This window comes from Streptomyces sp. NPDC025806 (assembly GCF_055558275.1).
Map to the genome: position 1 here is coordinate 279,766 of NZ_JBVHMU010000007.1, position 112,967 is coordinate 392,732.

At 71.9% G+C, this 112,967-nt stretch carries 102 protein-coding genes and 2 riboswitches (2 of these 104 only partly in view); of the genes, 32 read left to right on the plus strand and 70 right to left on the minus strand.

The genetic code is table 11. The features are described from left to right. Both ACZ4E1_RS18885 and ACZ4E1_RS18890 read right to left on the minus strand, forming a co-directional pair. A protein-coding gene (locus ACZ4E1_RS18885) for an asparagine synthase-related protein (RefSeq protein ID WP_467540705.1) crosses the window boundary here: on the minus strand, window positions 1–1,391 show its 5' portion. It extends 550 nt beyond the left edge of the window; 1,391 of the gene's 1,941 nt are visible here — the first part of the coding sequence; the start codon lies at window positions 1,389–1,391; the stop codon falls past the left edge of the window. A gap of 67 nt (window positions 1,392–1,458) precedes the next feature. Then, entirely contained in the window at window positions 1,459–1,593 is a 135-nt protein-coding gene (locus ACZ4E1_RS18890) for a keywimysin-related RiPP (RefSeq protein ID WP_399130459.1), read from the minus strand. A gap of 257 nt (window positions 1,594–1,850) precedes the next feature. On the opposite strand from ACZ4E1_RS18890, the gene ACZ4E1_RS18895 reads away from it, so the two are divergent. From ACZ4E1_RS18895 to qcrB, 3 genes are all read left to right on the plus strand, one after another. After that, entirely contained in the window at window positions 1,851–3,218 is a 1,368-nt protein-coding gene (locus ACZ4E1_RS18895; protein WP_467540469.1) for a pentapeptide repeat-containing protein, read from the plus strand. 27 nt (window positions 3,219–3,245) lie between these two features. Beyond that, window positions 3,246–3,710 (plus strand): GNAT family N-acetyltransferase, encoded by a 465-nt coding sequence (locus ACZ4E1_RS18900; RefSeq protein WP_467540471.1) that lies wholly within the window; start codon window positions 3,246–3,248, stop codon window positions 3,708–3,710. Window positions 3,711–3,794: 84 nt separating this feature from the next. Continuing rightward, entirely contained in the window at window positions 3,795–5,528 is a 1,734-nt protein-coding gene (gene qcrB, locus ACZ4E1_RS18905; protein ID WP_467540473.1) for a cytochrome bc1 complex cytochrome b subunit, read from the plus strand. Here the strand turns inward: qcrB and ACZ4E1_RS18910 are convergent. The 6 genes from ACZ4E1_RS18910 to ACZ4E1_RS18935 all read right to left on the minus strand — a co-directional run bounded on the left by ACZ4E1_RS18910 (window position 5,421) and on the right by ACZ4E1_RS18935 (window position 12,411). Next, the gene (locus ACZ4E1_RS18910) at window positions 5,421–6,761 is read right to left on the minus strand and encodes a hypothetical protein (RefSeq protein WP_467540475.1); all 1,341 of its coding nucleotides are present in this window, start codon (window positions 6,759–6,761) and stop codon (window positions 5,421–5,423) included. The genes qcrB and ACZ4E1_RS18910 overlap by 108 nt on opposite strands. A 71-nt stretch (window positions 6,762–6,832) precedes the next feature. Next, window positions 6,833–8,464, minus strand: a complete 1,632-nt coding sequence (gene cimA, locus ACZ4E1_RS18915) for a citramalate synthase (RefSeq protein ID WP_467540477.1) — start codon at window positions 8,462–8,464, stop codon at window positions 6,833–6,835. Between the two features lie 293 nt (window positions 8,465–8,757). Further along, window positions 8,758–9,756 carry a DUF2891 domain-containing protein gene (locus tag ACZ4E1_RS18920; protein WP_467540479.1) on the minus strand — a complete coding sequence of 333 codons (999 nt, stop codon included), beginning with the start codon at window positions 9,754–9,756 and terminating at the stop codon, window positions 8,758–8,760. A gap of 315 nt (window positions 9,757–10,071) precedes the next feature. Then, the gene (pcp, locus tag ACZ4E1_RS18925) at window positions 10,072–10,716 is read right to left on the minus strand and encodes a pyroglutamyl-peptidase I (RefSeq protein ID WP_467540481.1); all 645 of its coding nucleotides are present in this window, start codon (window positions 10,714–10,716) and stop codon (window positions 10,072–10,074) included. Window positions 10,717–10,729: 13 nt separating this feature from the next. Beyond that, a complete protein-coding gene (locus ACZ4E1_RS18930; RefSeq protein ID WP_467540483.1) occupies window positions 10,730–11,695 on the minus strand; it encodes a DUF979 domain-containing protein in 966 nt (321 codons plus the stop codon). Continuing rightward, on the minus strand, window positions 11,692–12,411 hold the full coding sequence (locus tag ACZ4E1_RS18935; protein WP_467540485.1) for a DUF969 domain-containing protein: 720 nt from the start codon (window positions 12,409–12,411) through the stop codon (window positions 11,692–11,694). The genes ACZ4E1_RS18930 and ACZ4E1_RS18935 overlap by 4 nt, the downstream gene beginning before the upstream one ends. Window positions 12,412–12,626: 215 nt before the next feature. Here ACZ4E1_RS18935 and ACZ4E1_RS18940 point away from each other — a divergent pair, with 215 nt between their 5' ends. The 4 genes from ACZ4E1_RS18940 (at window position 12,627) to ACZ4E1_RS18955 (ending at window position 18,645) form a co-directional block, all read left to right on the plus strand. Next, window positions 12,627–13,379: a LamB/YcsF family protein gene (locus tag ACZ4E1_RS18940; RefSeq protein WP_467540707.1), complete on the plus strand. Its 753-nt coding sequence runs from the start codon at window positions 12,627–12,629 to the stop codon at window positions 13,377–13,379. Continuing rightward, window positions 13,376–14,062: a 5-oxoprolinase subunit B family protein gene (locus ACZ4E1_RS18945; RefSeq protein WP_467540487.1), complete on the plus strand. Its 687-nt coding sequence runs from the start codon at window positions 13,376–13,378 to the stop codon at window positions 14,060–14,062. Before ACZ4E1_RS18940 ends, ACZ4E1_RS18945 begins: the two co-directional genes overlap by 4 nt. Next, window positions 14,059–14,928 (plus strand): 5-oxoprolinase subunit C family protein, encoded by an 870-nt coding sequence (locus tag ACZ4E1_RS18950; protein ID WP_467540489.1) that lies wholly within the window; start codon window positions 14,059–14,061, stop codon window positions 14,926–14,928. The genes ACZ4E1_RS18945 and ACZ4E1_RS18950 overlap by 4 nt, the downstream gene beginning before the upstream one ends. 114 nt (window positions 14,929–15,042) lie before the next feature. Beyond that, window positions 15,043–18,645 (plus strand): hydantoinase B/oxoprolinase family protein, encoded by a 3,603-nt coding sequence (locus tag ACZ4E1_RS18955; RefSeq protein ID WP_467540491.1) that lies wholly within the window; start codon window positions 15,043–15,045, stop codon window positions 18,643–18,645. Here ACZ4E1_RS18955 and ACZ4E1_RS18960 read toward each other — a convergent pair. The 6 genes from ACZ4E1_RS18960 to ACZ4E1_RS18985 all read right to left on the minus strand — a co-directional run bounded on the left by ACZ4E1_RS18960 (window position 18,642) and on the right by ACZ4E1_RS18985 (window position 25,460). Next, the gene (locus ACZ4E1_RS18960; protein ID WP_467540494.1) at window positions 18,642–19,241 is read right to left on the minus strand and encodes a TetR/AcrR family transcriptional regulator; all 600 of its coding nucleotides are present in this window, start codon (window positions 19,239–19,241) and stop codon (window positions 18,642–18,644) included. The two genes, ACZ4E1_RS18955 and ACZ4E1_RS18960, sit on opposite strands and share 4 nt — an antisense overlap. Window positions 19,242–19,258: 17 nt before the next feature. Next, window positions 19,259–20,290, minus strand: coding sequence for an agmatine deiminase family protein (locus ACZ4E1_RS18965; protein ID WP_467540497.1), 1,032 nt, complete (start codon window positions 20,288–20,290; stop codon window positions 19,259–19,261). A gap of 9 nt (window positions 20,291–20,299) precedes the next feature. Further along, complete coding sequence (locus ACZ4E1_RS18970; RefSeq protein WP_467540499.1) at window positions 20,300–22,012, minus strand: urease subunit alpha; 1,713 nt, start codon at window positions 22,010–22,012, stop codon at window positions 20,300–20,302. Next, entirely contained in the window at window positions 22,009–22,716 is a 708-nt protein-coding gene (gene ureA / locus ACZ4E1_RS18975; protein WP_467540501.1) for an urease subunit gamma, read from the minus strand. The genes ACZ4E1_RS18970 and ureA overlap by 4 nt, the downstream gene beginning before the upstream one ends. 358 nt (window positions 22,717–23,074) lie before the next feature. Then, a complete protein-coding gene (locus ACZ4E1_RS18980) occupies window positions 23,075–24,163 on the minus strand; it encodes a branched-chain amino acid aminotransferase (protein WP_467540504.1) in 1,089 nt (362 codons plus the stop codon). Between the two features lie 256 nt (window positions 24,164–24,419). Continuing rightward, window positions 24,420–25,460 carry a 3-isopropylmalate dehydrogenase gene (locus tag ACZ4E1_RS18985; RefSeq protein WP_467540506.1) on the minus strand — a complete coding sequence of 347 codons (1,041 nt, stop codon included), beginning with the start codon at window positions 25,458–25,460 and terminating at the stop codon, window positions 24,420–24,422. Window positions 25,461–25,612: 152 nt separating this feature from the next. On the opposite strand from ACZ4E1_RS18985, the gene ACZ4E1_RS18990 reads away from it, so the two are divergent. After that, on the plus strand, window positions 25,613–27,172 hold the full coding sequence (locus tag ACZ4E1_RS18990) for a purple acid phosphatase family protein (protein WP_467540508.1): 1,560 nt from the start codon (window positions 25,613–25,615) through the stop codon (window positions 27,170–27,172). 34 nt (window positions 27,173–27,206) lie between these two features. Here ACZ4E1_RS18990 and ACZ4E1_RS18995 read toward each other — a convergent pair whose 3' ends face one another. Together ACZ4E1_RS18995 and ACZ4E1_RS19000 are read right to left on the minus strand one after the other, a co-directional pair. Then, entirely contained in the window at window positions 27,207–27,350 is a 144-nt protein-coding gene (locus ACZ4E1_RS18995; protein ID WP_467540511.1) for a hypothetical protein, read from the minus strand. 223 nt (window positions 27,351–27,573) lie between these two features. Continuing rightward, complete coding sequence (locus ACZ4E1_RS19000) at window positions 27,574–28,458, minus strand: LysR family transcriptional regulator (protein ID WP_467540513.1); 885 nt, start codon at window positions 28,456–28,458, stop codon at window positions 27,574–27,576. Window positions 28,459–28,586: 128 nt separating this feature from the next. Here ACZ4E1_RS19000 and ACZ4E1_RS19005 point away from each other — a divergent pair, with 128 nt between their 5' ends. From ACZ4E1_RS19005 to ACZ4E1_RS19025, 5 genes are all read left to right on the plus strand, one after another. After that, window positions 28,587–29,600 (plus strand): NADP-dependent oxidoreductase, encoded by a 1,014-nt coding sequence (locus ACZ4E1_RS19005; protein WP_467540516.1) that lies wholly within the window; start codon window positions 28,587–28,589, stop codon window positions 29,598–29,600. A 121-nt stretch (window positions 29,601–29,721) separates the two neighbouring features. Then, the gene (locus ACZ4E1_RS19010; RefSeq protein ID WP_467540518.1) at window positions 29,722–30,297 is read left to right on the plus strand and encodes a CDP-alcohol phosphatidyltransferase family protein; all 576 of its coding nucleotides are present in this window, start codon (window positions 29,722–29,724) and stop codon (window positions 30,295–30,297) included. Continuing rightward, entirely contained in the window at window positions 30,294–31,166 is an 873-nt protein-coding gene (locus tag ACZ4E1_RS19015) for a phosphatidate cytidylyltransferase (protein ID WP_467540520.1), read from the plus strand. The genes ACZ4E1_RS19010 and ACZ4E1_RS19015 overlap by 4 nt, the downstream gene beginning before the upstream one ends. A gap of 104 nt (window positions 31,167–31,270) precedes the next feature. Next, entirely contained in the window at window positions 31,271–32,512 is a 1,242-nt protein-coding gene (locus ACZ4E1_RS19020; RefSeq protein WP_467540522.1) for a lysophospholipid acyltransferase family protein, read from the plus strand. 232 nt (window positions 32,513–32,744) lie between these two features. After that, entirely contained in the window at window positions 32,745–33,419 is a 675-nt protein-coding gene (locus ACZ4E1_RS19025) for a hypothetical protein (RefSeq protein WP_467540524.1), read from the plus strand. Here the strand turns inward: ACZ4E1_RS19025 and ACZ4E1_RS19030 are convergent. Then, window positions 33,416–34,156 (minus strand): tyrosine-protein phosphatase, encoded by a 741-nt coding sequence (locus ACZ4E1_RS19030; protein ID WP_467540526.1) that lies wholly within the window; start codon window positions 34,154–34,156, stop codon window positions 33,416–33,418. The genes ACZ4E1_RS19025 and ACZ4E1_RS19030 overlap by 4 nt on opposite strands. Before the next feature lie 84 nt (window positions 34,157–34,240). On the opposite strand from ACZ4E1_RS19030, the gene ACZ4E1_RS19035 reads away from it, so the two are divergent. Continuing rightward, the gene (locus ACZ4E1_RS19035; RefSeq protein ID WP_467540528.1) at window positions 34,241–34,714 is read left to right on the plus strand and encodes a hypothetical protein; all 474 of its coding nucleotides are present in this window, start codon (window positions 34,241–34,243) and stop codon (window positions 34,712–34,714) included. A 103-nt stretch (window positions 34,715–34,817) separates the two neighbouring features. On the opposite strand, the gene pruA is transcribed toward ACZ4E1_RS19035, so the two are convergent. Continuing rightward, on the minus strand, window positions 34,818–36,449 hold the full coding sequence (gene pruA, locus ACZ4E1_RS19040; RefSeq protein WP_467540709.1) for an L-glutamate gamma-semialdehyde dehydrogenase: 1,632 nt from the start codon (window positions 36,447–36,449) through the stop codon (window positions 34,818–34,820). A 73-nt stretch (window positions 36,450–36,522) separates the two neighbouring features. Next, window positions 36,523–37,449, minus strand: coding sequence for a proline dehydrogenase family protein (locus ACZ4E1_RS19045; protein ID WP_467540530.1), 927 nt, complete (start codon window positions 37,447–37,449; stop codon window positions 36,523–36,525). A gap of 190 nt (window positions 37,450–37,639) precedes the next feature. Here ACZ4E1_RS19045 and ACZ4E1_RS19050 point away from each other — a divergent pair, with 190 nt between their 5' ends. Next, a complete protein-coding gene (locus ACZ4E1_RS19050; RefSeq protein WP_467540531.1) occupies window positions 37,640–38,824 on the plus strand; it encodes a PucR family transcriptional regulator in 1,185 nt (394 codons plus the stop codon). Here the strand turns inward: ACZ4E1_RS19050 and ACZ4E1_RS19055 are convergent. Both ACZ4E1_RS19055 and ACZ4E1_RS19060 read right to left on the minus strand, forming a co-directional pair. Continuing rightward, window positions 38,813–39,631 (minus strand): SMI1/KNR4 family protein, encoded by an 819-nt coding sequence (locus ACZ4E1_RS19055; RefSeq protein WP_467540533.1) that lies wholly within the window; start codon window positions 39,629–39,631, stop codon window positions 38,813–38,815. The genes ACZ4E1_RS19050 and ACZ4E1_RS19055 overlap by 12 nt on opposite strands. Beyond that, window positions 39,624–40,205 (minus strand): TetR/AcrR family transcriptional regulator, encoded by a 582-nt coding sequence (locus ACZ4E1_RS19060; RefSeq protein ID WP_467540536.1) that lies wholly within the window; start codon window positions 40,203–40,205, stop codon window positions 39,624–39,626. Before ACZ4E1_RS19060 ends, ACZ4E1_RS19055 begins: the two co-directional genes overlap by 8 nt. 116 nt (window positions 40,206–40,321) lie before the next feature. Here ACZ4E1_RS19060 and ACZ4E1_RS19065 point away from each other — a divergent pair, with 116 nt between their 5' ends. Beyond that, the gene (locus ACZ4E1_RS19065) at window positions 40,322–41,833 is read left to right on the plus strand and encodes an MFS transporter (protein WP_467540538.1); all 1,512 of its coding nucleotides are present in this window, start codon (window positions 40,322–40,324) and stop codon (window positions 41,831–41,833) included. A 90-nt stretch (window positions 41,834–41,923) separates the two neighbouring features. Here the strand turns inward: ACZ4E1_RS19065 and serA are convergent, their stop codons facing one another. The 6 genes from serA to ACZ4E1_RS19095 all read right to left on the minus strand — a co-directional run bounded on the left by serA (window position 41,924) and on the right by ACZ4E1_RS19095 (window position 51,876). After that, window positions 41,924–43,528 (minus strand): phosphoglycerate dehydrogenase, encoded by a 1,605-nt coding sequence (gene serA, locus ACZ4E1_RS19070; protein WP_467540541.1) that lies wholly within the window; start codon window positions 43,526–43,528, stop codon window positions 41,924–41,926. Between the two features lie 258 nt (window positions 43,529–43,786). Next, entirely contained in the window at window positions 43,787–44,788 is a 1,002-nt protein-coding gene (gene ilvC, locus ACZ4E1_RS19075) for a ketol-acid reductoisomerase (protein ID WP_467540543.1), read from the minus strand. 127 nt (window positions 44,789–44,915) lie between these two features. After that, window positions 44,916–45,440 (minus strand): acetolactate synthase small subunit, encoded by a 525-nt coding sequence (gene ilvN / locus ACZ4E1_RS19080; protein WP_188336713.1) that lies wholly within the window; start codon window positions 45,438–45,440, stop codon window positions 44,916–44,918. A gap of 28 nt (window positions 45,441–45,468) precedes the next feature. Beyond that, a complete protein-coding gene (locus ACZ4E1_RS19085; protein WP_467540545.1) occupies window positions 45,469–47,319 on the minus strand; it encodes an acetolactate synthase large subunit in 1,851 nt (616 codons plus the stop codon). Window positions 47,320–47,584: 265 nt separating this feature from the next. Then, a complete protein-coding gene (locus ACZ4E1_RS19090) occupies window positions 47,585–50,455 on the minus strand; it encodes a putative bifunctional diguanylate cyclase/phosphodiesterase (RefSeq protein ID WP_467540547.1) in 2,871 nt (956 codons plus the stop codon). Between the two features lie 482 nt (window positions 50,456–50,937). Continuing rightward, entirely contained in the window at window positions 50,938–51,876 is a 939-nt protein-coding gene (locus tag ACZ4E1_RS19095; RefSeq protein WP_467540549.1) for a 2-hydroxyacid dehydrogenase, read from the minus strand. A gap of 75 nt (window positions 51,877–51,951) precedes the next feature. On the opposite strand from ACZ4E1_RS19095, the gene ACZ4E1_RS19100 reads away from it, so the two are divergent. Together ACZ4E1_RS19100 and ACZ4E1_RS19105 are read left to right on the plus strand one after the other, a co-directional pair. After that, window positions 51,952–52,953: an aldo/keto reductase gene (locus ACZ4E1_RS19100; protein WP_467540711.1), complete on the plus strand. Its 1,002-nt coding sequence runs from the start codon at window positions 51,952–51,954 to the stop codon at window positions 52,951–52,953. 73 nt (window positions 52,954–53,026) lie between these two features. After that, window positions 53,027–54,196 (plus strand): PQQ-dependent sugar dehydrogenase, encoded by a 1,170-nt coding sequence (locus ACZ4E1_RS19105; protein ID WP_467540713.1) that lies wholly within the window; start codon window positions 53,027–53,029, stop codon window positions 54,194–54,196. Here ACZ4E1_RS19105 and ACZ4E1_RS19110 read toward each other — a convergent pair. The 18 genes from ACZ4E1_RS19110 to ACZ4E1_RS19195 all read right to left on the minus strand — a co-directional run bounded on the left by ACZ4E1_RS19110 (window position 54,189) and on the right by ACZ4E1_RS19195 (window position 76,814). Next, the gene (locus ACZ4E1_RS19110; RefSeq protein ID WP_467540551.1) at window positions 54,189–54,416 is read right to left on the minus strand and encodes a DUF6191 domain-containing protein; all 228 of its coding nucleotides are present in this window, start codon (window positions 54,414–54,416) and stop codon (window positions 54,189–54,191) included. The two genes, ACZ4E1_RS19105 and ACZ4E1_RS19110, sit on opposite strands and share 8 nt — an antisense overlap. A 70-nt stretch (window positions 54,417–54,486) precedes the next feature. After that, entirely contained in the window at window positions 54,487–57,627 is a 3,141-nt protein-coding gene (locus ACZ4E1_RS19115) for a helix-turn-helix transcriptional regulator (RefSeq protein WP_467540552.1), read from the minus strand. A gap of 71 nt (window positions 57,628–57,698) precedes the next feature. Beyond that, entirely contained in the window at window positions 57,699–57,917 is a 219-nt protein-coding gene (locus ACZ4E1_RS19120) for a hypothetical protein (protein ID WP_467540555.1), read from the minus strand. Window positions 57,918–58,096: 179 nt separating this feature from the next. Beyond that, window positions 58,097–58,744: a hypothetical protein gene (locus ACZ4E1_RS19125; protein ID WP_467540557.1), complete on the minus strand. Its 648-nt coding sequence runs from the start codon at window positions 58,742–58,744 to the stop codon at window positions 58,097–58,099. Window positions 58,745–58,779: 35 nt separating this feature from the next. Further along, window positions 58,780–59,346, minus strand: coding sequence for a GNAT family N-acetyltransferase (locus ACZ4E1_RS19130; protein ID WP_467540559.1), 567 nt, complete (start codon window positions 59,344–59,346; stop codon window positions 58,780–58,782). 62 nt (window positions 59,347–59,408) lie between these two features. Then, window positions 59,409–61,646 (minus strand): MMPL family transporter, encoded by a 2,238-nt coding sequence (locus tag ACZ4E1_RS19135; protein ID WP_467540561.1) that lies wholly within the window; start codon window positions 61,644–61,646, stop codon window positions 59,409–59,411. A gap of 190 nt (window positions 61,647–61,836) precedes the next feature. Continuing rightward, window positions 61,837–63,903, minus strand: coding sequence for a phosphocholine-specific phospholipase C (locus tag ACZ4E1_RS19140; RefSeq protein ID WP_467540563.1), 2,067 nt, complete (start codon window positions 63,901–63,903; stop codon window positions 61,837–61,839). Window positions 63,904–64,084: 181 nt separating this feature from the next. Then, the gene (locus ACZ4E1_RS19145; protein WP_467540565.1) at window positions 64,085–65,323 is read right to left on the minus strand and encodes an SLC13 family permease; all 1,239 of its coding nucleotides are present in this window, start codon (window positions 65,321–65,323) and stop codon (window positions 64,085–64,087) included. A gap of 60 nt (window positions 65,324–65,383) precedes the next feature. Then, on the minus strand, window positions 65,384–66,898 hold the full coding sequence (gene gatB / locus ACZ4E1_RS19150) for an Asp-tRNA(Asn)/Glu-tRNA(Gln) amidotransferase subunit GatB (protein WP_467540567.1): 1,515 nt from the start codon (window positions 66,896–66,898) through the stop codon (window positions 65,384–65,386). Window positions 66,899–66,914: 16 nt separating this feature from the next. Further along, window positions 66,915–67,148, minus strand: coding sequence for a hypothetical protein (locus ACZ4E1_RS19155; RefSeq protein ID WP_467540715.1), 234 nt, complete (start codon window positions 67,146–67,148; stop codon window positions 66,915–66,917). A gap of 5 nt (window positions 67,149–67,153) precedes the next feature. Next, complete coding sequence (gene gatA, locus ACZ4E1_RS19160; RefSeq protein WP_467540569.1) at window positions 67,154–68,653, minus strand: Asp-tRNA(Asn)/Glu-tRNA(Gln) amidotransferase subunit GatA; 1,500 nt, start codon at window positions 68,651–68,653, stop codon at window positions 67,154–67,156. Between the two features lie 6 nt (window positions 68,654–68,659). Further along, entirely contained in the window at window positions 68,660–68,956 is a 297-nt protein-coding gene (gene gatC / locus ACZ4E1_RS19165) for an Asp-tRNA(Asn)/Glu-tRNA(Gln) amidotransferase subunit GatC (protein WP_018531282.1), read from the minus strand. Window positions 68,957–69,046: 90 nt separating this feature from the next. Continuing rightward, entirely contained in the window at window positions 69,047–69,541 is a 495-nt protein-coding gene (locus tag ACZ4E1_RS19170; RefSeq protein WP_467540571.1) for a cupin domain-containing protein, read from the minus strand. A gap of 49 nt (window positions 69,542–69,590) precedes the next feature. Continuing rightward, window positions 69,591–71,984, minus strand: a complete 2,394-nt coding sequence (locus ACZ4E1_RS19175) for a putative bifunctional diguanylate cyclase/phosphodiesterase (RefSeq protein ID WP_467540573.1) — start codon at window positions 71,982–71,984, stop codon at window positions 69,591–69,593. 239 nt (window positions 71,985–72,223) lie between these two features. Beyond that, entirely contained in the window at window positions 72,224–74,413 is a 2,190-nt protein-coding gene (gene ligA / locus ACZ4E1_RS19180; RefSeq protein WP_467540717.1) for an NAD-dependent DNA ligase LigA, read from the minus strand. A 110-nt stretch (window positions 74,414–74,523) separates the two neighbouring features. Then, window positions 74,524–75,531 carry a methionine synthase gene (locus ACZ4E1_RS19185; RefSeq protein WP_467540575.1) on the minus strand — a complete coding sequence of 336 codons (1,008 nt, stop codon included), beginning with the start codon at window positions 75,529–75,531 and terminating at the stop codon, window positions 74,524–74,526. Between the two features lie 31 nt (window positions 75,532–75,562). Further along, window positions 75,563–76,261 (minus strand): SDR family oxidoreductase, encoded by a 699-nt coding sequence (locus ACZ4E1_RS19190; RefSeq protein ID WP_467540577.1) that lies wholly within the window; start codon window positions 76,259–76,261, stop codon window positions 75,563–75,565. Window positions 76,262–76,268: 7 nt separating this feature from the next. After that, window positions 76,269–76,814: an LOG family protein gene (locus ACZ4E1_RS19195; protein ID WP_467540579.1), complete on the minus strand. Its 546-nt coding sequence runs from the start codon at window positions 76,812–76,814 to the stop codon at window positions 76,269–76,271. Between the two features lie 77 nt (window positions 76,815–76,891). Between ACZ4E1_RS19195 and ACZ4E1_RS19200 the strand changes: the two genes are divergently transcribed. The 5 genes from ACZ4E1_RS19200 (at window position 76,892) to ACZ4E1_RS19220 (ending at window position 80,449) form a co-directional block, all read left to right on the plus strand. Next, complete coding sequence (locus tag ACZ4E1_RS19200) at window positions 76,892–77,242, plus strand: DUF427 domain-containing protein (RefSeq protein ID WP_467540581.1); 351 nt, start codon at window positions 76,892–76,894, stop codon at window positions 77,240–77,242. A gap of 328 nt (window positions 77,243–77,570) precedes the next feature. Next, window positions 77,571–77,909 (plus strand): hypothetical protein, encoded by a 339-nt coding sequence (locus tag ACZ4E1_RS19205; protein WP_467540583.1) that lies wholly within the window; start codon window positions 77,571–77,573, stop codon window positions 77,907–77,909. Window positions 77,910–77,949: 40 nt separating this feature from the next. Continuing rightward, window positions 77,950–79,071, plus strand: coding sequence for a hypothetical protein (locus ACZ4E1_RS19210; RefSeq protein ID WP_467540585.1), 1,122 nt, complete (start codon window positions 77,950–77,952; stop codon window positions 79,069–79,071). A 27-nt stretch (window positions 79,072–79,098) separates the two neighbouring features. Next, window positions 79,099–79,320: a hypothetical protein gene (locus ACZ4E1_RS19215; protein WP_467540587.1), complete on the plus strand. Its 222-nt coding sequence runs from the start codon at window positions 79,099–79,101 to the stop codon at window positions 79,318–79,320. 10 nt (window positions 79,321–79,330) lie between these two features. Beyond that, window positions 79,331–80,449 (plus strand): hypothetical protein, encoded by a 1,119-nt coding sequence (locus ACZ4E1_RS19220; RefSeq protein ID WP_467540589.1) that lies wholly within the window; start codon window positions 79,331–79,333, stop codon window positions 80,447–80,449. A gap of 70 nt (window positions 80,450–80,519) precedes the next feature. Here ACZ4E1_RS19220 and mnmA read toward each other — a convergent pair whose 3' ends face one another. Beyond that, window positions 80,520–81,665 (minus strand): tRNA 2-thiouridine(34) synthase MnmA, encoded by a 1,146-nt coding sequence (mnmA, locus tag ACZ4E1_RS19225; RefSeq protein ID WP_467540591.1) that lies wholly within the window; start codon window positions 81,663–81,665, stop codon window positions 80,520–80,522. 88 nt (window positions 81,666–81,753) lie between these two features. Between mnmA and ACZ4E1_RS19230 the strand changes: the two genes are divergently transcribed. Then, window positions 81,754–82,443 carry an N-acetylmuramoyl-L-alanine amidase gene (locus tag ACZ4E1_RS19230; protein ID WP_467540593.1) on the plus strand — a complete coding sequence of 230 codons (690 nt, stop codon included), beginning with the start codon at window positions 81,754–81,756 and terminating at the stop codon, window positions 82,441–82,443. 64 nt (window positions 82,444–82,507) lie between these two features. On the opposite strand, the gene ACZ4E1_RS19235 is transcribed toward ACZ4E1_RS19230, so the two are convergent. From ACZ4E1_RS19235 to ACZ4E1_RS19245, 3 genes are all read right to left on the minus strand, one after another. Next, the gene (locus ACZ4E1_RS19235; protein ID WP_467540595.1) at window positions 82,508–83,677 is read right to left on the minus strand and encodes a cysteine desulfurase family protein; all 1,170 of its coding nucleotides are present in this window, start codon (window positions 83,675–83,677) and stop codon (window positions 82,508–82,510) included. Window positions 83,678–83,766: 89 nt separating this feature from the next. Then, on the minus strand, window positions 83,767–84,114 hold the full coding sequence (locus ACZ4E1_RS19240) for a hypothetical protein (protein ID WP_467540597.1): 348 nt from the start codon (window positions 84,112–84,114) through the stop codon (window positions 83,767–83,769). Between the two features lie 30 nt (window positions 84,115–84,144). Beyond that, window positions 84,145–84,306 (minus strand): hypothetical protein, encoded by a 162-nt coding sequence (locus ACZ4E1_RS19245; RefSeq protein ID WP_384623205.1) that lies wholly within the window; start codon window positions 84,304–84,306, stop codon window positions 84,145–84,147. A gap of 100 nt (window positions 84,307–84,406) precedes the next feature. Between ACZ4E1_RS19245 and ACZ4E1_RS19250 the strand changes: the two genes are divergently transcribed. Next, window positions 84,407–85,030 carry a TetR family transcriptional regulator gene (locus ACZ4E1_RS19250; protein ID WP_467540599.1) on the plus strand — a complete coding sequence of 208 codons (624 nt, stop codon included), beginning with the start codon at window positions 84,407–84,409 and terminating at the stop codon, window positions 85,028–85,030. A 42-nt stretch (window positions 85,031–85,072) separates the two neighbouring features. Here the strand turns inward: ACZ4E1_RS19250 and ACZ4E1_RS19255 are convergent, their stop codons facing one another. After that, window positions 85,073–86,041: a helix-turn-helix transcriptional regulator gene (locus ACZ4E1_RS19255; RefSeq protein WP_467540601.1), complete on the minus strand. Its 969-nt coding sequence runs from the start codon at window positions 86,039–86,041 to the stop codon at window positions 85,073–85,075. 102 nt (window positions 86,042–86,143) lie between these two features. Between ACZ4E1_RS19255 and ACZ4E1_RS19260 the strand changes: the two genes are divergently transcribed. Continuing rightward, entirely contained in the window at window positions 86,144–86,731 is a 588-nt protein-coding gene (locus ACZ4E1_RS19260; protein ID WP_467540603.1) for a TIGR03086 family metal-binding protein, read from the plus strand. An 11-nt stretch (window positions 86,732–86,742) separates the two neighbouring features. Here ACZ4E1_RS19260 and ACZ4E1_RS19265 read toward each other — a convergent pair whose 3' ends face one another. The 10 genes from ACZ4E1_RS19265 to ACZ4E1_RS19310 all read right to left on the minus strand — a co-directional run bounded on the left by ACZ4E1_RS19265 (window position 86,743) and on the right by ACZ4E1_RS19310 (window position 98,072). Beyond that, window positions 86,743–87,618 (minus strand): thioesterase family protein, encoded by an 876-nt coding sequence (locus ACZ4E1_RS19265; RefSeq protein ID WP_467540605.1) that lies wholly within the window; start codon window positions 87,616–87,618, stop codon window positions 86,743–86,745. Window positions 87,619–87,715: 97 nt separating this feature from the next. After that, a complete protein-coding gene (locus ACZ4E1_RS19270; protein WP_467540607.1) occupies window positions 87,716–88,387 on the minus strand; it encodes a trimeric intracellular cation channel family protein in 672 nt (223 codons plus the stop codon). Between the two features lie 105 nt (window positions 88,388–88,492). Continuing rightward, window positions 88,493–89,842, minus strand: a complete 1,350-nt coding sequence (locus ACZ4E1_RS19275; RefSeq protein WP_467540609.1) for an ABC transporter ATP-binding protein — start codon at window positions 89,840–89,842, stop codon at window positions 88,493–88,495. 23 nt (window positions 89,843–89,865) lie between these two features. Further along, on the minus strand, window positions 89,866–90,966 hold the full coding sequence (locus ACZ4E1_RS19280; RefSeq protein ID WP_467540611.1) for an ABC transporter ATP-binding protein: 1,101 nt from the start codon (window positions 90,964–90,966) through the stop codon (window positions 89,866–89,868). Then, the gene (locus tag ACZ4E1_RS19285) at window positions 90,963–91,961 is read right to left on the minus strand and encodes an ABC transporter permease (RefSeq protein ID WP_467540613.1); all 999 of its coding nucleotides are present in this window, start codon (window positions 91,959–91,961) and stop codon (window positions 90,963–90,965) included. Before ACZ4E1_RS19285 ends, ACZ4E1_RS19280 begins: the two co-directional genes overlap by 4 nt. Window positions 91,962–92,071: 110 nt before the next feature. Next, complete coding sequence (locus ACZ4E1_RS19290) at window positions 92,072–93,868, minus strand: ABC transporter substrate-binding protein (protein WP_467540615.1); 1,797 nt, start codon at window positions 93,866–93,868, stop codon at window positions 92,072–92,074. Between the two features lie 70 nt (window positions 93,869–93,938). After that, complete coding sequence (locus ACZ4E1_RS19295) at window positions 93,939–94,946, minus strand: ABC transporter permease (RefSeq protein ID WP_467540617.1); 1,008 nt, start codon at window positions 94,944–94,946, stop codon at window positions 93,939–93,941. A 344-nt stretch (window positions 94,947–95,290) separates the two neighbouring features. Further along, a complete protein-coding gene (locus ACZ4E1_RS19300; RefSeq protein WP_467540619.1) occupies window positions 95,291–96,094 on the minus strand; it encodes an enhanced serine sensitivity protein SseB C-terminal domain-containing protein in 804 nt (267 codons plus the stop codon). Between the two features lie 118 nt (window positions 96,095–96,212). Further along, on the minus strand, window positions 96,213–97,007 hold the full coding sequence (locus tag ACZ4E1_RS19305; RefSeq protein WP_467540621.1) for an enhanced serine sensitivity protein SseB: 795 nt from the start codon (window positions 97,005–97,007) through the stop codon (window positions 96,213–96,215). Window positions 97,008–97,418: 411 nt separating this feature from the next. Then, complete coding sequence (locus tag ACZ4E1_RS19310) at window positions 97,419–98,072, minus strand: AAA family ATPase (RefSeq protein ID WP_467540719.1); 654 nt, start codon at window positions 98,070–98,072, stop codon at window positions 97,419–97,421. A gap of 124 nt (window positions 98,073–98,196) precedes the next feature. Next, a riboswitch (glycine riboswitch) is annotated at window positions 98,197–98,288 on the plus strand. Beyond that, window positions 98,289–98,390: riboswitch (glycine riboswitch) on the plus strand. It abuts the riboswitch before it with no gap. Between the two features lie 51 nt (window positions 98,391–98,441). Between ACZ4E1_RS19310 and gcvT the strand changes: the two genes are divergently transcribed. From gcvT to ACZ4E1_RS19330, 4 genes are all read left to right on the plus strand, one after another. Beyond that, on the plus strand, window positions 98,442–99,557 hold the full coding sequence (gene gcvT / locus ACZ4E1_RS19315; protein ID WP_467540623.1) for a glycine cleavage system aminomethyltransferase GcvT: 1,116 nt from the start codon (window positions 98,442–98,444) through the stop codon (window positions 99,555–99,557). 56 nt (window positions 99,558–99,613) lie between these two features. Further along, a complete protein-coding gene (gene gcvH / locus ACZ4E1_RS19320; protein ID WP_467540625.1) occupies window positions 99,614–99,991 on the plus strand; it encodes a glycine cleavage system protein GcvH in 378 nt (125 codons plus the stop codon). Window positions 99,992–99,997: 6 nt separating this feature from the next. Further along, window positions 99,998–101,254, plus strand: a complete 1,257-nt coding sequence (gene glyA / locus ACZ4E1_RS19325) for a serine hydroxymethyltransferase (protein WP_467540627.1) — start codon at window positions 99,998–100,000, stop codon at window positions 101,252–101,254. A 180-nt stretch (window positions 101,255–101,434) separates the two neighbouring features. After that, entirely contained in the window at window positions 101,435–102,805 is a 1,371-nt protein-coding gene (locus ACZ4E1_RS19330) for an L-serine ammonia-lyase (protein ID WP_467540629.1), read from the plus strand. A gap of 76 nt (window positions 102,806–102,881) precedes the next feature. Here the strand turns inward: ACZ4E1_RS19330 and ACZ4E1_RS19335 are convergent, their stop codons facing one another. Continuing rightward, a complete protein-coding gene (locus tag ACZ4E1_RS19335; RefSeq protein WP_467540722.1) occupies window positions 102,882–104,234 on the minus strand; it encodes an aminopeptidase P family protein in 1,353 nt (450 codons plus the stop codon). A 198-nt stretch (window positions 104,235–104,432) separates the two neighbouring features. On the opposite strand from ACZ4E1_RS19335, the gene ACZ4E1_RS19340 reads away from it, so the two are divergent. Then, complete coding sequence (locus ACZ4E1_RS19340) at window positions 104,433–105,416, plus strand: LuxR family transcriptional regulator (protein ID WP_467540631.1); 984 nt, start codon at window positions 104,433–104,435, stop codon at window positions 105,414–105,416. Between the two features lie 11 nt (window positions 105,417–105,427). Here ACZ4E1_RS19340 and ACZ4E1_RS19345 read toward each other — a convergent pair whose 3' ends face one another. Then, window positions 105,428–105,772, minus strand: a complete 345-nt coding sequence (locus ACZ4E1_RS19345; protein WP_467540633.1) for a DoxX family protein — start codon at window positions 105,770–105,772, stop codon at window positions 105,428–105,430. Window positions 105,773–105,896: 124 nt separating this feature from the next. Between ACZ4E1_RS19345 and ACZ4E1_RS19350 the strand changes: the two genes are divergently transcribed. Next, window positions 105,897–106,448 (plus strand): glycoside hydrolase family 25 protein, encoded by a 552-nt coding sequence (locus tag ACZ4E1_RS19350; protein ID WP_467540635.1) that lies wholly within the window; start codon window positions 105,897–105,899, stop codon window positions 106,446–106,448. A 25-nt stretch (window positions 106,449–106,473) separates the two neighbouring features. Here the strand turns inward: ACZ4E1_RS19350 and ACZ4E1_RS19355 are convergent, their stop codons facing one another. From ACZ4E1_RS19355 to ACZ4E1_RS19390, 8 genes are all read right to left on the minus strand, one after another. Beyond that, the gene (locus tag ACZ4E1_RS19355) at window positions 106,474–107,136 is read right to left on the minus strand and encodes an NADPH-dependent F420 reductase (protein WP_467540637.1); all 663 of its coding nucleotides are present in this window, start codon (window positions 107,134–107,136) and stop codon (window positions 106,474–106,476) included. A gap of 151 nt (window positions 107,137–107,287) precedes the next feature. Then, a complete protein-coding gene (locus tag ACZ4E1_RS19360; protein WP_399130377.1) occupies window positions 107,288–107,503 on the minus strand; it encodes an EF-hand domain-containing protein in 216 nt (71 codons plus the stop codon). Between the two features lie 72 nt (window positions 107,504–107,575). Continuing rightward, window positions 107,576–108,490: a helix-turn-helix domain-containing protein gene (locus ACZ4E1_RS19365; protein WP_467540640.1), complete on the minus strand. Its 915-nt coding sequence runs from the start codon at window positions 108,488–108,490 to the stop codon at window positions 107,576–107,578. Window positions 108,491–108,554: 64 nt separating this feature from the next. Continuing rightward, window positions 108,555–109,772 carry a YncE family protein gene (locus tag ACZ4E1_RS19370; RefSeq protein WP_467540642.1) on the minus strand — a complete coding sequence of 406 codons (1,218 nt, stop codon included), beginning with the start codon at window positions 109,770–109,772 and terminating at the stop codon, window positions 108,555–108,557. Beyond that, on the minus strand, window positions 109,769–110,551 hold the full coding sequence (locus tag ACZ4E1_RS19375) for a polysaccharide deacetylase family protein (RefSeq protein ID WP_467540643.1): 783 nt from the start codon (window positions 110,549–110,551) through the stop codon (window positions 109,769–109,771). The genes ACZ4E1_RS19370 and ACZ4E1_RS19375 overlap by 4 nt, the downstream gene beginning before the upstream one ends. Window positions 110,552–110,866: 315 nt before the next feature. After that, window positions 110,867–111,370, minus strand: coding sequence for an ATP-binding protein (locus ACZ4E1_RS19380; protein ID WP_467540644.1), 504 nt, complete (start codon window positions 111,368–111,370; stop codon window positions 110,867–110,869). 295 nt (window positions 111,371–111,665) lie between these two features. Then, window positions 111,666–112,433 carry an enoyl-CoA hydratase/isomerase family protein gene (locus ACZ4E1_RS19385; RefSeq protein ID WP_467540646.1) on the minus strand — a complete coding sequence of 256 codons (768 nt, stop codon included), beginning with the start codon at window positions 112,431–112,433 and terminating at the stop codon, window positions 111,666–111,668. Window positions 112,434–112,576: 143 nt separating this feature from the next. Beyond that, window positions 112,577–112,967: the end of a L,D-transpeptidase gene (locus tag ACZ4E1_RS19390; RefSeq protein ID WP_467540648.1), read on the minus strand. 809 nt of this gene lie beyond the right edge of the window; 391 of the gene's 1,200 nt are visible here — the last part of the coding sequence; the start codon falls outside the window, past its right edge; its stop codon occupies window positions 112,577–112,579.

The window sequence follows — 112,967 nt, forward strand, 5'->3', positions numbered from 1 at the left end:
CGGGCGTCGGCGGTCAGCCAGGGCGGCAGCGACTGGCGCACGCTCCAGGAGAGCTGGGGTGTGCGGGAGGTGGGCAGGACGTCGTCGGTGACGGCGTCGGCGAGCCAGGCGCGAAAGGAGCCCCGGCCGATGAGGGCGCGGGCGGTCGCGGCGAGCGGCCAGCCGAGCTGGTGGCGCACGGCGCCGATACGGTTCCAGGCGGCGAGCGGGTGGCGGGGCAGCAGGTCCCCGGCGACCGTCGGCAGCGCCATGAACAGTTCGTCGCCGCCGTACCCCGTGATGTGGCACTCGGAACCGCGGGCCGCGGCGAGCGCGAGCAGCATCCGGACCCGGGCCCGCCCGGAGGCGCCGGGCTGCGGTTCGTCCCCGGGGAGGTCGGCGGGGGCGGCCAGGATCTCGCTCACCCCCGCGTAGAAGAGGGGTACCTCGTCGCCGGGCACGATCTCGTGGGAGAGACCGGCGGGGCGCTCGGCGCGGGCGAGTTCGACGGCGCGCAGGGCCCAGGTCTCGTCCTCGGCGTGGCTCTCGCGGGAGGCGACGGTCAGCAGGGACAGGTCGGCCGGTCCGGCGCGCCGGGTGAGGAAGGCGAGGGACGTGGAGTCGAGGCCGCCGGAGAGTTCGCAGCTGACCCGGGAGCGGCCGGACACATGGGCGCGTACGGAGCGGTCGAGCGCGTCGCCGAGCCGCTCGGCCCCTTCGGCCATGGGCAGTTCGGCTTCCGGCGCGTGCCACCAGCGCCGGGTGGCACGGCTGCCGTCGGCGCGCAGCACGAGGGCGTGCGCGGGGTCGGTCTCGGTGAGGCCGCGCCAGACGGGCCGGCTGCTGAGCGGGTGGGGCAGGAAGTCGAGGAGGCGCAGGGCGAGCGCGGTGTCGTCGAGTGCGGCGCCGGTGAGGTGGGCGAGCACGGCGGGACGGTCGGAGACGAGCGGGAACGGCCCGCCGGTGGCGTACACCCGGCGCAGTCCCGACGCGGTGCCGCGCACCCATGTCTCGCCCCCCATGCGGGAGATGACGTGGTGCACGCCGGGCAGGCGTCGGGCGAGGCGGTGGTGGAGCTCCGCGTTGTCCCGGGCGGCGGCCAGGTCCCGTGCGAGGTCCGGGACGGGTGCGGGGCCGATGACGACGACGGCGTCCGCTCCGCGCCGCGCGTCGCTGACGCGGCGCAGGCGGGAGCGGACGATCACCCAGGGGCGTCCCGACGGATGGCGGAACACCTGCCCGGGTGTTCCGTCGTCGTCGACCGACAGGGGGTGCCGTTCGCCGGAAGCGGTGGCGAGAGCGGCGCCGGACGTGGCCGGCCGCCCGGCCGTCGCCTGTCCCTCGGGGGTGTCCGGGAGAACGGCGAAGCAGTCGCGCAGGTGGGGCGGCTGTTCGGGGCGGGCGGGCTGCATCGTCACCTTTCCTCGGCGGTCCCGGTCGGTCGTGGGTGCGCTGTCACGCGGTGCGTCGGACGGATCGTCAGACGAGGCGGCGGGACCAGAACTCCTTGAGGGGGCCGACGAAGTAGCCGGCGGTCACCTTGGTGAAGTCGCCCTGCTTGACCATCGCCGGAGCGACGTAGCCCTTCTTCGCGATCTCGGTCTTCTTCTCCATCGACCGTTCCTCCATCTCACTCGTGTGTGTAACGGATGTGATTGGTGTGCAGCGTGTGAACGCCACGACCATCATTGCCAGTCCGTGAGCGTTCATGCACCCAACGCGATCGTTCTGGAGAGATGACCTGATCGTTTCGCGACGGAGCCCGACTTGTCGCGAAGAGGGGCGGGAAGTCGGGGCGGAGGGACAGGTACCGGGGTGGGGTTCGCGCCAGTGGGGGGTGCGCGGGGGCGGGACATGGGATGCTGCCGCCCGTGCCCGAACCGATCATCACCGCCGCCGAGGTGCGGCGGGCCGTCCTCGATCCGGAGGCGGGACCCGAGCCCTACATACTGAGCGGCGCCCGCGTCGAGGGCGCCCTGGCGCTGGACGGCGCCGAGATCAGGCGGCTCGTCCGCTTCGAGGGGTGCCGGTTCGACGGGCCACTGACGCTGGAGGGCGCCACCACCCTCGCGTTCACGGTCACGGAGTGCACGCTGCCGTGCTTTCACGCCCCGACGGCCCAGATAGCCGGCCGGCTCGACCTGCGCGGCTCCACGATCAACGGCGGGGACCGGCGCGGCGCCGTGAACCTCGTCCACGCGCACATCGCGGGCGGACTGCGGCTCGACCGCGCGCACCTCGTGTCGCCGGAGGGGCTCGCCCTGAACGGGGGCGGACTCGTGATGCAGGGCGGGGTGTTCTGCGAGGACGGCTTCCTCGCGCACGGCCGGATCGCCCTGCCGGGCGCCGAGATCACCGGCGGGCTGTGGATGCACGGGGCGCGGATCGTGATGCCGGACCCGAACGAGATCGCGTTCCTCGGGGACTCGCTGCGGGCGTCGACGGTCCGTATGAACCAGGGCTTCCGGGCCGATGGACGGATCCGGCTGCGCGGGGCGCGGATCGACGACCTGCTCTCCTTCCACGAGGCCGAACTCCTAGGCGTCGGAGCGTCGTTGATGTGCGTCGGCGCCCAGATGGAGGCGCTCGACCTGCGCATGGCCCGCCCGGCGGCCGGCGCCGTGAACCTGCGCAACGCACGGGCGACCCGGCTCCAGGACCGCCCCCGCACCTGGCTCGGCCCGCTGTACCTGGACGGACTCACGTACGACTGGCTGGAGTCGACGGCGCTCACCCAGCGCGAGGACTGCACCGACCGCCTGACCTGGCTGCACCTCCAGCCGGACTACGTCCCGCAGCCGTACGAGCAACTCGCCGCCCACTACCGGAGGTTGGGCCACGACGACGAAGCCCGCCGCGTCCTGCTCGTGCGGGAGCGGCGGCGGCGCGCGACGCTGGGGCCCGCGGGACGGATCTGGGGCGGGCTGCTCGACGCCACGGTCGGCTACGGCTACCGCCCCTGGCTGGCCGGAATCTGGCTGGCTCTGCTCACGATGCTCGGCGCGCTGGTGTTCCGCGCGCACACGCCCGTGCCGAACAAGCAGGGCGAGGGGCCGCCGTTCCACCCCGTCGCGTACGCCCTCGACCTGCTGGTCCCGGTGGGCGGGCTCGGCCAGCGGGACGCGTGGCACTGGGACCGGCCCTGGGTGCAGAACCTGGCGTACGCGATGATCGCCATCGGCTGGATCCTGACCACGGCCGTCGTCGCGGGCGTGACCCGCACCCTGAACCGCACCTGAACCCGCACCGCACCCCGGAGGACCCGCTTGCACCCCGAGACCACGACCCTGCGCCGCGCCGAACCGGCCGACGCGCTCCCCGCGGCCGAGGTGTGGCTGCGCTCCTTCACCGCCGCCCTGCCGACCGTGCGCCGTGCGCACGACGACGACGGGGTGCGCGGCTGGTTCACGCACGTCGTCGTGCCGCACCACGAGACCTGGGTGGCCGTCGAGGAGGGCGGCGCGGTGGCGGGCCTGATGGTGCTCGACGGCGGCGAGCTCGACCAGCTGTACGTGGACCCGGACCGGCAGGGACGCGGACTCGGCGGACGCCTGCTCACCCTGGCCAAGGAGCGGCGCCCGGACGGGCTCGACCTGTGGACGTTCCAGGTGAACGCGCGGGCCCGGGCCTTCTACGAGCGGCACGGCTTCGTGGCCGCCGAGTGGACGGACGGCGAGCGCAACGAGGAGCGGGAGCCCGACGTCCGCTACACCTGGCAGCCCGCCATGTGAACCGGGTCACACAGCGCGCCGTGATGTCACGAATCGGGGGCCGCCACCGGTCCCCGTAGTGAGCACTCACGGGAGGCGCGCTTCATGACGGAGAGCACTACGGGGAGCACGACGGGCAGCACGACGAGGAACTCCGCGCGGGACGCGGGGGCGGGCGAGCGGATCGCCGACTGGGCGGACGGCAGGCTCGGGGTGTACGGCCTCGGGCGGAAGTACCTGCGCAAGGTGTTTCCCGACCACTGGTCGTTCATGCTGGGCGAGATCTGTCTCTACACCTTCGTCGTCCTGATCCTCACCGGCGTCTATCTGACCCTCTTCTTCCATCCGTCGATGAACGAGGTGGAGTACCACGGCAGTTACGTGCCGCTGAACGGCATCCGGATGTCGGAGGCGTACTCCTCCACCCTGGACATCAGCTTCGACGTGCGGGGCGGGCTGCTGATCCGGCAGATCCACCACTGGGCGGCGCTGATCTTCGTCGCGGCGATGTTCGTGCACATGATGCGGCACTTCTTCACGGGCTCGTTCCGCAAGCCGCGCGAGGTCAACTGGGTGTTCGGCTGGCTGCTGCTGTTCCTCGCGCTGTTCGAGGGGCTGCTCGGCTACTCGCTGCCGGACGACCTGCTGTCCGGTGCCGGGATGCGGCTCATCGAGGGGATGACCCTGTCCGTGCCGGTCGTCGGCACGTACCTGTCGTTCTTCCTCTTCGGCGGGGAGTTCCCCGGGCACGACGTCGTGGCCCGCTTCTACTCGATCCACGTCCTGCTGCTGCCGGGCGTCATGGCGGCGCTCGTCGTCCTCCATCTGATCCTGGTCTTCTACCACAAGCACACCCAGTTCGCGGGTCCCGGGAAGACCGAGCGGAACGTCGTGGGCCAGCCGTTCTTCCCCGTCTACGTGGCGAAGGCGGGCGGCTTCTTCTTCCTCGTGTTCGGCGTCGTGGCGCTGATCGCGGCGGTCGCGTCGGTCAACCCGGTCTGGCTGTACGGCCCGTACCGCCCCGACCAGGTGTCCACGGGCGCGCAGCCCGACTGGTACCTCGGGTTCGCGGAGGGGCTGGTCCGGGTGATGCCCGGCTGGGAGATCACGCTGGGCGGCCACACGCTGGTCCTCGGCATCCTGATCCCGCTGCTCGCCTTCCCCCTGTGGCTGGTCCTGATCGGTGTCTATCCGTTCTTCGAGTCGTGGATCACCGGGGACCGGCGCGAGCACCATCTCCTGGACCGGCCCCGCGACCGCCCGGTCCGCACGGGCCTGGGCGTGGCCTGGCTGACCGGCTTCCTTGTGGCGCTCGCGGCCGGCGGCAACGACCTGTGGGCCACGCACTTCCATCTCTCGGTGAACGCCATCACCTGGACCGCGCGCGTCCTGCTGATCGCCGGCCCGGTGCTCGCCTTCGTCGTCACGAAGCGGATCTGCCTGGGCCTCCAGCGCCGCGACCGCGACAAGGTCGAGCACGGCCGCGAGACCGGCCGCGTCCGGCGCCTCCCGCACGGCGAGTACGTCGAACTCCACGAGCCCCTCTCCCCGTCCGAGCGTTTCCGCCTGACGAGTCACGAACAGCCCGTACCCCTGGAGCCGTCCTCGGCCGAGGACGAACACGGGGTACGACGCCGGGTGCGGCGGGCCGTGCGGGTGCGGGTCGCGCTGTCGCGGTGGATGTACGGGCCGGGGTCCCAGATCCCGAAGGCGGGTGCGCGGGGCGGTGGTTCAGAAGCCGCCGCCGAAGTCGCCGCCCCCTCCGAAGTCTCCGCCGCCCCCGAAGTCGCCGCCGCCTCCGAAGTCCCCGAAGTCGCCGGAGGAGAAGTCGGCTCCTGAGTAGTCGCCGCCCGCGGCCGGGTCGAAGTCGCCGTAGCCGGAGCCGTAGCCGGCCGCGTAGGCGGGGCTCGCCATCATCGAGCCGAGCATCGTGCCGACGAGGAGGCCGGGGAGCATGCCGCCGCCGAAGTAGCCGCCGGCCCAGGGACCGTAGGCCGGGCCCGCGTCGTAGTAGGGACGGCGCTCGCCGGTGCCCGCGTCGACGGTGCGGACCAGGGGTTCGGCGCCGTCGGCGAGGCGGGCCGCGTCGGCGGCGCAGACCGGGACCTCGCGGGGCGAGCCGCCGGGCGGGGTCCACTCGGCGTCGGTCGTCGAGGGGCCGTGGCGCGGGTCGAAGAAGCAGGGGACGCGGCGCTCGGGCAGCGGGCGGCCCTCGCGGCGGGCGGCGAGCTGGGCGAGCGAGAAGCGCCCGTCCTCCAGAGTCTGGGTGACCGCGCGCACGTCCTCGGGGCGCTGGGCGGCGGCCATGAACTGCTTGGCCTTCTCGTACGCGTCCAGGCCGCGCTCGTAGTCGGCGCGCATCGCGTCGTCGGCGCCCGCCTCGGCGGGGTGGAAGTCGAGCCGGTCCAGTTCCTCGCCGAAGGCGGTGATGTCCTCGTCGACGACGACCCGGAGCTTGTCCAGGGCCTCGCGCCGCTCCTGCTCGCGCCGCTTGCGGTTGCGCCGGGTGACCGCGTAGACGCCCGCGCCGCCGGCCACGACGACCGCGCCGACGCCGATCAGGGCCCCGGCCGACACTCCGTCGTCGCCGCCCGCGGCCCAGGAGTCGGGCGCGGAGCCGGTGGCGGTGCGGACAGCGACATCCACGAAGTCATTCAGCTGCTTCGCGGCGGGTCGCTCGTCCTGCACGCTTCCGGTCAGATGACGCACGGCTTCGTTGGACATGACCTGGTGGTCGGCGCGGGCGTCGAAGGCGTCACCGAGGCGCACCCCGTAGACACCGACGATCCCGGTCTTCGTGCGCAGGTCCGTGAACAGGGCCTGCTGGGGGAAGTCGGCGGGCAGCACGGCCACCATCACCGGCTTGTCGGCGTCCTTGATACGGGTGGTCAGGCGGTCGACGTCGGCCTTGCTCAGCGTGCCGGAGGCGGCCGGGTCGACGTAGACGGGGCTCTTCTCCAGGGCGTCGGCCACCGTGGAGACGTCGCTCGCTGCGGTCGCCGTGGGCGCCACGGCGAGCGTCGCCCCGAGGGCGAGGAAGGTGGCGGCGAGGGCCGCTGCGAAGGGCCTCATACCTCGACGCTAACCCACTCGGGCCATGTGCGAGGGATGAGGCCCCGACGCCTGTACCGCTGCCGGTGCGGCTACTCGACGGGCTCGACGCCGGCGCGCAGCAGACCGTACGTGTACGCGTCCTCCAGGGAACCCCACGAGGCGGCGATCACGTTCTCGGCGACGCCGACCGTGGACCACTCGCCGGCGCCGTCCGTCGTGGTGATCAGGACGCGGGTCGTGGACTCGGTGCCGTGCTTGCCCTCCAGGATGCGGACCTTGTAGTCCACGAGCTCCAGCTTGGCGAGCTGCGGGTAGATGCGCTCCAGGCCGACGCGCAGGGCGCGGTCCAGGGCGTTGACCGGGCCGTTGCCCTCGGCCGTGGCGACGATGCGCTCGCCCTTGGCCCACAGCTTCACGGTCGCCTCGTTGGCGTGGCTGCCGTCGGGGCGGTCCTCGACGATGGCGCGCCAGGACTCGACGCGGAAGTAACGCCGGGCCCGGCCCTCGGCCTCCTCGCGCAGCAGCAGTTCGAAGGAGGCGTCGGCTGCCTCGTACGTGTAGCCCTGGAGCTCGCGCTCCTTGACCCGCTCCACGACGCGGCCGACGAGCTCGCGGTCGTCGGAGATGTCGACGCCGAGCTCCTTGCCCTTGAGCTCGATGGAGGCGCGCCCGGCCATGTCGGAGACGAGCATCCGGATGCGGTTGCCGACCAGCTCGGGGTCGATGTGCTGGTAGAGGTCCGGGTCGACCTTGATCGCGGAGGCGTGCAGTCCGGCCTTGTGGGCGAACGCGGAGACGCCGACGTAGGGCTGGTGCGTGGACGGGGTCAGGTTCACGACCTCGGCGATGGCGTGCGAGATGCGGGTCATCTCGCGCAGCGCGCCCTCGGGCAGGACCTTCTTGCCGTACTTGAGCTCCAGGGCGGCGACGACCGGGAAGAGGTTGGAGTTGCCGACCCGCTCGCCGTAGCCGTTGGCGGTGCACTGCACGTGGGTGGCGCCGGCGTCGACGGCGGCCAGCGTGTTGGCGACGGCGCAGCCGGTGTCGTCCTGGGCGTGGATGCCGAGGCGGGCGCCGGTGTCGTCGAGGACGGTGTGGGTGATCGCCTGGACCTGGGCGGGCAGCATGCCGCCGTTGGTGTCGCACAGGACGACGACGGCCGCGCCGGCCTCGTGGGCGACCCGTACGACGGACTTGGCGTACTCGGCGTTGGCGCGGTAGCCGTCGAAGAAGTGCTCGCAGTCGACGAAGACGCGGCGGCCCTGCTCGACGAGGTGGGAAACGGTGTCGCGGACCATCTCCAGGTTCTCTTCGAGGGTGGTGCGCAGGGCGAGCTCGACGTGCCGGTCGTGCGACTTGGCGACGAGCGTGATCACCGGGGCGCCGGACTCCAGGAGGGCCCGCACCTGGGGGTCCTCGCTCGCCTTGGCGTTCGCGCGGCGGGTGGAGCCGAAGGCGACGAGCTGGGCGTGCTTGAAGGTGATCTCCTTCTGGGCGCGGGCGAAGAACTCCGTGTCCCGCGGGTTGGCACCGGGCCAGCCGCCCTCGATGAAGCCCACACCGAAGTCGTCCAGGTGTCGCGCGATGGTCAGCTTGTCCGCGACGGTGAGGTTGATGCCCTCGCGCTGCGCGCCGTCGCGCAGCGTCGTGTCGAAGACGTGGAAGGAATCGTCGAGTTCACCGGCGGACTCGCCGGCGTGTTCGCTCGGGCTGCTGCTCATGCTGATCTGGCTCCTGTATGGGATCTCGGTCTACCGGAATGACCGGCTCCACCGTCCATCTATGATCCCTCGCGCTCTCCGCCTGGCTGGGTGTGGGCCAGAAACAGAAAAACCTCTCGCGGGTGCGAGAGGTCTGCGCGCGGGTCTGAGGACGACGGTGTCCGCCTGTACCGGGTCGTACGAGGCGGTCACTGCGGACCGGCGCGCCTGCTGCCAATAATCATGGCGAACGAGAGCACGGCGGCAGTCTGCCACAGCCCCGGCGGGGCCCGGGGCGTGGTCTCACGATGCGGTCAGATGTCCCGGTTTTCAGACGTCTCGGTGCTTCGTGCGCGGGCCAGCTCGGCGAACGTGGCGAGCCAGTGGTCGGTCGCGAAGTCGCCGCGCTCGACGGCGGGCAGACCCGCGGCGAGGTGGGCGTCGGCGGCCTCGGCGAGCCGGGCGCGGGCCTTCCCCTCGGGCAGGGCCGCCGCGATGTCGCGCAGGGCGGCGGCGCGGGACAGGGCGAGGCCGAGCAGATGGCCGATGTGCGGGTCGGTGGGGTCGGAGACCACGGGCACGTCGAGCAGCGGGCAGGGCGCGCCCGCGCCGAGCCCGGGCAGGAACCGGTCGAACCACGCGGCGAACTCGTCGGGCCCGAGCACCCGGCGCATCGCGTCCGCCTCGCTCAGCGCCGGCGACAGGAAGTCCTGGCCCGAGGGCTCCCAGTGGGCGGGCGCGTCGTGATCCCCGGCGAACCAGTCGCGCAGCCGGTCGCGTACGGCCTCCAGCGTGGCGTCGGCGAGGCCCGCGGCCGCTCCCGTGTCGAGGATCAGGCCGAGCGAGAACGCGCTGTTGGTGTGGATGCCGTGCCGCACGGGGTACGTGGCCTTGCCGAGCCAGTCCGTGAGGAGCCGCTCCACGGCGGTGACGGCCGGGGCGAACGCGTCGGCCCAGCGGGTGCCGCGGCACTCGGCGGCCAGCGCGGTCAGCCAGGCCCAGCCGTAGGGGCGCTCGAACCCGGGGTGCGCGAGGAGGTAGTCGGCCTCGGTCCGGAGGTGCTCCGGGGTCAGATGGGCGTCGAGGGCGCTCAGGTCGGTGCCGGTGGGGATTTCGCCCCTGTTGTGGAGGCGGACGAGGAGCCAGTGCATGTGCACGGCCGAGTGCCAGTCGTAGGCGCCGTAGAACGCGGGGTGGAGGGTGCGGGGGGTGGTGTCCTCGGTGGGGGCCGCGACCAGGTGGGCCGGGAAGTTGGGGTATGCGCGGACGATGTTGGCGGTGGCCAGCCGGGCGGTTGCCTCCGGCGTGAGCATGTCTTGTCCTCTCGGGGTGGCGGATCCTCGTCTGCGGGGTGGTGGCTCGTTGCCGGGTGCGGGTGCGTCGTGGCTGGTCGCGCAGTTCCCCGCGCCCCTGAAATGCATGGCGCTTCGCGCCGCATTTCCCCGATGGGGCGCCGCCCCGATGGAGATCGCGCACGAAGTGCGCATCTCCAGGGGCGCGGGGCTGTGCCCGATCAGCGACTCCGTCGCGGGGCGCGACCGGCTGGCCCCTGGGGCGCACGAAGTGTGCCTTCCAGGGGCGCGGGGAACTGCGCGACCAGCCCCCACCGGGCGGCACCCGGCGAACCGTCAATGCGTGGCACCCTCGGTGGCCACCAAGTCGACCCTGGTCGACGCGGCCGCCAGAAGCAGAGCGCGCACCCCGGAGGCGACGACCTCCGCGGGGAGGGACGGGGACACCCCCTCCACCACCTGCTCCGGCGCCCACGGCACATGCACGAACCCGCCCCGCACCGCGGGGAACTCCGTCGCGAGAAGGTGACCGAGCCCGTAGGCGACGTGATTGCAGACGAACGTGCCGGCCGTGTGGGACAGCGCGGCCGGCACCCCGACCTCCCGCATCGCCGCGACGCACGCCTTCACGGGCAGCGTCGAGAAGTAGGCCGCCGGCCCGCCCGGCACCACCGGTACATCGATGGGCTGGGCCCCCGCGTTGTCGGGGATGCGCGCGTCGTCGACGTTGATCGCGACGCGCTCGACGGTGACACCGGCCCGGCCGCCCGCCTGTCCGAGGCAGACGACGAGTTCGGGCCGCACCTCGGTGACGGCCTCGCGCAGGGCCTCCAGCGCGGTGCCGAAGACACACGGCAGCCGCACGGCGTGGACGTCGAGCCCCTCCGGCGGCGCGGCGGCGACGAGGGAGGCCGCCTGCCAGGACGGGTTCACGGACTCCCCGCCGAAGGGTTCGAAGCCGGTGAGCAGTACTCGGGTCATGGGTCCTGGTCTCCTAGACGGCGAAGATCGCCATGATCACGGTGGAGCAGCCGAGCAGCGCGAGCCCGGTCGGCAGCTGCGCCTTGATCGGCCCGTACTGGTCCTTCAGTTCGAGGAGGGACGCCGGGACGATGTTGAAGTTGGCGGCCATGGGGGTGCAGAGCGTGCCGCTGAAGCCGGCGAGCATGCCGATGGCGAGCACGGCCGGTTCGTTGCCGTGCATCTGCTGGATGAGGACGGGCCAGCCGATCGCGGCGGTCATGACGGGGAACGCGGCGAACGCGTTGCCCATGATCACGGTGAACAGGAACATGCCGACGCAGTAGGCGATCACGGCGAAGTACTTGGAGTTGTCCGGCATGACGTCGTTGACGATCTCGCCGACCTGCGTGCCGACGCCGGCGACCGCGAAGATCGAGCCGAGGACGGCGAGCAGCTGGGGCAGCAGCAGCGCCGAGCCCATGGCCTCCAGCATCGAGCGCCCGGAGTGGATCGGCGTCGACAGCTTGCGCTCGCCGGTGACCAGCATGCCGACGATCAGCGCGGCGATGCAGCCGAGGCCGAGTCCGATGAGGGTGGCCTTGCCGGTCTCGAACAGGCCCGACTCGTCGAGGAAGGAGGCGCAGACGATGGCGACGAGCGGGATCGTCAGGGCGGGTATGAAGAGCTTGTTGCCGAGGCGCGTGGCGGAGGCCTCGCGCTGTGCGTCGGTGGTCGTGGCGGGCACGCCCTTGCCGATGAAGTTGAACCCGGCGAGGACGATCAGCGCGAGGACGGCGACGCCGAGCGGCTCGGGGGGCAGCTGGTACATGGTCGCGCCGGTCGCGACGCCGGTCCCGTAGGGGAAGGTCACTCCGAGGAGTCCCCAGAAGGCGGCGGAGGTCCAGCGCTTGGGGTTGGTGCGGTCCATGGCCATCTGCGCGGCCATGACGACGAAGACGAGCCCGATGAGCCAGTAGAGCCACTCGACCTTGATCACTTGGCGGTCTCCTTCGGCAGGGGCAGGTCGTTCTCGGCGGCGGCGAGGGCCATCTCGCGTTCCAGCTTCTTGTCGAGGAGCAGCAGGCGGGCGCCGTGGATGAAGAAGGCGCAGACGGCGAGGGGGACGGCCCACAGGGCGAGCTGGGTGGGCTCGAGTTCCTGGTGGTACGTGGAGTTCACGAAGCCGGTGATCAGCAGGATCGAGCCGATCGCGATGAAGCAGTCCTCGCCGAAGAAGAGCCCGACGGTGTCGGCGGAGGAGGAGTAGGAGCGGACCTTCTCGCGCAGCTTGTCGGGGAGCTTGGCGCCGAGCCGGCGTTCGGCGGCGGCCTCGGCCATGGGGGCGACGAGCGGGCGCACGGTCTGGGCGGGGCCGCCGAGGTTGTTGAGGCCGAAGGCGGCCGTGACCTGGCGGACCAGCAGGTAGACGGTCAGGAAGCGGCCGACGCTGAGCCGGCCGAGTTTGCCGATGAGGGTGCGGGCCTGCTCGCGCAGCCCGTACCGCTCCAGGAGGCCGATCACCGGGAGCACGATGGCGAAGACGGTGACCGAACGGCTGTCGGCGAACGACTGGCCGAACGCGGCGAGGATCTCCCGCGGGTTCATCTTGCCGAGCAGTCCGGTGGCGATACCGGCGACACCGACCACGAGGACGGGGTTGCGGCGCGTGACGAATCCGAGGATCACCACGAGCACGCCGAGAAGAACGATCATGCGGCGGCCTTCTTCAGTGCGTGGAGGGCACGGGAGGGGCACGGAATCAGACAGTCCGATTCCGTGGGGGATGCACGGACCATAGGGGATCGTTGAACGATCGAACAAGGGGCTGAACGGGATGGATATGCATCTTGTCGAATCGTTCAACAACCGCCTAGGTTGAGCGCGTGACCCAGGACCTGCCCCCCGTGCCCGAAGCGCCGATCACCCCCGTGATCGACCTGAACGCGGACCTCGGCGAGGGCTTCGGCCGGTGGACCCTCACCGATGACGAAGCCCTGCTGTCCGTCGTGACCAGCGCGAACGTCGCCTGCGGCTTCCATGCCGGCGACCCGTCCATGATGCGCCGCGTGTGCGACCTCGCCGCCGAGCGCGGCGTCCGCATCGGCGCCCAGGTCTCCTACCGCGACCTGGCCGGTTTCGGGCGTCGCGCGATGGACGTGCCGCCGGACGAGCTGGCCGCCGAAGTGGCGTACCAGATCGGGGCGTTGCGCGTGTTCGCCGAGGCCGCCGGCGCCGCCGTCACCTATGTGAAGCCGCACGGCGCGCTCTACAACCGGACCGTGCACGACGAGGAACAGGCACAGGCCGTGGTCGCGGGCGTCACCCTCGCCGGCGGTTCGCTGCCGGTGCTCGGCCTGCCCGGATCGCGGCTGCTCGCCGCCGCCGCGGAGGCGGGCCTGGCCCCCACGCGGGAAGCCTTCGCCGACCGCGCGTACACGGCGCACGGCACGCTGGTGTCACGCCGTGAGCCGCACGCCGTCGTGGTGGACCCGGACGCGGTCGTGCGCCGGGCCGTGCGCTTCGCCGTCGACGGCGGGGTCGACGCGATCGACGGCACCCACGTCCCGGTCACGGCGCAGTCGTTGTGCGTGCACGGCGACACCCCGGGCGCGGCCCGCATCGCCGCGCGGGTCCGGGCCGCCCTGGAGGCGGCCGGCGTCACGGTGGGCGCGTTCGCGTGAGGACCGGCACGGGTGCGGCCCCGCTGATCCGCCCGGCCGGGCGCCACGCACTGCTGGTCGAGCTCCCCGACGCCGAGCGCACCGCCGCCTTCCACGCCGAGCTGCTGCGGCGCCGCGCCGCGGGCACCCTGGCGCCGGTCGCGGAGATCGTGCCCGGCGCGACGACCGTGCTCCTCGACGGCGTTCCCGACCCGTCGGCCCTGGCCCGCGAGCTGTCGGCCTGGGACCTGCCGCGGACGCCACCCTCCGACGGCACGGTGATCACGCTCCCCGTGGTCTACGACGGCCCCGACCTGGCCGAGGTCGCGGAGCTGTGGGGGGTGCCCGAGGACGAGGTGGCGGCGCGCCACTCCTCGTACACGTACCGCGTGGCCTTCTGCGGTTTCGCCCCCGGCTTCGCCTACCTCACGGGGCTGCCCGCCGCCCTCCACGTCCCGCGCCGCGCCACCCCCCGCACCAAGGTCCCGGCCGGCGCGGTGGCCCTGGCGGGTCCGAACTCGGCGGTCTATCCCCGCGCCACACCCGGCGGCTGGCAGATCATCGGCACGTTCCCGACCCCGGAAGCCCTCTGGAACCCGGCCGAGGACCAGGCGGCCCTGCTCGTCCCCGGCACCCGGGTCAGGTTCTCCCCCCTGGCCACCCGGTCCACCACGACGAAGGCCTCCCCCGGCGGTGCAGCATGACCCCCACCCTCCTCACCGTGATCCGCCCGGGCGCCCTGACCACCGTCCAGGACGCGGGACGCACGGGCCACGCCCACCTCGGCGTCCCCCGCTCCGGCGCCCTGGACGCTCCGGCGCTGCGGCTGGCCAACCGCCTGCTCGGCAACCCGGAGAACACGGCCGCGCTGGAGACCACCCTCACCGGCTGCGCCGTCCGCCCCGACCGGGACATCACGGCCGTCGTCGGCGGCGCCCCGTGCCAGGTCACGGTCGACGGCCGCCCCGCCCCCTGGGGCACCCCGGTCCGCGTCCCGGCCGGCGCGACCCTGGACGCGGGCCGGGCCACCTCCGGCCTGCGCAGCTACCTCGCGTTCGCCGGCGGCCTGGCCGTCGAGCCGACCCTGGGCAGCCGCGCCACCGACCTCCTCTCGGGCCTCGGTCCGGCGCCCCTCACCGAGGGTGCCCGGATTCCGCTCGGCCGGGCCGTCCGCCCGGCCCCCGCCCTGCCCGAGGCCCCGCCCTGGCCGGCGCCGCCCGCCGAACTCGTCCTGCCGGCCCGCCCGGGCCCGCGCTCCGACTGGTTCACGGACGCGGCCCTGCGCACCTTCTTCACCGCGGCCTACACGGTCTCGGCGCAGAGCAACCGCATCGGTCTGCGCACGCAGGGGCCCGGCCTGGAGCGGGCGCGGGACGGCGAACTGCCCAGCGAGGGAATGGTGCTGGGGGCGGTGCAGGTGCCGCCGAACGGTCTCCCGGTGGTCTTCCTGCACGACCACCCGACGACCGGCGGCTACCCGGTGATCGCCGTGGTCCCGGAGCAGGCCCTGGCCGCGGCGGCCCAGGCCGTCCCGGGCACTCCCCTGCGCTTCGTGCCGGACGCGGGCTAGGGCCTTTCGTCCGGCCCCAGCGACCCGGGCGTCTCGTCGGGGAACCGTTTCGGGGAGGGGCAGGAGGGGGGAGGAACAACGGCACACCCCCAGGCCACCCCGCAGGAGGCCCCCGTGACAGCGCCCCGCCCGAGCGACGGCGAAGCCCCCGGCTGGCAGTTCTGGATCGACCGCGGCGGCACCTTCACGGACGTGGTCGCCCGCCGCCCCGACGGCCGCCTGCTCACCCACAAGCTGCTCTCCGAGAACCCCGCCCGCTACCGCGACCCCGCCCTGTCGGGCATCCGCGCCCTGCTCGGCGTACCCGTGGCCGAGGCCCGGATCGACGCCGTCCGGATGGGGACCACGGTCGCCACCAACGCCCTGCTGGAACGCAAGGGCGAGCGCACCGCCCTCGTCGTCACCCGTGGCTTCCGCGACGCCCTGCGCATCGCCTACCAGAACCGGCCCGAGATCTTCGCCCGCGAGATCGTGCTGCCCGAGCTCCTCCACGAACGCGTCGTCGAGGTGGACGAGCGCGTCACCGCGGACGGCGAGGTCCTCGTGCCCCCCGATCTCGACGCGCTCGCCCCTCAGTTGCGGCGCCTGCACGACGACGGCATCCGCGCTCTCGCCGTCCTCTGCCTGCACAGCCACCGGTACCCCGAGCACGAGCGGGCGATCGGCCGTCTCGCCGAGCAGGTCGGCTTCCCGCAGATCTCGCTCTCCTGCGAGGTCAGCCCGCTGATGAAGCTGGTGCCCCGCGGCGACACGGCGGTCGTGGACGCCTACCTCTCGCCGGTGCTGCGCCGCTACGTCCAGCAGGTCGCCGAACAGCTCCGGGGCGTACGGCTGATGTTCATGCAGTCCAACGGCGGGCTCACCGACGCGAGCCACTTCCGCGGCAAGGACGCCATCCTGTCCGGCCCGGCGGGCGGCATCGTCGGCATGGCCCGGATGTCGCGGCGCGCCGGGTTCGACCACGTCATCGGCTTCGACATGGGCGGTACGTCCACCGACGTGTCGCACTACGCCGGCGGCTACGAGCGCGTCTTCATGGCCCGGGTCGCCGGGGTCCGGCTGCGCGCCCCGATGCTGGACATCCACACCGTGGCCGCGGGCGGCGGCTCGGTCCTGCACTTCGACGGCAGCCGCTACCGTGTCGGCCCCGACTCGGCGGGCGCGGATCCCGGCCCCGCCTGCTACCGCGGCGGCGGCCCGCTGACCGTCACCGACGCGAACGTGATGCTCGGGCGCATCCAGCCCGACCACTTCCCCCGGGTGTTCGGGCCGGACGGCGACCAGCCGCTCGACGCGGGCCTGGTGCGCGAGCGATTCGCCGCGCTCGCCGCCGAGATCCATGAGCGCACCGGCGACGACCGCACTCCCGAGCAGGTCGCGGAGGGCTTTCTGCGCATCGCGGTCGCCAACATCGCCGCCGCCGTCAAGCGGATCTCGGTGCAGAAGGGCCACGACGTCACGCGGTACGCCCTGACCACCTTCGGAGGCGCGGGCGGCCAGCACGCCTGCGCGGTCGCCGACTCGCTCGGCATCCGCACCGTCCTCGTACCGCCCATGGCGGGTGTCCTGTCCGCCCTGGGCATCGGTCTGGCCGACACGACGGCCATGCGCGAGCAGTCCGTCGAGGCACCTCTCGAACCCGGCGCCATGCCCCGCGTACGGGAGACCGCCGACGCCCTGGAGGCGGCCGCCCGCGCCGAACTCCTCGCCGAGGGCGTGCCGGAGCGCCGCATCCGCACCGCACGCCGCGCCCAGCTGCGCTACGACGGCACCGACACGGCCCTGACCGTCGACCTGGACGAACCGGAGGCGATGACGGCCGCCTTCGAGGAGCGGCACCGGGCCACGTACTCCTTCACGCTGGAGCGCCCGGTGATCGTCGAGGCCCTGTCCGTCGAGGCCACCGGGGTCACCGAACCGCCGGACCTGTCCGACCTGGCCGAGGCGCCCGCGCGCGACGGCGCGGAGCCGACCGAGGTGGCCCTGCACACCGGCGGCGCCCGCCGCGACGTACCGCTGTACCGGCGCGCGGAGCTGACACCGGGCCTCCGGGTGACGGGCCCCGCGATCATCACGGAGGCGAACGCGACCACCGTGGTGGACGAGGGCTGGAGCGCCGCCCTGGACGACGGCGGCCACCTGGTCATGGAGCGGGTCACCGCGCCCGCCCGGCCGCAGGCGCACACCGCGGCGGACCCGGTCCTCCTGGAGGTCTTCAACAACCTGTTCATGTCCATCGCCGAGCAGATGGGCGCCCGCCTGGAGTCCACCGCCCAGTCCGTCAACATCAAGGAACGCCTGGACTTCTCCTGCGCCCTCTTCGACCCCGACGGCAACCTCGTCGCCAACGCCCCCCACATCCCGGTCCACCTGGGCTCCATGGGCACCAGCGTCCGGGAGGTCGTCCGGCGCCGGCCGTCCCTGCGCCCCGGCGACGCCTACGCGGTCAACGACCCGTACCACGGCGGCACCCACCTGCCCGACGTCACCGTGATCACTCCGGTCTTCGGCGCCTCGGGCGAGGAGATCCTCTTCTACGTCGCCTCACGCGGCCACCACGCCGAGATCGGCGGCATCTCCCCCGGCTCGATGCCCGCGCACAGCCGCCGCATCGAGGAGGAGGGCATCCTCTTCGACAACTGGCTCCTGGTCGAGCAGGGCCGCTTCCGCGAGCGGGAGACCCTCCGCCTGCTCACCGATTCGCCGTACCCCTCCCGCAACCCGGCCACCAACCTCGCCGACCTGCGCGCCCAGATCGCCGCCAACGCCAAGGGGGTCGAGGAGGTCGGCAGGATGATCGACACCTTCGGCCTCGACGTCGTGCAGGCCTACATGCGGCACGTCCAGGACAACGCCGAGGAATCGGTGCGCCGCGTCATCGACGCGCTGGACGACGGCAGCTACGCCTACGAGACCGACGCGGGCGCCGTCATCCGCGTCCGCGTCACCGTGGACCGCCCGCAGCGCTCGGCGACCATCGACTTCACCGGCACCTCGGCCCAACTGCCCGGCAACTTCAACGCCCCCTACGCCGTGGTCAACGCCGCCGTCCTGTATGTCTTCCGCACGCTGGTCGCCGACGACATCCCGCTCAACGACGGCTGTCTGCGCCCACTGAAGATCGTGGTGCCGCACGGCTCGATGCTCTCGCCCGAGCCCCCGGCCGCCGTGGTGGCGGGCAACGTCGAGACCTCCCAGGCGATCACCGGCGCCCTGTACGGGGCCCTCGGCGTCCAGGCGGAGGGCTCGGGCACGATGAACAACATCACCTTCGGCAACGACCGCTTCCAGTACTACGAGACCGTGGCCTCCGGCTCCGGCGCGGGCGACGGCTTCGACGGGGCGCCCGTGGTGCAGACCCACATGACCAACTCGCGGCTCACCGACCCGGAGATCCTGGAGTGGCGCCTGCCGGTCCTTCTGGAGGAGTTCGCGGTGCGCGCGGGCAGCGGTGGCGCGGGGCGCCGGCGCGGTGGTGACGGCGCGGTCCGGCGCATCCGTTTCCGGGAGCCGATGTCGGTCTCCGTCCTGTCCGGCCACCGCCGTGTCCCGCCGTACGGCATGGCGGGCGGCGAGCCGGGGGCTCTGGGCGCCAACTCCGTGCTGCGCGCGGACGGTTCGGTGGAGCGGCTGGCGGGCGTCGACTCGGCGGACCTGGAGACCGGGGACGTACTGATCGTCGAGACCCCGGGCGGCGGAGGGTACGGCCCGCCCTAGGGGTTCAGGGCCTCGTCGAGGAACTCGCGTACGTGGTCCATGACCCGCTCGCGGGCGACGCCGCGCAGGCCGATCACGATCTGGAGGGAGAACCCGTCGAGCAGCGCCCGCAGCCGCGTCGCGAACCGGTCCGGGTCCACGGGCCGGAACGCGCCGCGCGAGATCCCCTCGGCGAGCAGGGCCACCAGATCACGGTGCCAGGCGCCCTCGATCGCGGCCTGCCGGTCGCGGGCGTCGTCGTCGGCGTTCCGCGAGCGGTTCCACACCTCCAGCCAGAGCGACCAGTGCGGGTCGCGGTGGCCTTCGGGCACGTACAGGTCGACGTAGGCGTCGAGGCGCTCGCGGGCGTCTCCCCCGCCGGTCAGCAGCCGGCCGCGGGCCGCGCCGAGCCGGCCCTCGCTCCACTCCAGGGTGCGCAGGAGCAGCTCGTCCTTGGACCCGAAGTGGTAGGCGAGGTGGCCGCTGCTCATGCCGACCTCGGCGCCGAGCGCGGCCAGGGTGAGCTTCTCCAGGCCCCGCTCGGCGATCATCGCCATGGTGGCGGCGAGCACGTTCTCGCGGGGCGGGGCCGGGGTGCGGCGGCGGGAGGCGGTCATGTGTACGTTCTACCTGATCAGAGTCCGGTCACCGGCTGCTGCTGGGTGATGCAGTGGATGCCGCCGCCGGCCGCGAAGATCGTGCGGGCGTCGACCAGGGTGACGGTGCGGGAGGGGAACAGGCGGCGGAAGATCGCCGCGGCCTCCTCGTCGTTCGGGTCGTCGAAGCCGCAGAGCACCACGCCGTCGTTGCACAGGTAGTGGTTGATGTACGAGTAGTCGACCCAGCCGCCGTCCTCGGGGTCGGTGAGGACGGTCGGGGCGGGGACCTCGACGATCTCCAGGGTGCGGCCCTTGGCGTCGGTCTGCCCGCGCAGCGCCTGAAGGATCTCCTTGCTCACCTCGAAGTCGGGGTGGGCGGGGTCGCGCTGGGTGTGCACGAGGACGACGCCGGGGGCGGCGAACGCGGCGACGATGTCGACGTGGCCGCGGGTGCCGAACTCACCGTAGTCGGCGGTGAGTCCGCGCGGCAGCCAGATCGCCTTCGTCGTGCCGAGCCGGGCGTGGACCTCGGCCTCGACCCGCTCCTTGGTCCAGCCCTGGTTGCGGTCCGGGTCGAGCTGGACGGTCTCGGTCAGCAGGACCGTGCCCTCGCCGTCGACGTGGATGCCGCCGCCCTCGTTGACCATCGCGGTCGAGTGGACGGGGACGCCGGTGAGGTCGGCGATGTGCCGGGCGACCTTGGAGTCGTGCTCCCAGCGGGCCCAGTCCTGGGCGCCCCAGCCGTTGAACGTCCAGTCCACTGCGGCCAGTTCGCCGGTCTCGGTGTCCTTGACGAAGGTCGGGCCTATGTCACGCATCCAGGCGTCGTCGAGCTCCCGCTCCACCAACTCGATGTCCTCACCGAGCAGTTCGCGGGCTTCGTCGAGCTGACCGGGGCCGACGACCACGGTGACCGGCTCGTGGCGGCGCACCGCGCGGGCGACCCGGGCCCAGGCGACGCAGGCCTCGGCCAGCTCGCTGTCGTCGGCGAAGGTCGGGTTGGGGCTCGGCCAGGCCATCCAGGTCCGCTCGTGCGGGGCCCACTCGGGCGGCATCACAAAGGTCATGGCGGGTCCTCAGAGGAAGTAGAGACGGTTCAGGGAGACGGAGTCGGCGGGCTCGGAGCGGATCGGCTCGCCGTCGAGGCTGACGAGTCCGGTGCGCTGGTCGACGTCGACGTCGCCGGTCCGGGTGTTGAAGCGGAGGTCGGCGGGGCCGAGGCCGCGGGTGTTGCGTACCGCGACGCGGCGCCTGCGGGTGGGCATGGTGTCGTGGCCCTGGTCGAGGGCGGCCTGCGCGACGAACGCCACGGAGATCTCGGCCGGGGTCGCACCGTGCGCGCCGAACTGCGGCCCCAGGACGAGCGGTTCGCAGGTGTCGGTCGCCGCGTTCGGGTCGCCGACGACGCCGTAGGCCGGGAAGCCGGACTTCAGCACGAGCTGCGGCTTCGCGCCGAAGAACTCGGGGCGCCACAGCACGATGTCGGCCATCTTGCCGACTTCCAGGGAGCCGATCTCGTGGGAGAGGCCGTGGGCGATGGCGGGGTTGATGGTCAGCTTCGCCATGTAGCGCAGCACGCGCTCGTTGTCGTGGCCGACGCCCGGGTCGCCCAGCTCGGCCTTCATCTTGCCGGCCATGGCGAACGTACGGCGGACGGTCTCGCCGGCCCGGCCCATGCCCTGCGCGTCCGACGAGGTGATGCCGATGGCGCCCAGGTCGTGGAGCACGTCCTCGGCGCCCATCGTGCCGGCGCGGATGCGGTCGCGGGCCATGGCGGCGTCGCCGGGCAGGTCGGGCTTGAGGTCGTGGACGGAGACGATCATGCCGTAGTGCTCGGCGACGGCGTCCCGGCCGAAGGGCAGGGTCGGGTTGGTGGACGACCCGATGACGTTCGGGACGCCGGCCATCTTCAGGACGTTCGGCACGTGGCCGCCGCCGCAGCCCTCGATGTGGAAGGCGTGGATGGTGCGGCCCTCGAGGACCTTCAGGGTGTCCTCGACCGACAGGCACTCGTTCAGGCCGTCGCTGTGCAGGGCGACCTGGACGTCGTGCTCCTCGGCGACGCGCAGCGCGGTGTCCAGGGCGCGGGTGTGGGCGCCCATGTCCTCGTGGACCTTGAAGCCGAGGGCGCCGCCCTCGGCGAGCGCCTCGACGAGCGGGGCCTCGTGGGAGGACGAACCGCGGCCCAGGAAGCCGATGTTGACGGGCCAGGCGTCGAAGGCGGAGAAGGCGTGCTTGAGCGCCCACGGCGAGTTCACGCCGACGCCCCAGACGGGGCCGAACTCCTGGCCGATGATCGTGGTGACGCCGGAGGCGAGCGAGGCCTCCATGATGCGCGGCGACAGCAGGTGGACGTGGGTGTCGACGGCTCCCGCGGTGGCGATGAGGCCTTCGCCGGAGACGATCGTGGTGCCGGTGCCGACGACGACGTCGACCCCGTCGAGCGTGTCCGGGTTGCCGGCGCGGCCGATCGCGTGGATGCGGCCCTCGCGGATGCCGATGGACACCTTGCGGATGCCGAGCGCGGCGTCGATCACCACGACGTTGCTGATCACGATGTCGCAGGTGTCGCGGACGGCGGCGGCCTTCAGGTGCAGTCCGTCGCGGGCCGTCTTGCCGAAGCCGGCGAGGAACTCGTCGCCGTACTCCTGGGAGTCGGACTCGACGCGGATGGTGAGGCCCGAGTCGCCGAGGCGGACGCGGTCGCCGGCGCGCGGGCCGTGGGTCGCCGCGTACTCGTGCGGGGTGAGGCGCCGGGCCTCGGCGGGGTGTCCTCCGGGGCGGCTCATCGGGCGGCCTCCTCGTCGCTGGTGGTGTCGGGTACGCCGAGATAGCCGCAGGCGGCGGCGCGGCGCAGCGCCTCCTCGCGGGCGCCGGGGGCGTCGAGCGGGCCGTCGACGAGTCCGGCGAAGCCGATCGCGACGCGGGCGCCGCCGATCGGGACGAGGCCGACCTCGCCGCTCTCGCCGGGGCCGAAGCGCACGGAGGAGCCGGCCGGTACGGCGAGCCGCATGCCGTACGCGGCGGGGCGGTCGAAGCGGAGGCGGGGGTTGGCCTCGAAGAAGTGGAAGTGCGAGGTGACCGAGACGGGCACGGACGCGGTGTTGGTGACCGTGAGGGTGACCTCGGGGGCCGGGTCGGAGTGCTCGGGGCCGGGGAGCAGGGCCCCCGGGGCCTCCTCGCCGAGTCCGCCGCCGATCGGGTCGCTGACGACGGCGAGGCGGGAGCCGTCGTCGAAGACGGCCTCCACGTGGACCTCGGTGACCACGTCGGCGACGCCGGGCAGCACGTCGTCGGGGCCGAGGACGGAGCGGGCCGCCTCGATGGCCTCGGCGAGCCGGCGGCCGTCGCGGGCCGCCTCGCAGACCGTGTCCGCGATCAGGGCGGTCGCCTCCGGCACGTTCAGCCGCAGGCCGCGGGACTTTCTGGCCCGGGCGAGTTCGGCGGCGCCGAAGAGGAGGAGGCGGTCGCGTTCTGTGGGCGTCAGTCGCAAGGGGGCACTCCGTTCGGGTTTAGAACACCACTCTAACGCTGGCCGCTGGGAACGGGTAGAGGGGGCACGTGTGTCGTGCGGCTCGATTTGAGTTCCGCTCTATAGGTGTGTGGTCGGGTGCGGGCCCGGTGGGGGCTGATCGCGCAGTTCCCCGCGCCCCTGAGATGCATGGCGCTTCGCGCCGCATCTCCCAGATGAAAGGCGCGGGGCGCCTGTCATCGGGGGAAGGCGCGGCGAAGCCGCAGCCTTCCAGGGGCGCGGGGAACTGCGCGGCCCGCCCCCACCGGCCGGCAGACCGGGTACGACAAAGGGCCGCACCCCCGTGACGGAGGTACGGCCCAGAGTCGGAACAGACAGGTCAGCCCAGCTTGTGCATCCAGCCGTGCTGGTCCGCCGTCTTACCGCGCTGGATGTCCAGCAGCGCATTGCGCAGCCGCATCGTGACCTCGCCCGCCTCACCACCGGACTGCGTCCACTCGGCACTGGCCCGCTTCACCGTGCCGACAGGCGTGATGACGGCAGCCGTACCGCACGCGAAGACCTCGGTCAGGGCGCCGGACTCCGTGTCGGCCTGCCACTGGTCGATCGAGACGCGGCCCTCCTCCGACTCGTAGCCGAGGTCGCGGGCGACCTGGAGCAGGGAGTCACGGGTGACACCGGCGAGCAGCGAGCCGGTCAGGGTGGGGGTGACGATCTTGTTCCCGTACACGAAGTACAGGTTCATGCCGCCGAGCTCCTCGACCCACTTGTGCTCGACGGCGTCGAGGTAGGCGACCTGGTCGCAGCCCTTGGCCGCGGCCTCGGCCTGCGCGAGCAGGGACGCCGCGTAGTTGCCGCCGGTCTTGGCGTCGCCGACACCGCCGGGGACGGCGCGGACGCGGTCCTCGGAGAGCCAGATGGAGACGGGCTTCACGCCGCCGGAGAAGTACGCGCCGGCGGGCGAGGCGATGACGATGAACAGGTACTCGTTGCCCGGCTTCACACCGAGCCCGACCTCGGTCGCGATCATGAACGGGCGCAGGTAGAGGGACTCCTCGCCGCCGTGCGCCGGGACCCAGTCACGGTCCTGCTGGACGAGCGCGTCGCAGGCCTCGACGAACGTCTCGACGGGCAGCTCCGGCATGCCGAGGCGCCAGGCGGAGTGCTGGAAGCGCTTGGCGTTCATGTCGGGGCGGAACGTGGCGACGGTGCCGTCGGGCTGGCGGTAGGCCTTGAGGCCCTCGAAGATCTCCTGCGCGTAGTGCAGGACGTTCGTCGCGGGGTCGAGGGAGAGCGGGCCGTAGGGCACGAGCTGCCCGTCGTGCCAGCCGCGACCCTCGGTCCACTTGATGGTGACCATGTGGTCGGTGAAGTGGCGGCCGAATCCCGGGTTGGCCAGGATCGCCTCGCGCTCCGCGGCGGACAGCGGGGTCGAGGAGGGCTTGAGCTCGATCGTGGGCGTCGTCATGATGCGTGTCCTTCACCGTTGGTTGTGACGGACCGCGCTCACGCCTGCACTGCTTGTACTAGGACGTCCGAGCATTCACGTACACCGCGGCCCGCGTTCGATTATCGCGCGCGGAGGGGTGTGCTCGGAACGGGGCCTGCGAGTGCGGGGCGTGGAGCGGCCCGGGGCTGATGGTCGCACCCGGGGCCGTGATACGAGAAGCTGCCGGGCGCGGAAGGGCGACCCGGCGGCTTCTCTTACGTGGTGGAGCGCCGGGTCAGCCGGCTACTCGCGCGGCGAGCGCGTCGCCGATCTGCTCGGTGGAGCGGGAGGCGTCGCCGCGCTCGCCGAGGTCGGCGGAGACGGCGGTCTCGATGCGCTCGGCCTCGGACTCGTAGCCGAGGTGACGCAGGAGGAGGGCGACCGAGAGGACCGTGGCGGTCGGGTCGGCCTTGCCCTGGCCCGCGATGTCCGGGGCCGAGCCGTGGACGGGCTCGAACATGGACGGGAACTCACGGCTCGGGTTGATGTTCCCGGAGGCCGCGACGCCGATGCCGCCGGAGACGGCCGCGGCGAGGTCGGTGATGATGTCGCCGAAGAGGTTGTCGGTGACGATCACGTCGAAGCGGGCCGGGTCGGTGACGAGGTAGATCGTCGCGGCGTCGACGTGGATGTAGTCGGTGGTGACCTCGGGGAACTCCTGCGCCACCTTGTTGAAGACGTTCGTCCACAGGTGGCCCGCGAAGGTCAGCACGTTGTTCTTGTGGACCAGCGTGAGCTTCTTGCGGGGGCGGGCCTGGGCGCGGGCGAAGGCGTCCCGGACCACGCGCTCGACTCCGAACGCGGTGTTGACGGAGACCTCGGTGGCGACCTCGTGCTCGGTGCCCTTGCGGATCGTGCCGCCGTTGCCCGTGTACGGGCCCTCGGTGCCCTCGCGGACGACGACGAAGTCGATCTCCGGCTGGCCCGCGAGCGGGGTGGAGACGCCGGGGAGCAGCTTCGACGGACGCAGGTTCACGTGGTGGTCGAAGGCGAAACGGAGCTTGAGCAGGAAGCCGCGCTCCAGGACGCCGGACGGCACGCTCGGGTCGCCGATGGCGCCGAGCAGGATGGCGTCGTGCTTCTTGAGGGAGTCGAGGTCGGCCTCGGTGAGGGTCTCACCGGTCGCGTGGTAGCGCTTGGCGCCGAAGTCGTACTCCTCGGTCTCCAGCTTCACATCCTGCGGGAGGACGGCGGAGAGGACCTTGAGTCCCTGGGCCACGACCTCCTGGCCGATGCCGTCACCGGGGATCACTGCGAGATTGATGCTGCGAGACATGGTCCGACCGTACTCCGGGTCCCATGGAATGACACGCCCTGTCCATCATACGGACAGTCGAAGTGGGGGCGTCCGGGCCCGGCACCGGCCGGTCGTCCGCTGTTCATCCAGGGGTCTGGCGGACGTGGGGTGCCGCTGGGAAATTCACCCGCATGGACACCCCCGACGTCGGCATCCCGGAGCCGCTCGCCCGCCGGATGAGCATGCCGGAGCAGCACGCGTATCTGCGGGCGCGGTTCGGCAGGCGGCGCGCCCTGACCGTGGCGGCCGCCACGGCCGCCGGGGCCGCGCTGCTCGGTGACGGCGCGACCGGCCCGGCGCTCGCCGCGCACCGGCCGGCGGCCTCCACCGCGCCGCAGGTCGACGGCGCGCTGGTGGCCCCGTTCGGCCGCCACCTGGCCTTCGGCGCCGATCCGCGCACGCAGATGCGGATCTCCTGGCAGGTGCCGTTCGCGGTGCGCCGGCCGTTCGTGCGGGTGGGCCTGAGGCCGTGGGAGCTGAGTCATCGCATCGAGGCGGAGGTGCGGGCGCTGCACACCCCGGCCCTGTCGAAGAAGCTCCCGGCGGTGGAGCAGCTGTATCTGCACGCGGCGCTCGACGGGCTGCGCCCCGGCACGACGTACTACTACGGCGTCGGGCACGACGGTTTCGACCCGGCGTCGGCGGAGCGCCTGGGCACGCTCGGCACCTTCCGCACGGCGCCCGCGGCCCCGGCCCCGTTCGTCTTCACGGCCTTCGGCGACCAGGGTGTCGGCTACGACGCGCTCGGCAACGACCAGGTGATCCTGGGTCAGGACCCGGCCTTCCACCTGCACGCGGGCGACCTCTGCTACGCGGACGACACGGGGCACGGCAAGGAGACGGACACGTACGACGCGCGCGTGTGGGACCAGTTCCTCGCGCAGACCGAGACCGTCGCGAAGTCGGTGCCGTGGATGGTGACGACCGGCAACCACGACATGGAGGCCTGGTACTCCCCCAACGGCTACGGCGGGCAGAGCGCCCGCTGGACGCTGCCGGACAACGGCCCGGACCCGCGCGAGGCGCCGGGCGTCTACTCGTTCGTGTACGGGAACGTGGGCGTGGTCGCCCTGGACGCGAACGACGTCTCGTACGAGATCCCCGCCAACCGGGGCTGCACGGACGGGAAGCAGACCGCCTGGCTGGACCGGCGGCTGAAGGAGCTGCGGGCGCGCGCGGACGTGGAGTTCCTCGTGGTGTTCTTCCACCACTGCGCGTACTCGACGTCGCGGCACGCCTCGGACGGCGGGGTCCGCGACGCGTGGGTGCCGCTGTTCGACCGGCACCAGGTGGACCTGGTGATCAACGGGCACAACCACGTCTACGAGCGCACCGACGCCCTGAGGGGCGGCGAGGTCGGCAAGCCGGTGCCGGTCGGCACGTCGACGGATCCGACGCGCGACGGCATCGTGTACGTCACCGCGGGCGGCGCCGGCAAGGACCTCTACGGTTTCGGGCCCGGCGTCCCGGACAGTCACGAAGGCCGGCTGCGGGACCACGACGCGGTCACGACCTTCCACTGGACGAGGTCGCGCGAGCCCTCCCCCGAGACCGTCGGCTGGTCCCGGGTGCGCTACACCGGCTACTCGTTCCTCGCGGTGGAGGTGACGCGGGGCCGGATGAAGGTCGCGGCGCTGGCCGCGGACGGCCGGCGCATCGACAGCTTCGAGGTGAGACGCGGCTCTTCCTGACGAGGTGCCAGGGCTGCTGATGAGGTGCCGGAGCTCAGTGCCCCGTCTCGCCGCCGTTGTCACGACGGTCGAGGGCGCGCTGGAGAGCGGCGGCGGCGCTCTTGGCGGTCTGGCGGTCGGCTTCGGTCGTCGGAGAGACGTGGCGGACTCGGCGGCGGGCGGGCGTCGCAGTGGCCATGAGGGATCGACTCCTTGAGAATCCACGGAACAAGGGGGATTGGATTTCGAGGCGCCGGAAGGGGCGGGGAACGGGAGCGTCAGGGGTTGCCTGATCCGGTGCTCCGGCTCTCTACCGCCCTCGCCAGGTAAGCGAGACGTTCGGCTTCTACAAAGCTAGGACAGGACTCCGTTTCTGTCTCCACAATTACTCGGACTTCCTACTATCTGAGACGGGCGGCGCCTCACCTGTCCCGCGAGTGCACTCTGAGCTCACGGATCAACGCCCGTACCGGCGCGGTCCCGGCCAGCTCCGCGGTGGTGACGTAGCCCACGGAGCGCACCGGGCGGTCCGGTCCGAGGTCGGTGATCCGCACCCCGTCCGGGACCCCGCCGCGCAGCGCGAGGTCCGGCATGATCGCCATGCCGAGCCCGGTGCCGACCATGGAGAGCACCGTGCCGTCGTCCTCCGCGCGGACCGTGGCGCGCGGGATCCAGTCCTGGGCGGCCCACCAGTCGCGGGTGTACGAGCCGCAGTTCTCCGTCCAGTCGACGAGCGGCAGCGTGCGCGGCTCGGGGTGGGCCGCCGGGTGGACGAGGGCGTACTTCTCCTCGACGAGCGCGCCGGACACGAGCCCGGCGGGCAGCGCGGCGCCGCCGCCGAGGGTGGCGATGGCCAGGTCGGCGCGGCCCGCCGCGACCTCGCCGGCCGTGCCCGCGCCGATGTCCCGCACGACGCGGACCTCCGGTTCGAGGTCCGGGTGCTTGGCCGCGAGCGCCGTGAGGGCGGGCGGCAGCAGGTGCAGGGCCGCGCTGCGGAAGGCGGCGATGCGCAGCGGGCCCCGGATCTCGCCGGGCCCGGTGCGCGCCTCCTCGGCCATGAGCGCGAGGAGGTGCAGGACGCGGCGGGCGTGGCCGACGACGCGGGCGCCGGCGTCGGTCGTGCGCGCGCCGCTGCGGCCCCGCTCGAAGAGGACCGCGCCGAGCTTGCCCTCGCTGCCGCGCACCGAGTGGGAGACGGCGGACTGGGTGAGGCCGAGCGTGGCCGCGGCGGCGCCGAAGCCGCCCTCGTCGGCGACGGCCACGAGGACGCGGAGTTCGTGCGGGGCGAGGTCGCGGGACCGGGTCACGTACGGGTTCACCTGCTTCTTCCGTGCTGCGGCATGCGGGCGGTCCCATGAGAGTCGCTCATGGAAAGTGCCGATGTATGAGCCCAACCCCCTGCCCGGCGGGCGCATTCCTCTCCTACGGTCACGGCATGACCGAGACCGCACGCACCGTGCAGCAGATCGCCCGTCCGAACGGCCCCGCCCGCCCCGACCACTTCCGCTTCGTCGAGTCGCCCGTGCCGGCCCCGGAGCCCGGCACCGCCGTCGTGGAGAACCTCTACTGGTCGGTGGACCCGTACCACCGGGAAATGATGGACGAGAACCCGTACGGCTCGTTCGAGCTGCACACGCCGCTGGAGGGCCGGGCCCTCGGCCGGGTGCTCGCGTCGCGCGCGCCGGGTCTCGTCGAGGGCGCGATCGTCTTCCACCGCAAGGGCTGGCGCACGCACTCCGTCGTCCGCCCCGAGGAGGCGAAGCCGGTGCCGGACTTCGCGGGGGTGCCGCTCTCCGCGCACCTGAGCATCCTGGGCGGGACCGGACTGACCGCGTACGTCGGGCTGACCCGGATCGCCGAACTGCGGCCGGGACAGGACCTGTTCGTGTCCGCGGCGGCGGGCGGGGTCGGCACGGCGACGGGCCGGCTCGCCCGTCTGATGGGCGCCGGGCGGATCGTGGGCAGCGCCGGGACGGACGCGAAGGCCGCGTACCTGACCGAGCACGCCGGATACGACGAGGTCTTCAACTACCGTACGGGCGGCCCGGTCGCGGACCAGCTGGCCAAGGCGGCGCCCGCCGGCATCGACCTGTTCGTCGACAACGTGGGCGGGGAGCACCTCGGCGCAGCGATCGGCGCGCTGCGCCCGCGCGGGCGGGTCGTGCGGATCGGCACGGTCGGGCAGTACGACACGGCGGGGCGTCCGGCGCCGGTCGTGTTCGACCACGCCGACGTGGTGGAGAAGCGCCTGCGCATCGAGGGCTTCCTCGTGTCCGATCACCGGGACGCGCAGGAGGAGTTGTACGCGTTCGCGGTGCCGCATCTGCAGAGCGGCCGGATGGGGCTCGACGAGACGGTGGTGGACGGGTTCGAGCGGATCGTGGACGCGTTCCTCGGCATGCTGCGCGGCGAGAACCTCGGGAAGATCATCGTCCGCCGCGCGGAGTGAGGCGGCCGGGGCGCGGGGGGCGTCCGGGGCGGGAGAACGCGGTACTCAGGGCGGTGGGTTGAGTACGAGGTGAGTACGCGGGCCGATCCGGGCGCGCGGGCCCGGCGGCAGAGTCGACCTCATGAACGGCCTCTACTCCCTCAAGCCCTGGTACGCGGACCGGCTCGCCGGTGTGCGGGCCGGCTGCGCCGCGCGCGGTGTCTCGCCGGACACGCTGACCTGGGCCGGTGTGCTGAGCGGCGGTGCGGCGGGCGCGGCTCTCGCGCTGCTGCCCGCGCCGCTCGCGGCCCTGCCGGTGGCGCTGCTGCTGGCGGCGCGGCTCGCCTTCGCCAATCTGGACGGCGCGCTGGCCCGCGACACGGGCCGTACGACGCGGCGCGGCGCGCTGCTGAACGAGCTCGGCGACCGGGCCGCGGACCTCGCCGTGCTCGCGGGCTTCCTGACGGTGGCCCCGCTGTGGCTGGTGGCGACGGCCGCTCTGGCGGCGACGCTGCCGTCCTGGGTGTCGCTCGCGGGGGCCGCGGCGGGCGCCCCGCGCCGCAACGGCGGCCCGGTCGGCAAGACCGAGCGTTGCCTGCTGGTCGTGGTCGCGGCGGCGTCGGCCTGGTACGTGCCGGTGCTCGCGGTCCTGGCGGCGGGTTCGGCCGTCACGGTGCTGGTCCGGCTGCGGTGGCTGTGGCGGGAGCTGGGCCGATGAGCGGCGTGTTCTTCGCCGGGGAGGTGGCGGCGCGCGCCCTTCCGGTCGTCGGCGGGGTGCTCGGGGCCGGCGGTGTGGCCGTCGCGGCGCTGCCCGCGCGGGTGCGGATGCGGGCCGAACTGCGGCGCCGCTGGCGGACCTGGGCGCTGGCCGCGCCGCTGTTCCTGGGGGCGCTGTTCCTGGGCCGGGGCGGGGCGTTCGCGCTGGCGGCGGGGCTGGGGGTGGTCGCGGTCGCGGAGTACGCGCGGATGGCGGGGCTCGGGCGCGGTGAGCGGGGCGTGCTCGGGGTGGCCGCGGTGGCGCTGCCCGCGCTGGCGTGGGCGGCGCCGGGGGCGGACGCGCTGCGCCTGGCGGGGGTGTCGCTGCTCGGCGCGGTGGCGGTGGCGGTGCTGAAGGGGGACGCGGCCACCGGGTTCACCCGCGCGAGCCGCACGCTCTTCGGCCTCGTCTGGATCCCGGTGGCCCTCGCCGGCCTCGTCCTCCTGACCCCGGGCACGGCGCTCGCGGTGGGCGTCGCGGTCGCGTTCGGGGACGTCGGGGCGTGGTGCGGGGGCACGGCGCTGGGCCGTGTCGGCCCGCTCGCCCGCCCGCTGTCGGCCCTCTCCCCCAACAAGACGTGGGCGGGTGTGGTGGGCGCGGCCGCGGCGACGGCCGCCGCCCTGGCCGCGCTCGGCGCCTTCTCCCTCGTCCTCTGGGCGGCGGTCCTCGCGGGCGCGGTGCTCGGTGACCTGGTCGAGTCGATGGTCAAGCGCGAGGCGGGCGTGAAGGACGCGGGCACCTGGCTCCCCGGCTTCGGCGGCCTCCTGGACCGCGTCGACTCCCTTCTCTTCGCGCTGCTGTTCGTGATGGTGACGGGGGTGGCGCTGTGACCGGGGCCGGGCGCGTACGGACCACCGCGGCGGCGTCCGGCGCCGCGGATCGTGACGACGACGGGGGTCGCGCAATGAACGGGAACGACGGACGGACCCGGTCCATGCACGAAGCGCGGACCGCGGCACCGGGCACACCCGGACAGCCGCGCGGCGGTGCTCGCGCGGGGCAACGCCCCTCGGGGCCCGGCGGGTTCGCCGCGCGGCTGCGGCGGGGACTGTGGCGCGGGGTGCTCACGCTCACCGGCGGCGTCGAGACGCGCGGGCGGCTGCCGCGCGGCGGGTGCGTCGTCGTCGCCAATCACACCTCGCACGCCGACACGGCCGCGCTGCTCGCCGCGCTCGACGCCCGGCACTCCCCCGCGATCGGCGCGGCGGCGGACTACTGGTTCGCCTCGCGGTACCGGGCCCGGATCTGCCGGCGGCTCGCGGCCGGGTTCCCGGTGCGGCGCTCCGGCGGCGGCATGGACGATCTGCTCGCGCACGTGCCCGTGCTGCGGGCGGGCGGCGCGGTCGTGCTGTTCCCCGAGGGGACGCGGGGCCGGGACGGGGCGCTCGGCGCGTTCCACAAGGGTGCCCTCGTGCTGGCCGAGCGCGCGGGCGTGCCCGTCGTACCGGTGGGCATCGCCGGGACCGGGCGGCTGCTGCCCAAGCACGGCCGGCTGCGCCCCGCCCTGGTCCGGGTCCGGATCGGCGCGCCGCTGGCGCCGTCGACGACCCCGGAGGCGGCCCGTGACGCGGTGGCCGCGCTGCACGACCGTACGGTCGCCGATCCGCTCGCCGACTCCCCCGTCCGCAAGCGGATCGCCCGGGTCGCGGGGTCGAAGCGCGGTCTCGCGCTGGCCTTCACCTGGGCGCTCGCGGAGGCGCTGAGCTGGCCGCTGATGCCGGAGCTGCTGCTCGGCGCGGTCTGTGTCGCCGTGCCGCGCCGCGCCCTGAAGCTGTCCGTGGCCGCACTCGCGGGCAGCCTCGCCGGTGGCGTGCTCGCGCTCCAACTGGCGGCGTCCGGGGTCGCGTTGCCCGCGCCGCTGACGACGGACCGGATGCGCGCGGAGGTGCGGCACGAACTCGCCGTGGAGGGCGCGAGCGCCGTACGCCACCAGCCCTGGAACGGCGTCCCGTTCAAGGTCTACGCGAAGGAGGCGGGCCGCGCGGACGTGCCGCCCGGCGACTTCCTCGCGGCGGCGGCCCGCGCCCGGGGCACCCGTACGCTCGCGGTCGGCCTCGCCTTCGGCGCGTTCGGCTTCCTCGCACACCGCCACCGGCGCCGGTACGGGACGTATCTCGTGCTCCTCGGCGGCGGGTTCGCGGCGGGCCTGACGATGATCGTGACGGGCTGGTCGTAGGGACGTCGTGGCGTCGCAGCAGCGCCCACACCCGAACGGACGAACGTGATCGCGCCAACCGTGGGCGAGAAAGGGCCGGTTCCGACGCCCTGACCACCACGAAGCACCGTCGCGTTTCGGCCACGCGCGCCGGCGTGATCAAGTCCGGTGCGGGCGCACGAGACGATCAAGGGGGCGCCCGGAAATCCGCGAGCGCCCCCTGCACGCCTTCGTCTTCCCGAGAGGACCCCGCATGGCCCCGGCCCAGCCCTACGACGTCGCCCTCGACCTCGGCACCCTGCGCGTGCTGCCGTCGGCCGGGCACGACGGACTCGTCCGGCCCCTGCTCCTCGCCGCCGAGGCGGGCCCCGGCCCCACGGACGTCAGCGCGCTGGAGCGGAGCCTCGACCACCCCGCGTTCTCGTTCCTGGAGCACGCGCACGGGCGGGGCTTCGACGTCTGCCTGATCGGCTACGCCGACGGGGACGGCCCCCTCGAAGACCTCGCCCGCCCGGTCCGCCAGGCCATCGGCCACGCGCTGCGCACCCGTTCCGGCACCGCGCCGCTGACCGTCGGCGGCGTCGGCCGGGGCGCCCTCGCCGCGCGCCACGCCCTGCTGCGCATGGAGGAGGAGGGGCTGCACCCCGAGACCCGCTTCCACTACGTGGTGAACAGCGCGGAGCCCTCCGCCCGGGAGGCCGCATACCTGATGCGGCGCGGCGGCCTGCCGAAGACGACGGAGAACATCAAGCTGATCACTCTCTCCCCCGAGACCGACACGGGTTCGACCCCGCTGCTCGACCCGGCCTACGACGACGTCTACGTCCTCCCGGCCCCCGCCGCCGGACCGGGCCCCCTGCTCCCGGAGGACCTGGCCACCTGCCTCCTGAACTGCCTGACCGCGTCCCCGGCCGAGAGCCGGTTCTAGCGCGGCTCCGAGATCCGCCGCCGCAGCGCGGCCACCTCCCCCTCGCTCAGCCCCGCGCCGCGCAGATACCCCTCCGCGTCGAACCCTCGCGCCACGTCGAGCGCGGCCTCGTAGGCCGTGGTCCCGGCGGCGGCGAGCCCCGCGGCCAGCTCGGGCCCGTCGTCCTCGCGCCCCCGCGCGGCGTTCATGGCGGCGACCCGCGGCACGCTGGCCTCGTAGTCCGCCGCGATCTCTTCGGGGCTCGCCCCGGCCAGCGACAGCAGCACGATCGACACGACACCGGTCCGGTCCCGCCCGGCGGAGCAGTGGAAGGCGACCCCTCCGGGCGCCGCCGCGGCCACGGCCCGCGCGACGGCGGCGATCCGCTCGGGGAACCGCTCCAGGAACGGCCGGTAGTACACGGGCGTCCCGAACTCCCAGCCGCCCCACCACCGGTCCCAGAACTCCCGGTCCTCGATCCCGTCGACCGGCACCCGCACGGTCCGCACCCGGTCCGGCCGGGCGGCGGCGTCGACCCCGTACTCGTCGGGGTTGCGCAGATCGACCACGGTCCGCACCCCGTGCCCCACCAGCGCCCGCCACCCCTCGGCGCTCAGCCGGTCGAGCCCGTCGGCCCGCACCAGCGCCCCGTGTCCGACCTCCCCGAGCCCTCCGAGATCCCGCACGTTGAAACACCCGTCCCAGTCCAGGTGGCGGGAGAGGGCGTGGCCGTCGGTTTCCGTCGTTTCCGTGGTCATGCCCGCAGTGGACCATGGAAGGCGCGGCCGGCGGGAGGGCTGCCGGGGAAGAGGGGTGTCAGTGGGAGGGGCTAACTTCCGCGCATGAGCTTTCACATGCACCTGAAGGCGGTCGCCGTCGAGCCACCGCCCGAGGACTTCGACACGTTGGCGCAGTTGTTCGCCGAGGCGTACCAGCGCGGGTTTCCGACGGAGGAGATCGAGGACCTGATCTCCAAGGACTTCTTCCAGGTGGACGAGTTGTGCAAGGCGGCGGCGCCGGACGGGGCGGGCGAGCTGGTGATCTTCGGCGGCGCCCCCGTGTACCCGCCCCCGGGGAGCCCGGAGCCGCCCCTCGTCGTCCTGGACCCCGAGGGCGTACGGGCAGCCGCCGACTTCCTCGCGTCCTGCTCCTTCGAGCGGATATGGGCGGCCGGCGGGACGGTGATCGCCAAGAACTGGGGGTGGCCCGAGGACGAGGTCCGCTCGATGTTCGAGGCCCACATCGCCGGGCTGCGGGACACCTACGGCAGGGCCGCCGCGCTCGGCCTGGCGATGGCCAAGCACTTCTCGTTCTGAGGGGTGCGGACGGTACGACACCGCCCCCGGCCAGGGTGGGGTCCACGGCCGGGGGCGGGGGTCTGGGGACGGGCGGCGGAGGGGGCCGCCCGTCCGGGGGGCGTCAGCCCATGTGCGGGTACGTGTAGTCCGTCGGCGGGACCAGCGTCTCCTTGATGGCGCGGGTCAGCGTCCAGCGCATCAGGTTCTGCGGGGCGCCGGCCTTGTCGTTGGTGCCGGAGGCACGGCCGCCGCCGAAGGGCTGCTGGCCGACGACGGCGCCGGTCGACTTGTCGTTGATGTAGAAGTTGCCCGCGGCGTAGCGGAGCTTGTCCATCGTGAACGCGGCAGCCGCACGGTCGTTGGCGATGACCGAGCCGGTGAGGGCGTAGTCGGACACCGACTCCATCTGGTCCAGCATCTCCTCGTACTTGTCGTCCTCGTAGACGTGGACGGCGAGGAACGGACCGAAGTACTCGGTGGTGAAGACCTCGTTGGCCGGGTCGGAGCACTCGACAACGGTCGGGCGCACGAAGTAGCCGACGGAGTCGTCGTACGTGCCGCCCGCGACGATCGTGCAGGTGTCGTCCGCCTTGGCGCGGTCGATCGCGGCCTTGTTCTTGGCGAAGGAACGCTCGTCGATGACAGCGCCGATGAAGTTCGACAGGTCGGTGACGTCACCCATGGTGATGCCGTCGACCTCGGCCGCGAACTCCTCCTTGAAACCGGAGTTCCAGATGGACGCCGGGATGTAGGCGCGCGAGGAGGCGGAGCACTTCTGCCCCTGGAACTCGAAGGAGCCGCGGGTCAGGGCCGTCTTGAGGACGGCGCGGTCGGCGCTCGGGTGGGCGACGACGAAGTCCTTGCCACCGGTCTCACCGACGAGCCGCGGGTAGGTGCGGTACTTGTCGATGTTCGTGCCGACCGTCTTCCACAGGTGCTGGAAGGTCTTGGTCGAGCCGGTGAAGTGGATGCCGGCGAGGTCGCGGTGGTTCAGGGCCACCTCGGAGACGGCGAGGCCGTCGCCGGTCACCAGGTTGATGACGCCCTTGGGCAGGCCCGCCTCTTCCAGGAGCTGGAGGAGGAGGACGGCCGCGTGGGTCTGCGTCGGGGACGGCTTCCAGACCACCACGTTGCCCATGAGGGCGGGGGCGGTGGGCAGGTTGCCCGCGATGGCCGTGAAGTTGAACGGCGTGATCGCGTAGACGAAGCCCTCCAGCGGGCGGTGGTCCATGCGGTTCCACACGCCGGTGGAGTTGGCCGGCGGCTGCTCGGCGAGCAGGTTGCGGGCGTAGTGGACGTTGAAGCGCCAGAAGTCGACGAGCTCGCACGGGGTGTCGATCTCGGCCTGCTGGGCGGTCTTCGACTGGCCGAGCATCGTGGAGGCGGCCAGCGTCTCGCGCCACGTCGTGGAGAGCAGCTCGGCGGCGCGCAGGATGATCGCGGCGCGGTCGTCGAAGGACATCGCGCGCCAGGCGGGGGCGGCGGCCAGGGCGGCGTCGACCGCGTCCTGGGCGTCCTGCACGGTGGCGTTGGCGTAGGTGCCGATGACGGCCTTGTGGTTGTGCGGCTGCACGACGTCGAAGCGCTCGCCGCCACCCATCCGACGCACACCGCCGATGGTGCAGGGCAGCTCGATCGGGTTCTCGGCCAGCTCCTTGAGCTTGGCCTCCAGGCGGGCGCGCTCCGGGGAGCCGGGGGCGTAACCGTGCACCGGCTCGTTCACCGGGGCGGGGACCTGGGTCACGGCGTCCAGGGTCATGGTTCCGTTTCTCCTTCGGGGGTTGCGGGGAGTCATCGGGAGGTTCCGGGTGGGGCGGGGGCCGGGCTCAGTTCTTGGTGAGGATCGAGCGGCCGAAGAAGAGCAGGTTCGCGGGCTTCTCGGCGAGGCGGCGCATGAAGTAGCCGTACCAGTCGGTGCCGAACGCGGTGTAGACGCGCATCCGGTGCCCCTCGGCGGCGAGCCGCAGGTGCTCGTCGCTGCGGATCCCGTACAGCATCTGGAACTCGTACTCGTCGAGCTTGCGCCCGGCGCGCCGGGCCAGCTCCTGCGCGATGGAGATGAGACGCGGGTCGTGGGACCCGATCATCGGGTACCCGTCACCCTCCATGAGGATGCGCGTGATGCGGACGTACGCCTTGTCGATCTCGGCCTTGTCCTGGTACGCGACCTCGGAGGGCTCCTTGTAGGCGCCCTTGACGATGCGGACGCGGCTGCCGGCGGCGGCCAGGCGGCGGGCGTCGTCCTCGGTGCGGAAGAGGTAGGCCTGGATGACGCAGCCGGTCTGCGGGAAGTCCTTCCGCAGCTCCTCGTGGATGGCGAACATCGAGTCGAGGGTGGTGTGGTCCTCGGCGTCGAGGGTGACGGTGGTGCCGATGGCGGCGGCGGCCTCGACGACCGGGCGGACGTTCGCGAGGGCGAGCTCGTGGCCGCCCTCCAGCGCCTGGCCGAACATCGACAGCTTCACGGACATCTCGGCCTTGGTGCCCAGGCCCAGGTCCTTGAGGCGCTCGATGAGCTCCAGGTAGGCGTCGCGGGCGGCGTAGGCCTGCTCGACGGTGGTGATGTCCTCACCGACGACGTCGAGGGTGACCTCCAGACCCTTGGCGGCGGCGTCCTCGATCACGGGCACGACGTCGTCGACGGTCTCACCGGCGATGAACCGGTCGACGACCTGCTTGGTGCCCAGCGCCGCCGACACGAAGGAACGCATCTTGTCGCTGCGCGACGCGGCGAGGATCAAGGGAGCCAGCACGGGGCACCTCCACGGAGCACGAGTTGAAGAAAGCACCGCCTCTTCCGTCGTAACGCAACAAAGCGCGACGAAACAGGAACGGCACGGAGAACCACCGTGAAATCTAAGGATCCCTCCGATCCTGTGCCATCGACAGCTGTCACGCATCTGTGGCCGCCACCTCAGACATCTGTATGAAGGGGCGCCCGGGGTGGGTGAGAATGACGGGGTGAAGGGTGACTACCAGGAACTGGTCGACGAGATCTCGGCGCTGCTCGGCGCCCCGGCGACCCTCGAGAACCGGGACTTCCGGCTGATCGCGTTCGGTACGCAGGTCAGCGGCGACGACAGCGACTTCGACGCCTCGGCGCTCGACCCGGTCCGCACCCGCTCGATCCTCACCCGGAGCTCCACGCCCGCCGTCCGCGCCTGGTTCGAGGGCTTCGGCATCGCCCGCGCGACGGGGCCGGTCCGCATCCCGGCGACCCCGGAGGCCGGCGTCTACCGCGGCCGCATCTGTCTCCCCGTGCGCCATCGGGGCATCGTCCTCGGCTACGTGTGGCTGCTCGACGACGATCCGGGCCCGACGCCGGAGCAGCTCGACGCGGCGATGGAGGTGGCCGGCCGGATCGGCGCGGAGCTGGCCGACGAGGCGCAGGCGGGCGCCGACCTGACCCGCGAGTTCCACTCCGTGCTGACGGCGGAGCGGGGCTGGCAGCGGGACATGGCGGTGGCGGCGCTGCGCACGGCGCTCGGCACCCGCGCCGACGGTCTGCACACGGTGGTCTGCGTGGCGCCGTGGCCCTCGGCGGACCCGGACGACGCGCCGTCGGTCCGTACGATCCCGGCGGCGGACGCGCTGTGCACGGTTCCCTGGGGCGCGACGGGCCAGTGCCTCGCCCTGCTGGTCCGCCTGCGCTCCTCGGAGGTGCTGACCCCGGCGCTGACGGCGGCGGCGAAGCTGCGCGCGCGGGCGGGCGCGGCCCAGGTCGCGGCCGGGGTCGGCGCACCGCGCACGGATCTGGCCGAACTGGCGGCGGCCTGGCAGGAGGCGACGGCGGCGGCCCGCACCGCCCTGGCCGACCCGCGGCTCGGCCCGGACGCGCAGTGGTCGGCGATCGGCCCGTACCGCCTGCTCACGGCGCTCCCCGCGGAGACCGCCCACGACCCGGTCCTGGCCCCGCTCCTGACCCCCGCCCACCGCCAGCTGGCGCACACGGCGGAGGTCTTCCTGGACTGCGCGGGCCAGGCGGGCCGCGCGGCGGCGGCCCTGGGCATCCACCGCCAGACCCTCTACTACCGCCTCTCCCGCGTCGAGCAGCTCACCGGCCTCGACCTCGACGAGGGCGAGGACCGGCTGCTCCTCCACATGGGCCTCAAGGCGTCACGGCTGTGACGGCCACTCCGAGGTGCCGTGGAAGGTGTCGCAGGACAGCACACGGCATCCCGTGAGGGCGACGGCGGCCAGCACCGCGTGCCGGGCCCGCTCGCTGTCCTCACGCGGGAACGCGACGCGCAGGGCGTGGCCGTAAGTCGTCTCGTACATGAGCTGCCAGCCGGTGTCCGTGACGACGAAGTGGTCCTGGCGGCGGTCACCGTGGCGGTACGAGCCGCGGTCCGCGGTGGGGCCGAGGGCGGAGCGCAGGACGCGCAGCCGCTCGTCGTACGACATTGCGCCCTCGCCCAGCCGGACAGCGACATGGTCGTGCGCGACCGACGGGTCGAACCACGGCTGGAGGCCCACCCGCTCGGGCAGGATGTCGCTGACGATCCGGCGGCCGGTCCAGCGGTCCAGGAACTCGACGACCCCGCAGTCGTGGCGCTCGTAGTCGTCGTCGCGAGTCCAGAAGACGACGGGCCAGGTGTCGGGCGGACCCTCGGTGAGCCAGCAGTAGTGGCCGCCGCTCTCGTTCATCGCCCAGACCAGGAGCCCGCCCGGCTCCGGGAACAGGGGGTACGGGTAGGCGTCCGGGCAGTCCTCGCGCATCGGCCCGAAGTCGTCGAGAAGGTCGTCCCCCGGTGGCACCACGAGGTACACCTCGCCCCAGAACCCGCCCCGCCCGTACGTCTCCACCAGCCGCTTGTAGTCCCCGGGCAGCGCGGTGCCGAGCTCCCGCTCCGTCGCGGCCCAGTCGTACGGCCCGCCGACCGGGTGCGCGGGCGGCGGGACCCGGCGTAGGAGATCCGCCGCGGGGTCAGCCATCGGACCGGGTCCCGGCGATCAACCGCCGCATGCCCTCGGTGAGTTCGGTGGGGGTCGGGGCGGTCTCCGGGTCGAGCATGTACTGGGCGATGAGGCCGCTCATCAGGCACATGTAGAGCTTGCCGAGGGTGTCGACGCTCGGGTCGTCGACGGGCGGCTCCTCGCCGCCCTGGAACATGGGGATGACGCCCCGGCCGCCCTCGCGCTGCGCCTGGGCGACGAAGTCGCGCACGGCCGGCATCTTGTCGCCGATCACCACGAGTTCCATGCCCAGGTGCCAGATCGAGCCGGGCTTCCCCATCGCCTCGGTGACGTTGGTCCACACCTCGTGGAACCGCTCCAGCGATCCGTCGGGCGTGGTCAGCGCGCCCGCGCCGTCGAAGGCGTCGGAGTTGTCCTCCACCAGCGCGATGTAGGCCTGCGCGAGCAGCGCGTCCTTCGAGCCGTAGTGGTAGCCGATCGACGCGAGATTGGCCCCGGACTCCTTGACGATGTCGCGCGCCGTGGTCCGCGCGAACCCCTTCTCCTGGAGGCAGCGCTTGGCGCCGTCGAGCAGATCTTCCTTGTGTCCCATGCCGGCCACCCTATCTAGACGTCCGTCTACGACAACTGTACGAGACGAGCGTCATGGACATACGTTTTAGACGCCCGTCATAGACAAGCGTATAGAACGACGCTAGCGTTCTTCCCATGACGACCAAGACCCCGCGGCGACGCGCCGCAGCCTCCCCGGCCAACCCCTGGACCGCCTTCTCCGTCCTCCTCCTTCCGCTGCTCCTCGTCTCGATGGACGTCTCCGTCCTGTACTTCGCGATCCCGCAGATCAGCCGGGACCTGCACACCACCGCCACCCAGCAGCTGTGGATCTTCGATATCTACGGCTTCGTCCTGGCCGGCCTGCTGCTCACCATGGGCTCGCTCGGCGACCGCATCGGCCGCCGCAAGCTGCTCCTCATCGGGGCCGCGGCATTCGGCGCCGCCTCCGTCCTCGCCGCCTACGCACCCAGCGCCGAGGCCCTGATCGCGGCCCGCGCCCTGCTCGGCATCGGCGGCGCGACCCTGATGCCCTCGACGCTCGGCATCGTCCGCTCCCTGTTCACCGACGAGACCCAGCGCGCCAAGGCCATCGGCATCTGGTCCGGCGCGATGGCCGGCGGCGTCGCCCTCGGCTCGGTGATGTCCGGGCTGATGCTGGAGCACTTCTGGTGGGGCTCGGTCTTCCTGGTCAACGTGCCGGCGATGCTGCTGCTCCTGGTCGTCGGCCCGCTGCTCCTCCCGGAGAGCCGTGACCCCGAGGCCCCGAAGCGCTTCGACCTGCTGTCGGTGCCGCTGTCCATGGCGACCGTGCTCCCGGCCGTCTACGGCCTGAAGAAGATCGCCGCCGACGGCTTCGAGCCCCGCCACCTGCTGTTCCTCGCGGCCGGCCTGGTCTTCGGCATCCTGTTCGTCCACCGCCAGCGGACCGTCCCGCACGCGATGATCAGCCGCGCCCTGTTCGCCCGGCGGACCTTCACCACGGGCATCGCGCTCAACACCCTGGTCATGTTCGCGATGATGGGCTCCGCGTTCTTCACCACGCAGTACCTGCAGTCGGTCCTCGGCCGCGCCCCGCTCGAGGCCGCCCTCTGGTCCCTCGCCCCGTCGCTGCTCATCGGCGGCTTCGCCCCGGCCTCCGCCGCCCTCGCCCAGAAGACCGAGAAGCGGTACGTGATCGGGGGCGGGTTCCTGCTCGCCGCGGCCGGGTTCGCCCTGATGTCGCAGGCCGGGACCGACTCCCTGCTCCTCGTCCTCGCCGGCGCCGGAGTCCTCGGCTGCGGCGTGGTCTCGGTCGCCTCGATCGTCACCGACCTGGCCCTGAGCGCCACCCCGGCGGACAAGGCCGGCACCGCGGGCTCCCTCCTGGAGACCGGCCAGGAGTTCGGCGGCGCGCTCGGCATGGCCGTCCTCGGCTCGGTCGGCACCGCGGCCTTCCAGGCGGGCCTGCCGGCGGGCGCCCCGGGGACCCTGGGCGAGGCCGTCGCCGTCCCCGCTCTGGCCGACGCCGCCCGCGCCGCCTTCGTGGACGGCATGGCCTGGGCCTCGTACACGGCGATCGCCGTCCTCCTGGCCGGTGCCTGCCTCGCCTTCACCCTGCTGCGCGAGCGCGGGCAGCAGGCCGCCGAGGAGCCGACGCCCGAGACGGCCCCGGAGCCGGTCTGCTGACCCGCCCGCGCACCACCCCGGGATACGCCGAAGGGCGGCCGCCCCGTACGCCAGACGTACGGGACAGCCGCCCTTCAGGGCTTGCCGGGACTACTCCGAGAGGTTGACCGCGCGCGCCGAGGTCGCGCCGATCTCCGAGGCCAGCTCGTTCAGCACAGCCGGGGCCACCGTGTCGTCGACGGTCAGGACGGCCAGCGCCTCGCCGCCCACGTCGGCACGGGCGACCTGCATGCCCGCGATGTTGATCCCGGCCTCACCGAGGACGCGGCCGACGGTGCCGACGACACCCGGACGGTCCTCGTAGCGCAGGACGACCATGTGGTCGGCGAGCGCCAGGTCCACGTCGTAGTCGCCGACGGCGACGATCTTCTGGAGGTGCTTCGGGCCCGCCAGCGTGCCGGAGACCGCGATCTCCTGGCCGTCGCCCAGGGTGCCGCGCACCGTCACCACGTTGCGGTGGTCGGGCGACTCGGAGGAGGTCGTCAGCCGGACCTCGACACCGCGCTCCTGCGCGAACAGCGGCGCGTTCACGTACGACACCGTCTCGTCGACGACGTCCTCGAACACGCCCTTGAGCGCGGACAGTTCGAGCACCTTCACGTCGTGCTGGGTGATCTCGCCGTACACCTCGACGTCGAGACGCGCCGCGACCTCGCCCGCGAGCGCGGTGAAGATCCGGCCGAGCTTCTCGGCGAGCGGCAGACCCGGCTTGACGTCCTCGGCGATGACACCGCCCTGCACGTTCACCGCGTCGGGGACGAGCTCGCCGGCCAGCGCCAGACGCACCGAGCGGGCGACGGCGATGCCGGCCTTCTCCTGCGCCTCGTCGGTCGAGGCACCCAGGTGCGGGGTGCAGACGACCTGGTCGAACTGGAACAGCGGGGAGTCCGTGCAGGGCTCCTTCGCGTACACGTCCAGACCGGCGCCCGCGACGCGGCCCTCCTTGAGCGCCGAGTACAGCGCCTCCTCGTCGACGATCCCGCCGCGCGCCGCGTTCACGATGCGCACGCTCGGCTTGACCTTGTGCAGCGCCTCGTCACCGATCAGACCGAGGGTCTCCGGCGTCTTGGGCAGGTGCACGGTGATGAAGTCGGAGACCTCGAGCAGCTCGTCCAGGGACAGGACCTTGACGCCCATCTGCGCGGCTCGCGCGGGCTGCACGTACGGGTCGTAGGCGACGACCTTCATGCCGAAGGCGCTCATGCGCTGGGCGACCAGGGCGCCGATGCGGCCGAGGCCGACGACACCGAGGGTCTTCTCGGCCAGCTCGACACCGGTGTACTTGCTGCGCTTCCACTCGCCGTTCTTCAGCGCGGCGTTCGCCTGCGGGATGTTGCGCGCGGTGGCGACGAGGAGGCCGCAGGCCAGCTCGGCGGCGGTCACGATGTTGGACGTCGGGGCGTTGACGACCATGACGCCGGCCTTGGTGGCGGCGGAGACGTCCACGTTGTCCAGACCGACACCGGCGCGGGCGACGACCTTGAGCTTGCGGGCGGCGGCGATGGCCTCGGCGTCCACCTTGGTGGCGGAGCGGACCAGGATCGCGTCGACGTCGGCGATGGCGGGCAGCAGCTCGGCGCGGTCCGCGCCGTTGCACCGGCGGATCTCGAAGTCGGGGCCCAGGGCGTCGACGGTGGCGGGCGACAGCTCTTCAGCGATGAGTACGACGGGTTTGCCGTTGGCAGCAGTGCTCACGTGAGTCCTCACAAGTCCCAATGCGGACGGCCGTCCCGACGGCCGCAGGCGATGGAGGGGTGGGTGCATGGCCGCGTGGAAGACGCACGACGCTGTGGGCCCGACGCGAATAATTCAGCAGTGTAGTGGCGCACGGGAGACAGTCATGCGCCTCCCTGGAAGGATCACCCGTCCGTGGCTGGACGGGATGGACAACCGTGTGGTCGTCCGATGAAGAACGGGGCCGCGGCGTGTGCCACGGCCCCGTTCCGCGAAGGCTTACGCCTCCTCGTCGTTCACCCAGCTCATGAGCTTGCGCAGCTCCTTGCCGGTGGTCTCCAGGAGGTGCTTCTCGTCCTGGGTCTTGTACTCGTTGTACTTCTTCAGGCCGCCGTGGTATTCGGCCATCCACTCCTTGGCGAAGGTGCCGTCCTGGATCTCGGCGAGGACCTTCTTCATCTCGGCCTTGGTGGCGTCCGTGATGATGCGCGGGCCGGTGATGTAGTCGCCCCACTCGGCGGTCTCGGAGACCGACCAGCGCATCTTCTCCAGGCCGCCCTCGTACATGAGGTCGACGATGAGCTTCAGCTCGTGGAGGCACTCGAAGTACGCGATCTCCGGCTGGTAGCCGGCCTCGGTCAGCGTCTCGAAGCCCGCCTTGACCAGCGCGGCGGTACCACCGCACAGGACGGCCTGCTCACCGAACAGGTCGGTCTCGGTCTCCTCGGTGAAGGTCGTCTTGATGACGCCGGCGCGGGTGCCGCCGATGCCCTTCGCGTAGGAGAGGGCGAGCTCGAAGGCCTTGCCCGTGGCGTCCTGCTCGACGGCCGCGATGCAGGGGACGCCGCGACCCTCCTCGTACTGGCGGCGCACCAGGTGGCCCGGACCCTTGGGGGCGACCATGCAGACGTCGACGCCGGCCGGGGGCTTGATGAAGCCGTAGCGGATGTTCAGGCCGTGGCCGAAGAACAGCGCGTCGCCGTCCTTCAGGTTGTCCTTGATGGACTCCTCGTAGACCTGGGCCTGGATCGGGTCCGGGACCAGGATCATGATGACGTCGGCCTCGGCGGCGGCCTCGGACGGCGTCACCACGCGCAGGCCCTGCTCCTCGGCCTTGGCCTTGGACTTGGAGCCCTCGTGCAGACCGACGCGGACGTCGACGCCCGAGTCGCGCAGGGACAGCGCGTGGGCGTGGCCCTGGGAGCCGTAGCCGATCACCGCGACCTTGCGGTTCTGGATGATGGACAGATCGGCGTCGTCGTCGTAGAACAGCTCGGCCACTGGGGTTCTCCTTGGTGTGCTGGTGTTGCGTCCCACCGTACGGCGGGAGAAGGACGGGAAGTTGTCAGGTCTCGCGATGCGAGCAGCCGGGCCGCGCGCGACGGGTGCGCGCGGCCGGCGGGGCGCCTCAGGCGCTCCGGTCGAGAGCGCGCAGGCTGCGGTCGGTGATGGAGCGCGAACCGCGGCCGATGGCGATGGTGCCGGACTGGACGAGCTCCTTGATGCCGAAGGGCTCCAGCATCTTGAGCATGGCCTCCAGCTTGTCACTCGATCCGGTGGCCTCGATGGTGACCGCCTCGGGCGAGACGTCCACGGTCTTGGCGCGGAACAGCTGGACGATCTCGACGATCTGCGAGCGGGTCTCGTTGTCGGCGCGCACCTTGGCGAGCACGAGCTCGCGCGCGACGGCGGCGCCGGGCTCCAGCTCGACGATCTTCAGGACGTTGACCAGCTTGTTGAGCTGCTTGGTGACCTGTTCGAGCGGGAGGTCCTCGACGTTCACCACGATCGTGATGCGGGAGATGTCGGGGTGCTCGGTGATGCCGACGGCGAGCGAGTCGATGTTGAACCCGCGGCGCGAGAAGAGGGCCGTGATCCGGGCCAGGACACCGGGCTTGTTCTCGACCAGGACGGAGAGCGTGTGCTTGGACATTTCGATGGCCTCTTAGAGTCTCTCTCGCTCAGTCGTCTTCGTTGTCGCCGAAGTCCGGGCGGACGTCCCGGGCGGCCATGATCTCGTCGTTGGAGGTGCCGGCGGCGACCATCGGCCACACCATGGCGTCCTCGTGGACGATGAAGTCGATCACGACGGGGCGGTCGTTGATCGAGTTCGCCTCCTCGATGACCTTGTCGAGGTCCTCGGGGCGCTCGCAGCGGATCGAGTAGCAGCCCATGGCCTCGGACAGCTTCACGAAGTCCGGGACGCGCGTGCCCTTGTTGGGCGGGGTCTCGCCGTCCGGGCCCGCGTGGAGCACGGTGTTCGAGTAGCGCTGGTTGTAGAACAGGGTCTGCCACTGGCGGACCATCCCGAGCGCGCCGTTGTTGATGACGGCGACCTTGATCGGGATGTTGTTCAGGGCGCAGGTGGTGAGCTCCTGATTGGTCATCTGGAAGCAGCCGTCGCCGTCGATCGCCCAGACCGGCTTGTCCGGCGCGCCGGCCTTGGCGCCCATCGCGGCGGGGACCGCGTAGCCCATGGTCCCGGCGCCGCCCGAGTTCAGCCAGGTGGCCGGGCGCTCGTACTTGATGAAGTGCGCGGCCCACATCTGGTGCTGGCCGACGCCCGCGGCGAAGATCGTGTCGGCCGGGGCGAGCTGCCCGATCCGCTCGATGACCTGCTGCGGGGACAGCGAGCCGTCCTCCGGCTGGTCGTAGCCGAGCGGATAGGTGTCGCGCCAGCGGGACAGGTCCTTCCACCAGGCGCTGTAGTCGCCCTTGTGACCGTCCGCGTGCTCCTTCTGGACCGCCTGGATCAGGTCGGCGATGACCTCGCGGGCGTCACCGACGATCGGCACGTCCGCCTCGCGGTTCTTGCCGATCTCCGCGGGGTCGATGTCGGCGTGGACGATCTTGGCGAACGGGGCGAAGCTGTCCAGCTTGCCGGTGACGCGGTCGTCGAATCGGGCTCCGAGGGCGACGATCAGGTCGGCCTTCTGCAGCGCGGTGACGGCGGTGACCGCACCGTGCATGCCCGGCATTCCCACGTGCAGCGGGTGGCTGTCGGGGAACGCGCCGAGCGCCATCAGGGTGGTGGTGACGGGCGCTTCGGTGAGCTCGGCGAGGACCTTGAGCTCCTGGGTGGCGTTGGCCTTGAGGACACCGCCGCCCACGTAGAGGACGGGCCGCTTCGCGTTCGTGATGAGCTTCGCGGCCTCGCGGATCTGCTTGGCGTGCGGCTTGGTCACCGGGCGGTAGCCGGGCAGGTCCGTCTGCGGCGGCCACGAGAAGGTCGTCTGCGCCTGCAGGATGTCCTTCGGGATGTCCACGAGGACCGGGCCCGGGCGGCCGGTCGAGGCGATGTGGAACGCCTGGGCGATGGCCTGCGGGATGTCCTCGGCCTTGGTGACCAGGAAGCTGTGCTTGGTGATCGGCATCGTGATGCCGACGATGTCCGCCTCCTGGAAGGCGTCCGTACCGATCGCCTTGGAGACGACCTGGCCGGTGATCGCGACGAGCGGCACCGAGTCCATCATCGCGTCGGCGATCGGCGTCACCAGGTTGGTCGCACCCGGACCCGAAGTCGCCATGCACACACCGACCTTGCCGGTGGCCTGCGCGTAACCGACAGCCGCGTGACCCGCACCCTGCTCGTGCCGCACGAGGATGTGACGCACCCGCTTCGAGTCCATCATCGGGTCGTACGCGGGAAGGATCGTGCCGCCGGGGATACCGAATACGGTGTCGACCCCGACCTCCTCAAGCGAGCGAATGAGGGACTTCGCACCCGTGACGTGCTCGACGGGGGCGGACTGCTGTCCTCCGGAACGGGGCCGCGGCTGCGGATGGTGGGCCCCGGTGGCCTGCTCGGTCATCGGCTTCTCTTCTCGATGCTGAGGGTTTTTGCGAGGGTTGTGCGGGTTTCTTACACAATGCGGTACGCGGTGCGAAGGCTCCGAATCGGCACTGGTGCAACAAAAAACCCCTCGTGCCGTGAGGCAAGCGAGGGGAGCGCGCCGGATACGGTCGCTGGGATTCCGGTGTTCGGACCGGTGGGCCCCAGCTTCAGCCGACGCGCTTTCCAAGTACGAGAATTCGGGTGCGCATGGCATTGACCATCCCCCCGGCGCGCCATATGTGTCAAGTAGGTGGGACGGGGGTCTCATTATGTGAACGGGACGCCGGTACGCCCGCGAACACCGGCTCGGCGGGACCGGCCGGGACGGGGTACTCCCCCGAGGCCAGCGCGCGGCGCAGCCGGTACTCGTCGAGCGGCCCCGAGAAGGCCATGCCCTGCCCGTGGGTGCAGCCCATCGCCCGCAGCGCGACCACCTGCTCGGGCAGGTCGACCCCGTCCGCCACGGACGTGAGACCGAGGTCCCCGGCGATCCGCAGCAGCCCGCTGGTGATCTTGTGCAGCCGGGCGGACTCGACGACGCCCTCGACGAGCGAGCGGTCGAGCTTGAGCATGTCGACGGGGAGTCTGCGCAGCGCGGTGATGGCCGCGTAGCCGCTGCCGAAGCCGTCGAGGGCGATCCGGACCCCGAGCCGGCGCAGCCCCGTCAGGCGGCGCTCCAGCTCGTCCAGAGGCACCCTGGGGTCGCTGTCGGCCAGCTCGATGACGAGCGCCCCGGAGGGCAGCCCGTGCCGGGTGAGGAGCGCCTCGACGGAACCGAGCGGCATCGCCCGGTCCAGCAGGCGGCGGGCGCCGATCCGGACGACGACCGGCGTGGCGTGCCCGCTGCGGCCGCGCTCGGCGGCCTGGGCGACGGCCTCCTCCAGCATCCAGCGGCCCAGCTCGGCGGTCTTCTCACCGTCCTCGGCGACCCGGAGGAACTCGGCGGGGGTGAAGAGGATGCCCTGCGAGGAGCGCCAGCGGGCCTGGGCGGCGACAGCGGTGATCCGGCCGCCCTCGAGCGACACCACCGGCTGGTGCAGCAGGGCGAACTCGCCCTCGTGCAGTGCGGAGCGCAGCCGTCCCGCCAGCTCGGCCTTGCGTACGACGTCCGCCTGCATCTGGGGGGCGTACAGCTCGACACGGCCCTTGCCGGTGGCCTTGGCGCGGTACATCGCGAGGTCGGCGTTGCGCAGGAGCTCGCCCGCGGTGATGTCGGGCTCGGCGAAGGCCACCCCGATGGAGGCGGCCACCCGGACGTCCTGGTGCCCGTCGATCGCGTAGGGCTGGGAGAGCGTGACCCTGAGCCGGTCGGCCAGCTCGTAGATGTGCTGCTCCCGCGCGGAGTGGTCACGGCCTCCGTCGCCCACGATCAGCGCGGCGAACTCGTCGCCGCCGAGCCGGGCCGCGGTGTCCGAGGCACGGACGGAGTCGGCGAGCCGGCGCGCGGCCTGGACGAGCAGCTCGTCGCCCGCCTGGTGGCCGATCGTGTCGTTGACCTGCTTGAAACCGTCGAGGTCGATGAAGAGCACGGCGGTGCCGCGGTCGCTGGCGCGGCGCCCGGTGAGCGCGAGGCCGACCCGCTTGGTGAACAGCGAGCGGTTGGGCAGGTCGGTGAGCGGGTCGTGCTCCGCGTTGTGCTGCAACTGCGCCTGGAGGCGAACCCGTTCGGTCACGTCCCTGCTGTTGAGGATCAGGCCGCCGTGGTGGCGGTTGATCGTCGACTCCACGTTCAGCCAGGCGCCGGCGCCGGAGCGGAAGCGGCACTCGATGCGGGTGGTGGGCTCCTCGACGGCGCTGGCCGCGAGGAAGCGGCGGATCTCGTGCACCACGCGCCCGAGGTCCTCGGGGTGGATGATCGAGGCCAGCTCGGAGCCGACGAGGTCGTCGGCCTCCCGCCCGTAGACCCCGGCGGCGGCCGGGCTGACGTAGCGGAGGATCCCGTTCGGAGCGGCGATCATGATGACGTCGCTGGAGCCCTGGACGAGCGAACGGAAGTGGTTCTCCTTCTGGGCCAGCTCCTGGGTCAGCGTGATGTTGTCGAGGAGCATGATGCCCTGGCGCACGACGAGGGCCAGGACGACGGTGCAGGCCGTGAAGAGGACGATCCGGTCGACACGGTGGCCGCTCAGCACGTTGTAGAGGATGCCCAGCGTGCAGACGGCGGCGGCCAGGTACGGCGTGAGCGCGGCGAGCGAGCCGGACATGGGGCGGGTGTGGCCGAGCTGGTACCGGGCGGGGGCGGGGCCCTGGTGCGCCGCCGGCCGCGGGCCCGCCCGGCCCTCACGACGGTGCCCCACCCAGGGCGCGTGCGCGAGCAGCAGCGATCCGGCGAACCAGCCGGCGTCGAGGATCTCTCCGGAGCGGTAACTGGCGTGCAGGAGAGGCGAGGTGAACAGCGCGTCGCACATCACGGTGAGGGCCAGGGCGCCGATCGCGGTGTTGACCGCCGTCCGGTTGCCCGGTGAGCGGCGGAAGTGCAGGGCGAGCACCATGCTGACGAGAACGATGTCGAGCAGCGGGTACGCGAGCGAGAGCGCGGTACGGCTGACGCTCTGCCCCTCGGACTCGGCGGTGTGCGCGAGGGCCAGGCTCCAGGAGAGCGTGACGAGGGACCCGGCGATGAGCCAGGCGTCGAGCGCCAGGCAGATCCAGCCGGCCTTGGTCACGGGCCGTTTGGCGAGGACGAGCAGGCCGATGATCGCGGGCGGTGCGAAGCAGAGGAAGAACAGGTCGGCGAGGCTCGGGGTCGGCACGTCGATCCGCAGGACGAACTCGTACCAGCCCCACACCCCGTTCCCCAGCGAGGCCATGAGGGAGGAGAGGGCGAAGAGCAGCCAGGCGGGCTTGAAGCGGCTGTGGCGGCTGCGCGCGTAAAGGAAGTTCGACACGGCGGCGGTGCCCGCGGCGAGGCTCAGGCCGAAGTCGCCCATGAACAGGGCCACTCGCTCGGAGCCCCAGCCCAGCAGTGATCCCGTGGCGAAGGCCGCGCAGACGAGGGCGAGCGCCAGTTGGACACCCATGACGCGGCCCCGCTCCGGGGCACGGGCCGGAAGCGGTGCGCCGGGGTGCAGTGCGGCGCCCAGCGTGGTCGGCGGCGACGGGTGGGCGGTCACCGGGCCGCCTCGGCCCGTCGGGTCGGGCCGGCGTCGCTCCGGCCCGGGCCCGGGTGCGGGTGGCGCCGGCGGCCCGGGCGCAGGCTGCCGCGGCACGCAGGCTTCGTGCGACAGGCCTGACTTCGCCCGTGCAGGGGTGTGCTGGAGGGCCGCCGTCGGCGACCCCGCCGCGTCGGATCGTTCGCCCATAGGCCGTACATCGCCCGTCGCCCCCCTCGCAGTCCGTCACTCGTCCCCGGCGCCGCATGCCGCACGGCGCTGCCCCAGTCGGGACGATACACCAGACTCGTCACTCAGGGACATAGTCTCTCTACTCTCCGTGACGACCAGCGGCGATGCGCGCACGGGGCGGAGCCGGGCGGGCGCGGAGCGTGTACGCCCGACGGCGAGCGGCCGCACGGGAGTTGCCCGTGGGGCCGATGGTGCTCGGGACGACCGGTGAGACGGACGGGGCCGCTCGGGCCGGCCGGGGTCAGCCGGGGTCAGCCGGTGGTGAAGACGACGTTCTCCAGCGGCTCCCCCGCCGCGAACCGCGTGAGCTGCGCGGCCATCAGCCGCTTCGCGCGCGGCAGGAAGGCGGACGTGGGTCCGCCCACGTGCGGCGAGATGAGCACTCCCGGAGCCTGCCACAACGGGTGCTCCCGGGGCAGCGGTTCGGGATCGGTGACGTCGAGCGCCGCCGTGATGCGACCGCTCTCCAGCTCCTTGAGCAGCGCTTCGGTGTCGACGACGGGACCGCGCCCGACGTTGACGAGCAGGGCGCCGCCCTTCATCCGGGACAGGAAGTCCGCGTTCACGAGGCCTCGGGTGTCCTCCGTGAGCGGGGTGACCACGACGACGACGTCGGCCTCGGGGAGCAGGGCGGGCAGCTCGGTGAGCGGGTGCACGGGGCCGCGTTCGGTGGTGCGGGCGGAGCGCGCGATGCGCGCCACCCGCGCGACCTCGAAGGGCACGAGCCGGTCCTCGACGGCTGACCCGATCGCGCCGTACCCGACGATCAGGACGTTCTTGTCGGCGAGCGCGGGCCGGAACCCGCCGCGCCACTCGCCGCGTTCCTGGCCGCGCACGAAGTCGGGGATCCCGCGCAGCGAGGCGAGGATCAGGGTGAGCGCGAGCTCGGCGGTGCTGGCGTCGTGCACCCCGCGCGCGTTGCACAGCTGAACGCCGGGCGGCAGGTGCGGAAGTCCCGCCTGCACGTGGTCGACGCCGGCGGACAGGGTCTGCACGGCGCGGAGCGAGGTCATCCGCGGCATCGGCCGGGTGCCGACGCCCGGCGGCTTCATGTACGGGACGACGTAGAAGGCACAGTCGGCGGGATCGGCGGGAAAGTCCGGTTCACCGTTCCAGAAGCGGTAGTCGAGGCCCTCGGGGAGGCCCGGGATCTCGTCGGCGGGGAACGGCAGCCACACATCACCAGTCATGTCAGGAGGCTATGTCAGACGTGCCGGGAGGCAGAGGTTAGGTTGGTGGCCGAAGACAGGGAGGGTCACGGGCAGGTGGAGCGCAAGGCGATCGGCGCGGCGGCGCTCGAGGTGGGTGCTGTCGGACTGGGCTGTATGCCGATGAGCTGGGCCTACACCGGCTCGCGGCAGCGCGGCGAGGAATCCCTGCGGACCGTGCACGCCGCGTTGGACCGGGGGTGTTCGCTTCTCGACACCGCCGACATGTACGGGCCGTTCACCAACGAGCTGTTGCTCGGGCGGGTGTTGAAGGAGCGGCGGGCGGACGCGTTCGTCTCGACGAAGGTGGGGCTGCTCGTGGGCGAGCAGCACATCGTGGCCAACGGACGTCCGGGGTACGTCAGGCGGGCGTGCGACGCGTCGCTGCGGCGGTTGCAGACGGACGTGATCGATCTGTACCAGCTGCATCGCGCGGACCCGGAAGTGCCGGTCGAGGAGACCTGGGGCGCGATGGCGGAGCTGGTGAGCGCGGGCAAGGTCCGTTCGCTCGGGTTGTGCGCGGTGGGGGCGCGGGCCGCGCGGCGCGGCGGGCGGGCCGGGATGCATGCGGGAACGATCCGCCAACTGGACCGGATCCAGCAGGTGTTCCCGGTGAGTTCGGTGATGGCCGAGCTGTCGGTGTGGTCCACCGAGGCGCTGGAGGCGCTGCTGCCGTGGTGCCGGGCCCGGGGCGTCGGGTTCCTCGCGGCGATGCCGCTGGGCAACGGGTTCCTGTCCGGCACGCTGACGCCCGGGCAGGGCTTCGAGCCGGACGACCTGCGGGCCCGGCACCCCCGGTTCACCGCGGAGATGATGGCGGCGAACCAGCCGGTAGTGGCGGGGCTGCGCCGGGTCGCGGCCCGGCACGGCGCGGACGTGACGCCCGCGCAGGTGGCCCTGGCCTGGGTCCTCGCGCAGGGTCCGAACGTGGTGCCGGTGCCGGGGGCCAAGCACGAGCGCTGGGCGGTGGAGAACGCGGCGGCGGCCGGACTGGTTCTGACGGACGCGGACCTGGCGGAGATCGCCGGTCTGCCGGCCGCGCAGGGATCATGGGACTGAGTTCGGGAACCTGAACGGCGCGAGCGGTGTATGAACGAGAGAACCGTGGCGACGAAGGGACCTGATCGTGATCGTGCAACGTCAAGCTGTGCGGCCCGCGTTGGCGGTGGCCGCCTGTGCGGCGCTCCTGCTCACGGCCGGCTGCTCGTCCGGGGACGGCGGGCCGAAGCAGGACCGGGGCGGCACGTCGGGCCCGAGCCGCTCGAGCGGCGCCGAGAGCACGGCGCCGGCGAGCGAGGCGCCGCCCGCGAAGGGCTCGGTGAAGGTGCTGAGGACGGTGGCCACCGGGCTCGACACGCCCTGGGGCCTGGCCCCGCTGCCGGAGGGTGATCTCCTGGTCTCCTCGCGCGACAAGGGCACGCTCATCCGGATCGCGCCGGGGACGGGGAAGAAGACGACCGTCGGCTCGGTGCCCGGGGTGGCCCCGGCCGGCGAGGGCGGCCTGCTCGGCCTCGCCCTCTCCCCGTCCTACGCGTCGGACCACATGGTCTACGCGTACTTCACGACGGAGTCGGACAACCGCATCGCGCGGATGATCTACGACGACAAGAAGCCGGCCGGTGAGCAACTGGGCGCTCCGGACACGGTGTTCAGAGGCATCCCCAAGGGGACGAACCACAACGGCGGGCGGATCGCCTTCGGCCCGGACGGCATGCTGTACGTGGGCACGGGCGAGACGTACAAGACGGAGCTGGCACAGGACAAGAAGTCCACGGGTGGCAAGATCCTGCGCCTGACCCCGGAGGGCGAGCCGGCCCCGGGCAATCCGTTCGGGAACTCGCCGGTGTACTCGTACGGGCACCGCAATGTGCAGGGCCTGGCCTGGGACCAGGACAAGCGGATGTGGGCCTCGGAGTTCGGCCAGGACACGTGGGACGAGCTGAACCACATCGTGGCGGGGGGAGACTACGGCTGGCCGGATGCGGAGGGGAAGGCCGGCAAGCCCGGGTACCGGGACCCGATCGTCCAGTGGCACACCGATGAGGCCTCCCCCAGCGGGATCGCCTACCTCAAGGGGTCGATCTGGATGGCGGGGCTGCGGGGCGAGCGCCTGTGGCGCGTTCCGCTGGACGGCGCGAAGGCGGCGCACAAGCCGCAGGCCTTCCTCCACAAGGAGTACGGGCGACTGCGCACCGTGGTCCCTGCGGGCGGTGACACGCTGTGGGTGACGACGAGCAACACGGACGGGCGGGGGACCCCGGGCAAGGAGGACGACCGGATTCTGGAGCTGAGAGTCAGCTGACCTCGGCGGCGCCGTCCGGGTCCGCCTCGTCGGGCCCGTCCGTCGTCTCGGTCTCCTCCTGAGGGGTCGCGCGGACCACGACCTTGCCGGAGGTGAGGTCTATCGGGCCACGCCCTGGGTCCCCGTCGTTCAGATCGACGCGGGTCAGCTCCAGGCGTTTGCGTTCCTCGTCGGTGTGCCGCCGGCTGGGGGCGAACAGGTCCTCGAGCGGGTTGAACACTGCGCCTCCAGGTGGGCAGGTGGGCCGGTCGAGCCTCGCGTCCAGCGTACGGCAGGGTGCGCGGCCCCGGTCAGCCCGCGGCGTGGGGCGGGCCGGTCACGGGGCGGGCGGGGAAGAGCTGCAGACGGTGGGCCAGGGCGGCGGCCTCGCCGCGGCCGGCGACGCCGAGCTTGGCGAGGATGTTGGAGACGTGGACGCTGGCCGTCTTCGGGGAGATGAAGAGCTCCTCGGCGATCTGGCGGTTGCTGCGGCCGGCTGTGACCAGGCGCAGGACGTCACGTTCGCGGCTGGTGAGGCCGAGCTGTTCGGCGGGGTCGCCCGGGGCGGCCGGGCGGCGCGCGGTGTGGGCGGGGCTGAGGCTCAGGCGGGCGCGCTGGGCGAGGAGGGTGACGGACTCGGTGAGCGGTCGGGCGCCGAGGTGGTCGGCGACGGCCGCGACGAGGCGCAGGAGCTCGGTGGCGCGGTCGCGGTCGTCCTCGGCGGAGCTGCCGGACGAGGCGGCGGAGACGAGGAGGGACTCGGCGAGGCGGTAGCGGACGCGGGCGAGGTCGTAGGGGCGCTCGAGGGGTTCGAAGGCGGTGACGGTGGCGGACCAGTCGTCGGCGGTGTCGCGGCCTTCGGCGCGGAGCAGTTCGGCGCGGACCCACTGTTCGTGGGCCTGCCAGACGGGGACGTGGACGGCCTGGGCCTTGGCGGCGTCGCGGATGCGGGCGACGGCCTCGGTGCGCTCGGCTTCGGCGGCGGGCAGGCCCCGGGCGTCGGCCTCCGCGGCGGCGGCGGTGCGCAGCAGGGGCCAGAGGTAGCGCTGCATGGAGTGCGGGAGGCCGGCGGTGACGAGCCGGTCGAGTTCGGCGCGGGCGTCGAGGAGGCGGCCCTGGGCGACGGCGAGAGCGAGGGAGATATGGGTGAGGGGCAGCAGGTACTGCGGCATCGGATCGTGGGCGCCGTAGAGCTCACGGGCCGCGGCCAGGTGGGCGGCGGCTTCCTGGAGGGCGCCGCGGGCGAGGGCGAGGGTGGCGAGGTGGAGTCCGGCGGTGGCGCGGGGTTTGTCGCTGACGGCCATGGCGCGGGTGCGCTCGGCGGCGTCGGTGGCCTCGGTCCAGCGGCCGAGGGAGATCAGGGACTCGGCCTTGTTGGCACGGACCCAGCCCTTGGTGTCGGTGAGACCGTAGCGGCGGCACTCGGCGATGCCGAGGTCGCAGAGCCGGACGGCTTCGGCGGAGCGGCCGGAGCCTTCGAGGACGGAGGGCAGGTTCACGTTGACGTGGCGGATGCGGGCGATGAGGCCGAGTTCGGCGGAGCGCTCGCGGACGGCGTACATCTCGGTGAAGCCCTCTTCGATGTCGCCGGCGTCGACGAGGAGGCCGCCGAGGACGAGGCGGGCGTTGAGTTCGATCTCCTCGGCGCCGACCATGCGGGCGTACTCGACGGCGCGCTCGGCGGCGGCGAGGGCTTCGGCGCCGGGGCGGTGGAGCATGCCCCAGGAGGCGGCGTAGGTGAGCACCTCGGCGTGCACGGCGGACGGCGGCAGGCCGCGGACGAGCTCCTGCGCGGTGGCGATCTCGTCCCAGCCGTCGCTGCGGCCGAGGGTGGAAATGAGGCTGCTGCGCTGGATCCAGAACCAGGCGGCGCGCAGCGGGTCGCCGCCGCCCGGGGTGCGGGCGGCGTCCTCCAGGATGCGGATGGCGCGCTTGGCGATCTTGAGTGCGCGTTCGCGTTCGCCGCAGAGGCGGCCGGCGACGGCGGCCTCGGCCATGAGGTCCAGGTAGCCGAGCGGGGTCTTCGCGGGGTCGCAGCCGCAGGCGAGGTACTCGTCGACGTAGTCGGCCAGGCGCAGGCGGTCGCGGATCTCCTGGGGTGCGGAGTCCCAGAGTTCCATCGCCCGTTCCAGGAGCCGCAGTTGTTCGGCGTAGGCGTGGCGGCGCTGGGCCTCGACGGAGGCGTCGAGCACGGCGGGCAGCGCCTTGGCCGGGTCGTGCGCGTGGTACCAGTAGGCGGCCAGGCGCATCACGCGGGCGTCGGCGGGCACGAGGGCCGGTTCGGCCTCCAGGGCTTCGGCGTAGCGGCGGTTGATGCGGGAGCGCTCGCCGGGGAGCAGGTCGTCGCTGACGGCCTCGCGGACGAGGGAGTGCCGGAAGCGGTAGCCGTCGCCGTCGGGCGAGGCGGTGAGGATGTTGGCGCCGACGGCGGAGCGCAGGGCCTCGATGAGTTCGTCCTCGCCGAGCCGGGCGACGGCGGCGAGCAGCGCGTACTCGACGGTGGAGCCGCCTTCGGCGCAGATCCGGGCGATGCCCTGGGCGGGCTCGGGGAGGGACTCGACGCGGACGAGGAGGATGTCGCGCAGGGAGTCGGTGAGGCCGGTGGCGCAGCCCTGGGCGGCGGAGACGGCGAGTTCCTCGACGAAGAAGGCGTTGCCGTCGGAGCGGCGGAAGATGTCGTCGACGACCGTGCGCTGGGGTTCGTCGGCGATGATTCCGGCGATCTGGCGGGCGACCTCGGCGCGGTTGAGCCGGCCGAGTTCGACGCGGGTGACGGTGCGCAGCCGGTCGAGTTCGGCGAGCAGGGGGCGCAGCGGGTGGCGGCGGTGCACGTCGTCGGAGCGGTAGGTGGCGACGACGACGAGGCGACCGCCGCGCAGGGTGCGGAAGAGGTAGGAGAGGAGGTGCCGGGTGGAGGCGTCGGCCCAGTGCAGGTCTTCGAGGATGACGACGACGGTGCGGTCGGCGGCGACGCGTTCGAGGAGGCGGACGGTGAGTTCGAAGAGACGGGCGGTGGCCGTCTCGTCGCCGTGGCCGTCACGTCCGCGCTGGTCGGCCGCGGGTCCCCCGGCGGTGCCCGAGTCGGCCGGGCGGTCGGCCAACTCGGGGAGCACTCTGGACAGTTCGTCCTCGCGCCCCTGGGCGGCCTCGTCGACCTCGTCGGGCAGGGCACGGCGCAGCGCGCGCAGGGCGGTGGAGAACGCGGCGAAGGGCAGGCCGTCGGCGCCGATCTCGACGCAGCCGCCGGTGACGACGACGGCGCCGGTGCGGCAGGCGCCGGCAGCGAACTCCTCGACGAGCCGGGTCTTGCCGACCCCGGCCTCGCCGCCGAGCAGCAGGGCCTGGGGTTCGCCGGCGGCGGCGCGGGTCAGGGCGGTGTCGAGTGTGCCGAGTTCGTCGGCACGGCCGACGAACACCGGGCTGACGGATCGGGTCTCCACAGCGCCGAGCATCGCACACTGATCCGGGACGAGGGCAAGGGTTTTCGGACTGCCCGGCCGCTCCGCGGGCCGGGGTGCCGGGTTCATGCGGTGCGGGGTGCGCGGTGGCGGCGGGGGCTGTCGGTGCGGCCCGGGGCCTCGGTGCTCACCCGCCCTCCGGCCTCGTGGCTCCCGGAGTCGCGGGCCGCGCGCTCGGCCCGCTCGGCGCGGGCGGCCCGGGCGGCGGCGCGGGCCCTGCGGTACTCGTCGGCCTCGCGGCGGAGTTCGACGGCGCGCTGCTGGTGGATCTCGTACTCGAACACGGTGTCTCCCCGGTGCTTTCGGTGGTTTCTCGCGGAGTGCTTTCCGCGATGCCTCCACTTTCGTCGCCCAGGGGGGTGTGCCACATCGGGAGAGTGCCGCATCTGTGACGCGGCGGGGGCCTTAGGCGGCGCGCTGGGGGGAGGTGCGCGGTGCCTAAGGCCCCCTGGGAGTGCTCAGGTCAGCTCAGGCCGGGGGTGCCGAAGATCAGGTCGGTGTACTTGGCCACGGCCAGGATCAGGCCGAGCACGCCGAGGGAGACCCCGGCCCAGGCCGCGGACTTGATCCAGGCGGCCTGGGGGCGGCCGGGCGCGCCGAACGCGGGGCGGGCCAGGACGACGACGGCGACGACCAGGGCGAGGAGGGCGAAGAATCCGCCGACGGCGGCGGTGGCGTGCCAGCCGTCGGTGTAGCCCTCCTTGACCTGGGCGGCGACGCCGGGGTTCGCGTTCGTGGAGAGGTTGAGCTGGCCGGTGAGGGTCTCGCGGGCGGAGACGATCGTGCCGATCCAGCTGCCGGACAGGGAGAGGAAGCCGAGGGCGGCGGAGACGATGGCGGCGGCGCCCTGGCCGACGCCGGCCGACGCCGGGGCGGTCACGTCACCGGATTCCCCGAGCTCGTCCGCGAGCGCCTCGGCGTCCTCGGCGTCTGCGGCGTCCTCGTCACCCGTGCTCGTGCCCTCGTCCCGCGCCGCGGTCCGGGCCTCCGTCTCGGTCTCGGTCTCGACGCCGGTCTCGGCCGGGCCTTCGGCCGGGGCCTCGTTCTCGGCCGGGGTGGGGGCGGCCGGCTGCGCGTCCGCCTTGGTGTTCGCATCCGTCTTCGTAGTCATGGTGCGCACCGTACGGACGGAGTCTGAGAGGGGGCTTAACGTGCGAGGAGGGCGGCGCGGGCGCTCGGCCATTCCGGGGCGAGCAGGGACCAGATCTCCAGGTCGTGGCGGACGCCGCGCCAGGGGGCGGCCTCGCGGCGGACGCCGTCGCGGGTGAAGCCGAGGCGGCGGGCGACGTTCAGGCTCGGCACGTTCCCGGAGGCGGCGACCCATTCGACGCGGTGCATGCCGCGCCCGTCGAAGAGCCAGTCGATCATCGGGACCATGGCGCGGGTGATGAGGCCGCGCCCGGTGGCGGAGGGCTCCAGCCAGCAGCCGACCTCGGCGTTGCCGCGCTCGGCCTCGACGTTGAGGGTGAGGACGCCGCCGACGAGGGTGCCGTCGACCCAGATGCCGTGCAGGGCGCCGGTGTCGGCGGCGCGCATGTCCTCGTAGCGCTGGAGGGCGGCCCGGGAGGAGTCGACGTCGGTGGCGGTGGAGCCGAAGGGGATGAACTGGCCGATGAACTCGCGGCCCCGCTCGATGTGCGCCAGGAACTCCTCGGCACGCCAGGGCTCCAGCGGCCGCAGCCGGGCGGTCTCGTCGAGCGCGATCTCGTACATCGGTGGCCTCCGTCGCCGTCAGGGCCGGACGGATCTCCGGCCCGTGGACTCGCGGCCCGTGGTCACGAGGCCGCGTCGCTCAGCGCTTCGCCGGTTGCGGCGAGCTGTTCGGGGATCTTCGCATCTCCGGTCGGCCGGCATTCGGGCGGCTCGATGCTGAGCCGGGGCAGGATGCGGTCGAGCCAGCGGGGCAGCCACCAGTTGGCGCCGCCGAGCAGGTGCATGAGGGCGGGGACGAGGAGGGTGCGCAGGATGAACGCGTCGACGGCCACGGCGACGGCGAGCGCGATGCCGAACATCGCGATGACGCGGTCGCCGCTGAGGACGAAGGCGAGGAAGACGGAGATCATGATGACCGCGGCCGAGTTGATCACGCGGCTGGTCTCGGCGAGGCCGACGCGGACGGCCCGCCGGTTGTCGCCGGTCTCGAGCCACTCCTCGTACATCCGGCTCACGAGGAACACCTGGTAGTCCATGGAGAGCCCGAAGAGGACCGAGACCATGATCACGGGGAGGAAGGGTTCGATGGGGCCGGAGGCGCCGAGGCCGAGGAGCTCACTGCCCCAGCCCCACTGGAAGATCGCGACGACGACGCCGAAGGCGGCGGCGACGGCGGCGATGTTCATGGCGGCGGCCTTGAGCGGGATGCCGATCGAGCGGAAGGCGAGGAGGAGCAGGACGCAGCCGAGTCCGACGACGACGCCGACGAACAGGGGCAGCTTGCCGATGATGACGTCGGCGAAGTCGTCGTAGCTGGCGGTGACGCCGCCGACCTGGACGTCCAGGGTGCTGTCGGCGGTCTGCGCCTCGGGGACGACGTCGGCGCGCAGCCGGTCGACGAGGTCGCTGGTCTGCTGCGACTGCGGGGAGGAGTCGGGGACGACGGTGAGGTGCGCGGCGCTGTCGTCGGCGTTGTAGGTGATCTGCGAGACGGAGGCGACGCCGTCGGTGGTCCGCAGCTCGTGCGCGAGGTGGGTGAGCGCGGCCTTGTCCTGGGCGCCGTCGACCTCGGTGACGAGGGTGAGCGGCCCGTTCATGCCGGGGCCGAAGCCGTCGGCGAGCAGGTCGTAGGCCTGCCGGGTGGTGCTCGACCTCGGGTTGTTGCCCTGGTCGGAGGTGCCGAGGTGGAGGGAGAGGGTGGGGAGTGCGAGGACGGTGATCAGGCCGAGGGCGAGACCGCCGAGCAGTTTGGGGTGGCGCTCCACGAAGGCGGCCCAGCGGGCGGCGAGCCCGGTCGGGATCTCGGGGGCGGGGCCGTGTTCGGCGAGGCGGCGCCGTTCGCGGCGGGACAGGGCGCGCGGGCCGATGAGGGCGAGCAGGGCCGGCAGCAGGGTCACGGAGGCGGCGACGGTGAGCAGCACGGTGAGCGACGCGGCGATGGCGACGCCGTTGAGGAAGCTGAGTCGCAGGATCAGCATGCCGAGCAGGGCGATGCAGACGGTGGCGCCGGCGAAGACGACGGCGCGGCCGGTGGTGGAGACGGCCCGCTGGGCGGCCTCCGGGACGGACAGACCCTGTTTGAGGCCCTTGCGGTGGCGGGTCACGATGAACAGGGCGTAGTCGATGCCGACGCCGAGGCCGACGAGCATGCCGAGCATCGGCGCGAAGTCGGCGACGGTCATGGCGTGCCCGAGCAGCACGATGCCCGCGTAGGCGGTGCCGACGCCGACGAGGGCGGTGGCGATGGGCAGCATGGCCGCGGCCATGGAGCCGAAGGCGAGCAGCAGGACGACGGCCGCGACGACGACGCCGACGATCTCCGACACATGGGCGGAGGTGGGTTCGGTGAGGGAGACGGCGCTGCCGCCGAGTTCGACCTGGAGTCCGTCGGGCCCGTGGTGCTCGGCCGCGCGGGCGGTGTCGACGACGGCCTTCGCCTGGCTGACGGGCAGGTCGTCGGACTGCTGGTCGAAGCTGACGGTGGCGTACGCGGTGCGGCCGTCGGCGCTGATCCCGGCGGCTCCGCCGGAGTCGGCCTCGTAGGGCGAGGCGACGGCGGAGACGCCGGGCAGGTCGCCGATCTGCCTCAGCGTGTTGCTCATCGCGGTCTCGACGTCCGCGGCCCGCACGGTGGAGTCCTTGATGTGCCAGACGACGGTGTCGCTGTCGCCGCCGAGCGCCGGGAAGTTCTCGTTCAGCAGCTGGGTCGCGCGGCCGGACTCGGTGCCGGGTGCCTCGTAGTCGTTCGAGTACGCGGAACCGGCGGCGGTCGCGGCAGCGGCGGTGCCCCCGAGGGCGAGCAGCCACAGCAGGACGACCACGAGCCGATGCCGGACACACCAGCGTGCGAGTGCGGCCACGGACATGCTCCCTGGGTGATGGATGGATCTTTGACCGGGAACAGCCGCATAAGCGCCGTTTAAAGGTGAACAGCCCGCAAAGAACACATGAGCAAGGAGCAGCCACTCTTACAGGCCGAGGAGATCCTTTGTCGCTTTCGTGGGCTTACTCACAGGGATATCCCACACGCTCGGGGGTATCGGCGGGGCGTCATCCGGACACGCTGGGGCGCCCGTTCTCGATGTGGCCCATGAGGCGCCGGTGGAAGCCGTCGGCGGTGATCTCGACGTCGTACCAGCCGTGCGCGTCGGCGGTCTCGTGGACGACCGTGACGGTCCGGCCGGCCTGCACGGTGACCGTGCGCTCGCCCACGGTGAACGCCTGCGGCGTGGTGCCCGTGGCGCGCAGCCGGATCCGCAGCACGCGTGCGCGTCCGTCGACGGTCGTCGTGACGTCGGCGCCGGAGTCGGCGCGACCGCGGAACTCACGCCGGAAGCCGTTGGGCCCGGTCACCACGAAGTCGTACGCGGCGGCCCCGTCCGCGCCGACGGGCACGGTCTGCTCGCGCACGACGTCGAAGTGGAGCGGCGCCGCGGCCTCCCCGGCGTACGGGTACAGGGCGAAGTGCGCGCTGGCGCTTCCGGTGTTGCTGAGGCTCAGGGTGAGCCTGCCGTCCCGCACGCGCGCGTGGGCGTCCGGCTGGTACGGGAGGGGGCGGGAGGGCCGGGTGCCCGGCTCCTGCTCGGGCACGGCCTGCTGCGCGGGCGCGGGCGGCTGCGGGGCCCAGCGTCCGCTGAACGCGGGCACGGGTCCGGGCTGCTCGACGGACGGCTGCCGGGCGGTGCGGTGGAAGTCGAAGGCGCCGGTGAGGTCGCCGGTGACCTGGCGGCGCCAGTCGCCGATGTTGGGCTCGCGGATGCCCGTCCAGCGCTCCAGGAAGCGGACGACGGAGGTGTGGTCGAAGACCTCGGAGCAGACGTAGCCGCCGACGGTCCACGGCGAGACGACGAGCATCGGCACGCGGACGCCGAGGCCGGTGGGCAGGCCCTGCCAGTGCTCCTCGGTGACGTCCGGGCCGGGGACGGGCGGCGGCACGTGGTCGAAGAAGCCGTCGTTCTCGTCGTAGTTGATGAAGACGGCCGTCTTCTTCCACACCTCGGGGTGCGAGGCGAGCGCGTCGAGGACCTTGTAGACGATGGTCGCGCTGTGGATGGGCGAGGACACGGAGGGGTGCTCGGAGTCGACGGCGGAGGGCACCAGGTAGGAGACCCGGGACAGCGTGCCGGCGGCGACGTCGGCGGCGAAGGTGTCGGCGAGCTTCCCGGTGGGGACGCGGCGCAGGGCCCGCTCGAACAGCGAGCGCTCCTTCTTGTCGAGCGTCGCGACGCCCTTGTCCAGGGTGGCGAGGAGCGCGTCGCGCTCGGCGTCGTCCTTCGCGTCGCGCACCTTGGCGTAGAAGGCCTCCATGAAGGTGAGCCCGGTACCGGCGAGTACCTTGCGGGCGATGGCCTTGAAGGTGGTGAAGAACTCGATCTGGTTGTCGGTGAAGTTCTCCCACTCCGTGTACGTCTGCCAGCTCACGCCCGCCTGCTCCAGGCGCTCGGCGTACGTGCCCCAGTCGTACCCGGGGTGGGTGCCCTCGTTGTAGGCGTCGTTGCCGACGGCCCGCTTGCCGTTCGCCTCGTTGCCCGTCTTGCCGCTCCACAGGTGGTTGCGGTTGGGGCTGGTGGAGCTGTGGATGGAGGAGTGGTAGGCGTCGCAGACGGTGAAGGTGTCGGCGAGCTCGTAGTGCAGCGGGATGTCCTCGCGCGTGTAGTACGCCATCGTGGCCGCGGTCTTCGCGGTGATCCAGCCGTCGTGCCAGCCCTTGTTCCAGGCCTTGGCGCCACCGCTCCAGGAGTGGTCGAGGGCGCCGATGTACTGGAGGTCCTTCTTCTGGGCCGCGGCGGCCTCGCGGACCGGGAACGGCAGGACGGTGCGCAGCGCGCCGGGCTGCTCCAGGACGCTCTTGCCGCTCGGCAGCGTGATCGCGTTGCGGTCGCCGAAGCCCCGGACGCCGCGCAGGGTGCCGAAGTAGTGGTCGAAGGACCGGTTCTCCTGCATGAGGATCACGACGTGCTCGATGGCGTCGAGTCCGCCCTGCGGCGGCGCGCCGGCCTCGGCCTGGGCGGCGAGGGCCTGTTGCAGCGACGGCGGCAGGAAGGAGCCGGCGGCGGCTGCGCCGAGCGCGCCTCCGCCGAGGGCCATGAGGCGTCTGCGCGAGAGCTCCGGGGACACGGGACCTCCGAACGTAAGGGGCCGCAATGGTCTGCGGGCGACCCATTGAGTGGTTCGGCGGGGACGCTAGCGACGCCGGATGGCGCAGGGAAGTACGAGAACAGGCCGCGGCGTAAACGTCCAACAGTCCGTCACAAAGGTCCAACTCCGGCCTCTGCGACCTTCCCCGCGAAACGGAACCTCAGCCGAGTACGGCGAGGGAGGCCCACAGCGCGAGCGTCGAGCCGAGGAGTGTCGCGGGGACGGTGAGCAGGCCGAGCCGGGTGAACTCCCCCAGCTCCGGTTCGGTCCCGTGCGCGTGCACGATGCGCCGCCACAACAGGGTCGCGAGCGAGCCCACGTACGTGAGGTTGGGGCCGACGTTGACGCCGATGAGCGCGGCGAGGACCGGCCCGGGGCCCGCGGGCGCGACGACCGGCAGCAGCGCGAGCACGGCCGGCAGGTTGTTGATGAGGTTGGCGAGCAGCGCGGCGACGCCCGCGATCGCGAGCAGCGCGACCAGGGACGTGCCGTCGGGCAGGACGTGGGCGATGGCGTCGCCGAGGCCGTTGTCGACGACGGCCTTGACGACGATGCCGAGCGCGAGGACGAAGACGCAGAACGGCAGGTTGGCGGCCGTGAGGAGTTCGCGCGGGGTGCTGCGGCGGCGGGCGAGCGAGCGCGCCCCGAGCACCGCGGCGCCCGCGAGCGCCGCCCACAGGGGCTCGGCCCCCGCGAAGGAGGCCACGGCGAACCCGGCGAGCGTCAGGCCCAGCACGACGAGCGTGAAGCGGGGGACGCCGGGCGCCTCCTCGTCCTTCGGCTCGTGGGCGTACGTGGCGAGGTCGGCGGCGAAGTACCGCCGGAACACGGCGTACTCGACGCCGATCGCGACGAGCCAGGGCAGGGTCATCAGCCCGGCGAACCGGGTGAAGGTCAGCCCGCTCGCGGTGAAGGCCAGCAGGTTGGTGAGGTTGGAGACGGGCAGCAGCAGCGACGCGGAGTTGGCGAGGTGGGCGCTCGCGTAGACGTGCGGGCGGGGGCGCGCTCCGATCCGGGCGGCTGTCGCGAACACGACCGGGGTGAGCAGCACGACCGTGGCGTCCAGGCTGAGCACGGCGGTGATGACCGCGGCGACGGCGAAGACACCGCCGAGCATGCGCGTGGGGCTGCCGTGACAGGCCCGGGCGACGGCGTCACCGGCGGCGCGGAAGAGTCCGTCGTCGGCGCAGAGCTGGGCCAGGAGCAGGATCGCGGCGAGGAAGCCGACGACGGGGAGCAGGTCCTTCGTCTCGGACCAGGCGTGCTGCGGGGTGACGGCGCCGACGGCGACGGCGACGGCCGCGGCGGGTACGGCGGCGACGGCCTCCGGCCAGGCGCGGGGTTTGACCACCGCGAACACCAGGGTGGCGGCCAGGAGGGCTACTGAGATGAGTATCAAGGTGGGTTGCCCGGTGCGGCTTCGGTGGGGGCCGGGCGTGCCCGGCCCCCACCTGCGGCTCTAGCCCTCGGTGACGCCCAGCTTCTCGAGGATCAGTTCCTTGACGCGGGCCGCGTCGGCCTGCCCTCGAGTCGCCTTCATGACGGCGCCGACGAGCGCTCCGGCCGCGGCGACCTTGCCGCCCCGGATCTTGTCCGCGACACCGGCGTTCGCGGCGATGGCCTCGTCGACGGCCGTGGACAGCGCGCCCTCGTCCGAGACGACCTTGAGGCCGCGCTTCTCGACGACCTCGTCCGGGGTGCCCTCGCCCTTGAGGACGCCCTCGATGACCTGGCGGGCCAGCTTGTCGTTGAGGTCGCCCTTGGAGACGAGCTCGGAGACCCGCGCCACCTGCTCGGGCGTGATCGCCAGCGCGGCGACCTCGACACCCTGCTCGTTGGCGCTGCGGGCCAGCTCACCCATCCACCACTTGCGGGCGGACGCCTGGTCGGCACCGGCCGCGATCGTGGCGACGATGGGGCCGAGCGCCCCTGCGTTGTTGATCGACTGCATGTCGTGGGCGGTGATGCCCCACTCCTCGATCAGCCGGTTGCGCTGCGCGAGCGGCAGCTCCGGCAGACCGGCCCGCAGTTCCTCGACCCACGCGCGCGCGGGGGCCACCGGCACCAGGTCCGGCTCGGGGAAGTAGCGGTAGTCCTCGGCGTTGTCCTTGATGCGGCCCGAGGTGGTGGAGCCGTCGTCCTCGTGGAAGTGACGGGTCTCCTGCACGATGGTGCCGCCGGAGGACAGCACCGCGGCGTGGCGCTGGATCTCGTAGCGGGCGGCGCGCTCGACGGAACGCAGGGAGTTCACGTTCTTCGTCTCGGAGCGCGTGCCGAACTTCTCGGTCCCGTGGGGACGCAGGGAGAGGTTCACGTCGCAGCGCATCTGGCCCTTGTCCATGCGCGCCTCGGACACGCCGAGGGCACGGATGACCTCGCGCAGCTCGGCGACGTACGCCTTCGCGACCTCGGGGGCCCGCTCGCCGGCGCCCTCGATCGGCTTGGTGACGATCTCGATGAGGGGGATGCCCGCGCGGTTGTAGTCGAGCAGCGAGTGGGACGCGCCGTGGATGCGGCCGGTGGCACCGCCGACGTGCGTCGACTTGCCGGTGTCCTCCTCCATGTGGGCGCGCTCGATCTCCACGCGGAAGACCTCGCCGTCCTCCAGCTGCACGTCGAGGTAGCCGTCGAAGGCGATGGGCTCGTCGTACTGGGAGGTCTGGAAGTTCTTCGGCATGTCCGGATAGAAGTAGTTCTTCCGGGCGAAGCGGCACCACTCGGCGATCTCGCAGTTGAGCGCGAGGCCGATCTTGATGGCCGACTCGACGCCGATCTCGTTGACGACCGGCAGCGCGCCGGGCAGGCCGAGACAGGTCGGGCAGGTCTGGCTGTTGGCGTCCTGCTTGAGCTCGGTGGAGCAACCGCAGAACATCTTCGTCTTGGTGCCGAGCTCGACATGGACCTCAAGGCCCATGACGGGGTCGTACGCAGCGAGGGCATCCTCGTACGCCACCAGGTCAGTCGTGACAGTCACGGTGAAACTTTCCCTCTCAGCCCAGCAGGACGTCGTCGTCGCCCAGGCGCTTGAGCTCCCGGTAGAGGATCGCCAGGCCGGTTGCGATGGCGGCGGCGGACACGGCGGCGTCGACCAGCCGCAGCATGTCGTTGTCGTTGCGGGCCAGCTTGGCCTGCTTGGCGACGCTGATCGCCCCGAAGGCGGTGCTGGCCAGCGACACGTAGACGCCGGTCTTGGACTTCTTGAAGTTCTTGGCCTTCTTTGCCATGGCACTCACAGCGACGGAGCCTCCTCGAGCAGCGGGTGGCCCCACTTTTCCACGAAGGCGGCCTCGACGGCGGCGCCCACCTTGTAGAGGCGGTCGTCCTTCATGGCGGGGGCGATGATCTGCAGGCCGACCGGCAGCCCGTCCTCGGGGGCCAGGCCGCAGGGGAGCGACATGGCGGCGTTGCCGGCCAGGTTGGTCGGGATGGTGCACAGGTCCGCGAGGTACATCGCCATCGGGTCGTCGGCGCGCTCGCCGATCGCGAAGGCGGTGGTCGGCGTCGTCGGCGAGACGATGACGTCCACCTGCTCGAACGCGGCCTCGAACTCGCGGGTGATGAGCGTACGGACCTTCTGGGCGCTGCCGTAGTACGCGTCGTAGTAGCCGCTCGACAGGGCGTACGTACCGAGGATGATGCGGCGCTTGACCTCGTCGCCGAAGCCGGCCTCGCGGGTGAGCGCGGTGACCTCCTCGGCGGAGTGCGTGCCGTCGTCGCCGACCCGCAGGCCGTAGCGCATGGCGTCGAACCGCGCGAGGTTCGAGGAGCACTCGGACGGCGCGATCAGGTAGTACGCGGACAGCGCGAGGTCGAAGGTCGGGCAGTCCAGCTCGACGATCTCCGCGCCCAGCGACTTGAGCAGCTCGACGGACTCGTCGAAGCGCTGCACGACGCCGGCCTGGTAGCCCTCGCCGCGGAACTGCTTGACGACACCGACGCGCATGCCCTGGACCGACCCGTTCCGCGCGGCCTCGACGACCGGCGGGACCGGGGCGTCGATGGACGTGGAGTCGAGCGGGTCGTGCCCGGCGATGGCCTCGTGCAGCAGCGCCGCGTCGAGGACCGTACGGGCACAGGGGCCTCCCTGGTCGAGGGAGGAGGAGAAGGCGACCATGCCGAAGCGCGAGACGCCGCCGTACGTGGGCTTGACGCCGACGGTGCCGGTGACGGCGGCGGGCTGGCGGATGGAGCCGCCGGTGTCCGTGCCGATCGCCAGCGGGGCCTCGTAGGCGGCGAGGGCCGCGGAGGAACCGCCGCCGGAGCCGCCGGGGATCTTGGTGAGGTCCCACGGGTTGCCGGTCGGGCCGTAGGCGCTGTTCTCCGTCGACGACCCCATGGCGAACTCGTCCATGTTGGTCTTGCCGAGGATGACGACGTCGGCGGCCTTCAGCTTCTTGGTGAGCGTGGCGTCGTACGGCGGGATCCAGCCCTCGAGGATCTTGGAGCCGACCGTGGTCGGGATGCCCTCGGTGGTGAAGATGTCCTTCAGCGCGAGCGGGACGCCGGCCAGCGGGCCGAGCTTCTCGCCCTTGGCGCGCTTCTCGTCGACGGCGCGGGCCTGCGCGAGGGCACCCTCACGGTCGACGTGCAGGAAGGCGTGCACCTTCTCGTCGACGGCGTCGATCCGGGCCAGGTGGGCCTCGGTGACCTCGACGGCCGTGATTTCGCCGGAGGCGATCTTCGCGGCGATCTCGGCAGCGGTGAGCTTGATGATGTTCGTGTCCGTCATGACTTCTTAGTCCTCCCCCAGGATCTGCGGCACCTTGAAACGCTGCTGCTCCTGGGCCGGGGCGCCGGAGAGCGCCTGCTCGGGGGTGAGCGACGGACGGACCTCGTCCGCGCGCATGACGTTCGTCAGCGGCAGCGGGTGGGAGGTCGGCGGGACGTCTTGGTCGGCGACCTCGCTGACGCGGGCGACCGCGCCGATGATGTCGTCGAGCTGGCCGGCGAAGTGGTCGAGCTCTTCGGGCTTCAGCTCCAGACGCGCCAGCCGGGCGAGGTGGGCGACCTCCTCGCGCGTGATGCCAGGCATGCAGCGATCCTCTGGGGTGAGAGTGTGTGGTTTGGGGCCAATCCTATGGGGCGCGGACCCGTGCCCGGTAAACGGTTTACTCTCGGGCCCCTATCGGCGCCGTCCGTCCCATGCCGGACTGGACACGAAGTGGTTGTCGTAGCGCTCCTGCACCTCGAGGATCGACTCGGGGGAGAGCTCGCCCAGGGCGATGCACTGGAGGTGGCGGAAGTATTCGAACCTCTCGACGCCCGGGGTGATCACGATGAGCAGGTCGGCGTCGGAGCCGGGCACGGCGGCGAAGGCGTGCGGCGTGCGGGGCGGCACCACGATCAGGTCGCCGGCCTCGCCGGTGACCACCTGCTCCCCCGACAGGAACTCGGCGGCGCCGTCGAGGACGTAGAACATCTCGGCGCTGCGCTCGTGGTGGTGCGGAAGCGCCCCGTTCGCCCCGTCCTTCATCGTGATGCGCTGGGTGGACAGGGCGCCGCCGGTGGCGCTGCTGTCCGCGAGCAGGCGGCCGGTGACGGGGGCGCGGCCCACGACCTCGGCGTCGGCCTCTCGGACGATCACCGTCTCGTCGAAGTCGGGCACGAACAGCGACATCGGGAACTCCTTCGGTGGGGCCCGGCCGGGTACCCCGGATCGGCGCGGGTCAGCCCAGGGGGCGGGGGTCGTCGCCCGGGGCGGCCGGGAGGGCCGCCGGGGTGCGCTGCCAGCCTCGGGCGCCCCGCGCGCGCAGCCACGCGGTCGTCTCGTCGGGCGGCATCGCGGCGGCGACGAGCCAGCCCTGCACCGCGTCGCACCCCAGGTCGCGCAGGCGCTCCCAGGTCTCGTCGTCCTCGACGCCCTCGGCCACGACGAGGAGGCCGAGGGAGTGGGCGAGGTCGACGGTGCAGCGGACGATCTCCGCGTCCTCGGTGTCGACGGCGAGCCGGGCGACGAACGAGCGGTCGATCTTGAGCTCGCTCACCGGCAGGCGGCGCAGGTGTACGAGGGACGAGTACCCGGTGCCGAAGTCGTCGAGGGACATCTTGACGCCGTGGCCGGTCAGTCCGGCCAGGGTGTCGGCGGCCCGCTGCGGGTCCTCCAGGAGGACGTGCTCGGTGATCTCCAGCTGGAGCGCGCCGGCCGGGACGCCGTGGCGGGCGAGCCGCGCGGCGACGGATCCGGCGAAGCCGGGGGTGTGCACGTCGCGCGGCGACACGTTGACGGCGACGGGGACGCGCAGGCCCTGGGCGCGCCAGCGGGCGACCTGGGCGAGCGCCGTCTCCAGGACGTACTCGGTGAGGACCGGCATCAGGCCGGAGGACTCGGCGATGGCGATGAACTCGTCCGGCGGCACCTTGCCGCGCTCGGGGTGCACCCAGCGCACGAGCGCCTCCAGGCCGGCGACCTGGCCGTCGAAGCGGACCTTGGGCTGGTAGTGCAGTTCGACCTCGCAGGCGTCGAGCGCGCGGCGCAGGTCGCCCAGGAGGCCGAGCCGGTCCGGGGTGTTGGAGTCGCGCTTCGACTCGTAGACCTCGACGCCCGTACGGTCGCGCTTGGCCTGGTACATGGCGACGTCGGCGCGGCGCAGCAGGCCCTCGGCGTCCAGCGCGTGGTCGGGGAAGACGGCGAGTCCGGCGCTGGCCTCGAGGACGAGGGTCAGCCCGTCCAGGTCCAGCGGGGAGCCGAGGGTCGCGACGAGGCCGCGGGCGACGCGGGTCGCGGAGGTCGTGGAGTCGGCGACGGGCAGCAGGACGGCGAACTCGTCGCCGCCGAGCCGGGCCACCTCGGCGCCGCGCGGCAGCGCCTCGCGCAGCCGGTCGGCGATCTGGAGGAGCAGCCGGTCGCCGGCGAGGTGGCCGAGGGTGTCGTTCACCGAACGGAACCGGTCGAGGTCGATCAGCATGAGGGCGCTGCGGGCGCCGATCCGCTCGGCGTCGTCGAGCGCGGCCCAGGTCCGTTCGAGCAGCCACTGCCGGTTCGGCAGGCCGGTCAGGGGGTCGCGCAGCTGCTCCTCGGCGCGGGCGCGCGCGATCCACAGCGTGGAGTCGAGGGCGATGAGCGGGATGGCGAAGAGCGGCAGGAGCACGGGCAGGGCGACGGCCACGACGCAGACCAGCGGGGAGATGCCGAGGAGGGCGACGGCGACCAGGCCGTGCCGGGCGAGGGCCGTGCGGGCGACCGTGGGCAGTCCGGAGGGGTGCGGGGCGTGGACGTACCAGAGGAGGGTGCGGGTCACCAGGAGGTAGCCGGCGGCGGCGAGGAGGATCTCGGGCGCGGCGGCGACGGTCCAGGTGTCCGGCAGCCAGGGCGTCTCGACGGACGGCACCCGGCCGAACGCGGCGAGCACGAGGGCGCTCGCGCCGATCCCGAGGACGTCGATCGCGCCGTGCAGCACGCCCTGGCGCCAGCGGTGTCTGCGGGCCGCGCCGACGAGGACGACGACGGCGAGGCTGACCATCGCGGCGGGCACCCAGCCGTACAGGAGGAGGACGGCGAGGGTGAGGGCGGCGCCGGATCCGGTGCCGCCCCACCAGCGGTCGCGGCCGAGGGCGACGAGGTGGCCGACGATGATGCCGGTCAGGACGGCGAGGGACCAGCCGGTGCCGCCGGACGGGAAGAGCGCGTGGTTCCCGGTGAACGCCCGGTAGAAGCCGGCGCCGACGACGACGGCCGCGAGGGCCGCGACGGCTCCGGGCAGCAGGGTCAGGGGGTGGGTCCGCGCGGCGTCCGCGCGTTCGGGCAGGGGGTTGCGGGCGGGGGTCGCGGCGCCGACACGGCCGCCGGGTGCGATGCCGGCGGGGCCGATCGCGGCCCGGCCGGTGAGTCCGGCCGTCGGTACCGGAACGGCACGCTCGGCCGCCCGCCCGTTCCTCCCCGCGCCGAGGGCCGTCGCGCCCCCGCGCCACCAGTTGCGCCAGTTCACCAGACCACCGCGATCGTTCTCCCCGTGCTCCCCGTAACCGCTGTCGTCGCCGTCCGCGCGCCGTGTCATGGCGCGCAGCACCCGTCGGCGTGGGCGCAGGCGTGAGTCAGGGGCGGCGCTCTCGGTCGGTTCCATTCCCGTCCCTCTCACAGCCGGCGGTGCCCACGTCCGCTGCCCGTTCCCCCTGACTCCCGATGAGTTCCGGCGAGCAGGACACGCCCCGTCCGCGGCAGGACACGGCAGGCGCACCTCTCAACAGTAGGCCGCGGAAGGCTTCCACGGGCACCAGTCGGACGCGCCCGAGCACGGTTGCCCGAATGCGCCCCGGGCACCCGTATGCATCTGATATGCGCCGAACGGGTGGCCTTCAACCGCTACTCCTCGGTCGGTTGTTCGGCGGGAAGTGCCACGTCGGCGGCGGCTTCCGGTCCCTGTTCCAGCAGGACGACGAACCCGTCCTCGTCCAGGACCGGCACCTTCACCTGCATGGCCTTGTCGTACTTGGACCCCGGGTTGTCACCGACGACCACGAACGACGTCTTCTTGGACACCGAGCCGGTCACCTTGGCGCCTCTGCTCTGCAGGGCCTCCTTGGCGACGTCGCGCGTGTAGTTCTGCAGGGTGCCGGTGACGACGACGGTCAGGCCCTCCAGGGGGCGCGGGCCCTCGTCCTCACCTGCGCCTTCGTCCTCCGTGCGGACGCCGGCCTCGCGCCACTTGCGCAGGATCTCGCGGTGCCAGTCCTCGGCGAACCACTGCTTCACGGAGGCGGCGATGATGCCGCCGACGCCGTCGGTCGCGGCGAGTTCCTCCTCCGTGGCCTGATCGATGCGGTCGAGGGAGCGGAACTCGCGGGCGAGCGCGGCGGCGGCGACGGGTCCGACGTGCCGGATCGACAGGCCGTTGATGATCCGAGCGAGCGGCCGGTCCTTGGCGGCGGCGATGTGCTCCAGCATCGAGACCGCGTTCTTCCTCGGCTCGCCCGCCTTGGTGGCGAAGACGTCGGCGATCTTGTCCTCGCCGGTCTTCGGGTCGCGCTTGGGCAGTCCGCTGTCCTGGTCGAGGACGTACGCCCGGATGGGCAGCAGCTGCTCCATGGTGAGGTCGAAGAGGTCGCCCTCGTCGGTGAGCGGCGGCTGCTCGGGCTCCAGCGGTGCGGTGAGCGCCGCCGCGGCCACGTAGCCGAAGTTCTCGATGTCGAGGCACTGGCGGCCCGCGAGGTAGAAGAGGCGTTCGCGCAGCTGGGCCGGGCAGGTGCGGGCGTTCGGACAGCGGAGGTCGATGTCGCCCTCCTTCATGGGCCGCAGCGGGGTGCCGCAGGCGGGGCACTCGGCGGGCATCACGAAGGCCCGCTCGGTCCCGTCGCGCAGGTCGACGACCGGGCCGAGGATCTCGGGGATCACGTCACCGGCCTTGCGGATGACGACCGTGTCGCCGATGAGCACCCCCTTCTTCTTGACGATCTCCTGGTTGTGCAGCGTCGCGAACTCGACCTCGGAGCCGGCCACGGTGACCGGTTCGACCTGGGCGTACGGGGTGACGCGGCCGGTGCGGCCGACGCCGACCCGGATGTTGACCAGCTTGGTGTTGACCTCTTCGGGCGGGAACTTCCAGGCGATGGCCCAGCGCGGGGCGCGGGCGGTGGAGCCGAGCCGGCCCTGGAGCGGGATCTCGTCGAGCTTGACGACGACGCCGTCGATCTCGTGCTCCACGGAGTGGCGGTTCTCCCCGTAGTGCGCGATGTACTTGCGGACGCCGTCGAGGTCGTCGACGACCCTGCTGTGCGAGGTCGTGGGCAGGCCCCACTCGCGCAGCAGCTCGTAGGCGTGCGAGAGGCGGTCGATGTCGAAGCCCTCGCGGGCGCCGATGCCGTGGACGACCATGTGCAGCGGGCGGGAGGCGGTGACGCGGGGGTCCTTCTGGCGCAGGGAGCCCGCCGCCGCGTTGCGCGGGTTGGCGAAGGGCTTGTCGCCGGCCTCGATCAGCCGGGCGTTGAGCCCCTCGAACTCCTCCATGGGGAAGAAGACCTCGCCGCGGATCTCCACGAGGGCGGGGATACGGTCGCCCTGGAGGCGGTCGGGGATCTCGGCGATCGTGCGGACGTTGGGCGTGATGTCCTCGCCGACGCGGCCGTCGCCGCGGGTGGCGGCGCGGGTCAGCCGGCCGTCCTCGTACGTCAGGTTGACCGCGAGGCCGTCGATCTTCAGCTCGCACAGCAGGTGGTAGTCGGTCGTGCCGGCGTCCCTGGCGACGCGCTCCGCCCAGGCGGCGAGCTCGGCGTCGTCGAACGCGTTGTCCAGCGAGAGCATGCGCTCGCGGTGCTCGACGGACGTGAACTCCGTCGCGTAGTCCCCCGCGACCTTCTGGGTCGGCGAGTCGGGAGTGCGCAGCTCGGGGTGCTCCTGCTCCAGCGCCTCCAGGGCGCGCAGCAGCCGGTCGAACTCCGCGTCGGACACGACGGGCGCATCCTTCACGTAGTACCGGAAGCGGTGCTCCTCGATCTGCTCCGCGAGCCGGGCGTGCTCCTCCCGGGCCGCGGCGGGGACGGCGCCCCCGCCCGCGATCCGGTCGACCCGCTCACCCGCGCCGTCCTGTCCCGCCCGCCCTGCCTGTCCGTCTGCTCCGGCTGCCACCGTCTCGTCCTCCCGTCAGCCTGCGTACGCGCTCACTGTGGTCACTCTGGGTTGTCCGCGAGCGACTTCGCCGCCCGGACGCAGTGGGCCTGCACCGCGCGGGCGTACGCGGGCGAGGCGCCCGCGAGGCCGCACGACGGCGTGACCACGACCGACTCCGCGAGCGACCCCGGATTCAGCCCCAGCCTGCGCCACAGCGTCCTGACACCCATGACGCTACCGGCAGGGTCCGACAACGGGCCGTCCACGCCGGGCACGACACCGGCGAACAGCCTGGTCCCGCCCTCGACGGCCTCGCCGAGCGTGTCGTCGTCACGCTGGGTGAGCAGGGAGAAGTCGAAGGAGATCGCGTCGGCGCCGGCCCGGCGCAGCAGCGCGAACGGCACGTCGGGCGCGCAGGAGTGGACGATCACGGGCTCGCCGTCCTGGACCGCCATGACCTCGCGCAGGGTGGACTCGACGAGCTGGCGGTCGACGGCGCGGTGGGTGCGGTACTCGCTGGCCGTCTTGATCTGTCCGCGCAGCACGGCGATGAGGGACGGCTCGTCGAGCTGGAGCACGACGCGGGCGCCGGGGACGCGCCGTCGCACGTCGGCGAGGTGGGTGCGCAGGCCCTCGGCGAGGGAGCCGGCGAGGTCGCGGCAGGCTCCGGGGTCGGAGAGCGCGGCCTCGCCGTTCCTCAGCTCCAGGGCGGCGGCGAGTGTCCACGGGCCGACGGCCTGGACCTTGAGGGGGCCCTCGTAGCCCTGGGTGAACTCCTCCAGGGCGTCGAGGTCCTCGCCGAGCCAGGACCGGGCGCGCTTGGTGTCGCGGCCGGGCCGGTCCCCGATGCGCCAGCCGCTGGGCTCCACGCGCGCGTAGAGGTCCACGAGCAGGCCCGCGGTGCGGCCGATCATGTCGGCGCCGGGTCCGCGGGCGGGCAGCTCGGCGAGGTACGGGAAGTCCTCGAAGGTGCCGGTGACGGTCTTGGCGGCCTCGCGGGCGTCACCGCCGGGCAGGGACCCGACGCCGGTGGCGCCTCCGTAGGGGAACTGGCTCTCGTTGCTCACCCCGGAAGCGTACGTAACGCGCGCGGGGCGGTCAGCGGCCCGGGCGCACCGTCAGGTCGTTGACCTCCGCGTCACGGGGCAGGTCGAGGGCCATGACGATCGTCGTCGCGACGGACTCGGGGTCGATCCAGCGGGAGGCGTCGTACTCCTTGCCCTCCTGCTGGTGCACCTTCGCCTGCATGGGGCTGGCGGTGCGGCCCGGGTAGACGGAGGTGACGCGCACCCCGTTCGCGTGCTCCTCGTGGCGCAGCGAGTCGGCGAGGGCCTTCAGGCCGTGCTTGGAGGCGGCGTACGCGGACCACTCGGCGTGGGCGTTCAGGCCCGCGCCCGAGTTCACGAAGAGCACGTGGCCCTGGGCGAGGCGGAGTTGGGGCAGGAAGTGGCGGGTCAGCTCGGCCGGCGCGATCAGGTTCACATTGAGCTGGTGGCGCCAGGCCTTGGGGGTGAGTTCGCCGACCTTGCCGAGGTCGACGACGCCCGCGATGTGCAGCAGCGAGTCGATGCGGTCGGGCAGCGCCTGGTGCGAGAACGCCCAGGACAGCTTGTCGGGGTCGGAGAGGTCGCCCACGAGGGTCCGGGCGCCGGGGAACTCGGCGGCGAGTTCCTTGGCGCGGCCCGCGTCGCGCGCGTGGAGGTAGAGCTCGTCCCCGCGCGCGTGCAGGCGGCGGGCGACGGCGGCGCCGATGCCGGAACCGGCGCCGGTGATCACATGAGTTGCCATGCCCGCCATGCTCGCACTACTCGATGCCGCGGGACTCCTCCAGGTAGGCGAGCGCGCCGACGGGCTCCTCGGCGAAGAAGACCAGGTCGGTGAGCGGGATCGGCAGGAAGCCCTCGTCCTCCATGCGGCGGAACTGCTGCTTGAGCCCGTCGTAGAAGCCCGCGGAGTTGAGCAGCACGATCGGCTTGTCCGTCTTCCCGTGCTTCTTCAGTTCCAGGATCTCGGTGGCCTCGTCGAGGGTGCCGGTGCCGCCCACCATGACGACGACGGCGTCGGCCTTCTCCAGGAGGAGCGCCTTGCGCTCGGCGAGGTCCTTGGCGATCACCATCTCGTCGGGCGCGGTGACGGCGCGCGCCTTGGCGGCGAGGAAGTCGACGGACACCCCCACGAGCCGTCCCCCGGCCTCCGCCACGCCGTCGGCGACGACCTTCATCAGCCCGCTCTCGGAACCGCCCCACACCAGGGTGTGGCCCCCCTTGCCGAGCAGCTCGGCGAACTCGCGGGCGGGGCGGGTGTAGCGGTCGTCGAGGTCGGCGGCGGAGAGGAAGACACAGATGTTCATGCCATCTACCGTACGGCCCGCGCGCGGGCGGGCGCGTGGACGGGAAGAAGGGCCCGGCGCCGGACGCTGCACCTGGTATGACGTCAGAAACCCCAGGGCACGACAAGCGCACCGGGCACACGATCACGGTGCGGCAGGGCTCCGAGCACGTTCGCGTCGTCCACGAAGGGCAGGTGCTCGCCGAGAGCAGCCGCCCCGTGGTGCTGCGCGAGACCGGCTGTCCCGTCCGCTACTACCTCCCCCGCGAGGACGTCCGCACGGACCTCCTGACCCCCTCCGACACGACGACGTACTGCCCCTTCAAGGGAACGGCCACCTACTGGTCACTCCCCGACGCCACCGACCTGGTCTGGTCGTACCCGGACCCGAAGCCCGAAGTGGCCGCGATCAAGGACCACTTGTGCTTCTACGCGACGGAACTCGCCTGATCCGACCGCGAACACCTTCTCCGTGAGATCGGCGCGCTCGGCGTCAACCCGGCGCCGTCAACGCGCCGCGCTCCTGTCACCGCGGCGGTGGAAGCCGCCGCCCGCCCCGGAGCGCGGCGCGCGGCCCCGCCACGAGGCACCCTCCTCCCGGCGACTCCCCCACCGCCCCTTCCGGGACAACGTTTTGCCGGGCCGCGATCCGCCCGGGCCCAGACCCACCCCAGGCCCGGGCCAAGATCACCTGCGCCCCGGATCCACCCCGTTAATGATCTTGTACGTTCCGTTACGCTCCGGCGCTCCCTGATGCAGTCAGCACCTAGGAGACCGCATGCCCCACTTCGACCAAGCCGCATCCATGGATCTCAATGACGATCCGGTCCGGCAACGCCTCTTACGGAAGGCCCTCGAAGCCTTCCGGCGCGGTGACGGCGGCCCCGTCCTGGAGGAGATGGCGCGGGAGGTGCTCGCAGGCCGCGTAAGCCTGCGCGAGGCCTGCCTCATCCCCGCATACGCCGAAGCCACGATCGATCGCGCCGGGGAGTTCCGGCGCCGCTGGGCCGCCATGTCGGACTCCGAGCGTCATGTACTGGCCCAGGAGGGCGAGTTGGAGACAGAACGCGAGCGGGATCGCATGCGCGAAGAACGCGCGTCCCGCTACGCCCTCTGATCGCTGTCGCCCGCACGTCCCGGACTCGGAGACCCCCCACATGACGCTCGCCGTCGAATCCTGCGACCTGACCGAATTCGCGACCCTGGTCCACCGCGCCAGCGAGGACTTCAGGACCGCCCGCACCTACCTCTCTCAGCACACCTCGATCGAATTCGCCGTTGCTGCCAAAGCCTGGGACCTGGCCTATGGCGACCACACACAGCAGGTGCGCGCGGCCGAGGACGTCCTGACCCGCTTCGAGACGATCCTCGACGCCTCACACCGCGAACTCGACATGACGGCCGGATGGTACGAATCCATCGACCTGAAGGAGGCCCAGAAACTCGACGCCACCTATCCGGCACCGCGAAAAGGCCCGGTCCCACGTCAACGGCCCAGCGGAAGCACGACGTTCCGGGACGTGTGCGACGCCCTCGAACACCTCAAGCCGGCCGGTGGCCCGGGCGGCTGGTTCGCATCACACCGCCACGAATTCGACTTCGCCCCCGTCAACAAGACCGTGGGGACGCTGTTCGACCTGGGCAGCCCCTCCGCCCTGGTGAACGAGGGGCTGAAGCTGGCCTTCGACGTCGATGTTCTCGGTACCGTCTCGAACTGGTTGGCCGGGGACTGGCAGAACTACGTCGCCTGCGCCGACGCTTGGGACTCCCTCAGCAACTTCTGTGACGCAGCCGCGAAGAACATCCGGCACGGGAACGAAGTCCTCGGGCTGACGTGGCGCGGGAATGCCGCAGATGCCGCGTGGAAGTACTTCGAGCGCATGGCGACCACGCTCGAGTCGGCCGGAAACACCTTCCATGCACTGCGCGAGCACTACACGGGGATTGCGAAGATCGTGTTCTCGTTCGCCGACCTCGCCAAGGGCATCGTCGCGAGTATCTGCGACCGAGCCACAGAAGCCGCGATCGCCGCGGCTGCATCAGCGGCGATCGGGGCCACAGGAGTCGGCCTGCTCGGCTCCTTCGCCGGTGCCGCCATCGCGGCCGAACGCGTATCGAAGATGATCGCCGAATACAGCAACCTCGTGAAGCAGTACGAGAACGTCCTGCTCGCGGTAACCGCCTCCGTCGCGGCCGGCGGAACGTTGACGCTGTGCATGGCGGACGAGTTGCAGAGATTTCCCGTCGTCGGCCACGCCTACGACAACAAACTCGTCTAGCCGCGACGCAGGGACCTGGAACAGTACATGTACCTGAAAAACCTGGATGCCCGAACCCCCGAGGGCCGGGCGAACCGCTACCACCGGGCCTCGGTCGGACACATGACCCTGGTGGCGCTCTTCATGGCCACAGCCGCGCCGGTCACGGCCCTGCGAGAGGAATTCTCCATGGGCCTCACCGGTGTCGCAGCAGCCTGCGTGGGAGCCGCTCTCTACGGAATCCGGAGCCTGCGCAGTGACGAGTCCTGAACGAGCCGGCATGCACAGGGGCAACACCGCCCGCACGGCCGAGCCGAGATGCGTGACACTCGCCGTCGAGACGGATGCCCTGATCGAGTACGCGTCCCTCGTGGGACGAGCCGGCGAAGACTGCAGTCACGGGCTCACCTTCTTGGACAGCAACACCCGCATCGGGTTCTCGGTTTCGGGGGACGCCTGGAATCTGGCCGTGACCGACCATGCGGAAAGGGTGCGGCAGGCGACGGACGTGTTGAGTCGACTCGGCATGATTCTCCGTGACGCGGAGTCGGAGTTGCGTAAATCCGCGTCCTGGTACCGGACTGTGGATCCGCGCCGGGCGCGCGCACTGGACGCCGCGCGTCTCAAGGCCGGTACCAGCGGCCCTGTCGCCCGGACCGTGCCCGACGGAGCAGCCGATTTCCGCGACGTGCGAGATGCCTCGGGCCGGCTCGAGAGGGCGAACGGACACAGCGGACCGGGCCACCGCGACTTCACCTCCCTGTCGTACGACGCGTACGCGGGAACGCTGCTGAGCGCGGGCATTCCGTCAGAGACGGCCCGCAAGGGGTTGAGACTGGCCTTCGATTTCGACGTCCTCGGCACCGTCGCCGAATGGCTCACCGGCGACTGGCTCACATACATCGAATGCGCCGACACATGGTCACGTCTAGGAAATCTGTGTGCCGACGTCGCGGAGAACCTGCGGCACGGAAATGAAGTGCTCCGGGCCTCTTGGCGGGGCAACGCAGCGGATGCGGCGTGGACGCATTTCGAGCGGACCGCGGTCCAACTGGACACCGCCCGGGACACGTTCCACTCTCAGCGTGAGCACTACGCAGAGGTCGCGGAGGCCGTGTTCTCCTTCGCCGAATTCGTGAATGGCGCCGTGTCCAGGCTGTGTGACGAGGCGGTCGAGGCGACCGTCGCCGCCGCGGCATGCGCTCCTGGAGTCGCACCAGACGCGAAGGATCTCGGTTCGTCCGACGACGCCGCAGTCGCCCGACGAGTGGCCGCCATGGTCACCACCTACAACGCCATGGTTCAGCGGTACGAATCCCTGATGCTCGACCTCGCCACCGAACTCACGGCAGCCGGAACGGCCACCACAGAGCGAACCAGAAGAAAGGCACCCCACTGAGCCCGATCACGCCACGCTCGTGGTGATCATCAATTGACGAGACGTCCTGTTCCGCGCGCCGCGGCGGACCTCACACCTCCGCCGCGACCCGCTCCGTCGTCGCGATCGTCGCCGAACCCACCACGCGCGTGTCGTCGTACAGGACGATCGCCTGGCCGGGGGCGACGCCGCGGACGGGGGTCGTGAAGCGGACGTGGAGTGCGTCGGCGAGGAGTTCCGCCGTGACCTCGGTCTCGCCGCCGTGGGCGCGGAGTTGGGCCGTGTACGTGCCGGGGCCGGTCGGGGCCGCTCCGCACCAGCGGGGGCGGACGGCGGTCAGGGACGCGACGTCGAGGGAGGCGGCGGGGCCGACCGTCACCGTGTTGGTCACCGGGGAGATGTCCAGGACGTAGCGCGGCTTGCCGTCGGGGGCCGGGGTGCCGATGCGCAGGCCCTTGCGCTGGCCGATGGTGTAGCCGAAGGCGCCCTCGTGGGTGCCGAGCTTGGTGCCGGCCTCGTCGACGATGTCGCCCTCGGCCTTGCCGAGCCGGGAGGCCAGGAAGCCCTGGGTGTCGCCGTCGGCGATGAAGCAGATGTCGTGGGAGTCGGGCTTCTTCGCGACCGCGAGGCCACGCCGCTCCGCCTCCGCGCGGATCTCCTCCTTGGTGGTGACCGTGTCGCCGAGCGGGAACAGCGCGTGGGCGAGCTGACGGTCGTCGAGGACGCCGAGCACGTAGGACTGGTCCTTGGCCATGTCGGAGGCGCGGTGCAGCTCGCGCGTGCCGTCGGCACCGGCCAGGACCTTGGCGTAGTGCCCGGTGCAGACCGCGTCGAAGCCGAGGGCGAGCGCCTTGTCGAGCAGCGCGGCGAACTTGATCTTCTCGTTGCAGCGCAGGCACGGGTTCGGCGTGCGGCCCGCCTCGTACTCGGCGATGAAGTCCTCGACGACGTCCTCGCGGAAGCGCTCGGCGAGGTCCCACACGTAGAAGGGGATGCCGATGACGTCGGCGGCGCGGCGCGCGTCGCGGGAGTCCTCGATGGTGCAACAGCCGCGGGCACCGGTGCGGAACGACTGCGGGTTCGCGGAGAGGGCGAGGTGGACGCCCGTCACGTCGTGGCCCGCCTCGGCGGCGCGGGCCGCGGCGACGGCGGAGTCCACGCCGCCCGACATGGCGGCGAGCACGCGGAGGGGGCGGTCCTTCTCGGGGGCGGGGGGCTGCGGCGTCTGCGAAGTCATAGCCCTAACAGGGTACGGGCCCGTGGGAACCGAATGCTCCTGAGATCCGTTGTGGATCTCGTAGGGGGAAGAACGGGGGTGGTGTCGCGTGGGCGAGCGGGGTTCGGGCGGGGCGAAGGGCCGGGACGGGGACCGGATCGTCAGCCGGCGTGCGCTGATCGTCGGGGGCGCGGCGACGGCGGTGGGCGTGGGGCTGCTCGCGCGGGGTGATCTGGCGCGGATGTGGTGGCAGGTCCCCGGGGTCGACAAGCCGCGCAAGCCCGGCGAGGTGGATTTCAAGGGCGCGGAGTGGGTGGCGGCGGCTGCGGCGAACTGGCGGCGGGCGGACCGCCCTGCGGACTACGCGATCGACCGCGTCGTCATCCATGTCACACAGGGCAGCTACCAGGGCACGCTGAGAGTGTTCAAGGATCCGTGGCACGGCGCGGCGGCGCACTACGTGGTGCGCAAGGACGGGCACATCGCGCAGATGATCCGCGAGCTGGACGTCGCCTTCCACGCGGGGAACCGGGACTACAACCAGCGCAGTGTCGGCATCGAGCACGAGGGCTTCGTGGACCGCCCGCAGGACTTCACGGACGCGATGTACGAGGCCTCGGCGCGGCTGACCGCGGGGATATGCCGACGGTACGGGATACCCGTGGACCGGGAGCACATCATCGGGCACGTCGAGGTGCCGGGCACGGACCACACGGACCCGGGCCCGCACTGGGACTGGAAGCGGTACATGCGGCTGGTGCGCGCGGCCCACGAGCGGGCGGGCGCGGCGAAGGCCTGAGCGGCGGGGCGGCGCCGTTCCGGACCGGACCGGCCAGGGCCCGCCCGCCGCCCCGCGGAGCGGATCAGCTCAGGCCCGCGGTGCGGGCGCGCTCCACCGCCGGGCCGATCGCCTTCGCCACGGCGTCCACGTCCGCCGCCGTCGAGGTGTGGCCGAGGGAGAAGCGCAGGGTGCCGCGGGCGAGGTCCGGGGCGGTGCCGGTGGCGAGGAGGACGTGGCTGGGCTGGGCGACGCCGGCGGTGCAGGCGGAGCCGGTCGAGCATTCGATGCCCTGCGCGTCCAGGAGCAGCAGCAGGGAGTCGCCCTCGCAGCCGGGGAAGGTGAAGTGCGCGTTGGCGGGGAGCCGGCCGCCGGGGGCCGGGTCGCCGCCGAGGATCGCCTCGGGGACGGCGGCGTGGACGGCGTCGACGAGGGCGTCGCGCAGGCCGCCGATCTCGCGGGCGAACCATGCGCGCTGCTCGGCGGCGATCCGCCCGGCGGTGGCGAAGGCGGCGATGGCCGGCACGTCGAGGGTGCCGGAGCGCACGTGCCGCTCCTGCCCGCCGCCGTGCAGGACGGGGACGGGGGCGCACTCGCGGCCGAGGAGCAGGGCGCCGATGCCGTAGGGGCCGCCGACCTTGTGTCCGGAGACGGTCATGGCGGCGAGCCCGGAGGCGGCGAAGTCGACGGGGAGCTGACCGAAGGCCTGGACGGCGTCGGCGTGCAGCGGGACGGCGAACTCGTGGGCGACGTCGGCGAGTTCGTGGACGGGCTGGACGGTGCCGATCTCGTTGTTGGCCCACATGACGGTGGCGAGGGCGACGTCGTCCGGGTTGCGTGCGATGGCCTCGCGCAGCGCGGCGGCGTGGACGCGGCCGTGGGAGTCGACGGGGAGGTACTCGACGGTGGCGCCCTCGTGCTCGGCGAGCCAGTGCACGGCGTCGAGGACGGCGTGGTGCTCGACGGGGCTGGCGAGGACGCGGGTGCGGGCCGGGTCGGCGGCGCGGCGTGCCCAGTACAGGCCCTTGACGGCGAGGTTGTCGGCCTCGGTTCCGCCGGAGGTGAAGACGACCTCGCTGGGGCGGGCGCCGAGGGAGGCGGCGAGGGACTCGCGGGACTCCTCGACGGTGCGCCGGGCGCGGCGTCCCGCGGCGTGCAGGGACGAGGCGTTGCCGGTGACGGCGAGCTGGGCTGTCATCACCTCGACCGCCTCCGGAAGCATCGGAGTGGTCGCGGCGTGGTCGAGGTAGGCCATGGTGGCCACGATTCTACGAGTCCGCGGCCGGACCTCGGGAGCCGCGTGGGGTCCCGACCCACGCGGGGCCCCGTCCGGGGGGTGCGGGGTCAGCCCGCGATGCTCCAGGACAGGGTTCCGTCGGCGGCGATGAAGGACGCGAGGACGACAAGGTCGGCGATGCCCAGACCGAGGCCGAGAAGGGCCCGGCCGCGGCGTGCGGTGCCGCGGATCAGGGCGATCCCGGCGAGGACGATGGCGATCGGGCCGAGGAAGACGTTGAGGACCAGCAGGCCGACGAGGCCCAGGACGAACGAGGCGACGGCCATGCCGTCGGCGTCCCGGCGGCGCTCGGCCACCTCGGTGCTCTCCGTGACCTCGGCGGTCTCTGCGGTCTCGGCGACCGCCCCGGCCTCGACGGCCTCGGCGTCGGACTTCTTCTCTGCGGTGAGCTGCATTTTCGGTACCCCCTGATGGATGGACGGATGTCAGACCTGGTGGCGGCGGCGGGTGTGGCGCTCACGGACCGCGAAGACGATCAGCCAGACGGCGATCACGGCGGCGGCGACCAGAGTGAAGGACAGCGGGGCGTGGGCCACGGTGCCGAGGGCGAAGCCCAGGAGCAGGAGGGCCGCTACGAGGAACAGCATGGAGAACCTCTCTGGTTTGGGTTACAACTGTTCACTGACTCTTGAGTCTAACTCTCCCGCCGGGTTCCCAATTACGGAGAACAGTTGTTAACTGGATGACATGAGTCACACCCTCGGCATCCGGCAGGCCCAGAAGCAGAAGACACGGCAGGCGCTGCTCGACGCGGCGCTCGACCTGCTGGCGGACCAGAGCCTGAGCAGCCTGGGCCTGCGCGAGGTCACGCGCGCGGTGGGCGTGGCCCCGACCGCGTTCTACCGGCACTTCGACAGCACGGCCGATCTCGGCGTCGCCCTGGTCGAGGAGGCGCTCGGCAGCCTGCACGCGATGATCCGCGACCAGCTGACGGCGACCTGGGACAGTGACGAACGGATCGCGCGGACCGTCGAGTTGATCGTCGGTCACGTCGCCGCGTACCCGGCGCACGTCCGCTTCCTCGCGCGCGAGCGGTTCGGCGGGGTGCAGCCCGTGCGCGAGGCGATCGGCGCGCAGCTCGCGCAGTTCGTCGACGAGGTGCGGGACGCGCTGGCCCTGGAGCCGGACTCGGCCGGCTGGAACGAGGACGACCTGTCGATGCTGGCCCGGCTCTACGTCGACCACATGATGCAGACGGCCGCCGAACTCCTCACCACTCCCCCGGAGGACCTCCCCCGCGCCGCGGACCTGGCCGAGCGTCAGCTGCGGCTGATCACCCTCGGCGGCCGCCACTGGCTCGACGGCGCCTGACCCCGGTCACCATCCCCGTCATCGACCCGGCCACCGTCCCGGTCACCCCGCTTCGGGCGCGTACATCTCCGCGATCCCGGCCGCGCACCGCGCCAGTTCGGCCCGCACCTCCGGCGGTTCGAGGACCTCCACGGCGGTGCCGAACGGGAGCAGGGTGCGTGCCGCGCCCAGGACCCCGTAGGCGAGGCGGACCGTGATCCACTCGGCGTCGGGGGCGGGGTCGGGGTGGTCGAGGAGGGAGCTCCCGCACATGCGCAGGAAGAGGTCGTAGCGGCTGCGGTGGACGCGGGCGACGACCTCCAGGCCGCCGGGCCGCTGCTCGACGCGCTTCTTCAACACGGCCCAGACGTCCGCGAGTTCGACCCCCTTGCGGCGGCGCACCGGTGCGTCCGTGACCCGTGCCTCGCGCATGCGGTCGGCGCGGAAGAGGCGGGGCACGCCCCGGCGGTCGGCGATGAGGTACCAGACGCCCGCCTTGGAGACGAGGCCGTACGGGTCGACGGTGTAGGTGCGCGGGGTCTCGGTGCCGCTGTGCCGGTAGCGGATCCGCAGACGGCGCTCGGTGAACACGGCGTCCTGGAGCGCGCTGACGTCGACCTCGCGGTGCGGCGGGCCCATCCAGCGCGAGGACTCCACGAGGATGCGGCGGCTGGTCAACTCGGCGGCGGGCCGGTGCGGTTCGGGCAGGGCCGCCATCACCTTGCGCAGCGCCGAGCCGAACGCCGCGTCGAGCCCGAGCGCACTGTGGGCGCCCTGCGCGGCGAGGATGAACAGGGCGCGGGACTCGTCGGCGGTCAGCCCGGTGACGTCGGTGCGGTAGCCGGGCAGGAGCGCGATGCCGCCGTGCCGGCCCCGCTCGGCGAACACGGGCACGCCGGCCGCGGAGAGGGCCTCGACGTCGCGGTAGATGGTGCGGACCGAGACCTCCAGGCGCTCGGCGAGTTCGGGAGCGGGGACCCGGCCGCGGGTCTGGAGCAGCAGGAGGATCGAGAGCAGGCGGTCGGACTTCACGTCCTCAGCGTCCCGCAGATCGGCCGGAAATGCTGACGGAACCTGTCAGGTAAGGCGGCCATTCTTCGGGCCACTGCCGTTTCCCGTCGAGGAGAGATCACCATGGATCCCCGTCCCGCTTTCGAACGCGCCACCGCCCAGGCCGCCCGCCTCGTCGCCGAGGTGGGGTCCGGACAGTACGAGAACCCGACGCCCTGTACGGAGTTCGACGTCCGGCGGCTGGTGTCCCATCTCATCGGCGCGACGCGGCGGTTCGCCGTGCTCGGCGAGGGCGGGGACGCGCTCGCCGTCGAGCCGTTCGCCGACGAGCTCGGGGACGAGGCCTTCGCGGCCGGCTACGAGGACGCGCGGCAGTCCGCGCTCAAGGCCTGGCAGGACGACGCCCGGCTCGACGACGAGGTCACCGTGCCGTGGGGCAGGGTGCCGGGCCGGGCGGCGGTGGCCGGGTACGTCATGGAGACGGTGACGCACTCCTGGGACCTGTGGGACGCGCTGGGCCGGCCGGGCACGCTCGACCCGGAGCTCGCCGCGATCGCGCTCGGCACCGCCCGGCGGGTCCTGCCGGAGGGCCCCCGAGGTTCCCAGGCCCCGTTCGCCGATGTCACGCCGGTGCCGGAGGGCTCGGGGCCGTACGGCGAGCTCGCGGCCTGGCTGGGCCGCGAGCCGGTGGACGTAGGGAACCGGGGCTAGGGCAGCAGGTCCTAGCCGAGCCGGACGCGGGCGAGCTGGCGGGACTGGGCCACCAGGCGGTCGGCCGAGTCCCAAACCTCCGCGTCCTCCTCCAGGAAGCCGCCCGCGAGGTTGCGGGTGGTGATGGAGACGCGCAGCGGGCCGGGCGCCGGGCGGGTGCGTACGTGCACCGTCAGCTCGACGGTCGGCACCCAGCCCTTGAGGCCCATCTCGAAGGCGGTCGGCGGCAGCGCGTCCACCGCGAGGAGCAGGGACAGCGGGTCCGCGTCGCGGCCGTCGGCGAGCCCGAACCAGGCCCGCATCTCGCCCTTGCCGGAGGGCGCGCCGAGCGCCCAGCCGAGGGTGGACGGGTCGAGCTTGAGGACGAGCCGCCCGGTGATCGCGGAGCTGCCCGGGACCGGCGGGGCGCCCTCGGGGGCGTCCCCCGCGCCGAAGCACTGCTCGATCGGCGGGAACGCGGGCGGGGTCGCGGTGGTGCGCACATCGTCGGGGAGCGCGTCGAGGTCGCCGTAGGAGGCGAGCACGCGGATGCGCTCGACCTCGGTGCCGTCCTCGGCGTACTGGAAGAGGGAGGCCGTGCCGGTGGAGAGCGTGCGGCCGGTGCGGACCGTATCCGTGCGGATCACGGCGGGGCCGGGCGTCGACGCGGTCAGGTAGTGCGCCGAGACCGTGAACGGGTCGGCGTGCGGCAGCTCGTCCGCGAGGGCACGGCCGAGCACCGCGAGGAGGTAGCCGCCGTTGACGGCGTTGATGATCGTCCAGCCGGCGGAGAGGTCGATGTCGTAGACACCGGGCTCGCGCCGGGTGACCGCGGTGTCGCGGTCGAACTCGCTGTCACCGATGCGCGCCGGGACCGTGCGCTCCTGCGTGGATACTGCGTCTGCCATACCGGGAAACGTACAACAGGAACTTACTAAGCGGTAGCTTTCATTCGTGAAGCCTTCGTTACACCGCCTCGTGACATCGCCGCGTCACACGACCTCGTCACACGACCTCGTCGGTCACCTCGGCCGACGACGACCTGCGGTTCCAGGCGCGGGGCGCGCGCCAGTGGTAGCGCATGGCGAGCAGGCGCAGCACGAACGCGGTGACGACCGCGATGCCGCTCGTGACGCTGGTCAGGGCGTCGTAGCGGATGCACAGGACGACGATGATCGTGCCGACCATGGCGGGCACGGCGTACAGGTCGCGGTCCCAGCGGACCAGGGACGGCACCTCGTTGGCGATGATGTCGCGCAGCACACCGCCGCCGACGGCGGTGGCCACGCCCAGGGCGGCCGACGAGGTGAGGCCGAGGCCGTAGTCGTACGCCTTCGTCGTGCCGGTGACGCAGAACAGGCCGAGGCCCGCCGCGTCGAAGACGTTGACGGCGGTCTGGGTGCGCTCGACCTCGGGGTGCAGGAAGAAGACGAGCGCGGCGGCGATCAGCGGGGTGATGAAGTAGCCCAGGTCGGTGAACGCGGCCGGGGGCACGGCCCCGATGATCAGATCGCGGAACAGTCCGCCGCCCAGCGCGGTGACCTCGGCGAGTACGGCGATGCCGAAGACGTCCCAGTTCTTGCGGACGGCCATCAGGGCGCCGGAGATGGCGAAGACGAAGATGCCGACGAGGTCGAGCCAATGCTGGACGGACGGGGTGAACAGTTCCTGGATCACGCGACATTCTTACCTGTCGCGCCGGAGTGATGGCCTCCGGTACCCACGGGACGGGCCGGGGCGGTCGCCACGTACGGCGTCCACCCCGGCCCGGACCGGTTCTGACTACTTCTTCTCGGCGTCCTTCTCCGGACCCTCGTCGGAGGCGGAGTCGGAGTCGGAGGCCGCTTCGGCGTCGGCGTCGGCGTCAGATCCAGAGTCCGAGTCCGAGTCGGCCTCGGGCTCGGGCTCGGGCTCGGGCTCGGGCTCGGGCTCGGGCTCGGCCGCCTTCTCCGTGACCTCAGGCTCCGTCTCGTCGGGCGTCTCCGGAGCCGAAGGCGCCTCCGGCTCCGGCTCGGCCGGGGCCGGGACCGTCACCACGTCGATCGCTTCCTTGGCGACCGAGAGCAGCTTGGTGTCCTCGGGCGCCTGGTCCTCGGCGTTCTCCGGGTGGTGGCAGGCCACCTGGTGCCCGGTGGCGAGCTGGAGCAGCGGGGGCTCCTTGACCGCGCAGATCTCCGTCGCCTTCCAGCAGCGCGTGTGGAAACGGCAGCCGCTGGGCGGGGAGATCGGCGAGGGCACGTCGCCACGCAGCAGGATCCGCTCGCTCTTGGCGCCGCGCCGCTTCGGGTCGGGCACCGGCACGGCGGACAGCAGCGCCTTGGTGTACGGGTGCATCGGCGAGTTGTACAGGTCGTCGCGGTCGGCGAGCTCGACGATCTTGCCGAGGTACATCACCGCGATCCGGTCCGAGACGTGCCGGATGACCGAGAGGTCGTGCGCGATGATCACGTACGTGAGGCCGAGCTCCTGCTGCAGGTCGTCGAGGAGGTTGACGACCTGGGCCTGGATGGAGACGTCCAGGGCGGAGACGGGCTCGTCCGCGACGACGAGCTTCGGGTTCAGGGCGAGCGCGCGGGCGATGCCGATGCGCTGGCGCTGACCGCCGGAGAACTCGTGCGGGTAGCGGTTGTAGTGCTCGGGGTTGAGGCCGACGACCTCCAGGAGCCGCTGGACCTCCTTCTTGATGCCGCCCTCGGGCTTGACGCCCTGCAGCTTGAAGGGGGCGCCGACGATCGTGCCGATCGTGTGGCGCGGGTTCAGCGACGAGTACGGGTCCTGGAAGACCATCTGCACGTCACGGCGGAGCGGACGCATGCCGCCCACGCCGAGGTGCGTGATGTCGTGACCCTCGAACTCGACCTTGCCGCCGGTCGGTTCGAGCAGCCGCGTGATCAGCCGGCCCATCGTCGACTTGCCGCAGCCGGACTCGCCCACGACGCCCAGCGTCTCGCCGGAGCGGACCTCGAAGTCGATGCCGTCGACGGCGTGCACGGCGCCCGCCTGGCGCTGCAGCAGACCCTTGCGGATCGGGAAGTGCTTCTGCAGCCCGGTCACCTTGAGCAGGACCTCGCCGGGGGCGGCGTCCTTGTTCAAGACCGTGGTGGCGCCATCACTCTGCGCAGGAATGCTCACTGCCGCGTCCTTGGAGTTCTCGGTCACAGCTTCGGCGCAATCTCTTCGGTCCAGATACGCTCCCGCTGCTCCTGGCTCATGTGGCAGGCGGCCCAGTGCTGGGAGCCGACCTCGGTCAGCTCGGGACGGACCGTACGGGTGACGTTGTCCTTCGGGATGTCGGCGTACGGGCAGCGCGGGTTGAAGGCGCAGCCGGACGGGACGTTGATCAGCGAGGGCGGCGAGCCCTTGACCGGGATCAGGCGCTCCTGCTGGTCGCGGTCGAGCCGCGGCATCGAGCCGAGCAGACCCCAGGTGTAGGGGTGCCGCGGCTCCTCGAAGACCTTCAGCGCGGGACCGCGCTCGACGCAGCGTCCGCCGTACATCACGAGGATGTCGTCGGCGAGTTCGGCGACGACGCCCAGGTCGTGGGTGATGACGATGACCGCGGAGCCGAACTCCTTCTGCAGGTCGCGGATCAGGTCGAGGATCTGTGCCTGGACCGTCACGTCGAGCGCCGTGGTGGGCTCGTCCGCGATGAGCAGCTCGGGGTTGTTGACCAGCGACATCGCGATCATGGCGCGCTGGCGCATACCGCCGGAGAACTCGTGCGGGTAGTTGTCGACCCGCTTGTCCGGCTGCGGGATGCCCACCCGGTCGAGCATCTCGACCGCGCGCCGCTTGGCGGTCTTCTTGTCGACGTCGTGGTGGATCCGGTACGCCTCCACGATCTGCTGCCCGATCGTGTAGTACGGGTGCAGTGCGGACAGCGGGTCCTGGAAGATCATCGCCATGTCCCGGCCGCGCAGCTTGCGCACGTGGTCGGGGTCGGCGGTCAGCAGCTCGGTGCCGTCCAGCCAGATCTCGCCGGATATCTGCGCCTTGCGCTTGCCGTACTGGCCGGCCGTGTGCAGGCCCATGATGCCGAGCGAGGTGACCGACTTGCCGGAGCCGGACTCGCCGACGATGCCGAGGGTGCGGCCCTTCTCCAGCTTGAAGGAGAGCCCGTCCACCGACTTGACGATGCCGTCGTCGGTCGGGAAGTGCACCTTGAGGTCGCGCACTTCCAGGAACGAGGTGGGCGCCGGCGAGCCGGTGTTCACCGGCTCGCTCACGGCGGCGCCGCTCTTGCTGATTCCGGTCATGCGAGCCTCACTCGGGGGTCGATCACGGCGTACAGGACGTCCACCACGAGGTTGGCGAGGAGTACCGCCATGGAGGTGATCAGGGTGACACCCAGGATGATGGGCAGGTCCTGCGTGCGGATGGCGTCGAGGACGGCGCGGCCGAGGCCGGGCAGGTTGAACGTCGACTCGGTGAGGATCGCGCCGCCGATCAGGGCGCCGAGGTCCATGCCGAGCATGGTGAGGATGGGCGTCATCGTGGAGCGCATGGCGTGCTTGCCGATGACGACCTGCTCCTTGAGACCCTTCGCGCGGGCGGTGCGGATGTAGTCCTCGCCGAGGATCTCCAGCATGGTGGCGCGGGTGATCCGGGCGTACATCGCCGCGTACAGGAAGGCGAGCGTGATCCAGGGCAGGATCATGCCGCCCAGGTAGCCGCCGACGCTGTCGGTGAAGGGGACGTACTGGGCGTCGATCCAGTCCAGCCCGAACGCGAAGATCGCGAGGCTGAGCAGACCGGTGAAGTAGATCGGGAGGGAGACGCCGGCGAGGGCGATGACCATCGCGCCGCGGTCCCAGAGGCTGCCGCGCTTGAGAGCCGACAGGACACCCGCCGCCAGACCGAAGATCAGCCACAGGACGGCCGCGCCGAGCGCCAGGCCCAGGGTGACCGGGAAGCGGTCGGTGAGGACCGGCCAGACGGCCTGCTCGGTACGGAAGGAGTAGCCGAAGCAGGGGGCGGCGCACTGGGTGACGTCACCGCCGCCGGAGTAGGTGCGGCCGACGAAGATGCCCTTGAAGAACTCCCAGACCTGGGAGTAGATCGGGTCGCCGAGACCGAGCTTCTGCCGCACTCCCTCGATGGCGGCCGGGTCGGCCTGCTTGCCCACGAAGTTCAGTGCGATGTCAGCGCCCGCCCACTTGGGGACGAGGAAGAAGATGCAGAAGACCACCATGACGATGACCACAAGCATCACTGCGGCGGCGAACAACCGCCTGATGAGATAAGCGAGCACAGCTCTCGGCCCGCCGCGGACCGCGGGCCACCGGATTGTGTCCAGTGGCCCGCGATGCCGCCGCGCCGGCCTTCACCTGCCTTTCGTGCCGTTCGGCGGGTGTGCCGGTATCAGTTGCCGGACTTCAGGCCGAGGTTGACGAAGTCGTACGTACCGCTGTAGCCGTCGGTCGTGTAGACGTTCGCCAGGCGAGAAGAGCGGAAGTTGATGAACTTCTCGAAGACGAAGGGCAGGTAGTAGCCGCCCTCCATCACCTTGTGGTTGATCTCCGTGGAGATCTTGGCCTTCTCGGCGTCGTCGAGCGTCTTCACGTACTTGTCGAAGAGGCCGTCGATCGACTTGTCCTTGATGAGCGCGTAGTTGTTGTTACCGCTCGGCAGGATGTACTTGCTGTCCCACAGGGGCAGACCGTAGCCCTGGACGGTCGGGAAGTCCGGGCCCCAGCCCATGATGATGATGCCGTAGCCCTTCTTCTTCACGTTCGAAGTCGAGCCGATGACGCTGCTGCTCTGCGAGCCGTCGTACTGGTCGATCTCGGTCTTGACACCGATCTTCTTCAGCGACGCCTGCAGGGACTGGGCGGTGGCCACCTCGACGGGCTTGTTGTTGCGCACCGCGATCGTGGTGGAGAAGCCGTTCGGCTTGCCGCAGGCCTTGAGCTCTTCCTTGGCCTTGGCGACGTTGCCCTTCTTGTCCGCACCGGCCGCGTTGTACGGGTCGTACTTCTGACCCTCGGCGCCGGCGACGGACGGCGGCAGCATGTTGGTGCCGATGTCGCCACCCGCGAGCGGGCCGCCACGGGCGGTCTGCAGCGACTCGTGGTCGGCGCCGATGATGACGGCCTTGCGGCAGTGGATGTTGTCGAACGGCTTGACGCTCTGCGGGAAGGCCGCGTAGCGGATGTAGCCGGAGACCGGGTTGTCCAGGTTGCCCTTGTGCTGCTTCAGGGCGGTGGTGCGGCCCTGCGGCGACATGCCGGTCTGGTTGGCGTCCAGGTCCAGGTCACCGTTGAGCAGACGCTGGTCGAGCTGGTTGGCGTCCGAGAAGAACTGGATCGTGATCTTGTCCGGGTACGCCTTGCGGATCGGGTCCGAGGACTGCTTCCACTTGTCGTTGCGCACCAGGGTCAGGTTCTTGCCCGGGCTGTACGACTGGAACTTGTACGGGCCCGAGGAGAACGGGTGCAGACCGTACTTGGCCTTGGTGTCCTTGTCCTGGCGGACCGGGGACGCCGAGGTCAGCGCGAGCATCTCCTCGAAGTCCGAGTTGGCGGACGGGAGCTTGAAGACGATGGTCTTCTCGTCCGGCGTCTCGATCGCCTTGAGGCCGAGCTTGTCCTTGGTCTTGTCCTTGTACGGACCCTTGTACTCGCCCTTGGGGTCGAGGACGTCCTTCAGGTACACCGGGCCGCCGGACAGGACGTCCTGCGCCCAGACGCGCTCGATGCCGTACTTGATGTCCTGGGACGTGATCGGCTTGCCGTCCTCCCAGGTCAGGCCGTCACGCAGGGTGTACTCGTAGGTCTTGCCGTCGTCGGAGACCTTGGCGAGACCGGTGGCGAGGTCGGGGGTGACCTCGGCGCCCGCCTTGCCCGGCTCCGTCTTGTTGGTGACGAGCTGACGGCTGTAGTAGCGGGAGAAGTTCCACATGAAGCCGTAGTAGCCACGCGTGGTGTCCCACGAGTCGGCGTCCTGGGCGCTGCCGAACTTCAGCGTGCCGCCCTTCTTGACGGCAGAGGCCTGGGCGACCTTGTTGTTGGCCGCGTCGAAGCCGGCGGCGCCGTTCTTCGAGCCGCCGTTGCCGTCGTCGGAGCCGCCGCCGCACGCCGCCGTGGTCAGCAGCGCCGCGACCGCGGCGGCAGCGGCTACAGCCTGCTTGCGCCGCCCTGAGGTGCGTTGGGTAGTCACGATCGAGCATCCTCCGGAGTTGATGAGAGAGACCCGTGTACCAGCCACGGGACGTTTGAGGTACGGCAGTTCAGCGGGACGCCTTCGGGTCCAGCGCGTCCCGCACGCCGTCGCCGAAGAGGTTGAAGGCCAGAACCGTGATGAAGATCGACACACCGGGGACGATCATGTACATCGGGTCCGACTCGTAGTACTCGACCGCGCTCGAGAGCATCTGCCCCCACGAGGAGGTGGGCGGCTTGACGCCGACACCCAGGAAGCTCAGCGCCGCCTCGGTCAGGATGTTCGTCGGGATCATCATCGTGGTGTAGACGATGATCGGCGCGACCAGGTTGGGCATCAGTTCCTTGAAGAGGATGTAGAGCCGTCCGGCGCCCAGCGAGCGGGCCGCCTCGACGTACTCGCGCTCCCTCATCGAGAGGGTCTGACCGCGGACCACCCGTCCGATGTACGGCCATCCGAAGAAGCCGATGACGAGGATCATCACGAAGACCCGGACGCTCGAACCGGTCAGTCCCAGCAGGTGGTTGGGCATGACCGCGACCAGGGCGATCGTGAAGAGCAGCTGCGGGAAGGCCAGCAGACCGTCCATGACCCGGCTGATCAGCGAGTCGACCCAGCCGCCGAAGAAGCCGGCCAGGATGCCGAGAACCGTGCCGAGGACGACCGCGACCAGGGCGGACAGGAAGCCGACCAGGAGCGAGACGCGGGCACCGAAGATGATGCGGGCGAAGATGTCGCGGCCGTTGACCGGCTCGACGCCCAGCAGGTGCTCGCCGCTCAGACCACCGAGCGAACCCTTGGGGGTGCCGAACAGCGGGTCGATCAGGTCCTCGTGGTACGCGTCCGGGTCCTGGCCCACGAGGTGCGCGATCAGCGGCGCGAACACCGCGACCAGGATGAGGACCAGCACGACGACACCGCCGGTGAGGGCCAGCTTGTCCCGCTTGAGGCGCTCCCAGGCGATCCGGCCCAGCGAACGTCCCTGGACCTTCTTGGTACCGGTACTCGCTGCCGCCGCCTCTTCGGCCGCGCTGGGGGCCGCCTCGGCGGTCGGCTCATGCAGTGGTGCCGTCATCAGGCAAGGACCCCTCTCAACCGGCGGTAGCCGGCCCGCACTTGCCGCTGTAGCGGCGTGATCAGTCCGTCGTACAAAGAGGCGAAGCCCCTAGGAGAGGGAGTGTTCAACCTGTGCGTGATCTGTTGCCAGACCTGTCGGCGAAAGGATGCCTAACCGTGATGCTGCCTAGGGGGTTCCGTTATCCGAACAGCAGTGAACGGGGTGCGGACGCGGGGCAGTTGTGGCGGAAGTGGCGCCAGAGGGACATTGGGCCCAGATCATGAAATCGCCGCTCCTCGTGATCGGGAGGGTGATCGGGGGCTGATCGGGGGGTGACCGAAGGAGGATCGAAGGGGGATCGATCAGTAGGAGGCGCCGTACGGCGGCGGGTAGCCGTAACCGCCACCGCCGGCGGGAGCCGCCGGCGCGGCGTGGGCCTCGCGGTCGTAGAACGGCCGGGCGTTCGCCCGCAGCCACAGCGCGACCGGGTCGTACTCGTCGGACATCGCGACCGTGGAGACGGGCAGGCCGTCGGGCACCGCCGTGATCGACTGCTGCATCATCGCGCGCACCGCGTCCACCGAGGCCGGGGACGTGTCGTAGACGTCGAGGCCGATGGCGAGGTACGGGGCGCCCAGCGCGGGCTGGACCCAGGCGCGGCGCAGGGAGCGGATCGCGGTCGTCCGGTGCGCGTTCTGCGCGAGGACCGCGTAGAACTGCGGGATCTCGATCGCCGGGTCGGACAGGCGCAGCGGTCCCGCGGGCTGCCGGTCCAGGCCGCCCGCGATGCGCCGCAGGTCGAGCCAGGGGATGCCGACGCCGCCGCCGGGCGCGTGCGGGTTCAGCCACAGGCCGTAGTGGTCGGGGTACAGGGTGCGGGCCGCGTCGACGCCGCCGACCACCTCGTAGGCCCGCGACCAGCCGGAGGCGGAGAGCTCCTGGGCCGAGGTGACACAGGGGGCGTACGAGACGCCGTCGATCTCCATGTTCCCGTACTGGGCGTCGGGGGAACCGGCCTGGCCGTGCCAGAGCAGCATCCACACCTGGCCGGACGCCGGGTCGGCGAGTGCCTGGAGGAGCGCCTCGTACGCGTCGTAGCGCCCCGGGGTCACCTGGCGCAGCATGTGCTCGACCTGTCCGGCCGCGGCCGTGCCCGACGCACTCACCCGTAACCGCCCCTTCGTGAACGTCCGTGTACCGCTTCGACCGGAGGGCGGCACGCCGTCCGGTCAGGTCATGAAACCAGCTTAAGCGGCGTTCCTGACACCGACTTGACGGACGGCGTCATCCTTCCCGCACATAGAACGGGCGTACGTGCGTCCGCATCCAGTCGGCGACCGGGTCCTGGGTCACGTCGAGGAAGACCAGATTGACCGGCCAGGCCAGCGGGGCGCGGCCCAGCGCACGGCCGAGCGCGTCCAGCGGGAGGTCCCGGGCGGCGCCCTCCCACTGGCTCAGCTCGACGCCGACGAACAGGGAGGGGGTGGCGTCCTCGACGACGGCCAGGCAGCGGCGGGCGCTGAGCACGGTGCCGGTGGTCTCGAACTCCTCGCGGACCGCGGTCAGGAAGTCGACCGGGTCGTCCTGCCAGTCCGGCTCGGACAGCACGACGCGGCCACCGGTCGACGGGCCGTCCAGCGGGGTGCGGCCGCTGCGGGCCAGTTCGGCGACGGCGGGCGGGGGCAGCGGCAGGCCGACCGCGCCGTCCGGGTTCAGGACGATGCCCGCCTGGGGCGGCAGGCCGCGGGCGAACTCGGCGGCCGGGGCCACGGTGCAGTCCATGCGGCCGCCCGTGACCTGCGTGAACTGCTGCTCGGAGGTGAAGACGGGGACGAAGGCCTGGCCCTGGATCTCCAGGGTGGGCAGGTCGAGGTCGCGGCTCGCCGCGGTGCCGCCCTTGGGGAGCGGGATCCATATGTGGCTGCGGCCCAGGACCTCGACGATGCGCGGGCCCGTCACCTCGCCGGGCTGTCCCACCGCCGCGGCGAGCGCTTCCTCCAGCTCGTTCGCCGGCCAGCCGGTCCCTGCGGGGTGTTCTCGACCGGGTTCGTGCTGGTCCGGGATCCCGGGGTGCTCCATCGCTGCGCCTTATCTCTGCCTGTGCCTCGTGCCGCCGCGCCGACGATATCCCGTGGGTGGGCGGCGGGTCACTCAGGTCGTCCGCGGCCCGGTGGGGGCTGGTCGCGCAGTTCCCCGCGCCCTTGGAAGGCACACTTCGTGCGCCCCAGGGGCCAGCCGGTCGCGCCCCGCGACGGAGTCGCTGATCGGGCACAGCCCCGCGCCCCTGGAGATGCGCACTTCGTGCGCGATCTCCATCGGGGCGGCGCCCCATCGGGGAAATGCGGCGCGAAGCGCCATGCATTTCAGGGGCGCGGGGAACTGCGCGACCAGCCCCCACCGGAGCCGCGGTCAAGCAGCGACCGCCCGTGGCACCCACCCAAGGGGCGCGGCCGGCCACGACGGGACCCGCACCCGCCGGCGAGGCGAAGCTCAGCCCCGGAACGCGATCCCGCCCAGCACATCCGTCGCGGCCCGATCCAGGAGGACCGCCGACTCGACCCCCGCCGGGAGGACCCCGCGCTCCACATCGGCCACCAGCGAACCGACGGCCCGCCGGTGCCGGGCGAAGGCGTAGCGGGACACCCCGCGCCCCCGGTCCCGCTGACCGGCGAGCGCCAGGTCCTCCGGCACGTCGAGCAGCAGCAGATGGACGGAGACCCCGCGCCGCCGGGCCGTCCGCGTCACCCACCCGCGCACCCACGCCTGCGTCCCGCAGTCGTGCACGACGACGCTGGCCCCGGACCGCATCGCCCGCCGCAGCCCCGCGTAGTGCGCGACCCGCACCAGCGGCCGGTACAGCGCGTACGGCACCCAGCGCGGCACCCGGGCGGCCCAGCGCTCACGGGTGTCCTGGGAGTCGATGCCGACCACGGTGACGGCCCGCCGCATCAGCGTGGACTTGCCGCTGCCGGGCAGCCCCGAGAGCACGACGAGATCCCCGGCCGCGAACGCGATCCGGCGCGGGGTCCGGCCCTCCCGGCCCCGCAGATCCCGCACCGAGCGCTGCCGCGGGATCCGTACCCGCTGCGCCGCCGCGGCCCCTGTCGTCGCGTACGCCGCCGCGACTGCCTTGTGCACCGTGATCGTCCTCCCCGTTCCGGTCACGCACCCTTGCCCGCCAAGTGTAAAGAGACGGTAATGCCCTACAAGGGGTTTCCCCGTTCGGCGGGCATGCAATGATGTGCGCGCAAACTGCATACCGGCCGCTTGAATCCGCGCGGGAGAGTTCCGGGTCGCCCCGGACGCCGAAGGAGCAAGTTCCTCCCTTGAATCTCTCAGGCCCCGTACCGCGCGGGCGAGGCAGATCTGAAAAGCGGGCCGCCTTCTCACGTACGGCGGTCCCACCCAAGGTGCAAGCCCCTCGGGGCGAACCTCTCAGGTTCCGATGACAGATGGGGAGGACCTCCTTCGGAGATCTCTCTGCCATCGCCGTCACGCCCGGGAGCACCCGCCATGACCCGTACCACCGCCCTCGACGCCCTGCACCGTTCGCTGGGCGCCACCATGACCGACTTCGCCGGCTGGGACATGCCGCTGCGGTACGCCAGCGAGCGTGACGAGCACAACGCGGTGCGCACCGCGGCCGGCCTGTTCGACCTCTCCCACATGGGCGAGATCACGGTCACGGGCCCCGAGGCCGTCGACCTGCTCAACCGCGCGCTCGTCGGCAACATCGGCTCGGTCGGTGTCGGCCGCGCCCGCTACACGATGATCTGCCGCGAGGACGGCGGCATCCTCGACGACCTGATCGTCTACCGCCTGGGCGAGACCGAGTACATGGTGGTCGCGAACGCGGGCAACGCCCAGATCGTTCTGGACGCCCTCGTCGAGCGCGCCGCCGGCTTCGACGCCGAGGTCCGCGACGACCGTGACGCGTACGCGCTGATCGCGGTGCAGGGCCCGAACTCCCCCGCCATCGTGAAGTCCGTCACGGACGCCGACCTGGACGGGCTCAAGTACTACGCGGGTCTGCCGGGCACGGTCGCCGGCGTCGAGGCCCTCATCGCGCGCACCGGCTACACCGGCGAGGACGGCTTCGAGCTTTTCGTCGCCCCGGCCGACGCCGAGAAGCTGTGGCAGGCGCTGACCGAGGCGGGCGCCGCGTACGGCCTGGTCCCGTGCGGTCTGTCCTGCCGCGACACGCTGCGCCTGGAGGCGGGCATGCCGCTGTACGGGCACGAGCTGACCACCGAGCTGACGCCGTTCGACGCCGGTCTGGGCCGCGTCGTGAAGTTCGAGAAGACCTCGCACGGCGACGACTTCATCGGCCACGACGCGCTGAAGGAGGCCGCGGCGAAGGCCGAGGCGAACCCGCCGCGCAAGCTCGTCGGCCTGATCGCCGAGGGCCGCCGGGTGCCGCGCGCCGGCATGTCCGTGGTCGCCGACGGCCAGGTCGTCGGCGAGGTCACCTCCGGCGCCCCGTCCCCGACGCTGGGCAAGCCGATCGCCATCGCCTACGTCGACGCGGCGCACGCCGAGCCCGGCACGGCCGGTGTCGGCGTCGACATCCGCGGCACGCACGAGCCGTACGAGGTCGTGGCCCTGCCGTTCTACAAGCGCCAGAAGTAATACTCGCGCTCCCCCTCTGTCACCAGCACCGTCCCGCGTACAGGAGAATTCGCACCATGAGCAACCCCCAGCAGCTGCGTTACAGCAAGGAGCACGAGTGGCTGTCGGCCGTCGAGGACGGCGTCGCCACGGTCGGTATCACGGAGCACGCGGCCAACGCGCTCGGTGACATCGTGTTCGCCCAGCTCCCCGAGGTCGGCGACGCCGTCACCGCGGGCGAGAGCTGCGGCGAGCTGGAGTCCACCAAGTCGGTCTCCGACCTGTACTCCCCCGTCACCGGTGAGGTCGTCGCGGCCAACCAGGACGTCGTCGACGACCCGGCCCTGGTGAACTCGGCCCCCTTCGAGGGCGGCTGGCTGTTCAAGGTCCGCGTCTCCGAGGAGCCGTCCGACCTGCTCACCGCCGACGAGTACACCGAGTTCTCCGGGAGCTGACCCCTGATGTCCGTACTGAACCAGTCCCTGCACGAGCTCGACCCGGATGTCGCCGCCGCTGTCGACGCCGAGCTGAAGCGTCAGCAGTCGACCCTGGAGATGATCGCGTCGGAGAACTTCGCTCCGGTCGCCGTCATGGAGGCCCAGGGCTCGGTCCTCACCAACAAGTACGCCGAGGGCTACCCGGGCCGCCGCTACTACGGCGGCTGCGAGCACGTGGACGTCACCGAGCAGATCGCGATCGACCGGGTCAAGGACCTGTTCGGCGCCGAGTACGCCAACGTGCAGCCCCACTCGGGCGCCTCGGCGAACCAGGCGGCCCTGTTCGCGCTGGCCAAGCCGGGCGACACGATCCTGGGTCTGGACCTGGCGCACGGCGGTCACCTCACCCACGGCATGCGCCTGAACTTCTCCGGCAAGCAGTTCGACGTGGTCGCCTACCACGTCGACGACTCCGGTCTGGTCGACATGGCCGAGGTCGAGCGCCTGGCCAAGGAGCACCGCCCGAAGGTGATCATCGCCGGCTGGTCGGCGTACCCGCGTCAGCTGGACTTCGCCGAGTTCCGCCGCATCGCCGACGAGGTCGAGGCGTTCCTGTGGGTCGACATGGCCCACTTCGCCGGCCTCGTCGCCGCCGGGCTGCACCCCAACCCGGTCCCGTACGCGGATGTCGTCACGTCCACGACGCACAAGACGCTCGGCGGCCCCCGCGGCGGCATCATCCTCGCCAAGAAGGACTTCGCGAAGAAGCTCAACTCGTCCGTCTTCCCGGGCTTCCAGGGCGGTCCCCTGGAGCACGTGATCGCGGCGAAGGCGGTCTCCTTCAAGGTCGCGGCGAGCGAGGACTTCAAGGAGCGCCAGCAGCGCACGATCGAGGGTGCCCGCATCCTCGCCGAGCGTCTGACCTCCGAGGACGCCCGCAAGCACGGCGTGAACGTGCTCTCCGGCGGCACCGACGTCCACCTCGTCCTCGTCGACCTGCGCGACAGTGACCTGGACGGGCAGCAGGCCGAGGACCGCCTCCACGAGGTCGGCATCACGGTCAACCGGAACGCCGTCCCGAACGACCCGCGCCCCCCGATGGTCACCTCGGGTCTGCGCATCGGTACGCCGGCGCTGGCCACCCGCGGTTTCGACGCCGACGACTTCCGCGAGGTCGCCGACGTCATCGCCGAGGCCCTCAAGCCGTCCTACGACGCCACCGCGCTCAAGGCCCGCGTCACCGCGCTCGCCGACAAGCACCCGCTGTACCCCGGCCTGTAAAGATCGCGCCGGAATTTCGTACCCTTCTGTAGGTACGTCCGTTCGGGGCACCGCGCACACTGGACACTGGAAGACAGACACCAGCGTGCTCGGTGCCCCGACCGCTGTCCCCCTGCGCACGCTTTCTCTGCACCACCCCGGCAGACAACGGCGTCTACCACCCACCATTGGAGTCCCACCGTGGCCATCTCGGTCTTCGACCTGTTCTCGGTCGGTATCGGCCCGTCCAGCTCCCACACGGTCGGCCCGATGCGTGCCGCCCGTATGTTCGCCCGGCGCCTGAAGAACGAGGGCCTGCTGGCCCACACCGCTTCCGTACGCGCCGAGCTGTACGGGTCCCTGGGCGCGACCGGCCACGGCCACGGCACCCCCAAGGCCGTCCTGCTCGGCCTGGAGGGCGAGTCCCCCCGCACCGTCGACGTCGAGCACGCCGACGAACGCGTCGAGACGATCAAGGAGTCGGGGCGGCTCAACCTCCTCGGCGCCCACGAGATCGCGTTCTCCTTCGACGACGACCTGATCCTGCACCGCCGCAAGGCCCTCCCGTACCACGCCAACGGCATGACCCTGTGGGCCCACGACGCCGACGGCACCGAGCTGCTGTCCAAGACGTACTACTCGGTGGGTGGCGGCTTCGTCATCGACGAAGACGCGGTCGAGGGCGCGAACCCGATCGTGCCGGACGACACCGCGCTGAAGTACCCCTTCCGCACCGGCGACGAGCTCCTGCGCCTGACCCAGGAGACGGGCCTGTCGATCCCGGCCCTGATGCTGGAGAACGAGAAGGCCTGGCGCACCGAGGACGAGATCCGCGCCGGGCTGCTGGACATCTGGCGGGTCATGCAGGCCTGTGTCTCGCGCGGCATGGCGCACGAGGGCATCCTCCCGGGCGGCCTGAAGGTCCGCCGCCGCGCCGCCGGGTCCGCCCGCAAGCTGCGCGCCGAGGGCGAGCCCCTCGCCCACGCCATGGAGTGGATCACTCTCTACGCGATGGCCGTGAACGAGGAGAACGCGGCCGGTGGCCGTGTCGTCACCGCGCCCACCAACGGCGCGGCCGGCATCATCCCCGCGGTCCTGCACTACTACATGAACTTCGTGCCCGGCGCCGACGAGGAAGGCGTCGTCCGCTTCCTGCTCGCCGCGGGCGCGATCGGCATGCTGTTCAAGGAGAACGCCTCGATCTCCGGCGCCGAGGTCGGCTGCCAGGGCGAGGTCGGCTCGGCCTGCTCCATGGCCGCCGGTGCCCTCGCCGAGGTCCTCGGCGGCAGCCCCGAGCAGGTCGAGAACGCGGCCGAGATCGGCATGGAGCACAACCTCGGCCTGACCTGCGACCCGGTCGGCGGCCTCGTCCAGATCCCCTGCATCGAGCGCAACGGCATGGCCGCCGTCAAGGCCGTGACCGCCGCGAAGATGGCCATGCGCGGCGACGGCAGCCACAAGGTCTCCCTCGACAAGGTCATCAAGACCATGAAGGAGACCGGCGCCGACATGAGCGTCAAGTACAAGGAGACCGCCCGCGGCGGCCTCGCCGTCAACATCATCGAATGCTGACGCGGTAGGTCACGAGAAGGGCCCTGACCAGCGTATTCATGCTGGTCAGGGCCCTTCTTCATGTCCAGATGCCGGGTCAGCCCGCGAAGCGGGCCATCCACTCCTCGACCTCGTCCGCCGAGCGCGGCAGGTCGGCCGACAGGTTCTCGTGGCCGTCGGCGGTGACGAGGAGGTCGTCCTCGATGCGGACGCCGATGCCGCGCCACTGCTCGGGGACGGTCAGGTCGTCGGGCTGGAAGTAGAGGCCCGGTTCGACGGTCAGGACCATGCCGGGTTCGAGGACGCCGTCGACGTACGCCTCGGTGCGGGCCTGGGCGCAGTCGTGGACGTCCAGGCCGAGCATGTGACCGGTGCCGGCCATCGTGAAGCGGCGCTGGAGTCCGAGCTCGTAGGCGCGGTCGGCGGGGCCCTCGATGAAGCCCCAGTCGACGAGCCGCTCGGCGAGGTACCGCTGGGCCGCCTCGTGGAAGTCGCGGTACGCGGCGCCCGGCTTGACGGCCGCGAAGCCCGCTTCCTGCGCCGCGTACACGGCGTCGTAGACCGTGCGCTGGATCGCGCTGAACGTGCCGCTGATCGGGAGGGTGCGGGTGACGTCGGCGGTGTAGAGGGTGCGGCCCTCCACGCCGGCGTCGAGCAGCAGCAGCTCGCCGGGGCGGACGGGGCCGTCGTTGTCGGTCCAGTGCATGATCGTGGCGTGGTCGCCGGCGGCGGCGATGGTGCCGTAGCCGAGGGCGTTGCCCTCCAGGCGGGCGCGGCGGAAGAACGTGCCCTCGATCCAGCGCTCGGAGGTCGCGATCGCGCGGGACAGCTCGGAGACGACGTCGGTGAAGCCGCGGACGGTGGCGTCGACGACGGCCCGCATCTCGCCGATCTCCCAGGCGTCCTTGACGGCGCGCAGCTCGGAGAGGGCCTCTTCGAGGGCGGCGTCGCGCTCCGGGTCGGTGACGACGGCGGCCTCCAGGGCGGCGTCGACGCCGCGCACGATGCGGGTCGGGACGCCGTTGCCCGCGGCGAGGTCGGCGGCGGCGGTGCGCACGTCGCGGCAGGGCAGGCCGAGGACGCGCTCGGCCTCGGCGAGGGAGGCGCGGCGGCCGGTCCACAGTTCGGCGTGGTAGCCGGACCAGAACTCGTCGTCGGTGCGGCTGTCGCGGGGCAGCTGGTAGCAGTAGGCGTCGTGGCCGCCGTCCGCGCGGGGTTCGAGGACGAGGGCGCCGTCGCGGGCCTGGTCGCCGGTCATGTGGACGTAGGCGGAGTGGGGCCGGAACGGGTAGGTGTCGTCGTTCGAGCGGACCTTCAGGTTCCCGGACGGGATCACGAGCCGCTCGTGCGGGAAGCGTGCCGAGAGCTCGGACCGGCGCACGGCCGCGTACGGGGCCTGCGGGTCCGCGGTGAGGTCGCGCCGCTCGGTGTCCGCCCAGCCGGTGCGCATGGACGCGGACAGCTCCGCGGAGATCCCTGTGTACAAGCCGTTCTTCCGGCCCACTGTGTCCGCCCTTCGGGGAGTCGAGGCGCCGCCGGGGTGCCGGCGGCCCGGCGAACGTAGCTCCCGGCCGGGGCCCGTGGCGCCCGGTGCTGCCACTGGCACGGATCGGCCATCGGGCCCGTCGGGGCGGTCCATAATGCGGGCATGACGAACGCGCAGCTCGGTGCGGCCCTGCGGCTCCTGGGCGTCGGCCCGGAGGCGGCCCGGGTCTATCTGGCCCTGCTCGATCTGGCCCCCGCGCCGTTGGAGGAGGTCGCGGCGGCGGCCGGGCTGGACGGGCCGGGTCTCGCGGCGGCGTACGAGGAGCTGGTCGACGCCGGTCTGGCGAGCGCGGCCGGGGCGGACGGCGAGGTGGTGGCCCCGGTGGCGCCGACGGCGGGGCTGGAGGTGCTGGCCCGGCAGCGGGCGGCGGAGGTCGAGAAGTCCCGCACGCTGGTCACGGGCGCCTTCGACGCGTTCCGGCGGCGCCGGCTCGCCGCCTACAACGACCAGCTCGTCGAGCTCGTGACCGGCGACGCGATCGGGCCCCGGATGCGCCTGGCCTGGGCGTCGGCCCGGCACCAGATCCGGCAGTTCGAGTCACCCCCGTACTCGCCCATCCCCTCGGCGACGGAGGACGCGCTGGCCACGCTGGCGCGCGGGGTGACGCAGCGGGTCGTGTACTCGCGCGAGTCCCTGGAGCACGCCGACCACTTCAAGCGGACCGTGGAGCCGTGCATCAACGCGGGCGAGCAGGCCCGGGTGCTGCCGTCGGTGCCGGTCAAGCTCCTGATCATCGACGACGCGTACGCCCTGGTGTCGCTGTCGATCCAGGAGGCCGACGTGCTGAACACGATGCTGGTCGTGCAGCCGTGCGGGCTGCTGTCCGCGCTGGTCGCGCTGTTCGAGCAGGCGTGGCAGCAGGCGCTGCCCTTCCACGGCAGCACGGCCCGGCCCGGGGGTCTGCCGCCCGCGGACCGGCGGCTGCTGTGGCTGCTCGCGGGCGGGGCGAGCGACGAGGTCGTGGCCCGCGAACTGGGCATCAGCCGCCGCACGCTCTTCCGCCGGCTCCAGGTCCTGATGGCCCGACTCGGCGCCGCGAACCGCTTCCAACTGGCGCTGCAGGCCCAGCGCCAGGGCTGGCTCTGACGCCGACCGCCTCAGATCACGATCCGCAGCACGAGCGCGGCGACGGCGAGCGCGAAGCACAACGCCCAGAAGCCCAGCGCCCGGTCCCCCGCCAGGACGTGCGTGGCCAGCGCCCCCACGAAGTAGAGGACGAGCCCGGTGGCGGCGGCGACCCCGAGCCCCGGCACCACGAACCCGGCGAGCAGCCCGAGCGCCCCGGCCCCCAACGCGCTTCCCAGCAGCGGGATCCAGGACCGCGGCACCCCCAACTTGTCGGCCTGCCGCCGGGGGTAGTCGTGGCCGGAGAGGTTGGCGACGGCGGCCGTGCCGAAGAGGGCCGCGCCGAGGACGGTGACGGCGGCGTAGAACGCGTACATGGTGATCTCCCGTTCGAAGCTTCACCACACGGACGGACGGGCGCCCCGGAACGTGACATCAACCGTGCTCCGTTCGGGAACGATGTAGGTCCGACCTCGTCGCCCCACCGACCGGAGGCCTCGCATGCTGCGCGGAATCGATGTCAGCTCGCACCAGTCCACGTTCGACACCGACGGTCTGTCGTTCGTCTTCATCAAGGCGACGGAGGGCCGCAGTTACGTCAATCCGCGCCTCGCCCACCAGACGAAGCTGGCCCGCGACGGCGGCTGTGTCGTCGGCTTCTACCACTTCCTGTGGCCGGGGAACCTGGCGGCGCAGGCCGAGTACTTCGTCAGCAAGGCGCCGGAGCGGTCCGGCGACATCCTGGCCGTCGACTGGGAGACGACCGGCGACGGCACGCACGCGACGAACGCGGAGAAGGACCGCTTCATCCGCGAGGTGAAGCGGCTGCGCCCGCATCACAGGGTGGCGCTCTACACGAACAGGCATTTCTGGCTGAACGTGGACACGACGTCCTACGCGGGCGACGCGCTCTGGATCGCCGACTACGTGACCGCCGGGAAGCCGCGCATCCGGGCCAGGTGGCGCTTCCACCAGTACACGGACTCGCCGCTCGACAAGAACGTGGCCGACTTCGCGAGCAAGGCGGCGCTGCGCGAGTGGGCCACGCCCTGACGAGGCGTCGGGAGCAGGGAGGGGCTCAGGCGCGCCACTCCGCGGTGCGCTCCGGGGTCGCCGCGTCGAGTGCCTTGCGGACGGCGGCGGCGTCGGCGGCGAGGCCGTAGACGGGGGTGCCGGGCTGCTGGCGCCAGGACTCGTCCTGGCCGCCGGCGTCCACGGCGTCGAAGCCGATCTCGTCGAGGAGCCCGGTGACGACGCGCTTGGCCGCCTGGTCGTCGCCGGCGATCGGCAGGGCCACGCGCTCCGGGTCGCCGGCCGGGCGGGCCTTGTCGATGAGGTCCTGGGCGTACGTCCCGTTGAACACCTTGACCACGTCGTGGCCGAGCTGCCGCTCGGTCCAGCGGCTCTCGGTGAGGCCCTCGTCCTCGATCCCGGTGATCTTCCCGTCGCGCTGCTGCGGGTAGTAGTTGCCGGTGTCGATGACGGTGACGTCGTCCGCCGCGCTGTCGAGCAGCCCGTCGGGGAGCGCGGGCACGGCCTTCAGCGGGATGGTGACGACGACGACCTGCGCGTCCCGCACGGCGTCCTCGATGGTCGCGGCGGTCGCCCCGGTCTCCTCGGCGAGCGCGCCGAGGGTGTGCGGGCCGCGCGAGTTGGCGACGTGCACGTCGTGCCCGGCGGCGGAGAAGCGCCGCGTGAGGTTGCCGCCGATGTTGCCCGCGCCGATGATGCCGATCTTCATGATGATCCTGCCCTCCGGAATTCATGCACGTGCATGCTTTTCGGCGACAACCTGCGGGCGAGGTCGTCTATTCCGTACAGGCCGGGGAGAAACGACGACGCCGCGTCCGGCGGGGCGGTGCCCGGCGGACGCGGCGTGGTCGGGTCGGCGCTCAGGCCTTGTTGAGGTTGGCCCAGAACTCGTCGAAGGACAGGACCTTGTCCCCGTTGGCGTCCTGCTTGGCGATGAGGGCCTCGGCCACCGACTCCGTGACGTGGAAGTCGCCCATCTGCGCCATGGCGCTCTTGTACTCGGCCGCCGTGATGAAGCCGTCGCCGTCCGCGTCGAACCGCTCGAACGCCTTGCGTGCCGCCTCGATGTCCGCCACCGGGACCACCCCTCGTCTACGTACTGCTGTGCCGCGCCGCTCGGGCGCGGCACCGGATTGACGGGGCCCAGATTATCGGGCGCCGTGCGCGCGCAGTGCGGCGAGTACCCAGGCGAACTCCGCCTCGTGCCGGGGCAGGGTCTCGAGGCCCCGTACGAGGGAGACGAGATCGCGGAACCGGGCGACGTCCTCGTTGGCCGCGGCTTCGAGGCGGGCCAGCACCTCGGCGCGGTCGGCGTCGCCCAGCAGGCCCCGCAGCACCTCGTCGGCCTGGGGGGACGCGGGGTCGATGCCGCGCTCCAGGCTCTCGCCGGCGAGCTGGACGAGGCGGCTCATGAACCACAGGGAGCTGCCGGGGGTGATGTCGGGGCCGCGGTCGGCGGCGTTGAACTCGATCATGCCGCGCATGTGGGCGCGGAAGTCCTGGTCCTGCATGAGTTCGGCGAGCTCGACCCAGGCGTCGACCTGGGCGCTCGTGGGATCGTCGGGCAGGTCGGGGACCATGACGCGCAGGCGGGTGCGGATGTCGGGGTCGGCGGTGTCCAGGCCGCCGAAGGTCTGCTCCATGAAGTCGTCGATGATGTGTTTGCGTTCGGCGGCGGAGAGCCGTGCGAGCTTGTTCATGAGGGCCGTCTCCTCGGCGGTCGAGTTGCGTTTCGCGACCGTCGACAGCACCGCACGGTTGAGCCTGAGGGCCCGGATCTGGGCGTCCAGCGCCGCCACGTGGGCGGCGGCGACGGACGCGATGTCCTTCTCGCCGCCGACCACGTGCCGTACGTCGGCGAGCCCGAGGCCCAGTTCGCGCAGGGTGCGGATCAGTTCGAGCCGGGCCACGGACTCGGCGTCGTAGAGCCGGTAGCCGCCGTCGCTGCGGGTCACGGGGTGCAGGACGCCCTCGTCGGACCAGTAGCGGATGGTGCGCACGGTGAGTCCGGTGCGGCGTGCCAGGGCGCCGATGGTGAGCAGGTGCGGGCCGTCGTCGGTCATGCCGGGGAGTCTGGGCCTTCCAGTGGGTGGAGACTCAAGCCCACGATGCCACGGGGTGCGCGGGTCAGCGGAAGACGCCGGTGTGTCCGAGGGAGTAGCGGCCCGGCTGCGGGTAGACGGCGAGGCCGTGCGGGCCGGAGCCGACGGGGATGCGGGCGAGCTGCTTGCCGGTGCGGGTGTCGATGGCGTAGACCTCGGCGTCGTAGCGGCCGGAGAGCCACAGGACCTTGCCGTCGGCGGAGACGCCGCCCATGTCGGGGCTGCCGCCCTGCGGGAGGCGCCACTTCTTGGTGAGCTTGTTCTCGGCGAAGTCGAAGACGGAGATGGTGCCTTCGCCGCGGTTGGAGACGTACATCTCCTTGGAGTCGCGGCTGACGTAGAGGCCGTGGGTGCCCTTGCCGGTGGGCAGGAGCGTCGGCTTGGTGAACTTGTCGCCGTCGAGGACCCACATGCCGTCGGCCTCCATGTCGGCGATGTAGAACTTCTTGCCGTCGGGCGACATCTTGACGTCCTGCGGCATGGCTCCGTGGAAGGGGAGTTTCTGCTGCTGGACGACCTTCATCTTCGCGGTGTCGACCTTGAGGAGTTCGCCGCTGAACTCGCAGGAGACGATGAAGTAGCGGCCGTCGAGCGAGAAGTCGGCGTGGTTGACGCCGTAGCAGCTGACGGGCTCGCTGTGCTGGATCTTCATGGTGTGGGGGTCGCGGAAGACCAGCTGCCGGTCGAGGGAGGCCATGACGACGGCGTGCTTCCCGTCGGGCGTGAAGTAGAGGTTGTACGGGTCGTGCACGTCGACCGTGTCGCCGGCCTTGCCGGTCTTCGGGTCGATGGGGGTGAGGGTGTTGCCCTTGTCGTTGTTGACCCAGAGGGTCTTGAGGTCCCAGGACGGCACGACGTGCTGGGGCTGGCGCCCGACCTTGATCGTCTCGACGATCTTGTACGTCTTCGGGTCGATGACGGAGACGGTGTCGGACTCGGTGTTGGGCACGTAGACCCGGGACGGGAAGTCCTTGACCACCGGGGACAGCTTGTTCGGCCGGTCGGCTGCGTAGACGTCCTTCGGGTCGAGGACGGGCGGCATGCCGGGCAGTCCGTCGACCTCGGGGACGGCGGGCTTCACCGGCTGCGCGGGCTTCACGGGCTTGATCGCGCCCTGGGTCGCGTCGTGCGCGGGCTTCTCGCTGCCGCAGCCGGACAGGGCGGTGAGGGCGGCCGTCACGGCGGCGGCGAGCAGGACGCCGGTGCGGCGGGTGGTGGTCCGGCGGGCGGGGTGGGTGTTCACGTGAGCAGCTCCGTGCAGGTCACCGCGGCCAGGCCGCGACGGGAGAGGTGGTCCAGGAGGGGCGGGAGCGCGGCGACGGTGTCCGCGTATCCGAAGTGCAGGCTGACGACCGAGCCGGGGCGCACGGTCGAGGTGACGTTCTGGACGACGGCGTCGGCGCCGGGCGAGGTGAAGTCGAGCGAGTCGACGTCGTACGAGAGGACGTGCGGGTAGCCGGCCCGCTGGGCGAGGCGGACGACGAGCGGGCTCGCGGTCGGGGTGCGCGAGGGGCGGAACCAGGTGCCGATGGAGCCGGTGAGCCGGCGCAGGCGGTCGGCGCAGCCGGTGATCTCGGCGTAGGCGTCGGCCTCGGACATGGTGTTGATGCCCTGGTGGTGGAGGGTGTGGTTGCCGAGGTCGTGGCCGGCGTCGAGGATGCGCCGGGCCATGTCGGGGTGCTGGTCGAGCCAGGTGCCGACGGCGAGGACGGTGACGTGGGCGCCGGCCTTCTCGGCCTCTTTCAGCACCGCGTCCGCGATCTTCGGGTCGCCCTGGCCGTGGAAGGTGAGGGCGACCCGGTCGCGGTCGCGGGGTCCGTGGGTGAGCTGGGCGGGCTGTCCGGGGAAGCGGTGCGGGGCGGGGGCGGCGCGGGCGGACTCCGCGGGGCGGGCGGGGTGGGCCTTGGGCGCCGGGCTGGCGGCGGGGTGCTCGTCGGCCGCGCAGCCGGTGGCGAGGGCGGCGGTGAGCCCGGCGCCGAGGCGCAGCGCGGAGCGGCGACGGATCGGTTCGGCCTTGGTCACCCGCCCATTTAAGGGGGAACCGACACAAAAGCCTTCTACCGACCCGGGGGCCTTAATGAATACTGGATGCCGGGTGTAATTTTTCTTTATTTACGAGGCTGACACGTGATGTCACCAATGATTCATTTGGTCGTTCCGGGCGCCCTGTGCCATCCTCGGTGGCACGACCTCCATTGACCCGGGCCGGTCGTCTTCGACGCCGCGAACGCCACCCCTTCTGTTCGCGGCGCACCACACGAAAGCCCCCGCGGCGCCGCACGACGGCGAGAACGGGGGCTTTCGTGCGTCCGGGGGCACCGGCCGCCGGATCACGTGTCAGCGGTCGGCGACGCGCATCTCGAACCAGGTCGTCTTGCCGCGGGGCAGCAGGTCCACGCCCCAGCGGTCGGAGAGCTTGTCGACGAGGAACAGGCCGCGGCCCGAGAGGTCCAGCGGGCGCACCGGCATCAGGCAGGGCAGCCCGCGCGAGGGGTCGCGCACCTCCACCCGGACCCAGCCGCGGCGGCGCAGCATGCGCAGTCCGAAGGCGCGGGCGCCGGTGTGCCGGACCGCGTTCCCCACGAGTTCGGAGACGAGCAGGACCGCGTCCTCGGTCAGCTTCGGGGACAGACCCCACTGACGCAGGATCACCACCTGGGCGAGCCGGCGGGCGATCGCCGCGGACTCCGGACGGGACGGCAGAGCCACCTCCGCCTCGGTCGGGTTCCCGAACAACTCCAGCGCCTTCAGCGCGTGTTCGTCCTCGACCGCGGGAGACCAGCGCGCGGCGGTCGTACTCCCGTTCCGCCGCGGTTGTTCGACACCCTCAAGCCCCGCCATGCCCCCCATGATGACTTCCCGTGGCCGGTCATGGGGCCGTTCCGGCTGAATAAGCCCCCCGGAACGCCTCATTCCGGTGGGTCGCTCAGGCATATGCCGTTGGCACTTAAGGTATGCCTACAGCCCGCCTGACCTGGGGAAACACCCTCGGAAGGGGCAGAATCAGCACCATGGGAGCAAGGCCCGCTTAAGGTTCCCTTAAGGCGGAGATCATGCGCTCCAACGAGGTACGGAGATCAACTCCGCTTGCCCGAAGGCGAGTTGATCCCCGTACATCAGACGCCCCGGCGGCCCGTCAGGCGAACTTGGCCTTGCCCGGACCTTCCTCCACGAAGCTGCGCATTCCGGTCTCCCGGTCCTGAGTCGCGAACAGGCCCGCGAACCAGTTGCGTTCGATGGCGAGGCCCGTCTCCAGGTCCGTCTCCAGACCGGCGTCGACACACTCCTTCGCGGCGCGCAGCGCGATCGCCGGGCCCTGCGCCAGCTTCGCGGCCCACGCGTGCGCGGCCTCGAAGACCTCGGCGGCCGGGACGACACGGTCCACCAGGCCGATGGTCAGCGCCTCGTCGGCCCGCACCTGACGGCCCGTGAAGATGAGGTCCTTGGCCTTGGAGGGGCCGACCAGACGGGACAGGCGCTGGGTGCCGCCGGCGCCCGGGATCAGACCGAGCAGGATCTCGGGCTGGCCCAGCTTGGCGTTGTCGGCGGCGATCCGGAAGTCGGCACACAGCGCCAGTTCGCAGCCGCCGCCCAGGGCGTAGCCGGTGACCGCGGCGACGACGGGCTTCGGGATGCGGGCCACCGCCGAGAACGAGTCCTGCAGGGCGCGGGACCGCGCGACCATCGCCGCGTGGTCCATCACCTGCATCTCCTTGATGTCGGCGCCGGCCGCGAAGACCTTCTCGCTGCCGCGCACCACCACGGCCCGGATGTCGTCCCGGGCCGTGGCCTCTTCGGCGAGTTCCTTGATGCGGTCCTGGATCGCGATGTCCAGGGCGTTCATCGGGGGGCGGTCGAGGCGGATGGTCCCGACGCCGTCGGCTACTTCGAGGTGAACGGTCATGCTCCGCAGGTTAGCGGGCGTTCACCCCGTGGGGGGCGGTGCCCTTCGTCACGTGACCGTCCGCCCGGTGGGGGTTGCTCGCGCAGTTCCCCGCGCCCCTGAAATGCAGACCCTTCGGGTCGCATTTCCCCGACTCCTCAAGGTCACTTCTTCCAGTCGGCCCAGGACAGGTTCCAGCCGTTGTACCCGTTGTCAGGGGCCACCGTCTGGTCGTGGGAGTTCTTGACGACCACCACGTCGCCGACCATGGAGCGGTCGAAGAACCAGGCCGCCGAGACCTTCTTGTCGTAGCCGCCGCGCACATCGGCCAGGCCCACACAGCCGTGGCTGGAGTTGACGTTGCCGAACGTGCCGCCGCCCCAGTAGTTGCCGTGGATGAACGTGCCGGAGTTGGTCAGGCGCATGGCGTGCGGGACGTCCTTGATGTCGTACTCGCCGCCGTAGCCGACCGTGTCACCGTTCATCCGGGTCACCCGGAGCCGCTCGCTGATGACCATCTGCCCGTTCCACGTGTCGTAGCCGGGCTTGCCCGTG

Excerpts from the sequence above, each read along its gene's own strand:
- ACZ4E1_RS18935 (WP_467540485.1), bottom strand. The coding sequence starts at position 12,411 with ATGATCGTTCTTCTCGGCGTGCTCGTGGTGATCCTCGGATTCGTCACG.
- ACZ4E1_RS19200 (WP_467540581.1), top strand. The coding sequence starts at position 76,892 with ATGACGTCAGAAACCCCAGGGCACGACAAGCGCACCGGGCACACGATC.
- ACZ4E1_RS18980 (WP_467540504.1), bottom strand. The coding sequence starts at position 24,163 with ATGACGACGCCCACGATCGAGCTCAAGCCCTCCTCGACCCCGCTGTCC.
- ACZ4E1_RS19025 (WP_467540524.1), top strand. The coding sequence starts at position 32,745 with ATGGCCCCGGCCCAGCCCTACGACGTCGCCCTCGACCTCGGCACCCTG.
- ACZ4E1_RS19030 (WP_467540526.1), bottom strand. The coding sequence starts at position 34,156 with ATGACCACGGAAACGACGGAAACCGACGGCCACGCCCTCTCCCGCCAC.
- cimA (WP_467540477.1), bottom strand. The coding sequence starts at position 8,464 with ATGAGCAGCAGCCCGAGCGAACACGCCGGCGAGTCCGCCGGTGAACTC.
- pcp (WP_467540481.1), bottom strand. The coding sequence starts at position 10,716 with ATGACCCGAGTACTGCTCACCGGCTTCGAACCCTTCGGCGGGGAGTCC.
- ACZ4E1_RS18995 (WP_467540511.1), bottom strand. The coding sequence starts at position 27,350 with ATGGCCACTGCGACGCCCGCCCGCCGCCGAGTCCGCCACGTCTCTCCG.
- ACZ4E1_RS18950 (WP_467540489.1), top strand. The coding sequence starts at position 14,059 with ATGACCCCCACCCTCCTCACCGTGATCCGCCCGGGCGCCCTGACCACC.
- ACZ4E1_RS19245 (WP_384623205.1), bottom strand. The coding sequence starts at position 84,306 with ATGCTGTTCCTCGTAGCGGCCCTCCTGCTCCTGGGCTTCGCCCTCGGC.
- ACZ4E1_RS19215 (WP_467540587.1), top strand. The coding sequence starts at position 79,099 with ATGTACCTGAAAAACCTGGATGCCCGAACCCCCGAGGGCCGGGCGAAC.
- ACZ4E1_RS19095 (WP_467540549.1), bottom strand. The coding sequence starts at position 51,876 with ATGACTGGTGATGTGTGGCTGCCGTTCCCCGCCGACGAGATCCCGGGC.
- ACZ4E1_RS19170 (WP_467540571.1), bottom strand. The coding sequence starts at position 69,541 with ATGTCGCTGTTCGTGCCCGACTTCGACGAGACGGTGATCGTCCGAGAG.
- ACZ4E1_RS19235 (WP_467540595.1), bottom strand. The coding sequence starts at position 83,677 with ATGGCCTACCTCGACCACGCCGCGACCACTCCGATGCTTCCGGAGGCG.
- ilvN (WP_188336713.1), bottom strand. The coding sequence starts at position 45,440 with ATGTCCAAGCACACGCTCTCCGTCCTGGTCGAGAACAAGCCCGGTGTC.
- ACZ4E1_RS18920 (WP_467540479.1), bottom strand. The coding sequence starts at position 9,756 with ATGCTCACGCCGGAGGCAACCGCCCGGCTGGCCACCGCCAACATCGTC.
- gatA (WP_467540569.1), bottom strand. The coding sequence starts at position 68,653 with ATGACGGACACGAACATCATCAAGCTCACCGCTGCCGAGATCGCCGCG.
- ACZ4E1_RS19240 (WP_467540597.1), bottom strand. The coding sequence starts at position 84,114 with ATGCAGCTCACCGCAGAGAAGAAGTCCGACGCCGAGGCCGTCGAGGCC.
- ACZ4E1_RS19350 (WP_467540635.1), top strand. The coding sequence starts at position 105,897 with ATGCTGCGCGGAATCGATGTCAGCTCGCACCAGTCCACGTTCGACACC.
- ACZ4E1_RS19295 (WP_467540617.1), bottom strand. The coding sequence starts at position 94,946 with ATGACGGCACCACTGCATGAGCCGACCGCCGAGGCGGCCCCCAGCGCG.
- ACZ4E1_RS18990 (WP_467540508.1), top strand. The coding sequence starts at position 25,613 with ATGGACACCCCCGACGTCGGCATCCCGGAGCCGCTCGCCCGCCGGATG.
- ACZ4E1_RS19265 (WP_467540605.1), bottom strand. The coding sequence starts at position 87,618 with ATGGCAGACGCAGTATCCACGCAGGAGCGCACGGTCCCGGCGCGCATC.
- ACZ4E1_RS19065 (WP_467540538.1), top strand. The coding sequence starts at position 40,322 with ATGACGACCAAGACCCCGCGGCGACGCGCCGCAGCCTCCCCGGCCAAC.
- ACZ4E1_RS19250 (WP_467540599.1), top strand. The coding sequence starts at position 84,407 with ATGAGTCACACCCTCGGCATCCGGCAGGCCCAGAAGCAGAAGACACGG.
- ACZ4E1_RS18965 (WP_467540497.1), bottom strand. The coding sequence starts at position 20,290 with ATGACCTTTGTGATGCCGCCCGAGTGGGCCCCGCACGAGCGGACCTGG.
- ACZ4E1_RS19115 (WP_467540552.1), bottom strand. The coding sequence starts at position 57,627 with ATGCTCGGCGCTGTGGAGACCCGATCCGTCAGCCCGGTGTTCGTCGGC.
- ACZ4E1_RS19190 (WP_467540577.1), bottom strand. The coding sequence starts at position 76,261 with ATGGCGGGCATGGCAACTCATGTGATCACCGGCGCCGGTTCCGGCATC.
- gatC (WP_018531282.1), bottom strand. The coding sequence starts at position 68,956 with ATGCCTGGCATCACGCGCGAGGAGGTCGCCCACCTCGCCCGGCTGGCG.
- ACZ4E1_RS18910 (WP_467540475.1), bottom strand. The coding sequence starts at position 6,761 with ATGAGGCCCTTCGCAGCGGCCCTCGCCGCCACCTTCCTCGCCCTCGGG.
- ACZ4E1_RS19380 (WP_467540644.1), bottom strand. The coding sequence starts at position 111,370 with ATGGCGGGGCTTGAGGGTGTCGAACAACCGCGGCGGAACGGGAGTACG.
- ACZ4E1_RS19020 (WP_467540522.1), top strand. The coding sequence starts at position 31,271 with ATGCACGAAGCGCGGACCGCGGCACCGGGCACACCCGGACAGCCGCGC.
- ACZ4E1_RS19365 (WP_467540640.1), bottom strand. The coding sequence starts at position 108,490 with ATGACCGACGACGGCCCGCACCTGCTCACCATCGGCGCCCTGGCACGC.
- ACZ4E1_RS19125 (WP_467540557.1), bottom strand. The coding sequence starts at position 58,744 with ATGACTACGAAGACGGATGCGAACACCAAGGCGGACGCGCAGCCGGCC.
- ACZ4E1_RS19005 (WP_467540516.1), top strand. The coding sequence starts at position 28,587 with ATGACCGAGACCGCACGCACCGTGCAGCAGATCGCCCGTCCGAACGGC.
- ACZ4E1_RS19015 (WP_467540520.1), top strand. The coding sequence starts at position 30,294 with ATGAGCGGCGTGTTCTTCGCCGGGGAGGTGGCGGCGCGCGCCCTTCCG.
- ACZ4E1_RS19195 (WP_467540579.1), bottom strand. The coding sequence starts at position 76,814 with ATGAACATCTGTGTCTTCCTCTCCGCCGCCGACCTCGACGACCGCTAC.
- ACZ4E1_RS19345 (WP_467540633.1), bottom strand. The coding sequence starts at position 105,772 with ATGTACGCGTTCTACGCCGCCGTCACCGTCCTCGGCGCGGCCCTCTTC.
- ACZ4E1_RS19260 (WP_467540603.1), top strand. The coding sequence starts at position 86,144 with ATGGATCCCCGTCCCGCTTTCGAACGCGCCACCGCCCAGGCCGCCCGC.
- ACZ4E1_RS18970 (WP_467540499.1), bottom strand. The coding sequence starts at position 22,012 with ATGAGCCGCCCCGGAGGACACCCCGCCGAGGCCCGGCGCCTCACCCCG.
- ACZ4E1_RS19210 (WP_467540585.1), top strand. The coding sequence starts at position 77,950 with ATGACGCTCGCCGTCGAATCCTGCGACCTGACCGAATTCGCGACCCTG.
- ACZ4E1_RS19035 (WP_467540528.1), top strand. The coding sequence starts at position 34,241 with ATGAGCTTTCACATGCACCTGAAGGCGGTCGCCGTCGAGCCACCGCCC.
- ACZ4E1_RS19155 (WP_467540715.1), bottom strand. The coding sequence starts at position 67,148 with ATGGCAAAGAAGGCCAAGAACTTCAAGAAGTCCAAGACCGGCGTCTAC.
- glyA (WP_467540627.1), top strand. The coding sequence starts at position 99,998 with ATGTCCGTACTGAACCAGTCCCTGCACGAGCTCGACCCGGATGTCGCC.
- ACZ4E1_RS19085 (WP_467540545.1), bottom strand. The coding sequence starts at position 47,319 with ATGACCGAGCAGGCCACCGGGGCCCACCATCCGCAGCCGCGGCCCCGT.
- ACZ4E1_RS19205 (WP_467540583.1), top strand. The coding sequence starts at position 77,571 with ATGCCCCACTTCGACCAAGCCGCATCCATGGATCTCAATGACGATCCG.
- ACZ4E1_RS19175 (WP_467540573.1), bottom strand. The coding sequence starts at position 71,984 with ATGGAACCGACCGAGAGCGCCGCCCCTGACTCACGCCTGCGCCCACGC.
- ACZ4E1_RS19385 (WP_467540646.1), bottom strand. The coding sequence starts at position 112,433 with ATGACCGTTCACCTCGAAGTAGCCGACGGCGTCGGGACCATCCGCCTC.
- ACZ4E1_RS19220 (WP_467540589.1), top strand. The coding sequence starts at position 79,331 with ATGCACAGGGGCAACACCGCCCGCACGGCCGAGCCGAGATGCGTGACA.
- ACZ4E1_RS19055 (WP_467540533.1), bottom strand. The coding sequence starts at position 39,631 with ATGGCTGACCCCGCGGCGGATCTCCTACGCCGGGTCCCGCCGCCCGCG.
- ACZ4E1_RS18890 (WP_399130459.1), bottom strand. The coding sequence starts at position 1,593 with ATGGAGAAGAAGACCGAGATCGCGAAGAAGGGCTACGTCGCTCCGGCG.
- ACZ4E1_RS19010 (WP_467540518.1), top strand. The coding sequence starts at position 29,722 with ATGAACGGCCTCTACTCCCTCAAGCCCTGGTACGCGGACCGGCTCGCC.
- ACZ4E1_RS19130 (WP_467540559.1), bottom strand. The coding sequence starts at position 59,346 with ATGTACGAGATCGCGCTCGACGAGACCGCCCGGCTGCGGCCGCTGGAG.
- ACZ4E1_RS19340 (WP_467540631.1), top strand. The coding sequence starts at position 104,433 with ATGACGAACGCGCAGCTCGGTGCGGCCCTGCGGCTCCTGGGCGTCGGC.
- ACZ4E1_RS19305 (WP_467540621.1), bottom strand. The coding sequence starts at position 97,007 with ATGGAGCACCCCGGGATCCCGGACCAGCACGAACCCGGTCGAGAACAC.
- gcvT (WP_467540623.1), top strand. The coding sequence starts at position 98,442 with ATGACCCGTACCACCGCCCTCGACGCCCTGCACCGTTCGCTGGGCGCC.
- ACZ4E1_RS18985 (WP_467540506.1), bottom strand. The coding sequence starts at position 25,460 with ATGTCTCGCAGCATCAATCTCGCAGTGATCCCCGGTGACGGCATCGGC.
- qcrB (WP_467540473.1), top strand. The coding sequence starts at position 3,795 with ATGACGGAGAGCACTACGGGGAGCACGACGGGCAGCACGACGAGGAAC.
- ACZ4E1_RS19335 (WP_467540722.1), bottom strand. The coding sequence starts at position 104,234 with ATGCGCACCGGCTGGGCGGACACCGAGCGGCGCGACCTCACCGCGGAC.
- ACZ4E1_RS19355 (WP_467540637.1), bottom strand. The coding sequence starts at position 107,136 with ATGAAGATCGGCATCATCGGCGCGGGCAACATCGGCGGCAACCTCACG.
- gcvH (WP_467540625.1), top strand. The coding sequence starts at position 99,614 with ATGAGCAACCCCCAGCAGCTGCGTTACAGCAAGGAGCACGAGTGGCTG.
- ACZ4E1_RS19060 (WP_467540536.1), bottom strand. The coding sequence starts at position 40,205 with ATGGGACACAAGGAAGATCTGCTCGACGGCGCCAAGCGCTGCCTCCAG.
- ACZ4E1_RS18960 (WP_467540494.1), bottom strand. The coding sequence starts at position 19,241 with ATGACCGCCTCCCGCCGCCGCACCCCGGCCCCGCCCCGCGAGAACGTG.
- mnmA (WP_467540591.1), bottom strand. The coding sequence starts at position 81,665 with ATGACTTCGCAGACGCCGCAGCCCCCCGCCCCCGAGAAGGACCGCCCC.
- ACZ4E1_RS19280 (WP_467540611.1), bottom strand. The coding sequence starts at position 90,966 with ATGACCGGAATCAGCAAGAGCGGCGCCGCCGTGAGCGAGCCGGTGAAC.